Here is a 98,513-nt window from a genome sequence, read left to right as displayed (position 1 = left end):
TACTTGGGATAACCGGCGCGTTTCATTTCGCGGGTGGTCGACTGCTGCACCGCGGTGAGCATCTGCTCGACCGGCATCTGCCCGGTCAGCGCGGCGGAGAACATCTTGCCGACCTGGGTACCGATGGCCTGGAACTCAGGGATGGTGACCAGCTGGATGCCGACGTAGGGCACCGGCTTGGCCGATGGTGAGGCGGGATCGGCCTGCTTGAGCGACTCCAGGGTGATCTCGGCGAACGGCGCGGCCGCCATGTACTGCTCGTTGTAGGTGGACTCGCGCGTGCCCGGCGGCACGTTGGCGACGCCATCGGTTTCGGCGACGAGCTTGGCGTAGTCCTTGGAAGTCGCCCAGGCGGTGAAGGTCTTGGCGGCGTCCTTCTGCTGGGAGCTGGTCGGGATCGCCAGTGCCCAGGAGTACAGCCAGGCCGAGCCCTTGTCGGTGGTCTCCTGCGGGGCGAAGGTGAAGCCCACCTTGTCGGCGACCTTGCTCTGCGATACATCGGTCACGAAGGAGCCGGCAACGGTCGCATCGACCCACATGGCGCATTTGCCGCTGTTGAACAGCGCCAGGTTTTCGTTGAAACCATTGCTGGAGGCGCCGGGCGGGCCGTATTGGCTGAGCAGGTCGACATAGAACTTGGCCGCCTTGGTCCATTCGGGACCATCGAATTCGGGCTGCCACTTCTCGTCGAACCAGCGCGCACCGAAGGCGTTGGCGACGGTGGTGACCAGCGCCATGTTCTCGCCCCAGCCGGCCTTGCCGCGCAGGCAGATCCCGTACTGGTCCTCGCCAGGCTTGTGCAGCTTTTCGGCGAACTCGGCCATCTGGGTCCAGGTCGGGTGTTCGGGCATGTCCAGACCGGCCTGTTCGAACAGGTCGGTGCGGTAGTAGGTCATGGAGCTTTCGGCATAGAACGGCAGGGCGTAGAGCGTCCCGTCTACCGACAGGCCTTCGCGTACTGAAGGAAATACGTCGTCCAGATCGTAGCCTTCTGGCAGATCCTTCATCGGGGCCAGCCAACCCTTGTCGCCCCAGAGCGAAGCTTCATACATGCCGATGGTGAGCACGTCGAACTGGCCGCCATCGGTGGCGATGTCGGTGGTCAGGCGTTGACGCAGAACGTTCTCTTCGAGCACCACCCAGTTGAGCTTGATGTCGGGATTCTGCTGTTCGAAGGTCTTGGAGAGGCGCTGCATGCGGATCATGTCCGCATTGTTGACGGTGGCGACGGTGAGGGTTTCGGCAGCCTGGGCCAGCGCAATCGTGGCCATGCAGGCGGAACCGAGCAGCAAGTTGATTGCTTTCATTCGTGAACTCCTCTTCCAGATCAGGGGCCTGGAAGCACTTATTGTTTTTGTTGTTACCCGCGTACTGCGCTACGAGCGTCTCGCGAGCATTACAACGCCGGGGGGAGCAGCGCGACAAAGCCGTGACTGCACTCGCTTCGATACTTTTTTGCACTCGGTTGAGCGAGGCGGGCCGCTCGCAGCGGCACCGACCAGACCCGTCGCCGGGGCTCAAGAATGAGGCTTTGCCACAACCGTAATGGCGCGAACGTAGAGACAGTCCAGGAAGAGGGCGCCGAACCCGCCCGGCCGGAAGCGTATCAGCCGGCCAGGTTCTGCTCGGTCAGGCGTTGTTCGACCAGGCGCCGATAGCGCGATGGGGTCATGCCCTTGAGCTGCTGGAAGCGGCGATTGAAATTGGACAGGTTGTTGAAGCCCGACTCGAAGCAGACGTCGGTAACCGGCTTGTCCTGATCGAGCAACAGCTCGCAGGACTTGCTGATGCGCAGGCTGTTGACGAACTCGACATAGCAGCGGCCGGTGGCGCGCTTGAAGAAGCGCGAGAAGTAGGTGGGTTTCATCCCGAGATGGCTGGCGACTTCTTCCAGCGGCAGTTCACGCATGTAGTGTTCGAAGATGTAGTTGACCGCCATGTTGGTCCGGTCGGCCTGCTGCTCGTCGCTCAACTGTGCCGAGGTGGCGCCGGAGAGCAACTGGTAGTCGTCGCATCTGGCAAGCAGCTCGAGCATGATCAGGAAATAGCCGAGGCGGGTGGCGCCGCGGCTGTCGGCGATCTGCTGCATCAGCTGGCGTGCCTGGGCGATGGTCTGCGGACAGCGAAACTCGATGCCGTAGCGCGAGCGTTCGAGCATCGGCGTGAAAGTCCGCAGCTCGGAGAACACAGCGTGGCCGGCCTCGAGCATCTCGTCGGTGAAGTTGACCAGCATGTCGCGCTTGGCCACGACCTCGCCTTCCTCGACCTGGCTGATCCAGTTGTGCGGCAGGTGCGGACCGGTGAGAAACAGGCTGTCCGGTCCGAAATTGCCCACGTAGTCGCCGACGAAGACCTTGCCGGAGCTGGCGACGATCAGATGCAGCTCGTATTCCTTGTGGTTGTGCCAGCGCACCAGCGGGCAGGGGAAACCATGTTCGCGATAGATCAGCGAGTTGCCGTGGTGGTCGTCCATCAGCTCGTAGGACGGGTCGGTAATCTTCAACGCTCTCATGCAGGGTCCGTTGTCGTGAAAGGCCACGAAGGGTTATAGCTGCTGAGGGCGCAACGGCCAAACCGGTCAGACAATTTCGTATCGGTAGGGCAGGTCCGGACCACGCCGGGAACAGGTGATGCCAGCGGCGCTGCTGGCGAAGGCGAGCATGGCCTGCAGTTGCGCGGGTCCCATCTGCGCGAGCCCGCGCGGCGAGTCCAGCTGCTGTTCGGCCAGGTAGGCGAGCAACGCGGCCTGGAAGGTGTCGCCGGCGCCCACGGTGTCACGCACCGTCACCGCCTGCGCTGCCACGTGCAACTGGCCGTGCTTGCGGCTGAAGAGCTGTGCGCCGTGGGCACCGCGGGTTAGCACCACCAGTTCGGCGTGATGCTCCAGCCAGCGCTGGGCGATGCTCGCTGGCGCCATGTCTGGATAGAGCAGGGCCAGGTCCTCGTCGCTGACCTTGATCAGATGTGCGCGTTCGGCGAACGCCTCGACCCGCTCGCGCCAGCGTTCGAGGCTGGGTTCGACGTTGAGGCGAATGTTCGGATCGAGTGAAATCATGCGCCGGGCATGCTCGCGATGCAGCAACGCCAGCAGCGTATCGGCAATCGGCGGTGTCACCAGCGAGTAGGAACCGAAATGGATGCCGCGAATGTCCGCAGGCAGCGGCTGCAGCTGTTCGGTGTGCAACAGGCGATCGGCACAGCCTTCGCCGCGAAAGCTGTAGACCGGACTGCCATCGGCACCGATGGCGACCATCGCCAGGGTGGTCGGCGCATCGAAGATGGCGAGGTGCTCGGTGGCGATGCCTTCTTCCTGCAGCAGCTCTAGCAGGCGCTGACCGAAATGATCGCGGGAGAGCCCACCGAGCAGCGCGGCCTGCGTGCCCAACCGGGCCAGCCCGACGGCGACGTTGAACGGTGAGCCACCGGCGACGGCTTCCAGATTCAGGTGACTGCGGCTGTCGGTCGAGGCCGCGAACACATCGAAAAGCGCTTCACCACAGACGAGGTACATGGATGATTCCTGCTGGCGGAAATCGCCCGAGCTTAAACCCGGCGCCGGCACCGGGACAGTACGCCCGCGGCTGGCGGCCGATACGATCTTGCACTCGTTTCAGTACACCCAGACTTCGACGCGGCGATTCTTGATGCGGCCAGCTTCGCTGTTAGATGCCACTGGAAGTTGATCGCCCAAGCCGTTGATTTCTTTCACAAGGATGCCGCCACGCGCCAGTTCGCGACGCACCGCCATGGCGCGCAGTTTGGATAGCAATGCAGTCCGCGCGGGATCGTTGCGGGCGTCGCCGAAGCCGACCAGCACCGCCGCGTTCATCTGCTTGTCGTGGCTGTTGAGATAGTCGATCAAACGCTGCACGTCGCGCTGGGCCTTGTTGTCCAGTTGCGCGCTGCCTTCGGCGAAGCGGAAGTTGACGGTCAGGCGCTGTGCCTCCTTGGCCAGCTGCTGATAGGCCTCAGGCATCGTGGTCTGCAGCGGCAGCCTGATCGGCGCGATGGCCTGGGCCACGTAGCCGGATTTCTCGACGATGGCTTGCCCCGCAGGACTATGCACGAACGTCAGGAATTCGCGGGTCCATTTCGATTGCTTCTGTGGATCGGCGTAGAGGAACAGGCGCCGCGACAGGGGATAGTCTTCGGTGGCGACCAGGGCCGTGGTCGGTGGCATGGGCTGGGAATCCCCGTCGGTGATTGCCAGCGCCTTCGACTTGCCGACAGAGGCGAGACCGACGAAGCCGATGGCCCCGCTACGGCGGCTGACGGCCAGGGACAAGGCGTCGTTGGACTCGTAACGGGTTGCATTGGTAGCCAGCGTTTTGCCCTGGCTGCCCAGCACCAGTTCCTTGAAGGTGTCGTAGGTGCCGGACTGGTCATCGCGAGCGTGCAACTCGACGGCTGCATTGGCACCGCCGAGCTCACGCCAGTTGGCGATCTCGCCTGAGAAGAGGCGTGCGACCTGTTCTACGCTGAGCGACTGCACCGGGTTATCGGGATGGACGATCACCGCCAGGCCATCGATGGCGATGAGCTGTTCGCTCTCGGCGCTGCGCATGTCGCCCAGCGCGGCGAGGCTCTGCGCTTCGCTCTGCTTGATCGGTCGCGAAGCAGCGGCGAGGTCGGCAGTGCGGTCTTTCAGCCCGGCGAATCCGGTACCGGTGCCATGGGCTGCGACCAGCGCCTGAATGGTCTTGCCGCGCTCGTCGAGGGCGGTGACGCGCTGCTCGTTCTCCTTGCCGGCCGAGGCGATGCGGACCGACTGCAGGCCCTTGGCCTCGAACAGGCCGGCCACCAGCATCGGTGCCAGCTTGGCACCCACGGTGTTGGAGCCGTGGATGCGCAGTATGGTCGTTCCGTCCGGCGGGGCGGCGAGGCTGTTGCCGGAGGCGCTTCCAAGCGTGAGCAACAGCAGGGGCAGTGCCCGATTCCAGAACCGTCCAAACACTCGTGGCGTCATCTCGCGACCTCCTTGTAGAAGGCCGCGAGATTAAGACGATTCGGTTACCAATAAATGACAGCGCGGGCGGCGCTGCCGGAATTGCACAGCGGTCGTCAGCGCAGCTCGATCCACACCGGACAGTGGTCCGAAGGCTTCTCCATCGCGCGGATGTCGTAGTCGACGCCGCAATCGGTCACGCGCTGGTGCAGCGCTGCGGTGGTGAGGATGTAGTCGATGCGCAGGCCGCGGCGCGGGTCGTCCTCGAAACCGCGGCTGCGATAGTCGAACCAGCTGAAGCGATCGACGACTTCCGGGTTGAGGGCGCGAAAGCTGTCCTGCAGCCCCCAGCCCTTCAGGCGTTCGAGCCACTCGCGCTCCTCGGGGAGAAAGCTGCACTTGCCGGTGCGCAGCCAGCGCTTGGCGTTAACTTCGCCGATGCCGATGTCGCAGTCCTGCGGGGAAATATTGAAGTCGCCCATCAGCGCGAGGGATTCCTCGGGGCGGAACTGCTGTTCGAGCAGCGTCTGCAGGTCGGCGTAGAACTTGGTCTTGGCGGGAAATTTCACCGGATGGGCGCGGCTTTCGCCCTGGGGGAAGTAGCCGTTCATGACGGTGACCGGCTGGCCGTTGGCACCGGCGAAGCGGCCCCAGATGAAGCGCTTCTGCGACTCCTCGCCGTCGCTGGGAAAGCCCTTGTGTATCTCCAGCGGTGCCTGGCGCGAGAGCAGGGCGACGCCGTAGTGGCCCTTCTGCCCGTGATAGTGGACGTGGTAGCCGAGCGCTTCGATCTCCGCCTGGGGAAACTGCTCGTCGGCCACCTTGGTTTCCTGAAGACCGATGACGTCCGGCTGATGCTTGTCGATGATTGCAGAAAGCTGATGAGGTCTGGCGCGTAAGCCGTTGATGTTGAATGAAACGATTTTCATGAGGATTCCATGGGAGGGACGCTGTCGCGACGCGTATCAACGGCGCGCGCCGGTAACTGATGGACTTGAAGCGCTGATTCTAGAGACACCGTGCCGCAGGTACAAAGGCACTCTCACGGCGATTGCCGCGGCGCGCTCTGCTGGTCATCTGCCGACGTGGCGGGCGGCGCGAAGCGCTGCTAAGTTGCAATCACCCATCATGAAAAAGCCGAGAGCCGTCATGCCGATGTCCGCCGAGGTTCGCACGCTCGACAGTGGTTACGACCGCGAAACCCGTTCCCTGCTGTATCACGCCTACCGCCACGAACCGACCTTTGCCTACCTCTTCGAAGCCGATCGCCCGGGCTATCAACAGCGCGTGCGCGCGACCGTGCGGGAGCTGGTAAACCAGCATTTTCTGCAGCAGCAACCGGCGCTGGGGCTATTGCTGAACGACCGGCTGATCGCCGTTGCGCTGATCGCGCCGCCGCAGCGTCGGTTGGATATCACCGAGAGCTGGGCCTGGCGCGCGCGGATGCTGCTGACTGCCGGTTTCCGCTGCACGCGGCGCTACCTGGATTACCACGCCGCGGTGCTCGCCTGCCTGCCCAGCGATGCCGTGCACCTGCTGCCGTTGCTCGGGGTGCACCCGCAGTTCCAGGGCCAGCATTATGGCGAGCAGTTGCTGGAAGCAGTGCATGAGTGGTGTGCCGAGGACGAAACCTCCCAGGGCCTGGTCATCGACACCGGCAACCCGCGCTACCTGAACTTCTATCAACGGCAAGGCTACGAAGAAATCGGCCAGGTGGCAGTAGGGCCGGTCGTCGAACACGTCTTCTTCCATCCGGCGCCCCGGCGGATGGAAGCGGCACGCTAGGTGTGGGCGAATTTTATCCGGGCGGGTCAGTCTGACTGGTCTGAAGCCACGCGATGTCAGCCGATGCCCGTCCCCCCGCAAGACCGCCTTACAAATCCTCTGGCCCGCGTGCCCGGGCATGCCAGACAGCCCGTGCTAGCATTGCGCGCCATGCGCAAATCGAACCGAATCGGCCTGCTGGTAGCCGCAATTGCGATCCTGATGTTGAGCGGCGTTCAGGCCGGCGCCGCCGAGCTGGACGTTCGGATCGAGCCGGAAGACCGGGCGCTCCGGGAAAATATCGAGAACTACATAGGCGACCTGGGCGACCGGGATGCGCGCGAGTTGCTGCGCTACAGCCGGGTGGCGCAGCGTCAGGCAGAGAAAGCCCTGCAAGCGCTGGGCTACTACCGCAGCCGCATCCGCACCGATGTGCGTGAGGGCGAGGAACCGACCCTGGTGCTGCGGGTGCGGACCGGCGAACCGGTGCGCTTACGCAACATCAATGTGCGGCTGGAAGGGCCGGCGGCGGAATTTTCGGGCTTTCGCGTCACTCAGCGCAGCCTGCGTCAGGGCGATGTGCTCAATCACGGCCGCTACGAGGACGTGAAGCAGCAGTTCCTCAATCAGGCTTCGCGCTTTGGTTATTTTGACGGACGCTTCACTCAGCAGCGGCTGGCGGTCGATCCGCGGGAGAACATCGCGGACATCGATCTGGTGTTCGACAGCGGCCCGCGTTACCGGCTGGGGGACGTGCGTTTCGAAGGCGATGCGCCATTCGACGACGACCTGCTGTCGCGCATGGTGCCTTTCGAGGCCAATACACCTTACGACTCGGAGCTGATCGCCGAACTGACCCAGGCGCTGCAGTCCAGCGGTTATTTCGAGGGTGTGCGGGTCGATGCTAACCCCACCAGTGCTCGCGAACAGCGGATCCCCGTCGCGGTCAGTCTGACAACTCGCAAGCCGCGAACCTTCGGGCTCGGGCTCGGCTATTCCACCGATGTCGGGCCGCGTATCCGCCTGCACTGGACCCGCCACTGGGTCAATCCGCAAGGTCACAGCTACGGCGCCGAGGCCGAGTTGTCCGCGCCAAGGCAGAATGTCGGCCTCTGGTACGACATCCCCCTCGACCCACCGTTGACCGACAAGCTGCGCTTCGTCGGCGGCTATCAGTATGAGGAGATCGCCGGCACCGACAGCCTCAGCCGCCTGCTCAGGGTCGGCCCCGAGTGGCACAGCCAGCTGCCCAGTGGCTGGTTGCGGGTTCTCTCATTGAAATGGCAGCACGAGGAATACCGCCTCGGCGACGATTCGGGGCTGAGCACGCTGCTGATGCCCGGTGTCGCCTACAGTTACCTGCGCAGCGACAACCGTATCGACCCCAGCCATGGCTATCGCCTTCAGTTCGAGCTGGCCGCGGCTAAGGCGGGGCTGTTGTCGGACGCCGATCTGATCCACGCCAATGCCCAGCTGCGCGGGTTGACCACCTTGGGTAAGCGGCATCGCTTTCTCGGTCGCGTGCAACTGGGCGGCAACTGGACAGATGAGTACGTCAATGTGCCCCCTTCATTGCGTTATTTCGCCGGTGGCGACCAAAGCGTGCGCGGCTACGACTACCAGAGCCTGTCACCGACCAACTCCGATGGCGACAAGATAGGCGGCCGCTATCAGTTCGCGGTCAGCGCCGAGTATCAGTATTCGATCAGCGAGAAGTGGCGTGTCGCCACCTTCTTCGATCAAGGCAATGCATTCAACTCGCTGGAAATTCCCACGCTCAAGAGTGCTGTCGGCGTCGGTGTGCGCTGGGTGTCACCGGTCGGTCCGATTCGCGTCGACGTCGCCCACCCGCTGGATGGTGACGGTGGCGTCCGCCTGCATTTTTCCATGGGGCCGGAGCTGTGATGCGGGTACTGCGTGGGCTTGGCTGGACGCTGCTTGGGCTGATACTGCTCGTGCTCATCGTCACCGTCGTGCTACTCGGCACCGCCAGCGGCAGCCGCTGGCTGCTGGGGCAGGTGCCGGGGTTGACAGTCGAAACGTTCGAGGGCCGACTCGGCCTGCGCTGGCAGGCCGAGAGGCTGATCTGGGAGCAGGACGGCAGCCGTGTCGAAGTGCAACAGCCCCGTCTTGCCTGGTCGCCGGCATGCCTGCTCAAACGCACGCTGTGCATCGACGAGCTGGTCACCGGCGACATCGACCTCAGCTTCCCGCCCAGCGAGCCTGACCCGGCGGCGGAGCCCTTCAGCTTGCCTGAGCTCGATCTACCGCTGGCGCTGCAAGTCGAACGCATCGAAATCGGCCGGGTGACGCTCAATGAAAGCGAGCAGGTGCAAAATCTATATCTGCAGGCAGATTGGCGTGCGGATGGCCTGGACATCAAGCGCCTCGACCTGCGCAGGGCGGATGTGGACCTGTCAGTGACTGGCAGGCTGCAGCCCAGCGGTGAATGGCCGTTGACGCTGGACGGGCAGGCCGCGCTGCAGTCGCCGGACGAGCAGCCGTGGGCGCTGATGATCGCGGTGGATGGCGACCTGCGCGAGCAGCTGCAGGTGCAGGTGCAAAGCCAGGGCTATCTGGACGGTACCCTCACCGGGCAGCTGCGCGCCCTCGATGAGCAATTGCCGGCGACGCTCCGGCTGAATGCCGACGGGTTCAAGGCGCTGCCCGATCTGCCGGACACCTTGCGCCTGGACGATCTGGAACTGACAGCGAGTGGCAACCTGCAGGACGGCTACCGCCTGCTCGGCACCACCGAGCTGCCAGGAGAGGGCGGCTCGGTGCGGCTGGCGCTGGAGGGCGTCGTCAGTCCGAGCGGAGCGCAGATCGAGATGCTCGAGCTCGATGCTGGGCAGCAACGCGATGTGCGGCTGAGTGGCGATGTCGACTGGCAGGACGGCCTGACCGCGAATGCCAATCTGCTCTGGCGCGATTTTCCCTGGCGACGGCTCTACCCGGCGATCGAAGAGCCGCCGGTGACGCTGCGCGAACTCAACGCGCAGATCCAGTACGACAATGGCAACTACCTCGGCAACTTCGATTCGGCGATGACCGGGCCGGCCGGCGAATTCACCCTGGTGAGCCCTGTCAGCGGCAACCTCGAAGCCGTGCATCTACCGCAACTGCAACTGCAGGCCGGGCAGGGCAGTGCGACGGGTTCGTTGAGTGTCGGCTTCGCCGAGGGCGTGGACTGGAAAGCGGACCTGACGCTGAGCGAACTCGATCCGGCGTACTGGCTGGCCGAGCTGCCGGGCACTCTCGGCGGTTCGCTGAAAAGCCAGGGCGCCTTGCGTGCCGAGCAGTTGCAGGCCGAGGCGAGCCTCGACATCGCCGGGCGCCTGCGCGGCCAGAACACCAGCCTGCAATTGCAGGCCAACGGCGAAGGCGAGCGCTGGAACCTGCCGGTCATCGAACTGCGCATGGGCGATAACCGCGTGCACGGCAGCGGCACCTGGGCACAGACGCTGGATGGTCGATTGCAACTGGAGCTGAGCCGCCTGGCACAGCTGTGGCCCGGCCTCAGAGGGCGAGTGAACGGTGAGGTCACGCTGGCGGGAACCGCAGCGGCGCCGAGCGGGCAGCTCGAGCTCAGCGGCCGCAACCTCGCTTATCAGGACAATCGGCTGCGTCGCCTCAGCGTGCAGGGTCAGCTATCCGATGGGGAGCGCGGTCGGCTGGCGCTAGATGCCGAGCGAATCCGCGCAGGCGAGACCGATCTTGGCGCGCTGCGGATCAATGCCCAAGGCACTGCCGAGCGGCATCAGGCCGAGCTGCAACTGCAGGGTCCGTTGCTCGACCTGGCGCTGGCCTTCGATGGCGGATTGCGCGGTGAGGATTGGCTTGGTCGGCTGACGCGTGGCGAACTCAGCGCGCAGCAGCAGGACTGGGCCCTGCAACAGCCCGCGACACTGCAGCGTTTTGCCGATGGCCGACTGGAATTCGGTGCGCATTGTTGGCGCTCCGGGCCCGCAAGCCTCTGTGCGGAGAATCAGCGTCTGCTGCCGGAGCCGCAGATTCGCTATCGCCTGCGCGATTTTTCACTGCAGACCCTGGCCGGATATCTGCCCGAAGATTTCCGCTGGCAGGGCGAGCTGAATGCCGATATCGAGCTGGACCTTCCCGCTGGCGGACCCAATGGCCGGGTTCAGGTCGACGCCGGCCCCGGCGTGCTGCGCATTCGCGATGCGGACGAGTGGCACGACTTCCCCTATCAGACCCTGGCGCTGAACAGCCGTCTGCTGCCGGAGCGGATCGACAGCCAGCTGCGCTTCCAAGGTGGTGAGCTGGGCGAACTGGACGTGCAGCTGCAGATCGATCCGCGGCCTGCGGCCAAGCCAATCGATGGCGAGTTTCGCCTGAGCGGTCTCGATCTTTCGGTGGCGCGCCCGTTTGTGCCGATGGTCGAGCGTCTGCGCGGCGAACTGAACGGAAGTGGCCAGCTGGCCGGCACCCTGCAGCAGCCGACGCTCAATGGCCAGCTGCTGTTGAGCGACGGGGAGATCGCCGGCAGTGAGCTGCCGACGACCTTCGAAGACCTGCGGGTGCGCATGCTGATCGAGGGCGAGCGACTGGACATCGACGGCAACTGGCGGGCCGGCGAACAGGGCCGCGGCAGCCTGAGCGGCGCACTGGACTGGCGGAACGAACTGGATCTGGACCTGGCGATCAAGGGCAGTCGCCTGCCGGTGGTGGTTGAGCCTTACGCCGACCTTGAAGTCGAGCCTGACCTGCGCATCGTTCTGAGCGGCCAGCAACTGGCCGTCAGTGGTCGGGTCGAGGTGCCACGGGGCACGATCACCGTGCGTGAATTGCCACCGTCGACGGTGAAGGTGTCCGAAGACACCGTGATCGTGGGCCGTGAAGCCGAGGAGCCGGCGACACCGCTGGCGGTGAAGATGGATATCGATGTCGAGGTTGGCCAGGATCGCCTGCGCTTCTCCGGCTTCGGCCTGACCGCGGATCTCGCCGGCTACCTGCATATTGGCGACAACCTGGATGCGCGCGGCGAGCTGCAGCTGAAGAACGGCCGCTATCGCGCCTACGGTCAGCGACTGATCATCCGCCGCGCCGAGCTGCTGTTTACCGGCCTGATCAGCCAGCCGTTCCTCAACATCGAGGCGATCCGCCGGATCGAGGCGGAAAATGTGGTGGCCGGCCTGCGCATCACCGGTAGCGCTGAACAGCCGCGCATCGACGTCTTTTCCGAACCTGCCATGAGTCAGGAGCAGGCACTGGCCTATCTGGTGCTGGGGCGACCGCTGGGTGCCGATACCGGGGACAGCAACCTACTGGCACAGGCGGCGCTGGGCCTTGGCCTGGCTGGCAGCTCATCGATTACCGGCGGGTTGGCGCAACGGCTGGGCATTCAGGATTTCCAGCTGGACACCGAAGGCACGGGCGCCAGCACCAGCGTGGTCGCCACCGGCCGACTGACCGAACGCCTGGCCCTGCGCTATGGCGTGGGCGTGTTCGAGCCATCCAATACCATCGCGCTGCGTTATCAACTGACGCGGCGGATTTTTCTCGAGGCGGCCAGCGGTCTGGCCAGTTCGCTGGACATCTTCTACCGCCGCAATTTCTGAGCGCAGGCACGGCTTGGCTGCAGGGCGGCCGTCGCCTTGCGGCGCTGTTCTACCCGGCCGATCGATTTGATATGGCAACAGCCGCACCAAAGCGCGCCGGCGATCACTGGCGCGCGCACCAGACTGGGCTACGCTGAGTTCGCTTTGCTTGCCATTCGCTATTCGGCGGACGCGGGCTGTCCGGGTTTGACCGTTCGGTCTGGTTCCTGCGTCGATTCGATCATCGAATCTGGCGCGATTGCCCCGCGCCCAACGAGCGAATGCAGTGGTAGCATCCACGCTTCCGACCGTCGCGGTCATCGCCGCGCAACGCTCTAGCACGAGTCTTGCAAAGCGCTGCGGACCTCAGCGCTTACCAGCTCCAGAGGCGGATCGGAGTCGTCGGTACCTGGTCGCTGAAAAACCACCGCCACAAGCGTCATGTTTTTCAACGGCTCCACGGTAGCGCGCCCCCAACGCGAGGGAACTCGCCTATAAGAAATAAGGTGCTCGAATGGAATTTCTGAACAACCTCGTCAATACCGTAAACGGCCTCGTCTGGGGCCCACCCATGCTGGTACTGATCCTCGGTACCGGTCTGTTCCTGATGATCTTCCTCAAGTTCATGCCGCTTACGCGCATCGGCACAGGCGTTGCGCTGATGTGGCGCGGCCGTGCCAAGGGAGATGATTCGACCGGTGAAATCAGCCCGTTCCAGGCACTGATGACCTCCCTGGCCGCGACAGTGGGGACAGGAAATATCGCCGGTGTGGCGACGGCGATCTTTCTCGGCGGGCCGGGGGCGCTGTTCTGGATGTGGTGCACCGCGCTGGTCGGTATGGCGACCAAGTACTGCGAGGTCGTGCTGGCGGTTCATTACCGCGAGAAGGACGACCGGGGCGAGCACGTTGGCGGCCCGATGTATGCGATCAAGAACGGCCTGGGCAAAAAGTGGGTCTGGCTCGGCACCGCATTCGCCATCTTCGGCGGGCTGGCCGGCTTTGGCATTGGCAATATGGTGCAGGTCAACAGCATGGCCCACGCGCTGGAAACCACCTTCTCGGTGCCGCTGTGGGCGACCGGCCTGATCACCATGGTGATCGTCGGCCTGGTGATCCTCGGCGGTATTCGCCGCATCGGTGTGGTCGCCGCCTCGCTGGTGCCGTTCATGTGCCTGGCTTACCTGATCGCTGCTGTAGTGGTGCTGGTAGTCAATGCATCGACCATTCCGGCGGCGTTTGACCTGATCTTCACCCACGCCTTCACCCCGATCGCCGCTACCGGTGGTTTCGCCGGCGCTGCGGTCATGGCGGCAATTCGCTTCGGTGTGGCTCGTGGCATCTTCTCCAACGAGGCGGGCCTCGGTACCGCCGGTATCGCTCAGGCGGCCGGTACCACCACCAGCTCGGTGCGCTCGGGCATGATCGGCATGCTGGGTACGTTCATCGACACCATCATCGTCTGCTCGATGACAGGCCTTGCGATCATCTGCACCGGCGTCTGGACCAGCGGCGAAAGCGGGGCGGCGCTGTCCGCGGCAGCCTTCGAGTCGGCCATGCCGGGTATCGGTGGCATCATCCTGACCATCGCGCTGGTGGTCTTCGCCTTCACTACCATCCTGGGCTGGAGCTACTTCGGCGAGAAGTGCTGGGAGTTTCTGGTCGGCACGCGAGCCATCTGGCCTTTCCGTGTGATCTGGGTGCTGGCGGTTCCGTTCGGTGCCATCGCCCAGCTCGACTTCGCCTGGCTGTTGGCCGATACCCTTAACGGCCTGATGGCGATCCCCAACCTCGTTTCGCTGTTGCTGCTGAGTCCGGTAGTGGTCAAGCTGACCAAGGAATATTTCGCACGCAGCTGATGTCCGGTAATGGCCCAGAGTGTGTAAAAACTCTTTCTTATCGTGCGTGCTTCAGCCCATTGCTCCTGGGCGTGGCCATTTCCCGATTATTTACCAGGATCAGCGCCGGTAACGCTTCAGAGCGCGTATGAAGCGCTTTCGCACCTCTTTGGGGCAGTAAAAGCCGGGCTTTTACGCCGCCATCGCCTTCAACAAGCCTTCGGTGCCGATGATTTTCATCACCCGCTTCAAGTTATAGGCGAGCACATTCAAGCTCATTTCTGCGCTCACCCCGTTCAGTTTTCGAGTCAGGAAGTGCGTTGCCCCCATCCATTGTTTGAGCGTCCCGAATGGATGCTCAACAGTCCGCTTTCGAACCCGCATCATCTCCGGTGCTTGGTTCAGCCGGCGTTGCATTTCCTCCAGCACAGCTTCATGTTCCCAGCGCCTTACTCGACGATTTGTGCTTGGCGTGCACTGGGTTTTCAGCGTGCAACTCTGGCACTTTGAACTCCAGTAGCAGTGCATATTCATGCCTTTCTCAACGCTGGAGAATCGCCAGATCAGTGCCTCTCCCGCCGGGCAGGTGTATTCGTTTTTCGTCGAGTCATACACGAAGGCATCTTTGTTGAATCGGCCATCAGCCTTGGCGCTTGAAGTCATTGGCTTAGGCACGTAGGCCGTGATGTTTGCGTCGTGACAGGCAAGGATTTCTTCACCCTTGAAGTAGCCTCGGTCAGCCACCACGGACAGCGTTTCTGCGCCGACAGCTTCACGAGCCTGCTTCGCCATTGAACTGAGTTGGTCACGGTCGGAACCGCTGTTGGTGACCTCGTGAGCAACTATTAAATGGTGCTGCGTATCGACAGCCGTCTGCACGTTGTAGCCGACGATACCGCTGCCGCGCGTCATCATCGAACGGGCATCCGGGTCGGTCAGCGAAACCTGTTTGTCAGGGGAATCGTTGAGCTGAGTTTCGATCCCCTCAAGCTCTTTCATCTGCGATTTGAGGTTGGCGATTTTATCTTCCAAGCTGGCAATGTCTGGCGCGGAGGCGCTAGGAATCTGTCGATCAGCCGCATCGAGCGCAACCAAATAACGGCTGATGCTCGCCTCGATTTCTTCCATGCGCCGCTTCAGTTTGGCGCTGGTGAAATTGCGGTCACGGTTGTTCACTGCCTTGAATTTGCTGCCGTCGATGGCAACCAGGTTTTCGTCAAACAACCCCAACTGCTGGCAGAGCAAAACGAACTGGCGGCAGACGCCGCGAATGGCCTTGCTGTTGTCTTTTCGGAAGTTGGCGATGGTCTTGAAATCGGGCGTCAAGCGCCCGGTCAGCCACATCAGTTCAACGTTGCGCTGAGCTTCTCGCTCAAGACGGCGACTCGATTGGATGCGGTTCAGGTAGCCGTAGATATAGATCTTTAGCAGGACAGCGGGATGGTAAGCAGGTCTGCCGGTTTCGGCTGGAATGACGCCATCAAAACCTAGCTTGGCCAAGTCGAGTTCATCGACGAAAACGTCAACCACCCGAACCGGATTGGTATCGCTGACGTAGTCGTCGAGGCTTTCGGGAAGTAAGGTGCTTTGACCTCGGTGTTCACCCTGGATAAACCGTTTCATGGGCATCCCTTGCGATGAGACTCTTGGAAATCATAGCAAGGGTTTACTGGGGGCGTTTTTACACACTCTGGGCCGGTAATCGCCCTAGATGGCGGTTCACCGATCGGCGGTCCGAGGCTACACTCGGGCCCTCTTTCAGGCCGTGGGGCTGATGGCCCCGCGGCCTTTTCGTGTCACCCATCGAGGAGCGAAGCAATGACAGAAGTCACCCTGAAAGGCACCCCCGTCCAGGTAGCTGGCGAGTTTCCGCAGGCCGGCCAGCAGGCTAAGCCGTTTCGCCTGGTAGGCGCCGACCTCGCCGACGTCGAGCTGGCAGCCTTTGCCGGCAAGCGCAAGATCCTCAACATCTTCCCAAGTGTCGATACGCCGACCTGCGCCACGTCGGTGCGCAAGTTCAATGCTCAGGCCAATGCGCTCGAGAATACCGTCGTGCTGTGCATCTCCGCCGACCTGCCGTTTGCGCAGAAACGCTTCTGTGGCACCGAGGGGCTGGAGAATGTAATCAACCTATCAACCATGCGGGGCGCCGAGTTCCTCAAGGACTACGGTGTGGCCATCGCCAGCGGCCCGCTGGCCGGCGTTGCCGCACGCGCGGTAGTCGTGCTGGATGAGCAGGATCGCGTGCTGCACAGCGAACTGGTCAGCGAAATCGGCAGCGAACCGAACTACGAGGCAGCTATCGCTTCACTTGCCTGAAGCTCAAATGGCTAATCGACGGCGAGTCCTTAGGGGCTCGCCGTTTTTTTTTGGCGACAGAAACCCATCGGCACAGGTGAAACCGCCTGTCGAGGTCAATTAGCGGAAACAGCGGGGTCGAACTACTTTCCGTGGTGTCGCTTACCCGAGGATTTCAGGGTGAGCGCAAGCCCACAAAGATGGCAATTAGGCAGCTTTTCTTAAAAATCTTTTCGCGCGGCTGCTGTCATAGAGCTGATGCCCATTGAATGGATTCAGTTATGCCTACCTCAGATGTCAAAAGAATCGGTATATCCGGAACCGGAATGATTGCCCATGGCATCGTTCGGTTGATCAAACGGCACTATCAGGACATGCAGATTTCCCGCGTCCTGACGCGCCGCCCGCTTTCCTCGCTGACTGACTTCCCGCTGCCCGAGGCATTGACCAACTCGCTGGACGAGCTGATCGATCATTCCGATCTGATCGTCGAATGCAGTGGTGATGTCTTCCACGGTACTTCGGTCATCGAACGGGCCTTCGAGGCTGGGCTGCAGGTGGTGACCGTCAACGCCGAGCTGCAGGTCACCACGGGTTCCTACCTGGCGGGGAAGGGCTTTCTCACCGAAGCCGAGGGCGATCAGCCCGGCTCGCTCGCCGCATTGCGCGAAGATGCGCTGCAGATGGGCTTTCAGCCGATGGTCTACGGCAACATGAAGGGATACCTGAACCACGACCCCTCGCCCGAAGACATGGCTTACTGGGCCAATCGACAAGGCATCAGTGTTGACCAGACGACCTCCTTTACCGACGGCACCAAGGTGCAGATCGAACAGGTGATCCTCGGCAACGGCCTTGGCGCGACCATTACCCGTCAGGGTATGGAAGGGCTGGCCTCGACCAATCTGGACGACAGCGCCAGCTTGCTGGGAATGATGGCCGAGCGCGCTGGACAGCCGATCGTCGACTATGTGATCCCCTCAGGTTACCCAGCCGGTGGCGTGTTCCTGGTCGGGCGGCACGACGAGGATCAGGCGCGAGCCATCGAGTATTTCAAGCTGGGACGCGGGCCGTTCTATACGCTGGTCAGGCCGTTCCATCTGTGTTCGCTGGAGGTGGGCAAGACCCTGCGCCGCGTACTGGACGGCGGCGGTGTGCTGCTCAACAACTCGACCGAGCCGACCTTGGGCGTGGCGGCGATTGCCAAGCGCGCCATGAAGCCCGGTGAGCTGATCGATCGTGGAATCGGTGGCTTCCAGTTCCGTGGCGAGGCGATCAAGCTCGCCGAGCATCCGGATCACGTACCCATCGGCCTGCTACGCAAGACGGCGCTCAAACGTGCGGTCGAGCCGGGGCAGATCATCACCTTCGACGATATCGATATCCTGCCCAGTCGTGCGCTGGACATCGTCATGGAGCAGCGCCGACCGCGTCCGCAGAAATCCGATGCCACATCGGACGGCTGGACGACGCCCTGCGTCAGCACCATGGGAATGCTCGCCCTGGGGGGGTGAGCATGAACATCCTGACGACAAGGCCGCTGCACCACGCAGCGGCCTTGTCGTTTCTGCCGTTGGAACTTCAGCTCGCGACGACGGCGAGCGTCTGTCAGGCCTTGCGCATCGACCAATAGCGCGGACGGAACAGATCACGCTCACCCAGCAGGGTGACCCCTGCGGCGAAACCCACCAGCACCAGCCCGATGTAAAGGCACAGTTCGACGAAGCCCTGTGGCTGCGGCAGAAAATGCACTGCCCCGGCGAGCGCTACTGCGGTCGCCAGCCAGCGCGCCAGTACGGCCACGCCGGCGCCTCGGGGCGAGGTGCGGTAGACGAACAGCCCCATGAACAGGGCCTGCAACATGGCCCCGCTGGTGAAGGCCAGTGCCAGCCCGGCGGCGCCGTAGTGGCGATAGAGTGCAGCATCCAGCGCTATGGTCATGACCGAGCTGATCAGCGTAATGACCAGGAACAGACGCGCCTGGTGCTGCGCAAGCAACGCCCGTCCCCACAGCAGGGCAAGTCCCATCGCCGGTAGGCCGAGCGCGTAGATCACCATCAGCGAAGCCGTTGCCTGCGTCTGGGCCGCGCCGAACTGCCCACGTTCGAGCAACACCGAGACTACCGCCTCGGGGAAGGAGCACAGCACCACTGCGGCAGGAACGAGGAACAACAGCGTCGCCAGCAACCCCTTGCGGATCACTGCGGCGTGACCGCTATGGTCCTGGTCGTTCCAGCTTGAGGAAAACTGCGGAAACAAGACCGATAGCACCGACATGGCGTACAGCGTCAGCGGAATGGTGACGATGCGGAAGGCGAAGGAAAGCATGGTGATGCTGCCTTCCTCGAGAAACGAGGCGAACATGCGTTCGGCGAGTATGCATGCCTGCTGCGCCCCGGCAGCCAGCAGCACTGGCGCGAACGCCAATCCGAACTGACTGCCGTGTCCCTTCTCCAGCGGCAACGCTTCGCCACGCATGTAGCGGATGCGCCGGTGCTGGACGATGATCAGCGCAACCTGCGGCAGCAGCATGCCGAGGAAGATCACCATGCCACTGGGCTCGAACAACAGAATGCCGACGATCGCCCCGGCATTGAGTAGCAGCGTGCGCGTCATCGGCATGATGAACACGTTGTCCATGTTCAGCAGTGCGCCCTGGCAGTAAAGCGCCGCTTGCACGGCGATCAGCAGGGCGCCGACACAGAACACCAGCTGGCCGCTGGCTACCTGCTCGGCGGTCCAACCGGGCGTCAGCGCGTTGAGTACCCAGTAGCTGGAGAGCACGATCAGTGCGCAGGCGGCAGCACCGAGCAGCATCACACGCCAGTACAGCCAGCGCGCGACCGCCTCGAACAGCGATTCCGACTGGCTGCGCAGCTTCTGCAGGTAGGGGATCATGGTGTCGCGCAATGCCAGGCCGAGGAAGTTCTCGAAGAACAGCGGCAGGATCAGCGCGACGAAGATGAGATCCGCTTCCCAGCTGAGGCCGAACGAGCGGGCGATGAACAGATCGCGAAGAAAACCGAGAAGAAAGCTGGCGACGGTGAGCGCCAGAATGACCAGCGATGCATTCATTCCTTGATCCTATGCCGGCCATCGAGGAGGCGATGGCTCGTTGAACGACACGACAATGTCCGATTTCGACGTGCTGCAAAGCGCGGGGCTTGCTCACAGCGCTCCACTCGCGCACGGGCCGCGAGAGGAACGCTAGATAGACTTAAGACCTGCTCCATGGTTCCAGGCCCATGGCTCTGAACCGGCCATCGTGTACATGCCGATACGTAAAAATGCCGTAAAGGCACTTTGCGAGCGGTTCGCGACTGCTTATGGTTCACGCTCCTTTTCAAGCGAACTCCGTTCATGTCCGAGACGCATCCCGCATCCACGCGATCCAGCCTTCGCTGGGTGGTTCTAATCATCGCCGTCATCGCCATTGCGGCGCTGATCTGGTGGCTATGGCCCGCTGCCAAGGAGGCCCCGCAGCGCCCGGGTGGTCGACCGGGATTCGGCGCGTTCGGCGGCCCGGTTCCGGTGCGTGTCGCGACGGTAGAGCAGGGCGAGTTCGAGGTATTCCAGAAAGCCTTGGGCAGCGTGACGCCGTTGAACACGGTCAATCTGCGCAGCCGGGTCGGCGGCGAGCTGGTGGAACTGCGCTTCGAGGAGGGGCAGCGCGTCAAGAAAGGCGACCTGCTGGCCGTGATTGATCCGAGGCCTTACAAGGTCGCGCTACAACAGGCCGAAGGCACGCTGCAGCAGAACCGTGCGCAGCTGAAGAATGCCCAGGTGGATCTCGAGCGCTATCGCGGCCTGTACGCCGAAGACAGCATTGCCAAGCAGACACTGGATACCCAAGAGGCGCTGGTCAGTCAGTATCAGGGCACGCTGGCGGCGAATCAGGCTGCGGTCAACGAGGCGCGCCTGAACCTGGAGTTCACCCAGATCCGCTCACCCATCGACGGTCGAGTCGGTCTTCGCCAACTCGACGCAGGTAACCTGGTGTCGGCCAATGACACCACGCCGTTGGCGGTCATCACGCAGACCCAGCCCATGTCGATCAGCTTCACCCTGCCCGAGGGTGACCTGCTGCCGGTGCTGACCCGCTATCGGCAGGGCGACGAGCTGGCGGTGCAGGCCTGGGATCGTGGCGAACGCGTGCTGTTCGGCGAGGGCGTGCTGGAAAGTATCGACAACCAGATCGATGCGACCACCGGCACGCTGCGCCTGAAGGCGCGTTTCGACAATGAAGCGGAGCTGCTGATCCCCAACCAGTTCGTCAACGTCCGCCTGCGGGTGGAGACCCTGGCCGATGCTGTACTCATTCCCTCCGCGGCGCTGCAGTTCGGCTCGCGCGGTACCTTCGCCTACGTCGTCGGCGACGACAGCAAGGTGGAACTGCGATCGTTAGAGGCCGGCCCTACCAATGGCGAAACCACCGTGGTGCTCAAGGGCCTCGAAGTCGGCGAGCGCGTGGTGATGGAAGGCACCGACCGCCTGCGTGACGGTGCTGAGGTCGAGGTCGTGAGCGGGCAGCGAATGGCCGAGGAGGCGGCCGAGAAGCCGGTCCTAGGTGGTGACGAGGCCGCGGAGCGCGAGGCGCGATGAATATCTCCCGCCTGTTCATCCTGCGGCCGGTGGCGACCACACTGAGCATGGTCGCGATCCTGCTGGCCGGGTTGATCGCCTACAAGCTGCTGCCGGTGGCTGCGCTGCCGCAGGTCGATTACCCGACTATCCGCGTGATGACACTCTACCCGGGCGCCAGCCCGGAGGTGATGACCAGCGCGGTAACCGCTCCGCTGGAGCGCCAGTTCGGCCAGATGCCGGGGCTCGCGCAGATGTCCTCGACCAGCTCGGGCGGTGCTTCGGTCATCACCCTGCGCTTCTCGCTGGAAGTGGCGCTGGATATCGCGGAGCAGGAAGTGCAGGCGGCAATCAACGCGGCGAACAACCTGCTGCCCAACGACCTCCCGGCGCCGCCGGTCTACAACAAGGTCAACCCGGCAGATACGCCAGTGCTGACGCTGGCGGTAAAGTCCGATGCGTTGCCGCTACCGCAGCTGCACGATCTGGTCGATACCCGCATGGCGCAGAAGCTGGCGCAGATCAACGGCGTCGGCATGGTCAGTATCGCCGGCGGGCAGCGACCGGCGGTGCGTATCCGTACCAATCCAGAAGCACTGGCCGCCTATGGCCTGTCGCTGGCCGACGTGCGTTCGCTGATCGCCAACTCCAACGTCAACCAGCCCAAGGGCAACTTCGATGGACCGACGCGGGTGTCGATGCTCGACGCCAACGACCAGCTGGAGACGCCGGAGGAGTACGCCGAGCTGATCCTGACCTATCAGGACGGCGCCGCGCTGCGCCTGAAGGACGTAGCCGAGATCGTCGATGGCGCCGAGAACGAACGTCTCGCGGCCTGGGCCAACGAAAGCCAGGCCGTGCTGCTGAACATCCAGCGCCAGCCGGGCGCCAATGTGATCGAGGTGGTCGAGCGCATCCAGGCGTTGCTGCCGGAGGTGACCGCCAGCATGCCGGCCGGGCTCGACGTGATCGTGCTTACCGACCGTACCCAGACCATCCGCGCCGCGGTCACCGATGTACAGCATGAGCTGATGCTCGCCACCTTCCTGGTGGTGATGGTGACCTTCGTCTTTCTCAAGAAGCTGTCGGCCACGGTGATCCCGTCGATCGCGGTGCCACTGTCGCTGGTCGGCACCTTCGCCGTGATGTACCTGTGCGGCTTCTCGCTGAACAACCTGACGCTAATGGCGCTGACCATCGCCACCGGCTTCGTGGTGGACGATGCCATCGTCATGCTGGAGAACATCGCGCGGCACCTGGAGGAGGGCGAGACCCCGCTCAATGCGGCGCTCAAGGGCGCGAAGCAGATCGGTTTCACCCTGATCTCCCTGACCCTCTCGCTGATCGCCGTGCTGATCCCACTGCTGTTCATGCAGGACGTGGTGGGCCGGCTGTTCCGCGAGTTCGCCATCACCCTGGCGGTGGCCATCCTCATCTCCCTGGTGGTCTCGCTGACGCTGACCCCGATGATGTGCGCCAAGCTGCTCAAACCCCACGCGGCAGAAGAGAAACCCGATTGGGTGGAGCGGCTGATCGGTGGCTATTCGCGCTGGCTGACCTGGGTGCTGCGCCACCAGACGCTGACCCTGGTGGTGGCAATCGTCACACTGGGGCTGACGGTTGTGCTCTACCTTGCCGTGCCCAAGGGCTTCTTCCCGGTGCAGGACACCGGCGTAATCCAGGGCATCAGCGAGGCACCGCAGTCGATCTCCTTCCGCGCCATGAGCGAGCGTCAACAGGCATTGGCGCGCGTGATTCTTGCCGATCCGGCGGTGGACAGTCTGTCGTCCTATATCGGCGTTGACGGCAGTAACGTCACGCTCAACAGCGGCCGTTTGCTGATCAACCTCAAGCCCCACGGCGGGCGCGACCTGACCGCCAGCCAGGTGATCGATCGCCTGCGGCCGGAGCTGGCAAAGGTGCCGGGTATCGAGCTGTATCTGCAGCCGGTGCAGGACCTGTCCATCGAGGACCGGGTCAGCCGCACGCAGTTCCAGTTCAGCCTGGAAACGCCGGACAGCGAGTTGCTGCAGGAGTGGACGCCGCGCCTGGTCGAGGCGCTGCGCGAGCGGCCGGAGCTGACCGACGTGGCCAGCGACCTGCAGAGCAATGGTCTGCAGATCTACCTGGACATCGACCGCGACGCGGCGGCGCGCCTCGGCATCCAGGTCGCGGACATCACCGATGCGCTGTACGACGCCTTCGGCCAGCGACAGATCTCCACCATCTTCACCCAGGCCAGCCAGTACCGCGTGGTGCTGGAGGCGGAGGCGGGCAACCGCCTCGGACCGCAGGCGCTGGAGCAGCTGTTCGTGCAGAGCGAAGGCGGCACGCCGGTGCGGCTGTCGAGCCTGGCAACCCTGGAACAGCGCAACGCACCGCTGCTGATCAACCATATCGGTCAGTTTCCGGCGGTGACCCTCTCGTTCAACCTGGCCAATGGCGTGTCGCTCGGCAAGGCAGTGGAGGTGATCGAGGCGGTGGAGCAGGAGATCGGCCTGCCGGCAGGAATCCAGACGCGTTTCCAGGGTGCCGCGGAGGCCTTCCGCGCCTCGCTGTCGAGCACGCTGCTGCTGATCCTTGCCGCGGTGGTGACCATGTACATCGTGCTCGGCGTGCTCTACGAGAGCTACATCCACCCGATCACCATCCTCTCCACGCTGCCCTCGGCGGCGGTGGGCGCCTTGCTCGCCTTGCTGCTGACCGGCAACGATCTCGGGCTTATCGCGATCATCGGCATCATCCTCCTGATCGGCATCGTCAAGAAGAACGCGATCATGATGATCGACTTCGCCCTTGAGGCCGAACGGCAGCAGGGCATGAGTCCGCAGGATGCGATCTACCGTGCGGCGCTGCTGCGCTTCCGGCCGATCCTGATGACCACGCTGGCGGCGCTGTTCGGTGCGATTCCGTTGATGCTGGCGTCCGGCTCCGGTGCCGAGTTACGCCAGCCGCTCGGCCTGGTGCTGGTTGGCGGTCTGCTGCTCAGCCAGCTGCTGACGCTGTTCACCACGCCGGTGATCTACCTGTTCTTCGACCGCCTCGGCCAGCGCTTCGGGCGTCGTCGCGAGCCGCTGGCGGGGGCGCAAGCGTGAGCAGGACTGCAATCGCGCGGGGGCAGGCATGAACCTTTCCGCCCCGTTCATCGCCCGCCCGGTAGCGACCATGCTGATGAGCCTGGCGATCCTGCTGCTCGGCGGGGTCAGCTTCGGCCTGCTGCCGGTATCGCCGCTGCCGAACATGGATTTCCCGGTGATCACCGTGCAGGCCAGCCTGCCTGGCGCCAGCCCGGAGATCATGGCCTCCAGTGTGGCTACGCCACTGGAGCGCTCGCTGGGCAGCATCGCCGGTGTTAGCCAGATGACCAGTCGCAGCAGCCAGGGCTCGACGCGGATCATCATCCAGTTCGACCTGGACCGCGAGATCAATGGCGCCGCCCGCGACGTGCAGGCGGCCATCAACGCCGCACGCAACCTGTTGCCCAGCGGTATGCGCAGCATGCCCACGTACCGCAAGATCAATCCGTCCCAGGCGCCGATCATGGTGCTCTCGCTGACCTCGGACGTGCTGGACAAGGCCGAGCTGTACGACATCGGCTCCACCATCCTGGCGCAGAAGCTGTCGCAGGTGTCCGGCGTTGGCGAGATCCAGGTCGGTGGCAGCTCGCTGCCGGCGGTGCGCGTCGAATTGCAGCCGCAACAGCTGGAACAGTACGGCGTTTCGCTGGACGAGGTGCGCCAGACCATCGCCAATGCTAACGTGCGCCGGCCCAAGGGCATGGTCGAGGACGCCGACCGGCACTGGCAGGTGCGCGCCAACGACCAGCTCCACCAGGCCGCCGACTACACGCCGCTGATCATCCGCTACCAGGACGGCGCCGCGCTGCGCCTGGGTGACGTGGCACGGGTTCGGGACTCGGTCGAGGACCGCTACAACAGCGGTTTCTTCAACAATGAGCAGGCGGTGCTGCTGATCGTCAACCGCCAGGCCGGTGCCAACATCATCGAAACCATCGAAGGCATTCGCCGTGAGTTGCCGGCGCTGCAGGCCATCATGCCGGGCAGCGTCGACCTGGATATCGCCATGGACCGCTCGCCGGTGATCCGCGCCACGCTGCACGAGGCCGAGCGCACGCTGCTGATCGCGGTGGGCCTGGTCATCGTGCTGGTGTTCCTGTTTCTCGGTCGCCTGCGCACCGCGCTGATTCCGGCGCTGGCGGTGCCGGTGTCGCTGGTCGGCACCTTCGCGGTGATGTACCTGTTCGGCTTCTCGCTGAACATCCTTTCGCTGATGGCACTGATCCTGGCCGCCGGCCTGGTAGTGGATGACGCCATCGTGGTGCTGGAGAACATCGCCCGGCATATCGATGAAGGCATGCCTCCGTTGAAGGCCGCCTATGTCGGTACCCGCGAAGTCGGATTCACGTTGCTGTCGATGAACCTGTCGCTGGTGGTGGTGTTCGTCTCGATCCTCTACATGGGCGGCATCGTCGAGCGGCTGTTTCGCGAGTTCTCCATCACCCTGGCGGCAGCGATCCTGGTTTCCCTGCTGGTCTCGCTGACGCTGACGCCGATGCTCTGCGCGCGTTGGCTCAAACCCCACGAAGCGGCGACGGAAGGGCGCCTGCAGCGCTGGAGCCACGCGGCGCACCAGTGGCTGCTGCGCTACTACGATCGCTCGCTGAGCTGGGCGCTGCGTCATCGGCGCATCACCCTGTTGAGCCTGCTGGCGACCATTGCGCTGAACGTGGTGCTCTACGTGCAGGTGCCCAAGACCTTCCTTCCACAGCAGGACACCGGTCAGCTGACCGGCTTCATCCGCGGCGACGACGGCCTGTCGTTCCAGGTCATGCAGCCGAAGATGGAGATTTTCCGCAAGGCGGTATTGGCCGATCCGGCAGTGGAGAGCGTGGCCGGCTTCATCGGCGGCCAGGGTGGCATCAACAATGCCTTCATGATCGTGCGCCTCAAGCCGCTGAGCGAGCGCAAGATTTCGGCGCAGAAGGTGATCGAGCGCATCCGCAAGAACCAGCCCACAGTACCCGGCGGGCGCATGTTCCTCATGGCCGACCAGGATCTGCAGTTCGGCGGCGGCCGGCAGAGCAGCTCGGCCTATTCCTACACGCTGCTGGCGAGTGATCTCGGCGACCTGCGCACCTGGGTGCCACGGGTCACCCAGGCGCTTTCGGCGCTGCCCGAGCTGACCAGCATCGACGCCAATGATGGCGAAGGAGCGCAACAGATCACCCTCGAGGTCGACAGGGATGCCGCCAAGCGTCTGGGCATCGACATGAGCACGGTGACCACGCTGCTCAACAACGCCTTCAGTCAGCGACAGATTTCCACTATTTACGAGGCGCTCAACCAGTACCGCGTGGTAATGGAAATCGACCCAGGCTACGCCGATTACCCTGAGGTACTCGAACAGATTCACGTCATCACCGGGGACGGTCGCCGTGTTCCGCTGGCGGCCTTCGCACGCTACGAGCGCAGCCTGGAGGAAGACCGGGTCAGCCATGATGGACAGTTCGCTGCGGAGAACATCGACTTCGACCTCGCCCCGGGCGTCAGCCTCGACCAGGCAACGCTGGCGATCGAGCGGGCGGTGGCGGCAATCGGCCTGCCGAGCGAGGTACAGGGCCGTCTCGGCGGCACCGGCAGCGCCTTCGAGAGCACTCAACAGGGCCAGCCGCTGATGATCCTCGGCGCCTTGCTGCTGGTCTACATCGTGCTGGGCATTCTCTATGAGAGTTACATTCACCCGCTGACCATTCTCTCGACGCTGCCATCGGCCGGAGTCGGCGCGCTGCTGGCGATCATCCTCACCGGCAACCAGTTCAGCCTGATTTCGTTGCTCGGGCTGTTCCTGCTGATCGGCGTGGTGAAGAAAAACGCGATCCTGATGATCGACCTGGCGCTGCAGTTCGAGCGCCAGGACAAGCTGTCGCCCGCCGAGTCGATTCACCAAGCCTGCCTGTTGCGCTTTCGCCCGATTCTGATGACCACCATGGCGGCGATCCTTGGCGCGCTGCCCTTGCTGCTCGGCGGCGCGGAGGGCGCCGAAATGCGCCAGCCGCTGGGCCTGACCATCATCGGTGGCCTGCTGCTGAGCCAGATCCTGACCCTCTACACCACGCCGGTGGTCTATCTGTACCTGGACCGTCTGCGTCATCGTTTCAACAGCTGGCGCGGTGTACGCACCGATGCCGCCCTGGAAAATTCGCTATGAGCCCGTTGTCGCTGAAGATGCCCCTGCAACCCATCGCCGCTGCCGTTCTGGCTCTGTCGTTGAGTGCCTGTACCCTGGGGCCGGACTATCAACGGCCGGAACTGCCGGTAGCCGCCGAGTTCAAGCAGGCTGAAGGCTGGAAAGCCGCGGCGCCGGCCGATGTGCTGGCGCGTGGCGAGTGGTGGCGGCTTTATGGCGATGCCGAGCTGGACGCCCTGGTCGGCCGGCTGAATGTCGACAATCAGAACCTGGCAGCGGCCGAGGCGCAGTTCCGTCAGGCCCGGGCACTGGTGCGTGGTGCACGCTCGCAGCTGTTCCCGATCCTTTCCGGCAGCGCCGGCTTGACCCGTTCGGCGCAGGGCAGCGGTAGCTCGGACACCAGCGGCGGCTCGTTCGGCAGTGGCGTCAGCGAAAGCTACGAAGCAGGCCTGAGTGCGTCCTGGGAAGCGGACATCTGGGGCCGGCTGCGGCGCAATCTGGAAGCGAACCGCGCCAGCATGCAGGCCAGCGCCGCAGACCTGGCCGCGGTGCGGCTGAGCCTGCAGGCCGAGTTGGTGCAGACCTACCTGCAACTGCGGGTGATCGACGAACATCAGCGCCTGCTCGATCAGACCGTCGCGGCCTACGCACGCTCGCTGCGCCTGACCGAGAACCAGTATCGGGCCGGTATCGTGCCGAAATCCGACGTCACCCAGGCGCAGACACAACTCAAGAGTACCCAGGCCCAGGCTATCGACCTGCGCTGGCAGCGGGCGCAGATGGAGCACGCGATTGCCGTGCTCATCGGCGTTGCACCCTCGGAGCTGGACATCGCGGTGCGCGAGGACATCCCGGCGCTGCCGGGCGTGCCGCTGGCCGTGCCGTCACAGTTGCTGGAGAGGCGTCCCGATATTGCCGCCGCCGAGCGCCAGGTCATCGCGGCCAACGCCAACATCGGCGTCGCCGAAGCGGCCTGGTATCCCGACCTGACGCTCTCCGCCAGCGGTGGCTACCGCAACAGCAGCTTCAGCGACCTGTTCAGTGTGCCCAACCGGTTCTGGTCGCTCGGCCCGCAACTCGCGCTGACACTGCTGGACTTCGGCAGCCGGCGCGCCGAACTGGAGCGCGCCGAAGCCAGTTACGACCAGACGGTCGCCAACTACCGACAGACCGTGCTCGACAGCTTCCGCGAGGTCGAGGATTACCTGGTGCAGCTGCGCGTGCTGGAAGAGGAGGCAGTGGTTCAGCGTGAGGCCTTGGAGGCCGCTCAGGAATCGCTGCGGCTGATCGAGGACCAGTACCGGGCCGGCACCGTCGATTTCCTCAGCGTCGCCACAGTACAGACCACCGCGCTGAACAACGAGCGCACCAACCTGACCCTGCTGGGCGATCGCCTGACCGCCAGCGTCCTGCTGATCGCCGCGCTGGGCGGTGGCTGGGACAGCGCGCAGCTGGATCAGTCACCGACGGCTGCGACTTCGCCGGACGCGCCCTGATTCCAGTCGCGAGGCCGCTACCAGAAACAAAAAGCCCCGCATGTTCGGCGGGGCTTTTGCGTTCTAAGCGGCGTCGCGCGCGGCGGTCATTTGCGCTGCTTTCGATTGACGGTCTGGGCTGCCTTGATGATGTCGGCGCCGATCACGGGTTCGAACTGCTGCCAAACCGGACGCATCGCTTCGCGCCAGCGCTCGCGCTCTTCCGGGGTCAGGCTGACGATTTCGGTCGTTCCCGCCTGGCGAATGCGTTCGCGGTCGGCCTGATTCAGCTCCTCGGCCTCGCGGTTCACCATGTAGCTCACCTCGTCGAGGATGGCTTCCAGCTCGAAACGAATCTTGTGCGGCATGCCCATCCAGAAGCGGGTGTTGCTGACCACCATATAGTCGAGCACACCGTGGTCGCTCTCGATGATGTAGGGCTGCACGGTATGCATCTTCTTGCTGTAGATGTTCGACCACGGGTTCTCCGCGCCCTGTACGGTGCCGGTACGCAGGGCATCGTAGACATCGGCGAAGGCGATCTTCTGGGTTGAGGCGCCGACAGCACCGAACTGCGCCTCGAGCACGGCAGAGGGTTGGATGCGGAAGCTCAGCCCCGAGGCATCGCTCGGCAGGCGCAGCATGCGGGTCGCCGAGAGCTGCTTCATGCCGTTGTGCCAGTAGGCCAGGCCGGTGATGTTCTGGTCTTCCATGGAGCGCAGCAGCTGCTTGCCCTTGGTGCGCTTCTGGAAGCGGTTTACCGCGTCGATATCGTCGAACAGGAAGGGCAGGTCGAATACCTGCAGCTGCTTGGTGTACTGCTCGAACTTCGCCAGTGACGGCGCCAGCAGCTGCACTTCGTTGTTGCGCAATGCCTCCAGCTCCGTGGCATCACCGAACAGCATCGAGTTCGGGTAGACCTCGACACGTACCTGCCCGGGCAGGCGCTCCTCGGCGAGTCGCTTGAACATCAACGCACCCTTGCCCTTGGGGGTGTCCTCAGCCACAACATGGGAAAACTTGATGACGACGGGCTCTGCCTGGGCCAGTGCGCTGGCGGCCGCCAGCACAAGCCCGGCAAGGGTAATGATCGGCTTCATGAAAGACTCTTTATTCTGGTTGGTTGGCAGTGCATCCGTGCGGCTGAGCCACAGGACACCTCTAGGCTTTCAGCCGCCCGTTATGCCAAAGATAGATGACGACTGAAAGCGCTTTCCCCAACCAACCAGACGGGAGCGGCACCGTGTCACATTTTCGCCTGACCGGCCGCGGAAACCGCTAGGCGAGCCGACTGACCACCGAGGTCCCAGCCTCCCCCGAGCGCCTTGTACAACGACACAACCGAGCGGTAGACCTCCACCTCGGCCTGGGCCTGGGCATCCTCGGCCTGCAGTCGCTCGCGTTCGGCATCGAGCAGCACGAGAAAGTCAGCCGTGCCTTCGCGATAGCGGATTTCCGCCTGCTGTGCGGCGGCGCGGCTGGCCGTTGATTGGCGAATCAAGGAGAGCAGGCGCTGCTGGGCGTTGGCGTAGTCGCTGAAGGCGTTTTCAGATTCCTCCAGCGCCAACAACACTTGCTGTTCGTAACCCGCTAGAGCAGCGTCGGCATCCGCCTCGGCACCGCGCAGACGGGCGCGCACGCTGCCCAGGTCGAACGCCGCCCAGCTGATGCTCGGCGCCACGCCCCAGGCCTGTGCGGCGCTGGAGCCGATCTGCGAGCCGCGCCCGGCGATGAAACCGAGAAATCCGGACAGGCTCACTCGCGGGAACAGATCGGCTGTGGCTACGCCGACATTGGCGGTCGCCGTCGCCAGCTGACGTTCGGCCGCACGGATGTCCGGACGCCGGCGCAGCAGCTCACCGGGATCGCCAATCGGTAGCGACTTGGCGATTGCCGGCAGCTCGCGGGGCGAGAGGTCGACGCTGAGCTGATCGGCGCGCTGGCCAAGCAGCGTGGCGATGCGATTGCGCGCACGCGCCTGCTGGGCCTGCAACTGCGGCAGCGTCGCCTCGGTCGCGGCCAGGCGCGCATCGGCGCGCAGCACGTCGAGGTCGCTGCCCAGGCCGCCGTCGCGCAGCTGTACCGTCAGCTCGCGCGAGCGGCGCTGGTTGTCCAGGTTGGCGCGGGCGATGCGCTCGCGTAGCTGGGCGCCGCGCAGCTGGCCGTAGGCATCGACCAGCTCGGCGATCAGGCTGACCTGCAACTGCTGCAGGTCGGCCTCGGCCGCCTCGGCCTGCGCCTCGCTGGCCTCTAGCCGGCGCTGGATGCGGCCAAACAGGTCCAGCTCCCAGGCCATGTCCAGCCCCAGGTCGTAGCGTTCGGCGTTCACCCGTTCATCGCTGAACCCCGGTTGCTGGGCCTTGCCGATATCAGCGCTGGCGCCAGCGGTGACGGTCGGCAAACGATCATTGCTGATGTCGTCGCGAATCGCTCGGGCCGCACGCAGACGGGCATAGGCGATACGCAGTTCGCGGTTTTCATCCAGCGCTTCGCCGACCAGGGCGTCCAGCGTCGGGTCCTCGAACTGCCGCCACCAGGCCGCCTCGAAGCGCGAACGGTCGTGGCCGCCATGCTCGGCCTGAAGCAGCCGCGCCGGCCCCGGTTGAGGCGCGCGGTAGTCCGGACCGACCGCGCAACCGGCGATGGTCAGGGCGAGCAAGGAAAGGGTGAAGAACTTCATGCGCGGGCCTCCTTGAATACCGCCTTGCGCGCTTCACGCTTCTCGACGAAGGCGCGAATCACCAGATAGAACACCGGGGTCAGCAGCAGCCCGAAGAAGGTCACCCCGAGCATGCCGCTGAACACCGCGACCCCCATGGCATGGCGCATCTCGGCGCCGGCCCCGCTGGAAAGCACCAGCGGTACCACGCCCATGATGAAGGCGAAGCTGGTCATCAGGATCGGCCGCAGGCGCAGGCGGCAGGCCTCCAGAGTGGCGGCCAGCCGGTCCATGCCTTCTTCCTGCTTGTCCTTGGCGAACTCGACGATCAGGATCGCGTTCTTGCACGCCAGGCCCACCAGCACGATCAGGCCGATCTGGGTGAAGACGTTGTTGTCGCTGCCGGCCAGGATCACCCCGGTGATGGCCGAGAGCAGCGTCATCGGCACGATCAGGATCACCGCCAGCGGCAGGCTCCAGCTCTCGTACTGCGCGGCCAGCACCAGGAAGGCCAGAAGCACGCAGAGCGGGAAGACGAACACTGCGGTGTTGCCGGCGAGGATCTGCTGGTAGGTCAGCTCGGTCCATTCGTAGGTCATGCCGTTGGGCAGCTCGGCCTGAAGCAGGCGCTCCATGGCGGCCTCGGCTTGCCCTGAGCTGTAGCCCGGTGCAGCGGCGCCGTTGATCTCCGCGGTGAGGAAGCCGTTGTAGTGCATCACCCGGTCCGGGCCGGCGCTGTCCGTGACGCTGACGAAGGTCGACAGCGGGACCATCTCGCCGCGGTTGTTGCGCACCTTCAGCTGGCCGATCTGCTCTGGCGCGAGGCGGAACTTCTGGTCGGCCTGGACGTTGACCTGATAGGTGCGGCCGAAGCGGTTGAAGTCGTTGGCATACAGCGAGCCGAGGTAGACCTGCATGGTGTCGAAGATGTCATCGATGGCCACGCCGTGGGTCTTGGCCTTCTCGCGGTCGATATCGGCGTCCACCTGCGGCACGTTGACCTGATAGCTGGTGAACAGGCCGGCCAGCTCCGGATAATCGGCGCTCTTGGCGATGACGTTCTGCACCTGCTTGTACAGCTCTTCATAGCCGAGGTTGCCGCGATCCTGCACCTGCACGCGGAAGCCGCCGATGGTGCCCAGGCCCTGTACGGGTGGCGGCGGGAAGATGGCAATGAAGGCATCCTGGATCTGCGCGAACTGGCCGTTCAGATCCGCCGCGATGGCGTTGGCCGAGAGCGATGGGTCCTTGCGCTCATCGAAGGGCTTGAGCGGGGTGAAGACGATGCCGCTGTTCGGGCTGTTGGTGAAACCGTTGATCGACAGCCCCGGGAAGGCCACGGTGTTCTCCACGCCCGGATGCTTGCCGGCGATTTCCGACATGCGCTTGATCACATCCTCGGTACGGTCCAGGGTGGCGGCGTCCGGCAGCTGGGCGAAGGCGACCAGATACTGCTTGTCCTGCTGCGGAACGAAGCCGGTCGGGGTACTGGCAAAGCCCAGATAACCCAGGCCCACCAGGCCGACGTAAACCAGCAGTGCCACGGCGCTGCCGCGCAGGATGCGCCGCACCACGCCGACGTAGCCATGACTGGCGCGGTCGAACACGCGGTTGAACGGGCGGAACAGCCAGCCGCCGAGCAGCCGGTCGAGCAGCCGTGAGAAGCCGTCCTTCGGCGCATCGTGGGCCTTGAGCAGGGTCGCAGCCAGCGCCGGCGACAGGGTCAGCGAATTGAACGCCGAGATCACCGTCGAAATCGCGATGGTCAGTGCGAACTGCTGATAGAACTGCCCGGTAAGGCCGGAAATGAACGCAGTCGGGATGAACACCGCGCAGAGCACCAGGGCGGTGGCGATGATCGGCCCGGTGACTTCCTTCATGGCCTGACGGGTCGCCTCTACCGGCGACTTGCCGAGGCCGATGTTGCGCTCGACGTTCTCCACCACGACGATGGCGTCATCCACCACGATGCCGATGGCCAGCACCAGGCCGAACAGCGACAGCGCGTTGAGCGAGAAACCGAGCAGGTGCATCACCGCGAAGGTGCCGATCAGCGACACCGGCACGGCGGCCAGCGGAATGATCGAGGCGCGCCAGGTCTGCAGGAACAGGATCACCACCAGCACCACCAGCACGATGGCCTCGAGCAGGGTGTGCACCACCGCCTCGATGGAGCCACGCACGAAGATGGTCGGGTCGTAGACGATCTCGTAATCCACGCCCTGGGGGAAGCTCTGCTTGAGCTCGGCCATGCGCTCGCGCACCAGGTCCGAGATGGCGATGGCATTGGAGCCCGGCCGCTGGAAGATCGGGATGGCCACCGCCGGCTGGTTGTTCAGCAACGAGCGCAGGGCGTACTGGCTGGAACCCAGTTCGATGCGGGCGATGTCCTTCAGGCGGGTGATCTCGCCGTCCTCGCCGGCACGCACGATGATGTTCTCGAACTCCTCCTCGTCCACCAGGCGCCCCTGGGTGTTGATCGACAGCTGGAAGTCGGTGGCGCCCGGCGCCGGCGGTGCGCCCAGAGCACCGGCGGCGACCTGACGGTTCTGCTCGCGGATGGCGTTGACCACGTCGGTGGCGGTGAGGTTGCGCTGGGCGACCTTGTTCGGGTCGAGCCAGACCCGCAGGGAATAGTTGCCCAGGCCGAACAGCTGCACGTCGCCCACACCGTCCAGTCGCGCCAGCTCGTCCTTGACGTTGAGTGCGGCGTAGTTGGACAGGTAGAGCATGTCGTAGCGGTTATCCGGCGAGGTCAGGTGCACCACCATGGTCAGGTCGGGGGACGCCTTGTCCACGGTCACGCCCAGGCGCTGCACTTCGGTCGGCAGGGTCGGCATGGTGCGCGTCACCCGGTTCTGCACCTGCACCTGGGCGTTGTCCAGGTCGGTGCCGAGGGCGAAGGTGATGGTCAGCGTCAGCTTGCCGTCGGCGGTCCCCTGGGACGACATGTAGAGCATGCCCTCGACGCCGGTGATGGCCTGTTCCAGCGGCGAGGCAACGGTCTCGCCGATCACCTTGGGGTTGGCGCCGGGGAAGTTGGCCCGCACCACCACGGTGGGTGGAACGACTTCAGGGTATTCGCTGATCGGCAACTGGAACAGCGAGATGGCGCCGCCGATGAGGATCACCAACGACAGCACGGCGGCGAAAATCGGCCGTTTGATAAAGAATTGCGAGAAATTCATGGCGCACTCCGGGGTAGGGCGCTGCGGGCGCGCCCTGGCGGATCGATCGGATGGGCGCGACTGGCGCGCCGGAGTTCAGGTCTGCTGTCGGACGGTCAGCTGCTCGGGCGCTGGGCCAGGGTGCGCTCGTCGACCTGCGGCTTCATCGCCTCGCTGATCGCACGGTTCTGCTGCTTCAGCGCCGCCAGCGTCTCGGCGTCGGCCATGGGCACCGACTCGGGCTGCACCGGGCTACCCGGGCGTACGCGCTGCAGGCCGTTGACCACGATGCGCTCGCCCTTGGCCAGGCCATCGCGCACGATGCGCAGCCCTTCGAGCTTGGGCCCGAGCTCGACCGGCCGGTAGGCAACGGTGCCGTCCTCGGCCAGTACCAGGACGAACTTCTTGCCCAGGTCAGTGCCCACCGCCACGTCCTTGATCAGTACCGCCTCGTAGGTCGGGCTGCCGACCAGCTTCAGCCGTGCATACAGGCCGGGGGTGAAGCTGCGGTCGCGGTTGTCGAACACCGCGCGGCCGCGAATGGTGCCGGTACGCGGGTCGACCTGGTTGTCCATGAAATCCATGTGGCCCAGATGCGGGTGGCCGTCCTCGTCCGAGAGGCCGAGATAGACCGGGGTCGCCTCGCCGCGGTCGCCCTGGCGCGCCAACTCGCGGTACTTCAGGTACAGACGTTCATCCGCTTCGAAGTAGGCGTAGACCTTGTCGGTGGAGACCAGCGTGGTCAGCAGGGCCTCGCCTGCATTGACCAGGTTGCCGGAGGTGATCAGCGCGCGGCCGACGCGGCCGTCGATGGGCGCCGTCACGCGAGTGAAGGACAGGTCCAGCTGGGCCTTGTCCAGCTGCGCCTGGATCGCCGCGACCGCGGATTTCGCTTCGCTGGCGGCGCTGACACGGGCATCGGCCAATTCGGCGGAAATCGCGTTCTTCTGCCGCAGGCGCTCGCCGCGCTCGGCTTCGGCGGCCGTGCGCTGCTGGGTGGCGCGGGCCTGTTGCAGCTGCGCCTGCAGACGCTTGACCTCGGCCTGGAACGGGCGCGGGTCGATCTGGAACAAGAGATCGCCTTTTTTCACCAGCGCACCTTCCTCGAAAGCCACCTTGTCGATGAAGCCCGAAACGCGCGGGCGGATTTCCACCGACTCCGGTGCCTCCAGGCGCCCGGTGACCTCGTCCCACTCGGTCACCTGCTGCTCGATGACTTCAGCCACGCTGACCGCAGGCGGCGGCGTACCCGACTGGGTGGCCTCCGGTGCCTTGCCGCAGGCGGCGGTGATCAGCACCGTCAGGGCAATAAGGGGAAAACGCAAGGCGTTGAGCGAACGTTCCATGCTTGACTCCGCAAGTCGGATTTGTTGATGGCAGGAGTCTGCGTGGTCAAGCCGTTCAGCAGAAATCGAACGGGCCAAAGGTGAATATCATTGGCGGTGATGGTTGGGCATTCGATATCAGCGCGAGGCGAGGACGTCGTGAGAGGTGTTGGTGCCGTTGCGTCAGGTATGGACCCTCGAGAGGGGATTCGTAGGGTGGGCTTTAGCCCACCAACGGGCCTTGATGTCTGGGAACGCTTGGTGGGCCGAAGCCCACCCTACGGGACTGCCAAAAGGAGCTGCTGGGGCGGGGCACTGGAATGACGAGGCGGTGTGCGTGGGGCGGCATACGCGTGTAAAAGGCACCGCCGTTTTCCACCCTACAGACTATCCGGGTCGCCGACGAACATCTGGATGCGCGAGCGCAGCCAACGCTCGGCGGGGTCGTTGTCCGGGGCGCCGCGCCAGGCCATGGACAGCTCGAAGTCCTGGCTGGTCTGAAAGGGCAAGGGCTCGGCGCGCACACCACCGTTAGCCGCCAGCGCGGCCGCGGCGTAATCCGGGACGGTGGCGATGATATCCGTGCCGGCGAGCAGGCTGGCCAGGCCGTTGAACTGCGGCACCGCCAGCACCACCTTGCGCTTGCAGCCGTGCAGGGCGAGTTCCTCGTCGATATAACCGTTGAGATCGCCGGCAAAGGAGACCATGGCATGGGGGCGGCTGCAGTAGTCCTCCATGCTCAGTCGGCCGGGAATGCTGTCGGCGCGCAGCAGCATCGGCTTGGGCCGGCGCAGTACCTTGCGCTTGGCGTTGGCCGGCAGCTCCTCGGTGTAGCAGACGCCTACCGAGATCTCGCCGGATGCCAGCAGGCCGGGCATCAATAGATAGTTGGCGCGGCGCACCACCAGCACCACGTCCGGTGCCTCGGCGCGCAGACGGCGCAGCAGAGGCGGCAGCAGGGCGAACTCCACCTCGTCGGTCAGGCCAATGCGAAACACCTGAGTGCTGGTGGCCGGGTCGAAAGTGGAGGCGCGGCTGACGGCGGTGGAGATCGAGTCCAGTGCCGGCGACAACAGCTGGGCGATCTCCAGCGCGCGGGCGGTGGGTTCCATGCTGCGGCCAGTGCGCACGAATAGCGGGTCGTCGAACAGGGTGCGCAAGCGTGCCAGCGCGGCGCTGATCGCCGGCTGGCCGAGAAAGAGCTTCTCGGCGGCACGGGTCACGCTGCGCTCGTGCATCAGCGTTTCGAAGACGATCAGCAGATTGAGGTCAACACGGCGAAGGTCGTTGCGATTCATGCCTGGTTCACGTCGAGCCTGGTGGCCGGACCGCGGTCCGGTTCGGTGGGTCGCTGCATTCTAGACAGCTTGCGCAGACGAGCGCATGCCCGATCCCGCTTTCGAAATGCACAAAGCTGCAATGCGCCGGCAAGCATACATACGTAGTTCCATCATTACTGCGCATGGGAACTATCAATGGGAATCCACGCCGTTCACTGGAGTTGTGACGATACTGACGATAGAGTCCGTTTGCACAGTAGTAAGCGAGGGGTCGCAATGTCCCGCATCATCCGTTTTCATCAGTTCGGCCCGGCCGACGTATTGCGTCAGGAAGAGCGCGCGGTGCCGGTTGCCGGCCCGGGCGAGGTCCTGATCGGCGTGCGCGCCGTCGGCGTGAGCTGGAACGACGTGCTCTGGCGGCAGGACCTGGCGCCGCGCCATGCGCGTCTGCCCGCCGGGCTCGGCAGCGAGGTGGCGGGCGAGGTGCTGGCGGTGGGCGAGGGCGTCCAGGGCTTCAGCGTCGGCGACCAGGTGGCGGGTTTCCCCGCCCACGATCTCAATCAGTACCCGCTGTATGCCGAACACGCGCTGCTGCCTCAGCAGGCCCTGGTGCATTACCCGGACATGCTCAGCGCCAGCGAGGCGGCGATCCACTATACGCCGATGCTGGTGAGCTATTTCGCCCTGGTCGAACTGGCTCAGCTGGAGCCCGGTCAGTACGTGCTGATCAACCAGGCCGCGCATTGCACCGGCCCGGCTGCCGTGCAGCTGGCCAAGGCGCTGGGCGGGCGGGTGATCGCCACCTGTGACACCAGCGAGGACCGTGACTACCTGCGTGAACTGGGTGCCGAGACGGTGATCGTCACCGAGGAAGAAGACCTGGTCGGTCGCCTGCAGAAGCTGACCGAAGGGCGCGGTGTCGAGGTGGTACTGGATGCCTGTGGCGGCTCGCAGATGAAGCTGCTCGGCGATGTCATGGCGCCGCTGGGCAAGCTGATCCTCTATGGCATGAACGGCGGCAACGAGACCGCGCTGCCGGTCTGCGCGGCCTTCAAGAAGAACTTCAAGTTTTTCCTGCATTGCCTGTGCGACTTCACCGGGCAGCCGGAACTCGGGATCGAGCAGAACCGCGAGGCCCTCGAACGCGCGCTGCAACACATCAACCAACTGACTGTCGACCGCCTGGTGCGTCCGCAGGTCGACCGGCAGTTTCCTTTCGAGCAGGCCATCGAGGCCCATCGTTACGTCGAAAGCGGCATCCCGCGTGGTCGTGTCGTCCTGACGCTTTCCTGATCCGCGAGGGCCCCGTGGCCGGGCCCTCTCATCGCCCCGCAGAAACTTTTCGCGCGCCGTTCCAGTCCTCCGAAGACAGGCTCACTACCTTGACGGAGGATTTTCCATGGCCGATGACAATCAGACCCTCCCCCCACAGAAGCAGGCAGAACCCGGCAAGGAAGGGCTGATGAACCCGCGGCCGCAATATCGCGGGGAGGACTACAAGGCGGCCGGCAAGCTCGCCGGCAAGGTCGCCATCATCACCGGTGGCGACAGTGGTATCGGCCGCTCGGTGGCGGTGCTGTTCGCCCGCGAAGGTGCCGACGTGGCCATCCTCTACCTCGACCAACACCAGGATGCCGAGCAGACACGCAAGGACGTCGAGCAACACGGCCGGCGCTGCCTGACCTTCGCCGGTGACGTGGCCGACCGCGATGTCTGCCGCAAGGTCGTCGACGAGACGCTGGCGCAGTTCGGCAAGCTAGACATCCTGGTCAACAATGCTGCCGAGCAGCATCCCCGCGATCGTTTCGAGGACATCCCACCGGAGCAGTGGGAGCAGACCTTCCGTACCAACGTGTTCGGCATGTTCCAGCTGACCCAGGTGGCGTTGCCGCACCTGCAGGAAGGCGCCTCGATCATCAACACCAGCTCGGTGACCGCCTACAAGGGCAACCCGATGCTGATCGACTATTCCTCCACCAAGGGCGCCATCGTCGCCTTCACCCGCGCCCTGGCCATGAGCCTGGCCGAGCGAGGCATCCGGGTGAACTCGGTGGCGCCGGGACCGATCTGGACGCCCCTGATTCCCTCCACCTTCGATGCCGACAAGGTCGCCGAATTCGGCTCCAACGTGCCGATGAAACGGCCCGGCCAGCCTGAAGAGGTGGCGCCGGCCTACGTCTACCTGGCCAGCAGCGATGCGTCCTATGTCAGTGGGCAGGTGATTCACGTCAACGGCGGCACCGTGGTCAACGGCTGACCGCACGCCGGCACCTACGAAGGAGTACAGGGTATGCCACGCACGATCTGGAAAGGCGCGGTCAGTTTCGGACTGGTACACATCCCGGTGGCGCTGGTGCCGGCCACTACACGGCAGGGCATCGATTTCGACTGGCTGGACAAGCGCAGCATGGATCGGGTCGGTTACAAGCGCATCAACAAGACCACCGGCGAGGACATCGACAGCGAGAACATCGTCAAGGGCGTCGAGTACGAGAAGGGCCACTACGTGGTCATCAGCGACGACGAGATCAAGGCGGCGCATCCCAAGGCCACGCAGACCGTGGACATCGTCGCCTTCGTCGACGCCAAGGACATCTCCTTTCTCTACATCGACACGCCGTACTACCTGACCCCGGACCGGCGCGGGGAAAAGGTCTACGCGCTCTTGCGCGAGACGCTGATCCAGACCGGCAAGGTCGGCATCGCCAACGTGGTGCTGCGCAACAAGCAGCATCTGGCGGTGGTGATGCCGCTGGGCAAGGCGCTGGTGATGAACACCCTGCGCTGGGCCGACGAGGTGCGCGGCGTCGAGTACCTCGAACTGAAGGACGAAGCGCTCGATCCGGACCTGGCCGAGCGCGAACTGGACATGGCCAAGCGTCTGGTGGAAGACATGACCGAGAAGTGGAAGCCGGAGCAGTACAAGGACACCTTCCAGGACCAGATCATGGACCTGGTGGAGAAGAAGGCGCGCGAAGGCAAGCTGGAAGCCGTGGGCGGGCCGGAAGAGGCGGTGGATCGCCGCTCGGCGGATGTCATCGACCTCACCGAGCTGCTCAAGCGCAGCCTGGCTGCCAAGCCGGGCAAGGCGCGCGCCGCCGAGGCGGACGAAGAGGACGATGCGCCGGAAAAGGCGCCAGCCAAATCCAAGCCTGCGAGCAAGGCCAAGACCAGCAAGTCGTCCAGCTCGTCACGCACACGCAAGGCACCGGCGGCGAGCAGCAAATCCAGCAAGAAGGCCAGCTGAGGCATGGCCGCGCGAACGGACAGCGCTCGCCCACTGGTAGGCGGTGTCGGCATCAGCAGCCATCAGCGGGTGATCGACGAGGCCAGCGGCACCACCAAGCTGGCGCTGGCAGAGTATTACCTGGCGGTGGCGGACTGGCTGGTGCCACAGCTCGCCGGGCGACCGCTTTCCATCGTCCGTGCGCCGGAAGGTATCGGCGGCGAGAGCTTCTTCCAGCGTCATTGCGGCCGGTTGAAGATGCCGCACATGCGCGCGCTGCCGAAAAACCTCGATCCCGAGCACGCCCGGTTGATCCAGGCCGACAACATCACCGCCGTCATCGAGGCTGTGCAGATGGGCAGCGTCGAATTCCATACCTGGAACGCCCGCAGCGACCGCATCGAGCGACCGGACCGGGTGATCTTCGATCTGGATCCGGACCCGGCACTGCCCTGGGCGAGCATGGTCGAGGCTACCGAGCTGACCCTGGCGCTGCTGGACGAGCTGGGGTTGCGCGCCTTCCTCAAGACCAGCGGCGGGCGCGGGATGCATGTGGTGGTGCCGATCGAGCGGCGCCACGACTGGGATTGCGCGCGCAGCTTCGCGCGCTCGGTGACGGAGCGGCTGGCGCGGGAGTCGCCGCAGCTGATCGTCGACAAGATGGGCCCGCAGAATCGTGTCGGGCGCATTTTCGTCGACTACCTGCGCAACCAGAAGGGCGCCAGTACCGTCGCCGCCTACTCGGTGCGGGCGCGGCCCGGCCTTGGCGTGTCGCTGCCGGTGAGCCTGGAAGAGGTGCGCCACCTGGAAGGCGCCGATCAGTGGCGGCTGGGCAACGTCCGCGACTACCTGAGTACGCGCAGCGACGACCCCTGGGCCGACTACGGCAACACCCGCCAGCGGCTGGGACGGGAGCTGCTCGAGCGGTTGCGCGAGGGCCGCTAAGCGGCCCCTTGTGCATCCTCGCAGTCACGCTTCCGACGGGACGCAGCGCATTTCGACCACCTTGCACCCCCGGCGGTAGAGCCGCCCGTCATCCCGCCTGAACCTCTGCCAACCGCAGCCAGTCGACCCTTTACCAGTGTGGCCGAGCATTCATGAAAGGAGATACCGATGACGGTACGAGTATCCCGGCGGCAGTTTCTCAAGTTCGGCGCTGCCGGCTTGGGCGCTTCCAGCATGGCGATGATGGGCTTCGCCCCGGAGGAGGCGCTGGCCTCGGTGCGGCATTTCAAGCTCACCGGCGCCAAGGTCACCCGCAACATATGCACATACTGCTCGGTCGGTTGCGGCATGTTGCTGTACGCGCGCGGTGACGGCGCGATCAACAGCCATGACCACATCTTCCATGTCGAGGGCGATCCGGACCATCCGGTCAGCCGCGGCTCGCTATGCCCGCGGGGCGCCGGTGTGCTCGACTTCATCAGGAGCGATTCTCGGGTGCGCTACCCGCAGGTGCGCGAGCCGGGCACGGATGAGTGGAAGCGCATCAGCTGGGACGAGGCGCTCGACCGCATCGCCCGCCTGATGAAGGACGACCGCGACCGCAACTTCGAGACCCACGATGACCAGGGACAGCTGGTCAACCGCTGGATGACCACCTCCATGGTGGCGGCCTCGGCGTGCACCAACGAGACGGCCTACCTGACGCAGAAGATCACTCGGGCGCTGGGCATTCTCAAACTCGACAACCAGGCGCGCGTCTGACACGGACCGACGGTGGCAGGTCTTGCCCCTTCATTCGGTCGCGGTGCCATGACCAACAGCTGGGTCGACATCCGCAATGCCAATATTGTCCTGTCCATGGGCGGGAACTCGGCCGAGGCGCATCCGGTGGGCTTCCGCTGGGTCATGCAGGCCAAGGAGCGCAGCGATGCGATCCTGATTTCCATTGACCCGCGCTACAACCGCACCACGGCGGTGGCGGACTACCACGCCTGGATCCGTACCGGGACCGATATCGTCTTCCTTGGCGGGCTGATCAGCTACCTGATCGAGAATGACCGCTACGCCCACGAATACGTGCTGCATTACACCGACGCGGCGCACCTGGTGCGCGAAGGCTTCGAGTTCAACGACGGGCTGTTCACCGGCTACGACGAGGAGCGCCACCAGTACGACAAGTCCACCTGGAACTTCGACCTCGACGAGCAGGGCTTCGTCCGCCGCGACGAGACACTGCAGCACCCGCGCTGCGTGTTCCAGCTGATGCGCCAGCACTACAGCCGCTACACGGTGGAGATGGTCGAGCGCGTCTGCGGCATGCCGCAGGCCAAGGTCCTGCAGCTCTGGGACTTGCTGGCGCAGAGCGCGGCGCCGGACAAGACCATGACCATCCTCTATGCCCTGGGCTGGACGCAGCACTCCATTGGCGCGCAGATGATCCGCACCGGCGCCATGGTCCAGCTGCTGCTGGGCAACATGGGCATGCCCGGCGGCGGGGTCAATGCGTTGCGCGGGCATTCCAACATCCAGGGGCTGACCGACATCGGCCTGCTGTCCAATCTGCTGCCGGGCTACATGACGCTGCCGGCGGCTGGCGCCCAGCGCTACGAGGACTACATCCGCGAGAAGATCCGCAAGCCGTTGCTGCCCAATCAGGTGTCGTACTGGAAGCACTACGAGCGGTTCTTCGTCAGCATGATGAAGGCGTTCTACGGTGATGCCGCCAGCGCCGAGAACAACTGGTGCTACGACTGGTTGCCGAAGCTCTCCGAGCCGCTGTACGACGTGCTCTATGCGGTCAACGACATGACCAAGGGCAAGATGACCGGCGCCTTCTGCCAGGGCTTCAACATCCTCGCGGCCTTCCCGAACAAGGCGAAGGTGCTGGATGGGCTATCGAAGCTCAAGTGGCTGGTGGTCATGGATCCATTGGCCACCGAGACCGGCGAGTTCTGGAAGAACCATGGCGAGTTCAACGACGTCGACCCGAGCCAGATCCAGACCGCGGTGTTCCGCCTGCCGACCACCACCTTCGCCGAGGACGACGGCTCGATCACCAACAGCTCGCGCTGGCTGCAGTGGCACCACCAGGCGGCACCGCCGCCCGGCGAGGCGAAGACCGACACGGCGATTCTCGCCGGATTGTTCCACCGCCTGCAGAAGCTCTACCAGCAGGAGGGCGGAGCCTTCCCCGAGCCGATCCTCAACCTGACCTGGGACTACAGCGACCCGGCGCATCCCGCCGCGTCGGAGCTGGCCAAGGAATACAACGGCCGCGCGCTGGCGGACATCGATGACCAGGGGCGGATCATCCGCCGCAAGGGCGAGCTGCTCAACGATTTCGGAGAGCTGCGTGCCGACGGCTCGACCTCCTGCGGTTGCTGGATCTACTCCGGTTCCTGGACCGAGCAGGGCAACATGATGGACCGGCGCGACAACTCCGACCCGTACGACATCGGCGTCACCCTCGGCTGGGCCTGGGCCTGGCCGCTGAACCGGCGGATTCTCTACAACCGCGCGTCGGCCCGTCCCGACGGCACGCCGTGGGACCCGAACCGTGCGCTGGTGTGGTGGAACGGCGAACGCTGGGTCGGTGCCGACGTGCCGGACTACCCGGTGGCCGCGCCGCCGGAAGACGACGTCAAGCCGTTCATCCTCACCGAGAGCGGCACCGGGCACTTCTTCGCCAGCGAGTGGCTGGGCGAGGGGCCGTTCCCCGAGCACTACGAGCCGCTGGAATCGCCGATTCCGAACAACCCGCTGCATCCGGACAACCCGCTGGCCTATCACAACCCGGTTGCGCGCATCTTCGCCGAAGATCGACATACCTTCGGCACCTACGAAGAGTTTCCGTATGCGGCGACCACCTACCGCCTCACCGAACACTTCCACTACTGGACGACCCACGTGCTGCTCAACGCCATCGTCCAGCCGGAAAAGTTCGTCGAGATCGGCGAGGTGCTGGCTGGCGAGCTGGGCATCGCCGCGGGGGAAAAGGTGCGGGTGCGCTCCAAGCGCGGGCATATCGATGCGGTGGCGGTGGTGACCAAGCGCCTGCGTCCGCTGCAGGTGGACGGGCGCACCGTGCATCAGGTCGGTATCCCGATCCACTGGGGCTTCACCGGCGTGGCGAGAAAGGCTCACCTGACCAACACGCTGACCCCCTTCGTGGGCGACGGCAACACCCAGACCCCGGAATTCAAGTCGTTCCTGGTGAACGTCGAGAAGCTATAGGAGACGCCTGATGCGAGGTGACCAGATCAACCTGCAGAACATCATCGCGCGTTCGGCGACCACCGAGCCTTCGCCGCAGATCCGCTCCGGCGGCGTGGAGAAGGTGACCAAGCTGATCGACGTGTCGGTGTGCATCGGCTGCAAGGCCTGCCAGGTGGCGTGCATGGAATGGAACGACCTGCGCGACGAGGTCGGCGAATGCGACGGCACCTACAATGCCCCGCAGGACCTGACCCCGTCGTCGTTCGAGGTCATGCGCTTTTCCGAGTACGAGAACGAGGAGGGCGACCTGGAGTGGCTGATCCGCAAGGACAACTGCATGCACTGCGCCGAGCCGGGCTGCCTGAAGGCCTGCCCGTCGCCCGGTGCCATCGTGCAGTACGCCAACGGCATCGTCGACTTCAATTCCGAGCACTGCATCGGCTGCGGCTATTGCGTGGCCGGGTGCCCCTTCAACATCCCGCGCATCTCGAAGAAGGACAACAAGGCCTACAAGTGCACGCTCTGCTCCGACCGCGTCTATCACGGTCTGGAGCCGGCCTGCGTGAAGAGCTGCCCGACCGGCTCGATCCAGTTCGGCACCAAGGAGCAGATGCTCGACTACGGCGCGCACCGGGTCGGCAAACTCAACGAACGTGGCTACGAGAACGCCGGCATCTACGACCCGGCGGGTGTCGGCGGCACCCACGTGATCTATGTGCTGCAGCACGCCGACAAGCCGGAGATCTACAGCGGCCTGCCGAGGGACCCGCATATCAGCCCGACGGTGGAGCTGTGGAAGGGCGTGACCAAGCCGATCATGTCCGCGGTACTGGGCGTCTCGGTGCTGGCCGGCTTCTTCCACTACATGACCAAGGGACCGAAGGAAGAACCGGAGGACGATCCCGAAGCGGAAAACGCCGCGGCGGACCGTGAACAGGATCTGCGTGACGAGGAGCGGCGGCCATGAGTCATTCCAACGTACGCAAGGGCATCCTGCGCTATGGCCCCTGGGCGCGGGCCAATCACTGGATCGTCGCGATCTGTTTCGTGCTGCTCACCCTGAGCGGACTGGCGCTGTTCTACCCGGCGTTCTTCGGCCTCACCGCGCTGTTCGGCGGGCCGGAGCCGACGCGCATCGTGCACCCGTACATCGGTGTGTTCATGACGCTGTTCTTCCTGATCCAGGCGGTGCGTTTCTTTCGCGCCAATCTGTTCCGCCGCCATGACGTGCAATGGGCGCGGCAGATCGGCGACGTGTTGTCCAACCGGGACGAGCGCCTTCCGCCGGTGGGGCAGAACAACGCCGGGCAGAAGCTGGTGTACTGGGTGTTCCTGGCCACGGTACCAGTGCTGCTGGTAACCGGTGTGGTGCTCTGGCGGCCCTGGGTGGCCAGTGAAATACCGATCTGGGCGCTGCGCTGGGCGGCATTGATCCACGCGCTGACGGCCTTCGTCGCCATCCTCACGCTGATCATCCACGTCTACTCGGCCATCTGGGTCAAGGGTTCGATCCGCGCGATGACCCAGGGCCGGGTCAGCCCGGCCTGGGCTCGGCATCACCACAAGCTCTGGTACGACGAGGTCATGGCCGGCGACAAGCGTGGCGAAGAGACGGCCTTGCCCCATCGCGAGCCCGGCGATGCCGCGGCGTCCAGAAACCGAAGATGACTGACCAACAAGGGAATCGAGCATGAAAGGAAAACGCGGCCCCGCGAGCCACGAATTCGGCAGCGCACCCACCACCATCATGGAACCGCCGCAGGTAGTCCTGCCGGACGACCAGTTGTTCAGCCGCCGTGCGCTGCGCCTGCGCGAGCTGATGATCATGGTGCCGGCGCTGGACGAGTTTCTCGACTTCATGGCGCGCCTGGCGCAGGCCCAGCATCAGGTCCTGAGTGGACGCGAACCGTCCTGGCGTCCGGCGCCGGATGCCTTCGATCAGGCATTGGAGCATCGAATGCCGCCGCTGGGCTTTCGTGCGTTGCGCCGCGATCTGGACTGGCAGGGTGATCTGCGCGCAATCCTCGATGCGCTGGCGCTGCACGTCGGTGAGCGACAGAGACCGCTGCTGCAAGCCCTGCGTGACGCGAATGCCGATGCACTGCAGTCGATCGCCGAGGATGTATTGGAACAGCGCGCCGGCAGCGCCGAGACCCGCGGGCTGATGCCGCTGGTGGCCGCAGCGTTGCAGGTGGCCTGGGTGCGCCTGGCGGCCGGTTTGCCGCGCGCCCCTGCGCAGCCGCTGGCCGAGGCCCGTGCCTTGTGCCCGTGCTGCGGATCGCCGCCGGTGGCGAGCGTGGTGCACAACGAGCCAAATCGCAGCGGCGTGCGCTTCCTGCATTGCGCGCTGTGCGCGACCGAATGGCACCTGGAGCGGGTCAAGTGCAGCAACTGCGAGACGGGTGGGCAGCTGCTCTATCTGGGGCTGGACGATGAGCAGGGCGAGCCGTTCCTGCCGGTGCAGGCGGAAGCCTGCGGTGCCTGCGAAAGCTACCTGAAGATCGTGCTGCGGCAACTGCAGGGCCGCGCCGACCCGGTCGCCGACGATCTTGCCAGCCTGCCGCTGGACCTGATGCTGGCCGACGAGGGCGTCTATGCCAGAAGCGGCTACAACCCCCTGCTGGTCTTTGGCGAGTAGCGCTCAGGCCGGCTGCGCGCTATCGGCATCCACCACCGTCGGGTTGCCATAGGGGGAGCCGGGTTTGTGCTCGTCCAGCTCGTCGGCGCAGGGTACCTGCGGCACGTCGCCCGGCTGGTCGTGCACGATCGGGTCGGGCTGTGGCACATCGGGGCGTGCATGCGTCATGGTCGTCCTCCTCCTTTTCTGGGGTTTGCGACAGTGCTGAACGTTCTTCATTGATGGGCGCCACAGGGCAGCGGTTCCGGCCAGACGTCGGCTCTCCAGCGCCCGGCGACAGCCGGCTGCAGTCGCTCCTGCGGGCCGGTCGACCGGCCGCCGGACGGGTTGCCTGGCGGCCGGAAAACGCTGAACTTTCCCCAGCCCCTCGGCTCGGAAGATAGAGCCGACAAAAACCGCCATCCGCGGGTCGGCACCCGAACCGCACGATGACGCATCCAGAGGCGGCTCGGGCAATCCGAACCCTTGCGCCTCAGGAGCCCGTTCGATGAGCGATGCACAGCCCAACGCGACGATTCACCCTCGACTCGAACAAGCCTTGCAGATGCCGCGCATCGCCATCGAATCCACCTTGCCGGTGGTGGATGACGGTCGTTTTGCCGCCAAGGCGATCATCGGCCAGCCGGTGATGGTGACCAGCCGGATCTTCGCCGATGGGCACGACCAGCTGGCCGCCGCCGTCTGTTGGCGCGAGAAAGGCGAGAGCAACTGGCGCCGCGCGCGATTGAAGCTGCTCGGCAACGACAACTGGCAAGGCCAGTTCACCCCGACTCAGGTGGCCGAACACGAGTTCGTCATCGAGGCCTGGTGGGACGTGTTCGAAAGCTATCGCTACGAGCTGTCGAAGAAGCACACCGCCGGCGTGCCGGTTCAGCTGGAGCTGGAAGAGGGCCGGCTGCTGCTGGAGAAGGCCGTAGCGCGCGCCCAGGGCGAGAACCGCGCGATTCTCGACGACCTGCTGCACCGGCTGGGCTCGGCGCACCTGGAAGACGAACGCGTGTCGCTGTTGCTGGCGGCGGAAACCGCTGCAGCCATGGCCGCGGCCGACCCGCGCGAGCACTGCAGTCGCAGCCCGGTCTATCCGCTGGATGTCGAACGTCCGCTGGCCCAGTTCGCCAGCTGGTACGAGCTGTTCCCGCGCTCGGAGACCGATGACCCCAATCGACACGGCACCTTCCGCGACGTGCACAAGCGTCTGCCAGCGATCCGCGACATGGGCTTCGACGTGCTGTACTTCCCGCCGATCCACCCCATCGGGCGCCAGCACCGCAAGGGTCCGAACAACAGCCTGCAAGCCGGCCCGAACGACCCGGGCAGCCCCTATGCCATCGGCAGCGAGGAGGGTGGTCACGACGCTATCCACCCGCAGCTGGGCACGCTGGACGATTTCCGCGAACTGGTGGCCGCGGCCCGCGAGCACGGCCTGGAGATCGCTCTGGACTTCGCCATCCAGTGCTCCCAGGACCACCCCTGGCTCAAGGAGCATCCGGGCTGGTTCTCCTGGCGCCCGGACGGCACCATCAAGTACGCCGAGAACCCACCGAAGAAATACCAGGACATCGTCAACGTCGACTTCTACGCCAAAGACGCCATGCCCGACCTCTGGATCGCGCTACGTGACGTGGTCTGGCACTGGGTGGAGCAGGGCGTGAAGATCTTTCGCGTCGACAACCCACACACCAAGCCGTTGCCGTTCTGGGAGTGGCTGATCGCCGATATACGCGAGCGCGACCGCGACGTGATGTTCCTCTCCGAGGCCTTCACCCGCCCGGGCATGATGGCGCGCCTCGGCAAGGTCGGCTTCAGCCAGAGCTATACCTATTTCACTTGGCGCAATACCAAGGCGGAGCTTTCCGAGTACTTCAGCGAGCTGAACGAGCCTCCGCTGCGCGACTGCTACCGGCCGAACTTCTTCGTCAATACACCGGACATCAACCCATTCTTCCTGCAGGACTCCGGTCGCGCCGGTTTTCTGATCCGCGCGGCACTGGCAACCATGGGCTCGGGGCTGTGGGGCATGTACTCGGGCTTCGAGCTGTGCGAGTCGGCGGCGATTCCGGGGAAGGAGGAGTACCTGGATTCGGAGAAGTATCAGATCCGGCCGCGCAACTATCAGGCGCCGGGCAACATCGTGGCCGAGATCGCCCAGCTCAACCGCATCCGCCGGCAGAATCCGGCGCTGCAGACGCACCTGGGTTTCAAGCCCTACCTGGCGTGGAACGACAACATCCTCTACTTCGGCAAGCGCTCGCCGGACCTGTCCAATTTCATCCTGGTGGCCATCAGCCTCGATCCGCACAACGCGCAGGAAGCGCATTTCGAACTGCCGTTGTGGGAGCTCGGCCTGCCGGACGACGCGCATACCCAGGGCGAGGACCTGATGAACGGGCATCGCTGGACCTGGTATGGCAAGACCCAGTGGATGCGTATCGAGCCGTGGCATCTGCCATTCGGAATCTGGCGCCTGACTTCCCAGCGGCCGGACCCTGACCTCAAGTAGTTTCTTGGATGTAGCTGGAATCTACTAAAAATCAACAGGTTGCATTGATCTGTTGATGTTGGTTCCAGACGCAGTTTCGTCGTTGCCCGGGCTGCGAACGACTGCGGCCCTTCACCACGACAGGAATGAAGAACATGGCAAAACCGCGCAAACCGGCCGCATTCATCAAGGATCCGCTCTGGTACAAGGACGCGGTGGTGTACCAGGTGCACCTGAAATCCTTCTACGACTCCAACAACGATGGCGTTGGCGACTTCGTCGGGCTGATCGACAAGCTGGACTACATCGCCGATCTGGGCGTGAACACCATTTGGCTGTTGCCGTTCTATCCCTCGCCGCGGCGCGATGACGGCTACGACATCGCCGACTACCGCGGTGTGCATCCGGAGTACGGCAACATGGCCGATGCCCGGCGCTTCATCGCCGAAGCGCACAAGCGCGGGCTGCGTGTGATCACCGAGCTGGTCATCAACCACACCTCGGACCAGCACCCCTGGTTCCAGCGCGCACGCAAGGCGAAGAAGGGCTCGGCGGCGCGCAATTTCTACGTCTGGTCCGACACTGACGACAAATACCAGGGCACGCGGATCATCTTTCTCGACACCGAGAAGTCCAACTGGACCTGGGATCCGGTGGCCAAGCAGTACTTCTGGCACCGCTTCTATTCCCACCAGCCGGATCTGAATTTCGACAACCCGCAGGTGATGAAGGCGGTACTGGCCGTCATGCGCTTCTGGCTGGACATGGGCATCGACGGCCTGCGCCTGGACGCGATTCCCTACCTGGTCGAGCGTGACGGCACCAACAACGAAAACCTGCCCGAGACCCACGCGGTGCTCAAGGCCATCCGCGCCGAGATCGACGCCAACTATCCCGATCGCATGTTGCTGGCCGAGGCCAACCAGTGGCCGGAGGATACCCAGCTGTACTTCGGCGGCGAAGACGGCGGCCCTGGCGACGAATGCCACATGGCGTTCCACTTCCCGCTGATGCCGCGCATGTACATGGCCATCGCCCAGGAAGACCGCTTCCCGATCACCGACATCCTGCGGCAGACGCCGGACATCCCGGACAACTGCCAGTGGGCGATCTTCCTGCGCAACCACGATGAGTTGACGCTGGAGATGGTCACCGACCGCGAGCGTGACTACCTCTGGAACTACTACGCCTCGGACAAGCGGGCACGCATCAACCTCGGCATCCGTCGTCGCCTGGCACCGCTGCTCGAACGCGACCGTCGCCGCATCGAACTGCTCAACAGCCTGCTGCTCTCCATGCCCGGCACGCCGGTGATCTACTACGGTGACGAGATCGGCATGGGTGACAACATCTTCCTCGGCGATCGCGATGGGGTGCGCACCCCCATGCAGTGGTCGGTGGACCGCAACGGCGGTTTCTCCCGCGCCGACCCGCCGAATCTGGTGCTGCCGCCGGTGATGGACCCGCTCTACGGCTACTACACCATCAACGTGGAGGCGCAGCAGCGCGACCCGCATTCGCTGCTGAACTGGACACGGCGGATGCTCACCATTCGCAAGCAGTTCAAGGCCTTCGGCCGCGGCACGCTGAAGATGCTGGCGCCGAGCAACCGGCGCATCCTGGCCTATCTGCGCGAATTCACCGGGCCGAATGGCGAAACCGAGATCATCTTCTGCGTCGCCAACGTTTCGCGTTCGGCCCAGGCGGCGGAGCTGGAAATGTCGCAATACGCCGGCATGGTGCCGGTGGAGATGGTCGGCGGCAGTGCCTTCCCGCCCATCGGCCAACTGCCGTACCTGCTGACCCTGCCGCCTTACGGCTTCTACTGGTTCCAGTTGGCGCCCACCAATCAGATGCCGAGCTGGCACCAGGAACCGGTGGACACCATGCCGGACTTCCGGACCCTGGTGCTCAAGCGCCTGGACACGCTCACCAGCGGCAACCGGCGGATTCTGGAGACCGAGTCGTTACCCGCCTACTTGCCCAAGCGTCGCTGGTTCGCTGCAAAGGACGTGGCGATCGAGGCGATTCGCATCAACTACTGCGTGCCGTTCGGCGATCCCAACCGGCCGGTGCTTTTGAGCGAACTCTGTGTCGAATCGGCCGGGCGCAGCGATCTCTATCAGTTGCCGCTGGGCTTCCTCGACGAGGCGGACTTTGGCACCGCACTGCCGCAACAGCTGGCGCTGGCCCGCGTGCGCCGTGGGCCGCAGGTCGGACTCATGACCGATGCCTTCGCGCTGGAACAGTTCAGCGCAGCGGTCATCCAGGGGCTGCGCGACGAGCTGGTGCTGCCCTGCAACGATGGCGAGATCCGCTTCGTACCGATGCCGCAGCTGGACGAGCTGCAGTTGCCGGAGCACCCGGAGGTACGCTTCATCTCCGCCGAACAATCCAACAGCTCAGCGATCATCGACAACAAGGTGATGATCAAGCTGCTGCGTCGCGTCGCTGCGGGGATTCACCCTGAACTGGAAATGGGCGGGTTCCTCACCGCGCGCGGTTTCGCACATATTTCCGGCATGCTCGGGCATGTCAGCCGGATCAACAAGCAGGGCGAGCCGGTGGCGCTGATGGTGATCCAGCACTTCCTCGACAGCCAGGGTGACGCCTGGGTCTGGACGCTGAACAACCTCGACCGCGCCGTACGCGACGAAATCGCCGGCGGTGTATCGATGCACGAGAACCAGTTCAGTGCCCTCGACGAGTTGCAGGCCTTCAACCGGCTGCTCGGGCAGCGTCTGGGCGAGATGCACATGGCCCTGGCAGCCGACACCGACGATGCCGCATTTGCCTACGAAATCACCAGCCCGGCGAACGTCGAGCAGTGGGCGCAGAGCATCAGCGCCCAGCTCGAGCAGGCACTGCAGCGGATCGACGAACACCGTTCCACTCTCGAGCGCAGGGATGCCGCCGCGGTGGGGCAGCTGCTCCAGCGCCGCGACCAGCTGCTCGCACAAGTGAAACGTCTGGCGGCTAGATCGGTGGGGGGCGTGCGCACCCGCGTGCATGGCGACCTGCACCTCGGGCAGGTTTTGGTGGTGCAGGGCGATGCGTATTTCATCGACTTCGAGGGCGAGCCGGCCCGTTCGCTGGACGAACGGCGAGCGAAACACAGCCCGTTCAAGGATGTCTCAGGCTTGCTGCGCTCGTTCGAATACGCCGCGGCCATGACCATTCGTGGTGCACAGGTCAGCGACAGCACGCCGGAGGCAGATCAGGCTCGCCAGCGCATTGCCGCGAGCTACCAGCGCAGCGCACAACAAGCCTTCCTCGATGCGTACCGCGATGCCACCCGGGAGCTGCCACATGCCTGGCAGGAGCAGGATGGCGCGAATGCTGCACTGCTGCTGTTCAGCCTGGAGAAATGCGCGTACGAGATCGTTTACGAAGCGGAGAACCGCCCGGCCTGGTTGCCCGTCCCGCTACAGGGACTGCTGGCCTTGGCACAACAGCTTTTCGATGGAGGTTCCAATGATTGATCGCCCGGTTCTGACCACGCCAGGGGAGACCCTGATGCCCAGCGATACCGATGTGGACGCCCTGGTACGAGCCGAACATGGCAATCCCTTCGCCGTGCTCGGACCGCACCCGGACGGCGATGGAATGGTGGTACGGGCTTACCTGCCCAACGCGCTCGGTGTGGAGCTGCTCGACCGGGACCAGCAGTTGCTGGCGGTGATGGAGCAAGGGCAGGCACCGGGTTTCTTCTTCACTCGACTGGCCCATCGGCAGCCCTACCTGCTGAAGATTCGCTGGGCGGGCGGGGAACAGATCACCGAAGATCCCTACAGTTTCGGCCCACAGCTCGGCGAGCTGGACATGCACCTGTTCTCCGAGGGCAACCATCGGCAGATCGGCCGGGTGTTCGGCTCCCAGGTGATCGAGGTGGACGGCGTACAGGGCGTGCGTTTCGCTGTCTGGGCGCCCAACGCCCGGCGCGTCTCGGTGGTCGGCAGCTTCAATGGCTGGGACGGACGCCGACACCCGATGCGGCTGCGCTTTCCGTCCGGCGTATGGGAGCTGTTCATTCCGCGCCTGCAGCCCGGCGACACCTACAAGTACGAGATTCTCGGCCCCAACGGCATCGTGCCGCTGAAGGCCGACCCGGTTGCCCTGGCCACCGAGCTTCCGCCGGGCACCGCCTCGGTCATCGCGCGGCCGCTGGATTACCAGTGGAAGGACCAGGCCTGGATCCAGCAGCGCGCCTCGCGCCAGTCACTCAACGCGCCGATGAGCATCTATGAGCTGCATGCGGGTTCCTGGCGACGTGAGGGTGGCGATAACGGCCGGCTGTACAACTGGCATGAGCTGGCCGAGCGGCTGATCCCCTACGTGGTAGACATGGGCTTCACCCATATCGAGCTGATGCCGATCATGGAGCACCCGTTCGGCGGCTCCTGGGGTTACCAGTTGCTCTCGCAGTTCGCCCCCAGCGCCCGCTATGGCAATGCCCATGACTTCGCCGAGTTCGTCGATGCCTGCCACAACGCCGGCATCGGCGTGATTCTCGACTGGGTACCGGCGCATTTCCCGACCGATGCCCATGGCCTCGGCGAGTTCGACGGCACCGCGCTGTACGAATACGCGCACCCGTTCGAGGGCTTCCATCAGGACTGGGACACCTACATCTACAACCTCGGCCGTACTGAGGTGCACGGCTTCATGCTGGCCTCGGCGCTGCATTGGCTGCGTGAGTTCCACGTCGATGCGCTACGCGTCGACGCAGTGGCCTCGATGCTCTACCGCGACTACTCGCGCAACGAGGGCGAGTGGATTCCCAACCGTCACGGCGGGCGCGAGAACCTCGAGGCGATAGACTTCGTCCGTCACCTGAACGACGTGGTGGCCACGGAAACGCCGGGCGCGCTGGTGATCGCCGAGGAGTCCACCGCGTTCCCCGGGGTCAGCAAGCCGACCAGCGAAGGCGGGCTAGGCTTTTCCTACAAATGGAACATGGGCTGGATGCACGACACGCTCAAGTACATCCAGGAAGACCCGATCCACCGCCAGTATCACCACGACAAGCTGACCTTCGGCATGGTCTACGCCTATTCCGAGCATTTCGTGCTGCCGATCTCCCACGACGAGGTGGTCCACGGCAAGGGCTCGCTGATCGACAAGATGCCGGGCGATCGCTGGCAGAAGTTCGCCAACCTACGCGCCTACCTGTCGTTCATGTGGACGCATCCAGGCAAGAAACTGCTGTTCATGGGCAGCGAGTTCGGCCAGTGGCGTGAATGGAATCATGACCGCGAGCTGGATTGGCACCTGCTCGAAGAAGCCGATCACCGCGGCGTGCAGAACCTCGTGCGCGATCTGAATCGGCTGTACAGCCAGGAGCCGGCGCTGCATGAACTGGACAGTGACCCCCGCGGTTTCCAGTGGCTGATCGGCGACGATCGGGCGAACAGCGTGTTCGCCTGGCTGCGCAAGAGTTCGACCGGTCATCCGCTGCTGGTGATCGGCAACTTCACCCCGGTGGTGCGCGAGGGCTATCGCATCGGTGTGCCGGTGGATGCCAGGTGGCTGGAGGTGTTCAACAGCGACGCCGAATGCTACGGCGGCTCCAACACCGGCAACGGCGGCGGCATGCTGGCCGAGCCGGTGGAGAGTCACGGCGAGAAGGTTTCGCTGTCGCTGACCCTGCCGCCACTGGGCGTGCTGGTAATGCGACCGCAGGTCTGAAGGCTATAGCGATGACAAGCGCCGTTCGGGGCAACCTGAGCGGCGTTTTTTTTACTGGAGGGCGGCAGGGAAGCGGGGCATCTGGTCACTGCGCTTTGTGGGTTTGCTTGAGTCGCTGAATGTCGCGGTCAAGACCACTCCAGCGAGTGCCGTGATCAACCCTGTCGTGGAGCGGGCTGCCGACTGGTCTGATGGCGAGGCTGCAGCGTCGCCCCTTGTGGGGGCGGGAGCTGCAGCCGTCCCAGGACTCAGCTCGTCTCCTGGGTAGCCGCCGGCTGCTCTGTGCCCTGGTTGCTTTTGCGCAGCTTCTTCGCCCGCGCCTCGAGTACCACGTAGACAAGGGTGGCGAACAGCAGGGGGATCAGAAAGTAGATCACCCGATAGCCGATCAGCCCGGCGACGATGGCTCCCTTGCTCATCTCGTCGGCGAGCATGGCCACGAATACGGCCTCGATCACGCCGAGCCCCGCGGGAATATGGGTTACCACGCCGGCGATGCTGCTGATCATCAGAATGCCCAGCACCTCGGGATAGGCCGCCTGCCTGGACAGCATGAAGTACACCACCAGCGCCATCAGTGACCAGTTCGCCGCGCCGAGGACCAGCTGAATCAATGCCAGGCGCAGTGACGGCAGGTGGATCTCGTGACCGCGAATAGTCCAGGAACGCCGTTTGGAAAAGCCACAGAGCCCAAGGTAGACGACGCACGCCAGCAACAATCCGGCGCCTAGCACGCGCAGCGCGGTGAAGCCGATTTCCCAGTTGGCCGGCGGCGTGATCCAGCCCATGACGAAGATCAATCCGGCCAGCCACATGTAGCCCAGCCAGTTGGTGAGCAGGCTCAGGGTGAACACCCTGGTGATCTGCGATGGGCGCAGGCCGAGGCGCGAATAGAGACGAAAGCGCAGGGCGATGCCACCGACCCAGGCGCTGAGGTTGAGGTTGAAGGCATAACAGACAAAGGTGACCGGCAGGATCTGCCGCAACGGCAGGTCATGGCGCGCGTAACGCTTGCCGAGCACGTCGAAGAAGCAATAGACGACGTAGCTACCTAGCGCAGCCGCGCCTGCCATCCACAGCGTTTCGGCGCGGTAGTTGCGCAGGGTGCTGTAGACCTCCTGCCAGTCGAGGTTGCGGGCCAGCCCAATCAACAGCCCTGCGACCAGGATAAAGAAGACGTACGTGAGAATCCTCTTGATCAATGGCCAGCGCCGACGCCAGCCGCCTTTCGCCTCGCCGTGGGTCGTGTGGCTCATCGTTGTTCTCGCTGTATGGGGGCGGGAGGCGCATCTGCATCGAGCAGCTCCAGACGTGGCTTGTGTTTGGGGAACAGGTCCACCAGACCGGGGAAATGCCGCAGGAAATGGAAGATCAGAAATGCCAGCGGCGCGCGCCACCAGAAGCCACGGATGATCCGTTCCAGCGGGATGCGTCGGCAGTCGGTCTGCAGCAGGTGATCGAGCCGCTCGTGCAGGTGCCGGTTGAACACGTGGTCGCGGATGATCAGGTTGGCTTCCAGATTCAGCGACAGGCTCAGCGGGTCGAGATTGCTCGAACCCACCGTCGACCATTCATAGTCGGCCAGCGCCACCTTGCCATGCAGCGGGCGCCGGCAGTATTCGTGAATCTCCACGCCGTCACGCATCAGGTAGTTGTAGAGCATGCGCGCGCCGAACTTGGCGATCGGCATGTCCGGTTCGCCCTGGAGGATCAGCCGCACCCGCACGCCACGCCGCGCGGCATTGCGGATCTCCCGTAATACGCGATAACCGGGGAAGAAATAGGCGTTTGCAATCAACAACCTGGAGCGAGCATCTCGAATCGCCTGCAGGTAATGCTGTTCGATGTCGTTGCGATGCTGGTCATTGTCGCGGGTGACGAACAATGCTCGCGCTTCGCCACGACTGACGCCGCCATAGCCGGGCGTCTGCTGCCGCACGCGGCGTCGCCACCAGCGATGCTGCGGCGGTTTGTTCGGCGCGATCTGGCTGAGGGCGAAATGATGGATATCCCGCACCACCGGGCCTTCGACCTGCAGCGCGTAGTCCTGCTTGGCGGCCGGGCCGAAGTCAGCCAGGTGATCGGCCGAGAAGTTGATCCCGCCGATGAAGGCGACTTCGCCATCGACCACCACGATCTTGCGGTGCATGCGGCGGAACACGTTCAGTCGGCGGCCAAGCAGACGCTTGCCCGGATCGAACATGTGAATGCGCACGCCAACCCGCGTCATCGCGCTGACGAACTCGCCGTGCAGATCGGCCGAGCCGTAACCGTCGACTGTCACGTCGACGCTGGCGCCGTTGTTCGCCGCGGCGATCAGCGCCTGCTGCAACTCGGCACCGACCTTGTCCTGAAACAGGATGAAGGTTTCCAGCAGGACCTCTTTCTTGGCCTGTGCGATGACATCGAACACGCGGGGAAAGAACTCTTCGCCATTTTCCAGCAACTGAAGGCGATTACCGTCTCTCCAGTGGTAACTCATAGGTGTATCTCCACCGCCAGGGGCAGATGATCGGACAAGTGCGTCCAGGGTTTGTTACCGAGTATTCGCGGTTTGTGACTGCTGGCATTGCGCACATAGATGCGATCCAGGCGCAGCATCGGCCAGCGCGCCGGGAATGTCTTGGCGACCTTGCCCTGGGAAACGGCGAAGACCTCGTGCAACCCGGCGCAGCGATCGAGCGTGCGCGTGGCCTTCAATCGCCAGTCATTGAAGTCACCCGCGACCACCACTGGCGCACCCTCGGGCAGCGAGTCGAGCAGGTTGCAGAGCAGTTCCAGCTGCTGCTGGCGATGCGATTCGCGCAGGCCCAGATGCACGCAGATCGCATGGAACTCCTCGTGCCCCGGCACCTGCAGCACGCTGTGCAGCAGGCCACGCCGCTCGGGGCCGGCTATGGAGATATCGAGGTTCTCGTAACGGATAATCGGAAACTTCGACAGCAGGGCATTGCCGTGGTCGCCGTCCGGATAGACCGCGTTGCGCCCGTAGGCAAAATCGGTCCAGATGCTGTCGGCAAGAAATTCGTACTGCGGGGTCTGCGGCCAGTTATGAAAGCGCAAGGCGTGCTTTTCGTGCGTACCCAGCACTTCCTGCAAGAACACGACGTCGGCCGAGACGCTGCGGACCGCTTCGCGCAGCTCCGGCAAGATGAATCGCCGATTGAAGGCGGTGAAGCCCTTGTGGGTGTTCACCGTGAGAATGCGGACGGCATTGACCGCCGTAGCCATGTGCGCGTCGAGGTCGGCGCTTGCGATCGGGTGGTCTTTATCCAGAGTCAATCGATAGCTCCTTCCAGTTTTCCGGGGCTGACCTGCAGATGCTCATCCAGGCCGAGCCGATGCAGCAGTTGGCGTGCGTCGTACGGCGCACGGACCTTCACGTCGTTGTCGAAGTAGCAGTACACCTGGCGCGAGGCTCGCCGTCGCGGCTTCTTCGAGCTGATCAGCCGTGCGTCGTCGGGCTGGCTGCCGGCGTTCCAGGATTCGATCCGGCGGCGCCATTCATCCAGCGCGGCGTCGGTGTAGCCACTGGTGTAGAGCTCCTCGGCACCATGCAGGCGGATGTAGACGAAGTCGCTGGTGAGGTCTTCGTGATGCGGCCATTTGCCGGCGGTATCAGCCACTACCAGCGCTACCTGGTACTTGCGCAGAAGCTCGACGAATGCCGGATCGACGAAGCTGGCGTTGCGGATCTCCACGGCGTGGCGCATGCGCCGCTTGCGGTCTACGGACAGGTAGCTGCGGCCCTCCATGCGTGGCTCGCAGTCTCTGGCAATCGCCAGCGCCGCTTCGGTGTCGTGGGGCAGCTGGCGCAGAAAGGCTTCGAACAACGCGGGATCGAACTTGAACGACGGTGGGAACTGCCAGAGGATCGGCCCCAACTTTTCCTTGAGCCGAAAGATGCCCGAGGCGAAGAAGTTGGCCAGCGCCCCGTCGACCTCGCGCAGCCTGCGCACATGGGTGATGTAGCGCGGTCCCTTGACGCTGAAGACGAAGCCCTTCGGCGTATCGGCGTACCAGTCGGCATAGCGTTCGGGCGTTTGCAGCGAATAGAACGAGCCGTTGATCTCGATGCTGCTGACCGCCCGGGACGCGAAACGCAGCTCCTTCTTCTGCGTCAGCCCCTTGGGATAGAAGTCGCCTCGCCACGGCGCATAACGCCAGCCCGAGATGCCGATATGGATGCCAGCCATGGGCGAGCTACCTGGGATTCTGCACTGTAGTCGGGTCGCTGGCCGGGAAGGTATCGGCCACTGCCTCATCGAGAATCTGCTCCTCACTGCCCTGTGTATCGCCGCGCTGAGGCTGCAGTTCGACCTTGATCCAGCCATTCTCGCGACGGTCGAAGGCTTCGAAGGCAGCGATCACGTCGGTCATCGGCTTGACCTGGGTAAGGATCTTCGCCGGGTCGATACGCCGCGCCTGAACCATTTCGATTAGCCGCGGGATGTACTTGCGGTGGTGGCAGTTGCCCATGTTGATGGTGATGTTCTTGTTCATCGCCATGCCGATGGGGAAGGTCATCGCATCCGGCGGATAGACCCCGATGATCGACAGGGTCCCGGCCTTGGCCAGGCTCTGCACTGCCCACTCCAACGCCTGGGCGGGTGCGTCGCCGGGTTGCCAGAGCACGCCGGATTTGGCGCCCTCGGCCGGCTTGCTGCCGCAACAGCCATGCTCGGCATCGACCCCCACGGCATCGATGACCCGGTCGACGCCAATGCCGCCGGTGAGGCGCTTGATGGCTTCGACCGGATCTTCACGATTGAAATTGATGGTTTCTGCGCCCTGGCGCTGAGCCATTCGCAGGCGATCGTCGTACTGGTCGATGGCGAACACCCGACCGGCGCCGAGCAGCTTTGCGCTGGCGATGGCGAACTGGCCCACCGGGCCGCAGCCGAACACCGCCACGGTGTCGCCGCTACCGACCTCGGCCATCTCGGCGCCGAAGTAGCCGGTGGGAAAAATGTCGGACAACAGGATCGCCTGGTCATCGCTGATCTCCGGCGGCAGCTTCACCAGGCCGATGTTGGCGAAGGGAATCCGCGCCTTTTCGGCCTGCAACCCATGAAAGGGGCCGGTGGTCTGCGGCCCGCCGTAAAAGGAGGTGCCGGCTTCCTTGCCGTTGGGATTGGCACCGTCGCACTGGGCGAAGTAGCCCGCCCGGCAGTAGGAACAGTTGCCGCAGGCAATGGTGGATGGGATGACCACCCGATCACCGACCTGCAGGTTACGAACATCGGCACCCAGCTCCTCGACGATGCCGACACCCTCGTGGCCGAGAATGGTGCCAGGCTGCATGCCGCTCACGGTGCCGCGCACGAAATGCAGATCGGTGCCGCAGATGGCCGATGCGGTGATGCGCACGATGGCATCGGTAGGCGCAAGGATGCGCGGTTCGGGTACGTCTTCCAGGCGGATGTCGCCGACGTCGTGATAAACCACAGCTTTCATAGCTACTCCGTATCGCCGGCGCGGTGCGGGGCACGCAGCCGACGGTTGTCGGGCGGAACGGATGAGCGGGCAGCACGGCAGAAGAAGCGAACCGGCGCGATGCTCGAATCTCAGGCTCCGCGGGGTGTCAGAAAAATTCGTATGCGCACGGCGCAATGACGCCAGGGCACATCTGTTCCGACTTTCCCCGGCGTTGGCGGTTCATCTTTTCTATCTCTGGCGCCGTTCGGCCGCCGCGCAGGGATGGGCTATTCGCGTATCCAGGGCTGGCGTTCGCCGATTGCCTCGACGAGATAGTCGATCATGACCCTTACTTTTGCCGGTGGTCGGCGGTCCGGTGGATAGACCACATGGATGCCACCCAGGCCGACACAGGGGTGATCCAGCTCCAGCGCGACCAGCTCGCCGCTACGCAGCGCCGGGGCGACGATGAACTGCGGCTGGTAGACGATGCCCTGGCCACCGATCGCCGCCGCCAGCAGTGCTTCGCCGTTGTTGGCGATCAGGTCGCCCGAGACTGCCACGCGCACATCGCCGTTGCGGCCGAACGCCCACAGCGTGCCGCTTGCCAGGCTCGACAGGCTGTAACCGAGGCAATTGTGCTGGGTGAGGTCGGCGACGCTGCGCGGCACGCCCCGTTCGTCCAGGTATCGCGGTGCGGCGCAGATCAACAGCGGACAATCGGCCAGACGCCGAGCCTGTAGCGGGCTGTCCTCCAGCCAACCGATACGGATCGCCAGATCCCAACCCCCGTCGAGCAGATCGATGCGGCTGTCGGTCAGGCCCAGCTCGACTTTCACCGCCGGATGACGACGGCTGAAGTCCGGAATCAGCGGGGCGATGTAGCGGGTGCCGAATGACAGCGGCACGTTCATCCGCAGCAGCCCGGACGCCTCGACACGCTGAGACGCGACACTGGCTTCGATCTCGTCGATTTCCGGGAGGATGCGTTGGCAGGCCTCCAGATACTGGCCACCCGCTTCGGTCAGGGTCAGGCGGCGCGTGCTGCGATGGAACAGCTTTACCCCCAGGCGGCTCTCCAGCGCATCTACATGCTTTGTGGCCATGGCCGGCGACATGCCCAGATGCCGCGCCGCTGCCGAGAGGCTCCCGGCGCTGGCGGCGCGGGCGAAAACGCGCATTCCGGTAATGCGATCGAGCATGCGATTCCTCACTATCAGTAAAAGGTGTTTGCCGTATTTGCCCGGTTCTCACACCTCTGAGTGTAAGCCATGATTCCCGCATATTCGTTCCGGGAGAGGCTTGCAATGCTCACATCCGCCACATCGACTGCCGGTCAGACCATGCCGACGCTGTTCGTCCCGCACGGTGCCGGGCCTTGCTTCTTCATGGACTGGAACCCGCCGACGGCGTGGAATGCCATGGCGGGCTTTCTCAAAGGCATCGCCGCAACCTTGCCGGCCAGGCCGACCGCCATCGTGCTGGTATCCGGCCACTGGCTGCAGCCGAGTTTCAGCGTGACCAGCGCCGCCCGCCCCACGCTGATCTACGACTACCACGGCTTTCCGCCGCACACCTACGAGCTGCGTTATCCGGCGCCGGGCGAACCAGCCCTGGCCGCGCGCATCGCCGGCTTGCTCGGCGCCGCCGCGCTGGGTGGGCGTGAGGATGCGCAGCGTGGCTTCGACCATGGCATGTTCATCCCGCTGAAGCTGATGTTTCCGGATGCCGACATCCCGGTGGTGCAGCTCTCGTTGCGTAGCGACCTCGACCCGCGGGCACACATCGAGGCCGGTCGCGCGCTGCAGGCATTGCGCGGCGAAGGTGTGCTGATCGTCGGCAGCGGCATGAGCTTCCACAACATGCGCGGCTACGGCGACCCGCGCTTCGCGGCGATTTCCGATGAGTTCGACCATTGGCTCACCGCTGCGGTCGAACTGCCGTCCGACGAGCGAGCCCGGGCGCTGCAGCGCTGGGAAGACGCACCGGCGGCGCGCCTGTGCCACCCGCCCAGGGCCGAGGAACACCTGATACCGCTGCTGGTGGCTGCCGGCGCGGCGGGCGATTCGAATGGAAGCAAGGTCTTCAGTGACCGCGTCATGCACACCACGCTGTCAGCCTACCGCTTCGGCTGACGCGCCTATTTCATCGAGGAAACACCATGTACCGATCCCAAAGCCGAATCACCGCGAGCAATCCGTCGCGCCTGATCAAGCGCCTGTGCAATCACTGGCGACACAAGTTTCCCGTGCAGCTGGACGAGCAGGGCGGCGACATCGAACTGCCGCTCGGCCGTTGCAGCCTGCGCGACAACGAGGGCGTGCTGGACGCAAGATTGGAGGCCGACGATCGGGCACAGCTGCAGCAGTTGCAGAAAGTGGTCGCCGATCACCTGTCGCGCATGGCCGGCGACGAGCCGCTGAACATCGCCTGGCAGACCGGAACCGGTGCCGAGCCAGCCGTACAGCCGGCCGAAAACCGGGCGCTGGACTCCAGAACTCGCTACGGCACCGTTTCGCGGGTATTCCACTGGCTGATGGCGCTGCTGATCGTCTGGCAGTTCCTCAAGCTGGGTGACCGCATCGAAGAGGGCGAGCACTGGGTCGGACAGACACTGGTGCCTTGGCACGTCTCCCTGGGCGCCGTGCTCTTAGTCCTGGTGGTGCTGCGCATTCTCTGGTCGGCCAGCCAGCTGAGCCGGCGGCCGCTGCACGATCCAGCCACGGCCTGGTTGGTCAAGGGCGGTCACCTGGCGCTGTATGGGTGCATGGTGGCGATGCCGGTTACCGGCGTGCTCTATCTGGTCGGCAATGGCTACGGTCTGAAGGTGTTCGGCCAGCAGCTGGTGGAGAAGGGACCGGAGATCGCCTGGGCGGCCTCGGTCGGTGGCCTGCATTCACCATTGGCCTGGCTGACCGTACTACTGGTGATCGGGCATATCGGCGCCGCGCTGTATCACCAACTGGTCAAGCGCGACGACATCATGCAGCGCATGCTCTAGCCCAGGGCGTCGCCTCGCGAGCGGACGCAGCATTCAAGGGCACCGGCTGCGAAACTCATTGATCGCTGAGGGCGAAGTTCGGCAGCGAATCTACCGGCTGGCTGAACCGGAAGGGGATAGACAACATCGAGCCGCCATAAGACTTCTGCACCACGAAATGCAGGTGCGGCCCGGTGCTGCGGCCCGTATTGCCGGACTTGCCGAGTAGCGTGCCGACTTCCACTCGCTGGCCGGGCTTGACCCGCACCGAGCCCCTGCTCAGGTGCAGATAGGCGCTGTGGGTGCCGTCGTCATGCTCGACTCGAACATGGTTACCGGCTGGATCGGGCAGGCGCCCGCCCTGGCCGTTGCGAATCTTCACCACGGTGCCGGCGCGAGCGGCAACGATCGGAGTGCCCACCGGCATGGCGATATCCACCGCGTAGCGTCCGCTCGGCGAGTTGTGGCTGAAGTCGCCGCCAGCGCCCTGGGAGATCCTGAACGGGCCGCCGCGCCAGGGCAGGGCATAGGCGGGGCCATCGACGGTGCCAGGCTGATCCGGCTCCGGCGAGAAGAGCAGCGCGTAGCTGAACGAATGCTTGAACATGATCGGCCCACCGGCCTGGCGCTTGCTCAGCGTGGCGACGCGCACCCGGCTGTTGGCTGGCACCGTCTTGCGAATCACGCCCTTGCCGACGCCGGCCACATTGACCATCCGCGTCAGGCGCAGGGTCACCTCCACCGGTACTTCCAGGGTATTGCTGACATCCATGGCCTTGCCGCTGCCGGCGCGGTTGATGAACAGCCGCACCGAGCCGGGCTTGTCGGTCGCTTTCGCCTGTTTGCTGGAGGCAAAGGTAGGAGCCAGCGGGGCCAGCCCGATCATGAGCAGAAGGGGATAGATGAGCGGTCGCAGAGAGAGCATGACGTGTGATCCATCACGGAAAAGACAAGACTGCCGGCGACAAGCAGAACGAATCCGTTGGTTGGTTAAGAGGGCCGCGCTGGATTTTGGGACTTGAGTCACATGGCGAGGTTCACTGCCGCATGTCGTTTTTTTTGCAAAGGACAGCCGTCTCGATCGCAAGCCTGGCGCGTGACGCTTTGCGGTCAGGACCGCCTCCAAAAAAACCGATTAACCCTGCTGGTTCAGCGAGTCAGCGAGGGAGAAGCAGGGCGCCCCTGGGCGGGGCGCGCTTCGATCACTCGTCGGCCTTGATCAGCTCGAGCAGCAACAGCGAACGGCCCGTCACGGCGTACTCGTCATTGAAGTCGAAGCGTTCCGGCCGCGCGGTCGGGTGGTTGGTGTCGATCAGGCGGTTCCAGTAGATGCCCTGCGGCACTTCCGGCAGCGTGAAATTCACCAGGTCGTGGTGCGCGTTGACGATGAGCAGCAACGTTGCATCCGAACCGGCGCGACGGATGCCGGTAGGCTGGGCTCGGCCGTCGAGCAGCATGCCCATGCAGCGGTTGTGGGCGTCCTCCCACTGCTCGATGGTCATTTCCTCGGCATTCGGCGCGAGCCAGGTGACATCCTTGACCCCCAGCTCCTCGTTGTAGGCGCCAACGAGGAAACGGCCGCGACGCAGCATCGGGAAGCGCTGACGCAGGCGGATCAGCTTGCGGGCAAAGCCGAGCAGGCCGTAGCTATCCTCGCTGATGTCCCAGTTCACCCAGCCGATCTCGCTGTCCTGGCAATAGGCGTTGTTGTTGCCATGCTGGGTCCGAGCGAATTCGTCCCCGGCGACGATCATCGGCGTGCCTTGGGAGAACAGCAGGGTGGCGAGGAAGTTGCGCATCTGCCGGTAACGCAGCTCGTTGATCTCCGGATCGTCGCTGGGGCCTTCGACGCCGTGGTTCCACGACAGGTTGTTGTCGCTGCCGTCGCGATTGTCTTCGTCGTTGTCTTCGTTGTGCTTGTGGTTGTAGGACACCAGGTCCTTCAACGTGAAACCGTCATGGGCGGTGACGAAGTTGACCGAGCTGAACGGACGCCGCCCGCGCTGGTTGAACAGGTGGCCGGAGCCGGTCAGGCGGCTGGCGAAATCGGCCAGCTGGCCATCGTCACCCTTCCAGAACGCACGCACCGTATCGCGGAACTGGTCGTTCCATTCGGCCCATCCCGGCGGGAAGCCGCCGACCTGATAGCCACCGGGGCCGCAATCCCAGGGTTCGGCGATCAGCTTGGTCTTGGCCAGCACCGGGTCCTGGCGACAGGCGACAAGGAAGCCGTGGCGCTCGTCGAAACCATCGTGCTCGCGGCCGAGAATGGTCGCCAGATCGAAGCGGAAGCCGTCCACGTGCATCTCGGTGGCCCAGTAGCGCAGCGAATCGGTAACCATCTGCAGCACGCATGGGTGGCTCATGTCCAGCGTGTTGCCGGTGCCGGAATCGTTGATGTAGTAGCGCTTGTCGTCCGGCATCAGGCGGTAGTAGGAGGCGTTGTCGATGCCGCGCATGGACAACGTCGGGCCGAGCTCATTGCCTTCGGCCGTGTGGTTGTAGACCACATCGAGGATCACCTCCAGGTCGGCGTTGTGCAGGTGCGCGACCATCTCCTTGAACTCACTGATCTTGCCGTTGGCCAGGTACTTCGGATGCGGCGCGAAGAAGGCGATGCTGTTGTAGCCCCAGTAGTTGGTCATGCCCTTTTCCAGCAGGTGCTGGTCCTGAACGAAGGCATGGATGGGCAGGAATTCGATGGACGAGACGCCGAGCTTGCGGATGTAGTCGATCACTTCCGGCGTCTTGAAGCCGGCAAAGGTGCCACGCACATCGTCGGCCACGGACGGGTGGCGCATGGTGTAACCGCGCACATGGGTCTCGTAGATGATCGTCTTGTCCCAGGGCACCTGCACCGGATGGTCGCGGCCCCAGGTGAAGGCCGGGTCGATGATCTTGCACTTGGGCACGAAGGGCGCGCTGTCGCGCTCATCGAAACTTAGATCACCATCGGGGTGACCGATGGTGTAGCCGAACAGCGCTTCCGACCATTTCAGCTCACCCACCAATTGCTTGGCGTAGGGGTCGATCAGCAGCTTGTTCGGGTTGAAGCGATGGCCGTTCTCCGGGTCGTAGGGCCCGTGTACGCGATAGCCGTAGATCTGCCCGGGATGCGCGTCTGGCAGGTAGCCGTGCCAGATCTCATCGGTGTACTCCGGCAGCTCGATACGTTCCAGTTCGGTCTCGCCGCTGGAGTCGAACAGGCACAACTCCACCTTGGTGGCATGGGCGGAGAAAATGGCGAAATTGACGCCCAGCCCGTCCCAGGTTGCACCGAGTGGGAAGGGAAGGCCTTCGCGAATTCTGGAAGGGGTCATGACCTGCGGCGCATGGGACTTTTTCTTACTCATGAAATCTCCAGTGGCATTTCTCGAAGGCAAAAGGGCGACCGTGTCGGCACGGGCGATCATTCGACCGATCCGATGCCGACAAGGTGCAGCCGCCGGTCAGCTCTCCTTCTTGGCCCGCGGAGCGCGTGGTTTGCGGATGGTCTCGGGCGTGCCGGCAGCGGCGTCGGTGTCGGCTTTCGGTGCCGCTCGCGACACTCGAGGCTTGGCTGCCGGAGCCGCCTTGGCCGCCGATGTGGCCTTGCTTTTCGGCGTGGCATCGGTGGGCTTGGTGGCGGGCTTGCGGGGGCGGCTGGCGGGTTTTGCCTGCGGAGCACCTTTTTCGGCCTCCACCAGCTTGCGCGCCATCTCCCAGTGGCGTTCATCCTCCCCGTGCGGGCAGCCTTCGGACTGCCAGATCTGGTAAGCGAAATCGCGGATTCTCTGCTCGTCTGAACTCATTGTTGGGATTCTCCTGTTGCACTGATGGACGTATACAGGACGGCCACCGAGAGTCCGTCCAGAACACGCGCAGCTTCGAGGCTGGCTTGTTGGGATGTGACTGTCGTTCCGTCGAAAAGTCGTTCGAACTCGCTACCGTCCAGCGCCTCGGGCAATGCGATACGCGTATCTCCCCAGCGCTGCGCCGGAATCCGTGGCTGCTTGCTGTCGCCCAGCAGGCCGGCAGCCAAGCGCGGCACCAGCACCACCAGCCATTGCCCGTCCAGCTCCCGGGCAAAGGCGAGTAAGTGCTCGGAATGCGCGCCGCTCACTGAAAGCGGCAGGTAACGGCCCTCCCGGAACAGCCGCGCACAGCGGCGACGCGCCTGCAACGTGCGGCTGATCACCAGCTGCTTTATGCGACCGTTATGCCAGCTCTGCAGCAGCTGGTCCGCTGTCGCGGCCTGCGTGAGGCTGCTGCGGCGGGCCGCGAAGTCCACCGGGCGGCGGTTATCCGGGTCGACCAGACTGAAATCCCAGAATTCGGCACCCTGATAGAGATCCGGCACCCCCGGCGTGGTCATGCGCAGCAGACTCTGCGTCAGCCCGTTCAAGGCGCCGGCCGGGGCCAACTCGGCTGCAGCTGCGCCAATCTCGCCACGCAGTCCCGCTCCTTCGGTGCTGGTGAGCAGGTGCTCCACATACCGTCGACAGGCACCTTCATAATCGCTGTTGGGGTCGGTCCAGGTGGTGCGCAACTTGGCCTCGCGCAGGGCTTTCTCCTGCCACTGCAGGATGCGCTCGCAATACTGCTGCATGCCCGCGGCGTCCTCGCCATCCAGGTCCAGCGGCCAGCTGCCGAGCAGCACCTGGAACAACATGAGTTCGTCAGCAGGCGAGGGCGCAGGGCCGTCGGGTTGCTGCTCAACCTTGTCCGCGGCCAAGTCACGCCAGCTCCGCACCTTGTCGGCAAACCACTCGGCACGTTCGCTGAGCACAGCGATCCGCGCGCGCGTGTCCTCGCCACGCTTGTGATCGTGGGTCGCGGTGGTCAGCAGGTTGAGCGGGAAATGCTCGGCACGCTGTAGGCACTCATCGTGGAACGCCTGCAGCGGGGCGCTGAAGTGCTGCGGGTCGAAGCCCACATCGTTGCGCGAAAGCAGAATGCCGGAGCGATAGCAGGCGGTGTCCTCGACGGCTTTGGCGGCGGCCGGCGAGGTCAGCTGCTGGAAGCGCGTGCAGGCGTAGCGGCGGATCTTGCGCAGTGCTCGTGGCAGCTGGCGCAGGCTTTCACCGCCGAGCCAACGCTGCAGATGCTCGAGCAGCGGCCAGTCAGCTTCGCTCAAGGTGGTCTTCGCGCCTTCCAGCGCCTGCTGGAAGAACGGCTCGTCCGCCTCGCGCCTGCCCGGCGCCGCGATGTAGGTGCGGTAAACCGGAAAGTGGATGATCAGTTCGAGCAGGGCCCGGCGGATCGCGCCCAGGGTGATGTCACGGGTCATCACGTCACCGCGCGCCACCTGCAGCAGTGCCTGGGCCACGGTTTCGAAATCGCCGGCCAGCGGTCCGGTCAGCACCAGCTGACGTGCCTGGCGCGCCTCTTCCATGAAATCCGTGGTGCGTCCGCTGGTGTCGCCCCACAGGGCACAGAGCGGCTGCTCGCCCGCCGGGTCATGCTGCAGCAGCGACACCTGGTTCATGAATTCGTAACCGGTGGTGCCATCCACGCCCCAATCGTCATGCAACCGCTCGCCACTGGCGAGGATCTTCTCGACATAGATCGGCACATGGTCCTGCAGCGCTTCGGCGGGACGACCGGCGTTGAGCCGATCGACGCGCCGTCGCAGGCGACGGCAGTAGCCACGCGGGTCGGCGAGGCCGTCGACGTGATCGATACGCAGGCCATCGACGAGACCTTCGCCGATCAGTTCGAAGATCTTGGCGTGGGTCTCCTCGAACACCACCGGCCGTTCGACACGCAGGCCGCCCAGCTCGTTGATGTCGAAGAAGCGTCGCCAGTTGATGTCGTCACCTGCGGTGCGCCAGCTGGCCAGCCGATAGTGCTGGCGCTCGAGCAGGCCGTGCAGGCGCCGGAAGCCGTCCGCCGTGGTCGAGTCGTAACTGCTCAGGGCCTGCTCCAGCGCCTGGCGGGTGCTGGCGTCCTGCAGTTGTTCGGCCAGGTCGGCGCGCAGCAGGCGTGCGGTCTGGTAGGGCGCCGGCTCGGTCTTCAGCGCATCGAAGTGTTGCGCAAGCGTCCGCAGCTGCGGGTGATCGGCGGCGCGAAGTACCTCGCCATAACTTGGCGGGGTGATCGGAAAGCGGTGTTCGTAGTGCTCGGCGTAGAGCGCCCCGTTGTCGATATCCAGGCACAGCTTCACCGTGCCCTGTTGCAGCGCCTCGCCGTAGTCGCTGCCAAGAAAAGGCACGAGGAGCTGGCCTTCGAGCAGCGGATCCGGCGAATTCCATTCGATGTCGAAGAACTGCGCATAGGGGCTGCGGCGGCCCCATTCGAGCACGTCCAGCCACCAGGCGTTACCGGCCCCGCCAACGGCCATGTGGTTGGACACGATGTCCAGGATCAGCCCCATGCCCTTGGCGCGTAACGCCTCGACCAGTCGCTGCAGTGCCGGTTCGCCGCCGAGTTCCGGATTGATGCGGGTCGGGTCGATCACGTCGTAGCCATGCATCGAGCCTGGACGGGCGGTGAGCAAGGGCGATGCGTAGATATGGCTGATGCCCAGTTCGGCGAAGTAGTCGACCAGCGCGGTGGCGTCGTCCAGGGTGAAGCGGCGGTGAAATTGAAGTCGCAGCGTAGCGGTGAGATCTTTCATCGATGCGCTGCTCCCCGATGGTTGTGGCGGGCCCGCGCGAGACATTCCAGACGCCTGCGACTGGCATCGCCGTCAAGCAACGTCGCGCTGTCACCGGGGTACCGGCGGCGCCAGTTGGGATGGGTTTCGACGATGCCAGGCATGTTGGTCTGTTCCTCCAGGCCGAGGGCATCCTCGACCGGCAGCAGCACCAGCGGTGCCGGGGTATGACCGAGAAAGCAGGCGGCAGCGTCCACGGCCTGCTCGGTGCTCAGCAGCTGATCGGAATGCCTGCCGCTGTCCTCGCAGAGCAGCTGGTTGAGACCGGCACGCTCGTGCTCGCGGGCGCGCCATTGCTGGTCGCGATCGGCTTCCTGCACCTGACCGACCTTGATGCGCCAGTCGATGTCATGGCCATTCCACCAGCCCGTCAGGGTCGGGATGTCATGGGTGGTAGTGGTAGCCAGGGCCTGGGATGAGTAGTGCCCGGCGCGCTGGAAATGCCCGTCATGCTGTTCAAACAGCAGCACGCGCATGCCAAGGATGCCGCGTGCGGCCAGCACGTCGCGCAGTCCGGGCGGAATGGTGCCCAGGTCTTCACCCAGGATCACGGCGCGATGGCGCCAGGCTTCCAGGCACAGCAGGCGCAGCATGTCGTCGAATGGGAAGTTCAGGTAGACGCCATGTTTCGGATCGGCGCCGGCGGGCATCACCCAGAGGCGCTTGAGTCCGAGCACATGGTCGATCCGCATGCCTCCCGAATGGGCCAGGTTGGCGCGCAGCATCTCGATGTAGGCACGAAATCCGTTCTGCTTCAGCCCCCAGGGCGAGAACGCAGAAATACCCCAATTCTGCCCATCGCGGTTCATGACGTCCGGTGGCGCACCGACGCTCAGTGAGGCCAGCAATTCGGCCTGGCGGCTCCAGGCCTGGCTGCCGCCGCCATCGGCACCGACGGCCAGATCGGAGATCAGGCCGATGCGCATGCCAGCGCTGCGCGCGGTGACCTGGGCGCGCTCGAGCCCTCGCGCCATCAACCACTGGCCGAAGGCGTGATAGCTGACCTCATCGGCATGCTCACGGGCGAACTTCTCGACGGCCGGGCTCGCTGGGTCACGGTAGTCTTCCGGCCAGTTCCGCCAGTGCTGCGGATGGCCCTCGGCGCTGCGCAGATGGGCATGCAGCGCTTCGAATCGACAGTGGTTTTCCAGCGCTTCGCCGCCGTTGCTGCGGAAGCTGTCGAAGTCGAGCTGCTGCGGGTTCTCACCCTGACGGAAATCATCGAACAGCTGCCGCAACAGGCGCTGGCGCGATTGCGCCACGGCCGGCCAATCGATCAGCTCCAGCCGCTCGAGGCGCTCGAGCTCACCTCCGAGTCCACAGGCCTCGATGGCCTGACGCACCGGCAGCTCACCGAGGATGGCGCCGGGCGCAGCATGCAGGACGTTGTAGAACAGCCGGCTGGATGGCGAGTAGGGACTGTATTGATCGATGTGCACGCCAAACATCGCATGCACCGGGCTGATACCCAGCGCATCGGCGTCGTGAGCTGCCGCATTGCGCACCAGTTCTTCCAGGGCCTGGGTGTCGCCCAGGCCTCCATCGCCCGGGCGGCGAAGACTGTAGAGCTGAACGGTCAGGCCCCAAGCGTGGGCGCCGGCGACTTCGGCCACGGTCGGGCACGAGTGAGGCGCAACGGCGAGCGTGACCTGCCTGTCAGCAACCGCCAATTGGTGGTAGCCCGGTGTATCGATAGCCGGCAGCCGTGCCTGATGGTCGAGCTCGCCATGCCGGACCTCGCCGTTCTCCAGCGTCAGCTCGAATCGGCTGGCAGGTTGGAAATACGCCGCGAGTTCCAGCGGATGGTGCTGATCGCAGGTCATGAGAGGCGGTAAGCCACCATGGTTATTCTGGCGATCCAGCATGGCCAGGCTGGCGTCGACATCCTCAGCGCTGTCCGCGGCCAGCCCCAGACAGGCAAGCACCTCGCGCAGCACGTCCGGGGTAACGCGTTGCTGGCGATTGTCGGCGTCGATCCAGTCGATGGACAGGCCGGCGGCTTCCGCCAGGCGGATCAGTGGTTCGTCGCTCATGTGGCTTTCTCCAGATACAGCTTGGCCATACGAGGCGCCAAAAGGCCCTGTGCCGGACTCACGATGTCCCGGCTGGCGAACAGCAGCTCAGCTTTCGGAGGCGCTGCGGGCAACGGTACATCGATGTCGCTCAGGTTCAGTTCCAGCCGCAGCCGACTGCCATCACCGAACAGCCAGCGCACCAACACCGAGCCCTCGCCGAGTACCGTCGAATCCAGAAAGCGCACGCCCGGTAGCCGCGGCACGATCTCGGCATGGCGGATCTTCAGCAGCTGGCGGTACAGCGCGAGCCACTGCGCATGGTCGGGTTCCTGCCGGGCGGTGAAGTCCGGTCGCGAATCCTCGAACGTGGAGAGGGCGTTGGGGTCGGGGATTCGCTCGCGGGTCGCTTCGTCGGCGAACTCGGCGAACTCGGCAAACTCGTTACGGCGGCCTTCGCGCACGGCATCAGCCAGTTCGCCGTGGTGGCTGGTAAAGAACAGGAAGGGTTGGCGTGCGCCCCATTCCTCGCCCATGAACAGCAGCGGCACCATGGGCGACAGCAGCAGGACCGCAGTCGCCGCCCTGAGCGCATCGGCATCGGCCAGGCTGACCAGGCGTTCGCCAAAGGCGCGGTTGCCGGTCTGGTCGTGGTTCTGCAGAAACAGCACGAAGGAGGTCGGCGATAGGTGGCCGCTGGGTTCGCCGCGCGCCTCGCCGCGGCGGTTGTTCTGGCCCTGGTAGATGAATCCCTCACCAAGAAAGCGCGCGAGTTTCGCCGTCGCGTTCTGGCAGTAGTCGGCGTAATAGCCCTGCTGCTCGGCGGTAAGCAGGCAGTGCAGCACGTTATGGCCGTCATCGTTCCACTGCGCGGTGAAGCCCTGATCAAGCAGGCTGGCGCGGTTGTCCTCATTCTCCAGCACCAGGTGGACATGGCGACCAGGCTCGACGGTCGTGTGCACACGCTCGGCCAGTTCCAGCAGGAAGCTGCGGTCGGTGATCGCATGCACGGCGTCGAAACGCAGCCCGTCGAAGCGATAGTCCATCAGCCACATCAAGGCGTTGTCGATGAAAAAATCCCGCACCTCGCGGCGGCGGAAATCGATGGCGTCGCCCCAGGGCGTCTGCTGATCGTGACGAAAGAAATGCTTGGCGTAGTGACCAAGGTAGTTGCCGTCCGGGCCGAAGTGGTTGTAGACCACATCGAGAAACACCATCAGCCCCAGGCCGTGAGCGGTATCGATCAGGTGCTTGAGCTCTTCCGGGCTGCCGTAGGCAGCTTCCGGCGCGTAGGGCAGCACGCCGTCGTAGCCCCAGTTGCGGTCACCGGGAAACTCGGCGATCGGCATCAGTTCGATGGCCGTGACGCCCAGCTCGGCAAGATCGGACAGGTGCTTTTCCATGGCCGCGAAGCCGCCGTAGAGGCCGACATGCATCTCATAGAGCACCGTTTCGTGCCAGGGCCGCCCCTGCCATTCGCCGTTGCGCCACAGATAGCCATTGCCGGTGTCGACCACCAGACTCGGTGACTGAATGTCACCGGCCTGTCCGCGCGAGGCCGGGTCCGGCACCTGGAGTTCATCGTCGATGAGAAAGCGGTAAAGGGTTCCGACGCCGTACGGCGCATCGATGCTGTACCAGCCATCTTCGGCGGCGGTCATCGGCAGCGTTTGTGCGCCTACGACAATCAGGCTGACGCTTCGCGCGTCGGGTGCCCAGAGGCGGAAGCGGATGGTCCCGCTATCCAGCAACTCCGGACCGTGATGCGCGATATAGGCACGCTGCTTCTGCATTGATCACTCTCTTCAGATGGTTAGACGAACCTCGCGGCGCTCCGTGAGCAGCTGCCGGTAGAGCAGGTCATATGGCTCGATCGCATGACGCCAGAAGAAGCCGGCGGACATCGCCCGGCAGCGCATCGCGCCGAGCAGTTGCGGACGCTGATGGCAGGCCAGCGCCCGCTGGACCGCTTGGCGATAGCTCTCGACGCTCGGTTCGTCGAACAGGAAGCCGGTGATGCCATCCTCGATGGAATCGGCCAGGCCGCCGGTGCGGCGAGCGATCGGCAGCGACGCATAACGTTGTGCGTACATCTGGCTGAGGCCGCACGGCTCGTAGCGCGACGGCATCAACAGGAAATCGCTGCCGGCGAACAGCCGACGGGCATCGGTCTCGTTGAAGCCGACGTGCGCCGCGACCCGGCCCGGATAACGGCGGGCCAGCTCCCGCACCTGCTGCTCGATATGGCTCTCACCCTGACCGAGGATTGCCAGCTGGCCTCCACCCTCGACGATGCTGTGAGCGACCTCGAGGGTGAGGTCGACGCCTTTCTGATGAACCAGGCGCGATACCACCGCGAACAGCGGCGCCTCGCTGGCTTCCAGGCCGAACGATTCGCGGATGTAGGCGGCGTTCGCTGTCTTGCCATCCCAGTCGCGCGCGCTGAAACCGCTGACCAGACAGGGGTCGCTTTGCGGCTCCCAGCTCTCGTCGATCCCGTTGAGCAAGCCACTGAGCAGGCCCTGGCGGGCCTTCATGCTGAGGAAGCCCTCCATGCCACAGCCGAACTCCGGCGTGGTGATCTCCTGGGCGTATGTCGCACTGACCGTGGTGACCTGATTGGCGTAGGCGATGCCCGCCTTGAGGAAGGACAGCTTGCCGTAGAACTCCATCCGCTCCGGATCGCACGCTTCCCCGGGAATGCCCAGATGGCGACGCAAGCTCATATCGACATTGCCCTGGTAGGCAAGGTTGTGAATGGTGAAAACGCTGGGCGTCGATAGTCCGCGCCAATGCATGTAAGCCGGAGTAAGGCCGGCCGGCCAGTCATGCGCGTGCACCAGTTCCGGTGCCCAGCTGATGCAGGCGGTACCCGCGGCGATCTCGGCGGCGGCCAGGCACAGGCGGGCGAACCGGACCGGGTTGTCGGGCCATTCCTGGCCGTGGGCGTCGCCGTAGGGTGAGCCTTCGCGCTCGTAGAGTTCCGGGCAGATCAGGACGTAGATGATCAGGCCGTCGGGCATGTCCATACGGCCGATCCGGCAGCCGGGCACATCGGCATACGGCCCCAGGTTGCCGACCGTGCGAATGGCGTGTCCGCTGTTGATCACCTGCCGATACCCAGGGATCAGCACGCGCACATCGTGACGGGCGCTCAGCGCACGGGGCAGGGCGGCGGACACGTCGGCCAGCCCACCGGTCTTCACCAGATCAGTCAGCTCAGAGGTTACGAAAAGGATGCGGCGTTTATCGTCGTGGCTACTGCGAATCTGCAGAGCAGGGCGAGTAACCGGAGGCAAATTGAGTGGGGCCTTCGGCAAGCCGAGAGGCTGGGCGTTCACAGCGGCAATACTCATCAAGATCTCCCCAAGAGCTCCGGCGAACAGGCACCGGCGCCAGCTACGAGCATATTTCTCCCATGCAACGATCTGATGACCGCCACATACCATGAACACGACAAGGTAAAACGACTTTTTGGGGCTGCCGCGAGACAGGCAGGGCTGCGCCGGCCCTACCAGAAACCAGACCCAGCGTCGCGGTAGAAGTTCTTAAAAATGTAGAACAAAAAACCAACACTGGAACTCACAGCAGGCCAACCCGTTCCGAATAAAAACCCTCAACGAAATAGCCCACAGAAGGGTGGAGCAAAAAGCATGCAAGAGATCGAACGAGTCGTTGCGTTTCTGCAGCGAGAGCAACTCAAGCTGACCACGGCAGAGTCGTGCACCTGCGGGCTGATGGCATCGTTACTGGGCGATATTCCAGGCTGTGGCCAGGTGCTCGACAGCGGCTTCGTGGTCTATTCGCCGAAGGCGAAGAACCGTCTGCTGCGGGTTGAGTTCGAGACCATGGAGAGCTTTGGCCTCACCAGCGAAGAGGTCGCGCGGGAGATGGCGGTCGGCGCGCTGAATGCGAGTGGCGCAACGTTGGCAGTAGCCAATACCGGCGTCGCCGACGACGATCAGGAAGACGCCGGAGGCACCCAGTGCTATGCGTATGCACTGATGCGGGGCGAACGGCAGGTGGTAGTGAGCGAAACGGTGCAGTTCGACGGTGACCGGGTGGAGATCCGCAAGCAGGCTGCACGACACGGGCTCACCCAGCTGCCGGGCATGTACGCGCGCCTGCTGAAGAAGCTCGATGGGGAAAGCGGGGCGTAGCGCTATACCGGCGGCTGGCGTTCCGGCTCGACGTGCTCCGGCTGCGACATATCGACGCGCTGTTTGTGGCCAACGCTGAGGTCAGCGCGAAGCTGCGGCAGCGAGTGGGGATATTGGCGCTGGATGAACCCCAGCAGATTTTCACGGATATGGCAGCGCAGGTCCCAGTTGCGTGACGAGTCCGCCGAGCTGACCAATGCACGCAACTGGATGGATTTCTCGCTGGTGTCGGTCACCTGCAGTAGGCAGACACGTCCATCCCAGAGCTCGGGAACGTCCTTGCACAGCCGGCGCAGCTCTTCACGCAAGGGCTCGAGCGGCAACGAGTAGTCGGTCCAGAGGAAGACCGTGCCGATCAGGCTGGAACCGCGACGGGTCCAGTTCTGGAAAGGCTTTTCGATGAAATACTGCAACGGAACCACCAGTCGCCGATCGTCCCAGATCCGTACGACGACGTAGGTCCCGGTGATTTCCTCGATACGCCCCCATTCGTTCTCGACGATGACCACGTCATCCAGCCGGATCGGCTGGGTCATGGCGATCTGTACGCCGGCGATGAGGTTGGCCAGCACCGGCCGGGCAGCAAAGCCCACCGCCAGACCGGCAAGCCCGGCCGAAGCCAGCAGGCTGGCGCCGAACTGCCGCGCGCCGGGGAAGGTCATCAGCATTGCCGCAGCCCCGATCAGCAACACGAAGAAGGCGAGGGTACGCAGCAGCACTCGCGACTGGGTCTGAATCTGGCGGGCTCGCAGGTTGTCGACCACATCTACCGGATTGCGCAGCTCGATGAAGTGCTGCAGGCCGCGCAGCGAGCGCATCACCAGCCAGGTCAGGGTGGCGATGATCAGGAGTGTGGTGACGTGGCGTGCGGCGTCGATCAACAGCAGATCGTTCGGGGCCGACGTCCATACGCCCTGCACGCCGATCAGCGGCAGCAACACCCGAATGGGCTTCTCCAGCTGTTCGGACAGCTCTCGGGTGAACAGAAAAGCCCGGGCCAGACGCAGCATCAATGCGGTCAGTAGCCGTCCAAACAGGCTGAGGACCAGCGCGACGAACAACGCCGCAACGATGGTGCGCAACGCCGGCTGGCTGATCTGCTGGTCCCATTGCAGGAGGAAAGCTGGAAATTCGATGGTGGTGATCCCGTTGGCCATGTTCTGGCCCAGTGACAGACGCTGACCCGCGAAAGTTCAGGGCAGAGCATACGGACCACCCCGGACGGATGGGCGGAACTCCTGTGCGCGTGGTGCCTCACAAATTTCAAGTGGGCTGCGAAGAAAGGCCCAGTATTCCCTGACCAGATTGGAGTGAGCCATGCAAAGTGCACAGACCGGCAACGACGTCCGTACAGAACGCCTTATCGAATGGCTGCGTGATGCGCATGCCATGGAAGCGCAGGCCGAGACCATGCTCAACAAGCAGGCCAGCCGTATCGAGCACTATCCGGAACTCAAGGCGCGAATCGAGCAGCACATCACCGAGACGCAAAACCAGGCCAAGCTGATCGAAGGTTGCCTGCAGCGTTACGACAAGTCCTATTCGGGGCTCAAGGACCTCGGCGGCAAGATGATGGCCATGGGGCAGGCCATGGGCGGGATGATGGTCAACGACGAAGTCGTCAAGGGCGCGCAGATGGGCTACGTCTTCGAAAACCTGGAGATCGCCTCGTACAAGATCCTGATCGCCGCTGCCGAGGCGGTAGGTGACATGCAGACCAAGGAAGTCTGCGAACGCATCCTGGTCGAGGAGATTGCCATGGCTGACTGGCTGCGCGATCACCTCGCCGAACTGACCCAAGCCTATCTCACTCGCGCGGCAGAGCCGAAGGTCGAAGCCAAGCGCTGAGTTCCCGCCCGCAGGTCCGGCCGCCATAGGCGGGGCCGTCGCGCTGATCGAGCCGTTGTGCAATACGCTGGTGTTCTATCTGCACGAGCGGGCCTGGCAGCGCTTCGGTCGGCAGAAAGCGTCCCACTCCTACAGTTACGGCCATGATGTCTTCCTCCGGTACATGAGCCGTGGGCAGCGTGGCGCCAATCGTGCGGCGCGCTCATCGCGCTGATTGCCAACTGCTCACTTCACCGTCTCGAAGCGGCCGCCTTCGCTCGGTAGCGTGCTGCGGGTCGCGTGCATCTCTATGCGCAGCTCCTGAGCGAGGCGCACCAGATTGGCTGCGTCGCGGCACTGGTCATAGGAAATACCGAGCACGGTCAGCTCTTCGTTCGGCGGTTCGTGAAAGAGGCGCACGCTGAGCGAGCTGTCGGTTTTATCGCGCACCTCGCAGTGAAACGGGCGCAGGTAGGTGTGCAGAATGGCTTCGATCTTGAACAGAGGAAGACGCGTATTCATAAATCCTCCCTAGCTAAGGAGGGTGACTGAAGCGCAGTACGGCGTTCGCTGCGCACCCCTGGTTTTGCGACGTCTCTCAACCGTAGCAGCCTGATCCCGGTTGTAAATGCGGCGATCTGTCCATCGATGGGATTAGCTCGCGCGGAGGCTCTAGCGCGCTGAATCTCACCATCACCGCTCATCGGAACTTCCGTCGTTGCGGCGCTGGTCGCTGGCTGAACTCATACCGGCAGAGGATGACCAAATTAAGTACGCAGCCTCGCCGGAGACCGAAATGAACAAACTACTGCTTGCGACATTACTCAGCGCATTGGTCGTGACACCAGCCGTCGCACAGTTTCCTGCCGGTACCCCGCGGGACGATACCGGGTCGCGTCCGAGCCCGATGGGCAACCCCACACCGCAGGAAAAAGTCGAAACCCGCAAGGACCAGCAGGGGCGGACGGTCACCGAGGATGGCCGCCTGGTGGTGCCGCAGCCCGGCGAGGAGAAATCCACCGATCCCGCGCGTCATTCGGCCCCCGGCGGCCCCAATGACACGTCGACGGATGCCGGCAAGCTGGAATGACCCCTGCTTTCGACGCGGAGCTCAGCCATGGCGCTCGACGACTATCAACGCATGCGCGACTTCGCCGCCACGCCGGAACCCGCTGGCAAGGCGCGGCCGAAATCGCGCAAGAGCCAGACTCTGCAGTACTGCATCCAAAAGCATGACGCGACGCGCCTGCACTACGACTTTCGCCTGGAACTGGATGGCACGCTGAAGAGTTGGGCGATTCCCAAAGGGCCGAGCCTGGATCCGAGCGTGCGCAGGCTGGCGGTGCACGTGGAAGACCATCCGCTGGAGTACGCCACCTTCGAGGGGCATATCCCCGAAGGGCATTACGGTGCCGGCGATGTGATCGTCTGGGATCGGGGTGTGTGGAAACCACAGGGCGATCCGCAGGAGGGTTACCGCAAGGGCAAGCTCAAGTTCAGTCTCGAGGGCGAAAAGCTCGCCGGCAGCTGGAACCTGGTCCGCACGCGGATGGACGGGAAAAAAGAACAGTGGTTCCTGATCAAGTCGCGTGACGAGGCGGCGCGCGAGGAGGGCGATTACGACATCGTCGCAGCCGAACCCGATAGCGTGCTCAGCGACCGAACCCTGGTGCCGCGCAAGCGTGGCGCAGCCAAGGCGCGGATCGCCGAATCTCCGGCCAAGCCGGTCAAAGCACCGGCGAAGAAGCGTCGAACGGGGCAGCAGAAGGCGGCAGTCACCCTGGAAGGCGCGGTTCCGGCTGAGCTGCCGGAGAGCTTCAAACCACAGCTGGCCACCCTGGTCGATTCGGTGCCCGCCGGCGACTGGCGCTACGAGATCAAGTTCGACGGCTACCGCATGCTCGCGCGCATCGATTCCGGCGAAGTCAGGCTGTTCACCCGCAACGGCCACGACTGGACGGCGAAAATGCCCCAGCAGGCCGCAGCGCTGGCCGGACTGGGTCTGGAGTCGGGTTGGCTGGACGGTGAGGTGGTGGTGCCGAACGAGGAGGGCACCCCGGATTTTCAGGCGCTGCAGAACGCATTCGAAGCCGGCCGCAGCGGCAACATTCTCTACTATCTGTTCGACATGCCCTACCTGAACGGCATGGACCTGCGTCAGGTACCGCTGGAGCAGCGCCGGTCGGCACTGCATGAGGTTCTGCAAGGTAGCGACAGTGAGTTGCTGCGTTTTTCCGAGGACTTCACCGAGCAGCCCGACAGCATTCTGGAAAGCGCCTGCCAGATGAAGCTCGAAGGCCTGATCGGCAAGCGCGTCGGCAGCAGCTACACCTCCCGGCGCAGCAGCAGTTGGGTGAAGATCAAATGCAGCAACCGGCAGGAATTCATCATCGTCGGCTACACCCAGCCCAAGGGCACCCGCACCGGTTTCGGCGCACTGCTGCTCGGTCTGCATGATGACAAGGGCGAGCTGCGCTACGCCGGCAAGGTCGGCACCGGCTTCAACCATGCGACCCTGCAGAGTTTGCATAAAAAGCTGCGGAAGCTGGAAAGCGATGAAAGCCCGCTGGCCAAGGCGCCGCCGGCCGCCGATGCGCGTGGCGCGCAGTGGCTGGAGCCGAAGCTGATGTGCGAGGTGGCGTTCGCCGAGATGACCCGCCAGGGCGTGGTACGTCATTCGGTGTTTCATGGCTTGCGCTCTGACAAACCGGCGAAAGCGATTACCCATGAGCGACCCAAGGTGGCTGCCAAGCCTGGAGCGGTCGGCACGCGTGGCAGGACTGATCCCATCGCCCGCGGGCGCATCAAGATCTCCAATCCCGACCGCGTCATCGATCCCAGCAGTGGAACCACCAAGATCGAGCTGGCCCGCTTCTACGCGCAGATCGCACCTTGGGCCCTGCCGCAACTCAAGGCCCGCCCGCTGGCTCTGGTGCGCGCACCGGAAGGGATCAGCGGTGAGCTGTTCTTTCAGAAACATGCCGACAAGCTGGCCATCCCGCATATCACGCAGCTCGACCCGGCACTCGACCCGAAGCATGGCGCGCTGCTGGTAATCGACAACGCCGAAGCACTGGTCGGTGCGGCGCAGATGGGCACCGTCGAACTGCACAGTTGGAATGCCGTGGCACCAGACCTCGAGCACCCGGACCGTTTCGTCCTCGACCTCGACCCGGATCCTGCGCTGCCTTGGAAACGCATGATCGAAGCGACGCAGCTGACGCAGACCCTGCTGGACGAGATCGGCCTGGTTTCGTTTCTAAAGACCAGCGGAGGGAAGGGCATGCATATCATCGTGCCCCTCGACCCAGTGCACGAGTGGAGTGAGGCCAAGCGCTTCAGCCAGGCCATCGCCCAGCACATGGCCAAACTGCTACCTGGGCACTTCTCGGCGGTCAGCGGACCGAAGAACCGGGTCGGCCGCATCTTCATCGATTACCTGCGCAACAGCCGCGGCGCCAGTACCGTCGCCCCATATTCGGTGCGTGCACGAGAAGACCTGCCGGTTTCCGTGCCCATCCATCGCGACGAGCTGGCGGACCTCAAGGGCGCCAACCTCTGGACCGTGCGCAACCTGCTGGAACGCCTGGAGGAACTGGGCGACGACGATCCCTGGGCAGAGATGCCGCGGACCAGGCAGACCATCACCGCGCAAATGCGCGAGCGTCTCGGCATGTCGACTTAAGTCGCCGCTGGTCTAAACACCGGTTGCTCTACACCGTCAGGGCGATACCCGGGTGACGCCACTGGGCGAACAATCGGCGCGTTCAGGGGAGCGGTAGCGGTGAGGGACGCGCCAGACAATGCCAGCATGATGTCGGCCAACAACAGTATTCGAAGGAGTGTCCTGCATGTTCGCGCATGAACCGCTTATCGCCTGCATCCTGCTTGGCTCGCTGCCAGGCTTGGCTTTGGCACAGGCTGAAACCATTCAGACCGGAAACGACAACGAGATCATCCTCGAGCAGACCGGGCCGAATTTGGCGACCCAGGTGCAGCAAGGCACGCTGAACTGGTCCCGTGTCGTCCAGAACGGCGACAACAATCTCGCGCTCACCGACCAGCGCGGCTACGCGCTGCAGGCGCAGATCGTCCAGACCGGCAGCCAAAACCAGGCCAGCGTCTACCAGGCCAACCTGGATTACAGCAGCGTTGCGCAGATCGATCAGCTGGGCACGGCCAACCTCGTGGAACTGGTGCAGCAGGATGGCAATGGCAACTATGCCGTGCTCCACCAGCGGGGCGCGGGCAACGTGCAGCAGGTTGACCAGACCTTCTATGTCAACTCCCTGGATGCCCGTTCAGAGGGCAACGACAATCTGATCGAGGTGGTGCAGAACGGTGGCGGAAGTGCGCAGCTGAGCCAGCTGGGAAATGGCAACCGTCTGGATATCCTCCAGGAATCGCCGGCCTACGGCTCTTCGGCCCGGGTAACCCAGGACGGCGATTTCAACCAGGCGGCGGTGACGCAGATCGGCGGGCGCTACTACACCGGCGAGGTGCGGTTGGTGCAGCGCGGCGACTCCAACAGTGCCGACGTGACGCAATGGGCGGGCTTCAGCACCGTGGAGTACACCCAGGAGGGTGCCGGCAACGAGCTTAACGCATGGCAGGGTACGCGCAGCGGCCTCATCAGCGGCAGCTCTGTGGGCAACGACAACCGCGTCAACATCAGCCAGGGTTACGATGGCCCGGTGCTCGAGATTGCGCAGACCGGTTCGGCCAACGAAATCGATGTGGTGCAGGATGCCGCCTATGGCACGGCTTCAATCAGCCAGACCGGCGATGCCAATGTCGCCGTGCTCAATCAGCTGACGGAATTCGCCGCGCCACCGAGCGCCGCCATCATCCAGAACGGCACTGGCAACAGCACGTCGATCACTCAGCGCTAGCAGGTAGTTTTGCAACGGCCTGATAGAGCGACGGCAAGCGCGACTATCAGATGGTCGCGCTGCGTTCATGGAACGCCGCGTACGGCTTGTGCTGCACAGCGACAGCAGGCGTCAGCGGCGAAGAGTTCGCCCGGGTGCACATTCAGAGCGACCTTGCTGCCAGCGGTTCGATGGCCGGGCCGTGTATGACCTCGCCGTCAGCCTGGAAGATCGAGCCATGGCACGGGCAATCCCAGGTACGGTCGGCGTTGTTCCAGGTCACGCTGCAGCCCATGTGTGTGCATGCGGCGGATACGGCGTGCAGGATGCCAGCGTCGTCGCGCCATACAGCGAGCTTTTCGTCGCCGCGTGTGACCACACCGCCTTCGCCCGGCGCAATGGAATCCAGGTCGTCGACCAGTGAGTGACTGTCGCTGCTCTGGTTGAAGTTATCCGGGGAAGGCCGATTAGGATCGTAAAGATGCTTCCACGGACGGCGTCCAGTGATGATCTGCCGCGCGATGCCAAGCCCTGCGGCGGTGCCGTTGCTGATACCCCAGCCGTTGAAGCCGGTAGCGACGAACAGGCCGGGCGACTGCTCGCGATCCGGCTCACCGACATAGGCCATCCGGTCAGCGGTGTCGTAGTCCTCATTGCACCAGCTCCAGACCGCTTCGCCCACTGGCAGGTTGCGCTGTGCCCAGTGCTCAAGATCGACGAAGCGTTGGGCGACGTTGCCATCCTGGCCGGTCCTGAAGCGCGGGCCAAGGACAATGAAGAGCGGGCCTTCGTCATCCCGCGCCATGCGAATCGAGTGGGTCGGCTCGTCGATTCCGATGAACATGCCCTCCAGCCGCGCGCCGGCCTGCGGGCGAAAAGCCATGGCCACGTGGCAGCGCGGCTGGGTCGGACTGACGAGGTCGATCGGTGTTTCGACCGGCATGTGCGTGGCGAGAATCATCTGGTCGGCTTCCACGCTCCCATTGTCGAAACCGACGCGCCAGCGTTCCTGGCGTTCGAAACTCTTCGCGCGGGTGTGCTGATGGATTCGCCCACCACGCGCCTGCAGCGTATTGGCAAGACCGATCAGGTAGCGGGTCGGGTTGAACTGCGCCTGGTCGGGGAATTCCAGTGCGCCAGCGGTGGCGAAGGGCAGCGGCGGCTGGTCGACCACGCGCGCGGCAAAGCCCAGGCGGCGCGCCGCTTCGGCTTCCTCTTCGATGGCTGACCGCCAATCGGCGGAGCAGGCGTAAGCGAAGGCGGACTGCCTTTGGTAGTCGCAGTCGATGGCATGGCTCGTGATCCAGTGGCGAATTCGCTCCACCGCCTCACGGTTGGCGTCCGCGTAGCACTGTGCCAACTCCTGGCCGAAGGTATCGATCAGGTAGCGGTAGATCAGCGCATGCTGGGTGGTGACCTTCGCGGTGGAGCGTCCGGTGACCTGGCCACCCACTTCACGCGCCTCGAGCACCACCACGGACTTGCCGGCTTCGCACAACGTCATGGCAGCGCTCAACCCGACAATGCCGGCGCCAATCACCACCACATCGCACTGACTGTCGCCGGTCAGAGGCGGAAAATTGCCTGGCGGCGCGCTGGCGCTCCAACAGCATTCAGGGATGGCGGATAGGGCAGGCATGGCAAGCTCCTTGTCGGCTGGGTCGAAGGCTGTCCAGGTTCGCTAACCGTTGCAGCAACGGTGGCGCGGCGCCCGGCACGGTGGCTGCCGGGCAGAGCGTGTGCGAAACATCAAGACCTAGGCAGTAGAACGACTCGCTCCGGTCAGGTTCCTGACCATCGGGCAGGGCATCAATGCGCAGCGGTTGGCTGCCGCGGATAGACCCGTGTTTCGTCAGCCGTTGTTCACGGGATGAAGGGGCCGCGACGCCGCGGTAGTATCGAAACAGACGTCCCAGTGGGTCATGGGCATCGTCGTGCACCGCCTGGTCAGCGAGTGCGCACACTAGCTGCGCGCGCGCTTCATGCACGCGAGATGCCGGTCATTGACCCGGTTGGCAAACCAGGCGGTGGTCAGATTGCGCGTGATTTTCGGGCTTTCCAGCCGGATTCCCGGCAGCACCGCCCGAGGCAAAGGCTTGCCGGCGCGCTTTTCGGCCAGTGCGAAGACCTTTTCATACAGGTCGGTTTCCTCGAAACCATGGCTGTCGCCGCGCTCCAGCGCGTTGCGAATCGCCGTCTCGCTCATGTCCAGCTTGCCGGCGAGCGCGCGAACCGCACGCTCGGTCTGACCGGCCTTGCTGCTGCCATGAATGATCAGATCGCCGTCGAGGGCCAGTTTGATGCCACTGGCACGGCTGACTGCGGCCTGAAACGCGGCGTTGCGGCTGGCGTACCAGCCGGCATTGAAGTCGGCGAAGCGGTACAGCGGTTCGCGATAGCTGGTCGGGTAGTCGAGCAGGTGGGCAATGCCGAAATACATGCCACCACGGCGCGTGAAGACTTCGTCGCGGATCGAGCCTTGCCGTTCGTAGGGGTAGGTCCATCGGCGGTCTTCGGCAAAGGCGATGCTGACCTGCATCGGGCCGCCGGTCTTGACCGGGTTGAGCGTGCCGAACAACTGCTTGCCGAGCGGCATGATGCCGAGGAAGTCATCGAAGATTGCACTCAACTGCTCTTCGGTGCGCACCGCCGCAATACGCTGGCTATAGGTCTTGCCGTTGGGCGACTTCACGTCCAGCGCCGCATCCACCACGAACCGTGGGACGTGCAGGCGGCCGGCACGCCGGTAGATTTCCTCTCGCGCGATCTTCGCCAGGCCGGGCACCGGCGGGGTCGCCTGGAACGTCGATTCCTGCACCGTCACGGCCAGGACCGAGCAGATGTTTTCATCGTTCGGCGGAATATCCAGCGCATCGAAGGCTGTGTAGATGTCCCGGGCCCAACCCTGACGATCGGGAATGTCGGCGGGGATCAGGCGAACGATCTTGGCGCGGACTTCTTCCGGCTTGGGCGCCGGCGTCTCCGGCTGCTGGGAGCCACAACCGGTAAGCCCGAGCAACGCCGCTGCGGCGATTGCCGACAGGAACGAGCGGGTGTTGCGAGGTACTGCTCGGGTAGCGGCAAGGCGGTACGCCGTGCGGCAGGTGGAGATCGGAATGGTCATGCGGTCCTGAATGTAATGAGCCCTGGGGCTCGGACAGTAAAACAGCCGAAACCGTTCTGCCTCATTCAGAAACCGCTTGCCGGACACGGCCGTGCACCTGGCCCGTCCATGAGCCAGCGCTGGGACGCGCGGTCATTGCGGATCGGATACGCCACAAGGACCTAGAAATCGTGGCAGTCCGGGCCCTGGCGCAGGTACGTGGTTATCAATAATGAGGCGATCGCGAGAGCATCGGTGGACATTTTGTCGCAGCCGTTTAACGAGCCAATACAGGCGGGAACGTCTACTCTCAACATACCCCAACGGGTATATTGAGCGCAGCGTACGCCCGTTCGTCCAAGGAGCCGCGACCAACCCATGCCGCCCCTTAACGACTGCGCTTGCCGAATGACCGTTCACTTGCACAAGTGCCAGCCCGGCTGGCCCGAGGAGAAGCGAAGATGAAGAGATTCCTTGCTGCCATTGCCCTGGCCAGCGTGGGCTCCGTGGCAATGGCTGAGCAGCAGCCCGTGATGGTGATACTCAGCGACGCCAGCCCCATGACCCAGGGAATGGCAATGGTGCTCGCCAATCAGATGCAGGCACAGGGCGCTCAGGTCGACATTCTGCTGTGTGACCAGGGTGCCGATCTTGCGCTCAAGGACGCAGGCGGCGATGCCCTGAAGCCCAACGACGTGACGCCGGCGCAACTTCTGAGCGCAGCCATGAGCAAGGGCGCGACCGCTTCGGTATGCGCGCTGTATCTGCCAAATACCGGCCATACGCCGGACAAGCTCAAAGACGGTGTTGCCATTGCCAAACCCGATGCGATGGCCCGCGCGATGCTCGAGCCAAGCCGCAAGGTTTTCAGCTTCTGACAGCCGGGCCCGACACGAGTGATTTGTCGCTCGTGTCAGGATCTTCCGGCCGTGCTTGCTGAAACGACAATGGCAAAGCGGGCCAACCGGTCGCAGCAGCCAGCGATGGCTGTTAGCCTCATATGGGTGGGATGCCGCGGCTTAACCAGAATGAATGAAGGCCGCGTACAGCGCGCGGTCATGTACGGCCCCAACTTGCGAGGGTCGTCTCTGTGATTTCGCATAATCTATATTATGTTAAATCGCATATGCCAAAGTGATACGGACCGTCGATCGACATGTCGTACGTCAGCTAACTGGAGAATTCCGTCAAGGATGAGAATTCAAAAAACCCTTCTGGATCAGATGCCTACGATTGGGCGCTGGTATGCCAATCAGCGAGTCGCGCATTTTTTCTCCTAACCTGCACTGCTGCTCACTGGTGGGACATGGCGATCTGATTGGCTGAAATTGACGTTATGAATGGGATCATGCGATGCAGCGAGCAGCCTAGAACTCAGCCAGCACCGATCCGTTAAGTTCCTCACGCAGCGTCCGCCATTGCGGCAAGTGCTGGTTAAGCAACCCGGTAAATCGCACGTTGTGATGGTGCTCCAACAGATGTGTCAGCTCATGCACAAGGATGTATTCCAGACATTGCGCCGGCTTTTTTGTTTCACGATGACTCCAGCCCGGTAGTTCGCTGGACTGCGCCGTAGCTCGATACAGCAGGTTTATCAATAGCTTACGCGCGTCCATCATATGCCGGTGCTTTCTGAAACTTGACCCGGTTTTCCCTCGCGCCGCTCCTATCTGGCTCTTGGAATCCGGGTCGTTCCAAGGAGTCATCATGGCAAAGATCAAGCTCACCAAAACCGCCGTGGAGGCGGCCCAGCCCCAAGCCAAGGATGTTGAACTGCGGGATACCGTGGTGCCTGGCTTCCTGTGCAAGATTACCCCGACCGGCCGCCGGGTGTTCATGCTCCAGTACCGCACGAACTCCGGCCAGCCCCGCAAGCCCTCGCTGGGGCTGTACGGGGAGCTGACCGTCGAACAGGCACGAGTCAAGGCACAGGACTGGCTGGCCGAGGTTCGCCGGGGCGGCGACCCCGGCGGCGCCAAGGCCGAGGCGCGCAAGGCGCCCACGATGGCCGAGTTGTGCAAGAAGTTCATGGAGGACTACTCCAAGAAGCGCAACAAGCCCAGCACGCAGGACGGCTAGGTGCGGTGGCGCCGCAAGAGGTGTGCATCGCTGACGGCAGCGTCCGCATCAACGGCGTGCCTTCGGCCGCCGTGCTGCCTGCCGACCGCTGGGGCCGCCCGCTGCCATCCTGGCAGCAGTGCCGCCGCCTTCGGCCTGGCGAGCTGTTCCTGCTCAGTGTCACCAATCCGGCGTCGTTCGACAGCCGGTATTTCGGGCCGGTCAGCGCATCCGCCGTGATCGGCGTCGCGCATCCGGTCTGGCTGGAATCCCGCCCATGATGGCCGTCGATTCGCTGCACGTTGCCGTGCATCTCATCGTGCCATCGGGCGTGTCGTCCTGCTGGTCGTCGCCGTGTCGTCGCGCGTGCAGTGCGGGTGCCAATCCTGCGCATTGGGCACCGCACTTCGCGCTGCCTTCGGCGCAGCCGTCCAACGTGCAGGCGTCTTGCCTCGAACGCGCCCGGCCTGCGGCCGTGTCCGCGTTCGCCGGCGCGCTGGCTGCTCGCGCAGCAGCGCCGCCGGGCCGCCGCTGCTCCGAGCGACAGCGAGGGGCAAAGGCGGAAGGCAAGACAAAAGGGTGCGGCACCTGTCGGCCCGCAAAGCCAGTCTGCACGTGCGGGTGGCGCGGCACGCAGCGGCTTCGCCGCCGTGCCGCGTGGGGCGCGAGGCTCGCGCCAATGCAGGCTTGTCCGCGTGCTTCGCACGACCAGACATGCCAGAGCTTGCAGGGAGCACAGCCATGACCGACCGCCGCGACGACGATTTCCGCATCCGCCCCGGCGCCCCAAAGAACCGCGACCAGAGCTTCGTCTCCAAGGTGCTCAAGCAGGCGGGCAAGGCCAGCAGCGGCAAGTCCGCTGTGCGCCGTCCTGGCACTGCCACCGGCACCGGCACCGGGAGGGGCACCGGCCAGCGGCCCGGCTCGCGCCTCGGGCGCGGCCACACAGCGGCGCGCTTCGCCGGCGCCAAGCTGACGCCCATGTCGCGGCGCGTGACCATCAAGACGCTGCTGGTCAACCAGCGCCAAGCCAGCCCGCAGTCGCTCGCCAAGCATCTACGCTACATCGAGCGCGACGGTGTGGGCCGCGATGGCGAGCCGGGCCAAGCCTACGGGCCGCAAACCGATGCCGCCGACCTCGACGCCTTCAAGGAACGCTGCGCTGACGACCGGCACCATTTCCGCTTCATCCTCTCGCCCGAGGATGGGGCCGAGCTGGAAGACCTACGCACCTACACGCGGCACCTGATGGGCCGCATGGAAGCCGACCTGGGCACGGGCCTCGATTGGGTGGCGGTCAACCACTGGAATACCGACAACCCGCACACGCACATCGTCGTGCGCGGGCGAGATGACACCGGCAAAGACCTCATCATCGCGGGCGACTACATCGCCGATGGCTTCCGCCATCGTGCGGCCGAACTGGCGACCGAGTGGCTGGGGCCACGCACCGAGCTGGAGATCCAGCAGACCTTGCAGCGCGAGGTGGAACAGGAGCGGTGGACGAGCCTGGATCGCACGCTCAAGCGCGAGCTGGGCGACGATGGCCTGGTGCATGTCGAACGGCTCAACGAGCCGAGGTTGCAACGCCAGCGCCTGCTGCTGATCGGCCGGCTGCAACGCTTGCAGCGCCTAGGCCTGGCCGACGAGACGCAGCCCGGCACCTGGGCCGTCCATGCCGATGCCGAAAAGACCCTGCGCGCCCTGGGCGAGCGTAGCGACATCATCCGCACACTACAGCGCGCCATGCGCGGCGAGCCACGTGGGCTGGCGGTGTTCGAACCGGGAGACGATGGCCGAACCATCCTCGGCCGCGTGGCCGCGAAGGGGCTGGCCGACGAGTTGCGCGACCGGGGCTATCTGGTCATCGACGGCGTGGATGGCAAGGCCCACTACGTCGCGCTCAACGCCCGCGACGAGCTGGCGAACTATCCCACCGGCGCGGTGGTGGAGGTGAAGGGATCGGCCGACGTGCGCGCGGCCGACAAAAACATCGCCGCGCTGGCGAGCGATGGCCTGTACCGCACCGACCACCACCTCGCCATTGCACAGGGGCAGGCCATGCCGGGCCGCGATCCGCAGGAAGTCGTTGCGGCCCACGTCCGCCGGCTGGAAGCCCTGCGCCGCGCTGGCATCGTGGAGCGCGTGGCCGAGGGACTATGGAAGGTGCCGGACGACTTGGCCGAACAGGGCCGCCGCTACGACGCGCAGCGCCTGGGCGGCGTGGCCGTGGAGCTGAAATCGCACCTGCCCATCGAGCGGCAGGCCCGCGTGATCGGGGCCACCTGGCTTGACCAGCAACTGATCGGCGGCGGCTCGGGCTTGGGCGATCTGGGCTTTGGCGGCGAGGCCAAGCAGGCGATGCAGCAGCGCGCCGACTTCCTGGCCGAACAGGGGCTGGCCGAGCGGCGCGGGCAGCGCGTGATCCTGGCGCGCAACCTGCTGGGCACGCTGCGCAACCGGGAACTGACGCAGGCCGCGAAGGACATTGCCGCCGACACCGGCCTGGAGCATCGGCCTGTGGGCGACGGCCAGCGTGTGGCCGGTATCTACCGGCGCGCCGTCATGCTCGCCAGCGGGCGTTACGCGATGCTCGACGATGGCAAGGGATTCAGCCTGGTGCCGTGGCGGCCGGTGATCGAACAGCGGCTGGGGCAGCAGCTTGCCGCGACGGTGCGCGGCGGCGGGGTGTCCTGGGAGATAGGACGGCAGCGTGGGCCTGCCGTTGGTTAGCTTCCACGATAGCAGTGTCCGGCACGGGGCGGCACAATAAACCGATTGACGGTCGGTTTTTTGTGGTGGATACTCTTGAATTCGAGTCAAAACTCGGAGCCGACAACATTGACCAATCACAACGTACCAACACTTGGCGATCTGGAAATCGCCGTGCTCGAAGACATCTGGCGTTTCGGCCCGTCCGATACCAAGGCGGTGTACGCGCGCATTGGGCAGTCTCGCTCGATTTCCTTGAACACCGTGCAATCCACGCTGGAACGTCTGTTTCGTAAGGCCATGCTCCAGCGCGAAAAGATCAGCCATGCCTACGAATACTCGGCACGAGTATCTCGCCGGGAACTGATCCAGAAGCTGGTCGAGTCCACGGTGCGTCGTGTCGCAGGCCCGCAGCCGGATGCGTTGCTGAGCGCCTTTGTCGATCTTGCTGCAAGGGCGGATGACGACCAGCTCAAGAGGCTGGAGGAGTTGGTTGCCCGTCGTCGTGCTGAATTAGATCAGACGTGATGACGAGTTATGGCCCATTACTTCAGTTTGCATTGCTATCCGGCTTCGTGCTGGCGGTAACGCTTACCCTGCTGATTGGAGCCTTCGAGCGCCCATTGCGCCGTGCGCTGTGGGGAAAGGCACCTTCTCAGCGAGCAAGGGTATCTTGGTGGATGCTGGTAACACCTGCGTTGGCGGGTATTGCCTACACGGCCCTGACCATTGCCATGCCGTCGATGTTTGATAGTTCGGCCCGATTTGCCGCTACCTGCTCTGCGCACGCTGACGCGCTCTTGCATCTGTGCGTTTGGCACCCGAGCGGCAATGGGCAAAGTGCTTGGCTATGGGGAGCATTGGCATTGTTGGCGGGATACGCGGCTTGGCTGGCTTCACGGGCCGCAGTGGGTCTTTGGCGTGCTCGGCGAACCCTTGCCTCGATGGTGCGCCTAAGCTGGCGTCCGGGGCACCCAGACAAACTTCGCGTGCTTGATGTCGATCAGCCTATGGCGCTGGCCTGTGGCGTCGGGCATGGCCACATCCTGCTTTCAACCTCGTTGATGCGGCGACTTGATCCAACGCAATTGCGTGTGGTGTTGGCGCACGAACAGGCTCACATCGCCAATCGCGATGTGCTGCATCGCTTGATCGCTGTCGTGTTGTCGAGCATACAGTTGCCAGGTACTCGTCGCCGGTTGTTGCGTGATCTGGAACTCGCCTTGGAACAACGTTGTGATTTTGCCGCTGCAAACGAAGTGGGGTGTCCTGTCGCCGTGGCCGAGACCATCGTTGCAGTTGAGAAGATATTTCGGCAACACGCCAAGGAACAGGTGCCATTGGCGATGGCGTTCTTTTCCGATTTTATCCCTGAGCGTGTCGAGGCGTTGCTGTCGTCCAAGCACTCGTCTGTCTCATACTTGGGGCCGATGCTAGGCATTCTTGTTCTGGCGTTTTGCAGCCTATCTACAGGATGGCTGCATTCTGTGACCGAATCTCTCATCACTGTGATGACGAGGTAAGTCCATATGCGCGCGTGCTGTGTTTTTTTGCTCAAAAAACCGATTGACAATCGGTCTTATGGCGATTCCGCTCCGGCGTGCGCGGGAAGTCGTCACGCGGAATCGTTTGCTCGCCATCTGTTGTCGTCGTGAGGGTTTTCATGAATTTGATCCGCTTAGTAGTCTTGGTGTTCGTCGGAGCCTGCGGTACGTCCGCAGCCCTAGCCGCCGAACCCCTGCGGTTGGAGGAAGCAGTCTCCCGCGCGCTGGCCGCCCATCCATCCATTACCGCCGAAACGGCGCAACTCCAGGCCGTTCGAGCCCGCACGCAGCGCGAAGCCCTGCCACCGCCTTACACCATTGGCGGCGAGGTAGAGAACGTCGCCGGGAACGGCAACCTGCGAGGTATTCGCTCGGCCGAAACGACATTGCGCATCGGTCGGGTCATAGAACTCGGTGGCAAGCGCGAGGCTCGCCAAACGCTGGGACAAGCCGAACTGAGAGAACAAGAGCATCAGGCCACCAAAACGCGGATCGACCTGGCCAGTTCAACTACGGCCCGCTTCATTGAAGTGCTCGCTAGGCAACAGCGATTGACGTATGCCGAGGAGCGTATCAAGCAAGCGGAGCGCACCCGTCGAGAGGTTGCAGCGTGGGTAAAAGCCGCTCGCAATCCTGAGTCGGATTTGCAGGCCGCCGATATTGCGGTCGCTGAGGCGCAGCTCAATCGCGAGAGTGCTGAACTCGAATTGGCGAGCGCCAAGATGACTTTGGCCGCGAGCTGGGGGGCAATGACCCCCGACTTCGGCGAAGTCGTCGGCGACCTCCAAACCTTGCCGACCGTGGCGCCATTCGAGACGTTGGCTACCCGTTTGCCTATGACGCCGGAACTGTGGGCTTCGCGCTTGCGGGCCGACACCATCGGCGCCCGGCGCCGGCTCGCGGAGGCCGAAGCCAAACCCAACATTGACGTCAGCTTGGGCGTGCGACGTTTGGAAGCCTTCAAGGATCACGGCGTGGTGATGTCGATCTCGGTGCCGTTGGGTAGCCCGACGCGCTCTGGATACGCGGTGTCCCAGGCAAATGCGGAGCTTGCTGCGCTGGAAGCGCGGCGTGACGCCGAACGCTTCGAGCGCCACCAGACCCTGTTCGACAAGTATCAAGAACTCACGCACGCGCGAACAGAGGCTGAATCGTTACGCGCACGAATGCTGCCTATGGCTGAAAGCGCCCTGACAACAACTCGTCGCGGCTTTGAGCAAGGCCGATTCTCTTATTTGTCGCTGGCCCAAGCGCAGCGGACGCTGTTCGATCTGCGTGCGCGTGCTGTCGAAGCCGCCACCCGCTATCACCTTCTGCTGGTCGAGGTGGAACGCCTCACCGCCACCGTTGAGGACACCGCACCATGATTCGCATTCTCTCCCTGTTACTCCTTTGCGTATTTGCCGCTGCATGCAGCCCTGGCGGCGACAAACCCAAAGAGGAGGCCAGTGCCCAAGCCAGCGGAAGCTATGAGCGCGGGCCAAACAATGGCCGACTACTCCGTGATGGAGACTTCGCCCTGGAAGTCACCATCTACGAAACCAATGTGCCCCCGCATTACAGGCTCTACGCCTATCGCGACGGCAAGCCAGTCGCTCCCGCCGATGTCGTTGCGACTATCAAACTCTCCCGTTTGGATGGCGAGGTCAACCAGTTCACGTTCACGCCAGAGGGCAACTATCTGGTCGGCAGCGGTGAAGTGATCGAGCCGCATTCGTTCGATGTCGCCGTGTCCGCCGAACATGCCGGAAAGAAGTCCACTTGGTCTTACCAGTCCTATGAGGGCCGCGTAAGCATTCCGGCCGGCATCGCCAAGGATGCCGGTATCAAAACCGAATCAGCAGGGCCGGCAGTCATCCGAGACGTTGTGCGGTTGATGGGAACCGTTGTCCTAGATGCCGACAGACACGCGGCGGTTGGCGCACGCTTCCCTGGCATCGTGCGATCGGTGAACGTGCAGCAGGGCGAGCGAGTCCGCCGCGGCCAGACGCTGGCCGTCGTAGAGGGCAACGACAGTATGCGTACCTACCCGATTACCGCACCGTTCGATGGCGTGGTGCTCGCACGCAATACGAACGTCGGTGACGTGGCCGAGGCAGGTGCGCTGTTCGAGCTGGCCGACCCGTCCAACGTATGGATCGACCTGCGCGCCATTGGCACCGATGCCGAAGCCCTAAAGCCAGGACAGCCAGTACGAATCCGGTCAGCGACTGGGAAGACCGAAGCCAGCGGAAAGATTCAGCGACTGTTGCCGGTGGCCGGCAGCGGCCAGAGCGTCATTGCCCGCGTCAGCATCCCGAACTTGGAGGGACGTTGGCGCCCAGGTATGACCGTGGCAGCCGAGGTCACAGTAGGCACGCGCAACGTACCGCTGGCGGTAAAAGAGTCGGGGTTGCAGCGATTCCGCGACTTCACCGTGGTGTTCACGCAAGTCGGCGAGACATACGAAGTCCGAATGCTCGAACTTGGCGATCGTGATGGTGAATACGTTGAAGTGACTAGCGGACTCAAGCCCGGCACGAACTACGTGGCCGAGCAAAGTTTCCTGATACGCCAAGACATCGAAAAGTCTGGCGCAAGCCACGATCACTGAGGACGCGGATATGCTCGAACGTATCATTCGCGCGTCCATCGCGCATCGCTGGCTCGTGCTTCTATTGGTGCTCGCCCTGTCCGGGCTGGGGATCTGGAACTACAGCCGCTTGCCGATCGACGCGATACCGGACATTACCAATGTCCAGGTACAGATCAATACCGAGGCGCCGGGCTACTCGCCAATGGAGGCTGAGCAGCGCGTCACTTTCCCGGTTGAGACGGCGCTGGCTGGCCTCGCTCGGCTCGACTACACCCGCTCGGTTTCCCGCTACGGTCTGTCGCAGGTCACTGCGGTCTTTGAGGACGGCACTGACATTTACTTTGCCCGTCAGCAGGTCGCCGAACGCTTGCAGCAGGCATCTTCGCAACTTCCGGCGGGCCTGAATCCCTCTCTCGGGCCAGTGGCAACCGGCCTGGGCGAGATATTCATGTACACCTTGGAACCCGAAAAGGGCTACGAGGAAATATGGACGCCGACCGCGCTGCGCACGTTGCAGGACTGGTCGGTGCGTCCGCAGCTCCGCAATCTGAAAGGCGTCACCGAGGTCAACACCATCGGCGGCTACGTGCGTCAATTCCACATCACGCCCGATCCGGTCAAGCTGCTGGCCTACGAGTTGACGATGAACGACGTGCTGAACGCCGTCGCGCGGAACAACGCCAGCGTCGGCGCCGGCTACATCGAACGTCATGGCGAGCAGTACCTGATCCGCATCCCCGGACAAGTGCGCGACATCGAGCGACTGCGGAAAATTGTCGTGGCAACGCGCGATGGACTGCCACTCCGAATTGGCGACGTGGCGGAAGTTCTAGAGGGTAGCGAACTGCGAACCGGCGCGGCCACGAAAGACGGCAAAGAGGTCGTGCTGGGTACGGCATTCATGCTGATTGGCGAGAACAGCCGAGCAGTTGCACAGCGCACAGTAGAAAAGCTCGCTGAGATCGACGCGACACTTCCCGAGGGAGTCCGCGCGCACGCGGTTTACGACCGCACTCAACTCGTTGATCGCACCATCGCAACCGTGCAGAAGAATCTTCTGGAAGGCGCGTTGCTGGTGATTGCCGTGCTGTTCATGTTGCTAGGCAACCTGCGCGCAGCCCTGATAACCGCAGCGGTCATTCCGCTCGCCATGCTGCTGACGATCACCGGCATGGTGCAAAACCGAATCTCGGCCAACCTGATGAGCTTGGGCGCACTGGATTTCGGCCTGATTGTCGATGGCGCGGTCATCATCGTGGAGAACTGCTTACGCAGGTTCAGCGAACGACAGCACCAGCTCGGTCGGCTGTTGACCCGCGATGAGCGTTTCTCGCTGGTTTCGAGCGCCAGTGCAGAGGTCATCAAGCCTGCCCTGTTCGGATTGTTCATCATCACGGCGGTTTACCTTCCAATATTCGCGCTATCGGGTGTGGAAGGAAAGATGTTCCATCCGATGGCTCTTACCGTCGTGATCGCATTGACTGGTGCGATGGTGTTGTCCCTGACTTTCGTGCCCGCTGCGGTCGCGTTGTTTGTCACCGGCAAGGTTTCCGAGAAGGAAACCAAGGTGATGCGCGGCATCAGCCGCTTCTATGCGCCACTTCTCCAGAAGGCAATCAAGCTGAGAGTCGCCGTCGTCGCGGCGGCGGCAGTGCTGGTGGTGCTATCTGGTTTGCTTGCGACGCGCTTGGGCACCGAGTTCATCCCCAATCTGGATGAAGGTGACATCGCCTTGCACGCGATGCGCATTCCCGGAACGAGTCTGACCCAGGCGATTGGTATGCAGCGCCAGTTGGAGGCGCGGATCAAGGAGTTTCCAGAGGTGGAGGAAGTCGTCGCCAAGATCGGTACTGCTGAGGTTGCGACTGACCCCATGCCGCCTTCGGTGGCTGACACTTTCATCATGCTCAAGGATCGTAGCGAATGGCCCGATCCGCGCAAACCGAGAGCCGTACTGCTTGCCGAACTGGAGAAGGCGGTGAACGCCATTCCCGGCAACAACTACGAGTTCACTCAACCCGTGCAGATGCGCATGAATGAGTTGATCGCAGGTGTCCGTGCCGAGGTGGCGATCAAGGTGTATGGCGATGACATGGAGCAACTGGCCCAAATAGGCTCGAAGATTGAAGCCGTGGCCGAGAGTATCGAGGGGTCTGCCGACGTGGCGCTCGAACAGATTACGGGCCTGCCGCTGATGACGATCACGCCGAACGTGGATGCGCTGTCCCGATACGGCTTGGCGATCGACGACGTACAGCAAACGGTGGCAATCGCCCTTGGCGGTGCCGTCGCCGGCCAGGTGTTTGAGGGCGATCGCCGATTCGATATCGTAGTTCGGCTGCCCGAAGCGCAACGCCAAGACCCGAAGGCACTGGCGACACTGCCCATTCCGGTTCCGGCCGGCGCTGCTGCCGGGCTGGGCCAAGCCGCCTACGTGCCGCTCGGGCAGCTTGCGTCGATCGAAGTGGCGCCCGGCCCCAATCAGATCAGCCGCGAGAACGGTAAACGCCGGATCGTTATCACCAGCAATGTGCGCGGACGCGATCTAGGGTCGTTCGTGGAAGAACTGCGTGAACGCGTAAGCCGTGAAATCACGCTGCCAGAGGGCTATTGGGTCAGCTACGGGGGGACGTTCGAGCAGCTCATTTCGGCAAGCCAGCGCCTGTCCGTCGTCGTGCCCGCCGTGTTGGTTCTGATCTTCGGCCTTCTGTTTATGGCCTTTGGTTCAGGCCGGGACGCCGCCATCGTCTTTAGTGGTGTGCCTTTGGCGCTGACCGGCGGCGTGGCTGCATTGTGGCTGCGCGACATTCCGCTTTCGATCTCAGCAGGGGTCGGCTTCATTGCCCTATCCGGTGTGGCGGTGCTCAACGGCCTGGTGATGGTGAGCTTCATCCGCAAGCTGCACCACGACGGAGCGCCGATTCAGGATGCCATTGTGAATGGCGCGATGACGCGGCTACGCCCGGTGCTGATGACCGCGCTGGTTGCAAGCCTTGGCTTTGTACCGATGGCAATCAATGTCGGCACCGGCGCGGAAGTGCAGCGACCGCTCGCAACTGTCGTCATCGGCGGCATTGTTTCCTCGACGCTGCTGACGCTACTGGTACTGCCGGCCTTGTATCGCCTGATTCATCGGCGTGCCGACCGCCAGGACACCACGCCAGCGTGAGAACGCTGATTCTTACCACCTGATCGCAGGATTGCGGCGATTGAAAATCAATTGCCGCTCTCGATCAAACGATTTGCGGAGTTTATTCAAGGTATGAGATTCATGCACGAAAGACTGTCTGGAGTATTGCCGAGTCCTAAGGAAGGTCTGAAGTAG

At 64.0% G+C, this 98,513-nt stretch carries 66 protein-coding genes and 3 pseudogenes; 38 read left to right on the top strand and 31 right to left on the bottom strand.

Features of this window, described 5'->3' with window-relative positions:
• From HZR81_RS10920 to xthA, 5 genes are all read right to left on the bottom strand, one after another.
• A partial coding sequence (locus tag HZR81_RS10920; RefSeq protein WP_500128096.1) for an ABC transporter substrate-binding protein occupies window positions 1-1,307 on the bottom strand: 1,307 nt, incomplete at its 3' end.
• A 299-nt stretch (window positions 1,308-1,606) separates the two neighbouring features.
• On the bottom strand, window positions 1,607-2,512 hold the full coding sequence (locus HZR81_RS10915; protein ID WP_285361662.1) for an AraC family transcriptional regulator: 906 nt from the start codon (window positions 2,510-2,512) through the stop codon (window positions 1,607-1,609).
• A gap of 66 nt (window positions 2,513-2,578) precedes the next feature.
• A complete protein-coding gene (locus tag HZR81_RS10910) occupies window positions 2,579-3,511 on the bottom strand; it encodes a carbohydrate kinase family protein (RefSeq protein ID WP_500128095.1) in 933 nt (310 codons plus the stop codon).
• Window positions 3,512-3,610: 99 nt separating this feature from the next.
• Window positions 3,611-4,966: a substrate-binding domain-containing protein gene (locus tag HZR81_RS10905; RefSeq protein ID WP_500128094.1), complete on the bottom strand. Its 1,356-nt coding sequence runs from the start codon at window positions 4,964-4,966 to the stop codon at window positions 3,611-3,613.
• Between the two features lie 95 nt (window positions 4,967-5,061).
• A complete protein-coding gene (gene xthA, locus HZR81_RS10900) occupies window positions 5,062-5,874 on the bottom strand; it encodes an exodeoxyribonuclease III (RefSeq protein WP_500128093.1) in 813 nt (270 codons plus the stop codon).
• A gap of 220 nt (window positions 5,875-6,094) precedes the next feature.
• On the opposite strand from xthA, the gene HZR81_RS10895 reads away from it, so the two are divergent.
• From HZR81_RS10895 to HZR81_RS10880, 4 genes are all read left to right on the top strand, one after another.
• Window positions 6,095-6,730: a GNAT family N-acetyltransferase gene (locus tag HZR81_RS10895; RefSeq protein WP_063540519.1), complete on the top strand. Its 636-nt coding sequence runs from the start codon at window positions 6,095-6,097 to the stop codon at window positions 6,728-6,730.
• 201 nt (window positions 6,731-6,931) lie between these two features.
• Entirely contained in the window at window positions 6,932-8,614 is a 1,683-nt protein-coding gene (locus tag HZR81_RS10890) for an autotransporter assembly complex protein TamA (protein WP_500128098.1), read from the top strand.
• Window positions 8,614-12,291 (top strand): translocation/assembly module TamB domain-containing protein, encoded by a 3,678-nt coding sequence (locus HZR81_RS10885; protein WP_500128092.1) that lies wholly within the window; start codon window positions 8,614-8,616, stop codon window positions 12,289-12,291. Before HZR81_RS10890 ends, HZR81_RS10885 begins: the two co-directional genes overlap by 1 nt.
• Window positions 12,292-12,784: 493 nt before the next feature.
• Complete coding sequence (locus tag HZR81_RS10880) at window positions 12,785-14,128, top strand: alanine/glycine:cation symporter family protein (protein ID WP_500128091.1); 1,344 nt, start codon at window positions 12,785-12,787, stop codon at window positions 14,126-14,128.
• A 171-nt stretch (window positions 14,129-14,299) separates the two neighbouring features.
• Here HZR81_RS10880 and HZR81_RS10875 read toward each other — a convergent pair whose 3' ends face one another.
• Window positions 14,300-15,730, bottom strand: a complete 1,431-nt coding sequence (locus HZR81_RS10875) for an IS1182 family transposase (protein ID WP_500128090.1) — start codon at window positions 15,728-15,730, stop codon at window positions 14,300-14,302.
• 195 nt (window positions 15,731-15,925) lie between these two features.
• Between HZR81_RS10875 and tpx the strand changes: the two genes are divergently transcribed.
• On the top strand, window positions 15,926-16,426 hold the full coding sequence (tpx, locus tag HZR81_RS10870) for a thiol peroxidase (protein ID WP_267934427.1): 501 nt from the start codon (window positions 15,926-15,928) through the stop codon (window positions 16,424-16,426).
• Between the two features lie 305 nt (window positions 16,427-16,731).
• On the top strand, window positions 16,732-17,919 hold the full coding sequence (locus HZR81_RS10865; protein WP_063542215.1) for an NAD(P)-dependent oxidoreductase: 1,188 nt from the start codon (window positions 16,732-16,734) through the stop codon (window positions 17,917-17,919).
• Between the two features lie 94 nt (window positions 17,920-18,013).
• Here HZR81_RS10865 and murJ read toward each other — a convergent pair whose 3' ends face one another.
• Entirely contained in the window at window positions 18,014-19,480 is a 1,467-nt protein-coding gene (gene murJ / locus HZR81_RS10860; RefSeq protein ID WP_500128089.1) for a murein biosynthesis integral membrane protein MurJ, read from the bottom strand.
• A gap of 285 nt (window positions 19,481-19,765) precedes the next feature.
• Here murJ and HZR81_RS10855 point away from each other — a divergent pair, with 285 nt between their 5' ends.
• From HZR81_RS10855 to HZR81_RS10840, 4 genes are read left to right on the top strand one after another with little or no spacing between them, the layout of a single operon-like run.
• On the top strand, window positions 19,766-21,007 hold the full coding sequence (locus HZR81_RS10855; RefSeq protein WP_500128088.1) for an MdtA/MuxA family multidrug efflux RND transporter periplasmic adaptor subunit: 1,242 nt from the start codon (window positions 19,766-19,768) through the stop codon (window positions 21,005-21,007).
• Window positions 21,004-24,081, top strand: coding sequence for an MdtB/MuxB family multidrug efflux RND transporter permease subunit (locus tag HZR81_RS10850; RefSeq protein ID WP_500128087.1), 3,078 nt, complete (start codon window positions 21,004-21,006; stop codon window positions 24,079-24,081). Before HZR81_RS10855 ends, HZR81_RS10850 begins: the two co-directional genes overlap by 4 nt.
• 28 nt (window positions 24,082-24,109) lie before the next feature.
• Window positions 24,110-27,214, top strand: a complete 3,105-nt coding sequence (locus HZR81_RS10845) for an efflux RND transporter permease subunit (protein ID WP_500128086.1) — start codon at window positions 24,110-24,112, stop codon at window positions 27,212-27,214.
• Window positions 27,211-28,689, top strand: a complete 1,479-nt coding sequence (locus HZR81_RS10840) for an efflux transporter outer membrane subunit (RefSeq protein WP_500128085.1) — start codon at window positions 27,211-27,213, stop codon at window positions 28,687-28,689. The genes HZR81_RS10845 and HZR81_RS10840 overlap by 4 nt, the downstream gene beginning before the upstream one ends.
• Window positions 28,690-28,775: 86 nt before the next feature.
• On the opposite strand, the gene HZR81_RS10835 is transcribed toward HZR81_RS10840, so the two are convergent.
• The 5 genes from HZR81_RS10835 to HZR81_RS10815 all read right to left on the bottom strand — a co-directional run bounded on the left by HZR81_RS10835 (window position 28,776) and on the right by HZR81_RS10815 (window position 37,117).
• Window positions 28,776-29,768 (bottom strand): TRAP transporter substrate-binding protein, encoded by a 993-nt coding sequence (locus HZR81_RS10835; protein ID WP_458993133.1) that lies wholly within the window; start codon window positions 29,766-29,768, stop codon window positions 28,776-28,778.
• Window positions 29,769-29,914: 146 nt separating this feature from the next.
• The gene (locus HZR81_RS10830) at window positions 29,915-31,348 is read right to left on the bottom strand and encodes an efflux transporter outer membrane subunit (protein WP_500128084.1); all 1,434 of its coding nucleotides are present in this window, start codon (window positions 31,346-31,348) and stop codon (window positions 29,915-29,917) included.
• Window positions 31,345-34,515, bottom strand: a complete 3,171-nt coding sequence (locus HZR81_RS10825) for an efflux RND transporter permease subunit (protein WP_500128083.1) — start codon at window positions 34,513-34,515, stop codon at window positions 31,345-31,347. Before HZR81_RS10825 ends, HZR81_RS10830 begins: the two co-directional genes overlap by 4 nt.
• 95 nt (window positions 34,516-34,610) lie before the next feature.
• Window positions 34,611-35,840, bottom strand: coding sequence for a multidrug efflux RND transporter periplasmic adaptor subunit MexE (gene mexE / locus HZR81_RS10820; RefSeq protein ID WP_500128082.1), 1,230 nt, complete (start codon window positions 35,838-35,840; stop codon window positions 34,611-34,613).
• 359 nt (window positions 35,841-36,199) lie between these two features.
• Complete coding sequence (locus tag HZR81_RS10815; RefSeq protein ID WP_500128081.1) at window positions 36,200-37,117, bottom strand: LysR substrate-binding domain-containing protein; 918 nt, start codon at window positions 37,115-37,117, stop codon at window positions 36,200-36,202.
• Between the two features lie 258 nt (window positions 37,118-37,375).
• Between HZR81_RS10815 and HZR81_RS10810 the strand changes: the two genes are divergently transcribed.
• The 8 genes from HZR81_RS10810 to fdhE all read left to right on the top strand — a co-directional run bounded on the left by HZR81_RS10810 (window position 37,376) and on the right by fdhE (window position 47,124).
• Window positions 37,376-38,392 carry a zinc-dependent alcohol dehydrogenase family protein gene (locus HZR81_RS10810; RefSeq protein ID WP_500128080.1) on the top strand — a complete coding sequence of 339 codons (1,017 nt, stop codon included), beginning with the start codon at window positions 37,376-37,378 and terminating at the stop codon, window positions 38,390-38,392.
• Between the two features lie 106 nt (window positions 38,393-38,498).
• Window positions 38,499-39,356, top strand: a complete 858-nt coding sequence (locus HZR81_RS10805) for an SDR family oxidoreductase (protein WP_011913295.1) — start codon at window positions 38,499-38,501, stop codon at window positions 39,354-39,356.
• A 33-nt stretch (window positions 39,357-39,389) separates the two neighbouring features.
• Window positions 39,390-40,346 (top strand): non-homologous end joining protein Ku, encoded by a 957-nt coding sequence (gene ku / locus HZR81_RS10800; RefSeq protein WP_014596735.1) that lies wholly within the window; start codon window positions 39,390-39,392, stop codon window positions 40,344-40,346.
• A gap of 3 nt (window positions 40,347-40,349) precedes the next feature.
• Entirely contained in the window at window positions 40,350-41,270 is a 921-nt protein-coding gene (gene ligD / locus HZR81_RS10795; protein ID WP_500128079.1) for a non-homologous end-joining DNA ligase, read from the top strand.
• A 168-nt stretch (window positions 41,271-41,438) separates the two neighbouring features.
• On the top strand, window positions 41,439-44,504 hold the full coding sequence (fdnG, locus tag HZR81_RS10790; RefSeq protein ID WP_500128078.1) for a formate dehydrogenase-N subunit alpha: 3,066 nt from the start codon (window positions 41,439-41,441) through the stop codon (window positions 44,502-44,504).
• Window positions 44,505-44,514: 10 nt separating this feature from the next.
• Complete coding sequence (gene fdxH, locus HZR81_RS10785; RefSeq protein WP_500128077.1) at window positions 44,515-45,453, top strand: formate dehydrogenase subunit beta; 939 nt, start codon at window positions 44,515-44,517, stop codon at window positions 45,451-45,453.
• Entirely contained in the window at window positions 45,450-46,154 is a 705-nt protein-coding gene (locus HZR81_RS10780) for a formate dehydrogenase subunit gamma (protein WP_500128076.1), read from the top strand. The genes fdxH and HZR81_RS10780 overlap by 4 nt, the downstream gene beginning before the upstream one ends.
• A 22-nt stretch (window positions 46,155-46,176) precedes the next feature.
• Window positions 46,177-47,124, top strand: a complete 948-nt coding sequence (fdhE, locus tag HZR81_RS10775; RefSeq protein ID WP_500128075.1) for a formate dehydrogenase accessory protein FdhE — start codon at window positions 46,177-46,179, stop codon at window positions 47,122-47,124.
• Window positions 47,125-47,127: 3 nt separating this feature from the next.
• Here fdhE and HZR81_RS10770 read toward each other — a convergent pair whose 3' ends face one another.
• Window positions 47,128-47,292: a hypothetical protein gene (locus tag HZR81_RS10770; protein WP_500128074.1), complete on the bottom strand. Its 165-nt coding sequence runs from the start codon at window positions 47,290-47,292 to the stop codon at window positions 47,128-47,130.
• 319 nt (window positions 47,293-47,611) lie between these two features.
• Here HZR81_RS10770 and HZR81_RS10765 point away from each other — a divergent pair, with 319 nt between their 5' ends.
• The 3 genes from HZR81_RS10765 (at window position 47,612) to glgB (ending at window position 55,291) form a co-directional block, all read left to right on the top strand.
• Window positions 47,612-49,624, top strand: coding sequence for an alpha-1,4-glucan--maltose-1-phosphate maltosyltransferase (locus HZR81_RS10765; protein ID WP_500128073.1), 2,013 nt, complete (start codon window positions 47,612-47,614; stop codon window positions 49,622-49,624).
• A 134-nt stretch (window positions 49,625-49,758) separates the two neighbouring features.
• A complete protein-coding gene (gene treS, locus HZR81_RS10760) occupies window positions 49,759-53,085 on the top strand; it encodes a maltose alpha-D-glucosyltransferase (protein ID WP_125869288.1) in 3,327 nt (1,108 codons plus the stop codon).
• Window positions 53,078-55,291, top strand: coding sequence for a 1,4-alpha-glucan branching protein GlgB (gene glgB, locus HZR81_RS10755; RefSeq protein ID WP_152481299.1), 2,214 nt, complete (start codon window positions 53,078-53,080; stop codon window positions 55,289-55,291). The genes treS and glgB overlap by 8 nt, the downstream gene beginning before the upstream one ends.
• Window positions 55,292-55,539: 248 nt before the next feature.
• Here glgB and HZR81_RS10750 read toward each other — a convergent pair whose 3' ends face one another.
• The 6 genes from HZR81_RS10750 to HZR81_RS10725 form a co-directional block, all read right to left on the bottom strand.
• The gene (locus HZR81_RS10750) at window positions 55,540-56,547 is read right to left on the bottom strand and encodes a lysylphosphatidylglycerol synthase domain-containing protein (protein WP_500128072.1); all 1,008 of its coding nucleotides are present in this window, start codon (window positions 56,545-56,547) and stop codon (window positions 55,540-55,542) included.
• Entirely contained in the window at window positions 56,544-57,773 is a 1,230-nt protein-coding gene (gene clsB, locus HZR81_RS10745) for a cardiolipin synthase ClsB (RefSeq protein WP_500128071.1), read from the bottom strand. The genes HZR81_RS10750 and clsB overlap by 4 nt, the downstream gene beginning before the upstream one ends.
• Window positions 57,770-58,573: an endonuclease/exonuclease/phosphatase family protein gene (locus tag HZR81_RS10740; RefSeq protein ID WP_063542259.1), complete on the bottom strand. Its 804-nt coding sequence runs from the start codon at window positions 58,571-58,573 to the stop codon at window positions 57,770-57,772. The genes clsB and HZR81_RS10740 overlap by 4 nt, the downstream gene beginning before the upstream one ends.
• The gene (locus HZR81_RS10735) at window positions 58,570-59,487 is read right to left on the bottom strand and encodes a DUF72 domain-containing protein (RefSeq protein ID WP_500128070.1); all 918 of its coding nucleotides are present in this window, start codon (window positions 59,485-59,487) and stop codon (window positions 58,570-58,572) included. The genes HZR81_RS10740 and HZR81_RS10735 overlap by 4 nt, the downstream gene beginning before the upstream one ends.
• 7 nt (window positions 59,488-59,494) lie before the next feature.
• The gene (locus HZR81_RS10730) at window positions 59,495-60,748 is read right to left on the bottom strand and encodes a zinc-dependent alcohol dehydrogenase (protein WP_500128069.1); all 1,254 of its coding nucleotides are present in this window, start codon (window positions 60,746-60,748) and stop codon (window positions 59,495-59,497) included.
• 248 nt (window positions 60,749-60,996) lie between these two features.
• The gene (locus HZR81_RS10725) at window positions 60,997-61,911 is read right to left on the bottom strand and encodes a LysR family transcriptional regulator (protein WP_500128068.1); all 915 of its coding nucleotides are present in this window, start codon (window positions 61,909-61,911) and stop codon (window positions 60,997-60,999) included.
• 105 nt (window positions 61,912-62,016) lie between these two features.
• Between HZR81_RS10725 and HZR81_RS10720 the strand changes: the two genes are divergently transcribed.
• The gene (locus tag HZR81_RS10720; RefSeq protein WP_500128067.1) at window positions 62,017-62,844 is read left to right on the top strand and encodes a DODA-type extradiol aromatic ring-opening family dioxygenase; all 828 of its coding nucleotides are present in this window, start codon (window positions 62,017-62,019) and stop codon (window positions 62,842-62,844) included.
• A gap of 26 nt (window positions 62,845-62,870) precedes the next feature.
• Complete coding sequence (locus HZR81_RS10715) at window positions 62,871-63,710, top strand: DUF2218 domain-containing protein (protein ID WP_500128066.1); 840 nt, start codon at window positions 62,871-62,873, stop codon at window positions 63,708-63,710.
• A gap of 55 nt (window positions 63,711-63,765) precedes the next feature.
• On the opposite strand, the gene HZR81_RS10710 is transcribed toward HZR81_RS10715, so the two are convergent.
• The 7 genes from HZR81_RS10710 to glgA form a co-directional block, all read right to left on the bottom strand.
• Window positions 63,766-64,614, bottom strand: coding sequence for a M23 family metallopeptidase (locus tag HZR81_RS10710; RefSeq protein WP_102841078.1), 849 nt, complete (start codon window positions 64,612-64,614; stop codon window positions 63,766-63,768).
• 277 nt (window positions 64,615-64,891) lie between these two features.
• Window positions 64,892-67,042, bottom strand: coding sequence for a glycogen debranching protein GlgX (glgX, locus tag HZR81_RS10705; RefSeq protein WP_156245739.1), 2,151 nt, complete (start codon window positions 67,040-67,042; stop codon window positions 64,892-64,894).
• Window positions 67,043-67,138: 96 nt separating this feature from the next.
• Window positions 67,139-67,480 (bottom strand): DUF2934 domain-containing protein, encoded by a 342-nt coding sequence (locus tag HZR81_RS10700; RefSeq protein WP_500128065.1) that lies wholly within the window; start codon window positions 67,478-67,480, stop codon window positions 67,139-67,141.
• Window positions 67,477-70,287: a malto-oligosyltrehalose synthase gene (locus HZR81_RS10695; protein ID WP_500128064.1), complete on the bottom strand. Its 2,811-nt coding sequence runs from the start codon at window positions 70,285-70,287 to the stop codon at window positions 67,477-67,479. The genes HZR81_RS10700 and HZR81_RS10695 overlap by 4 nt, the downstream gene beginning before the upstream one ends.
• Window positions 70,284-72,359, bottom strand: coding sequence for a 4-alpha-glucanotransferase (gene malQ / locus HZR81_RS10690; RefSeq protein WP_500128063.1), 2,076 nt, complete (start codon window positions 72,357-72,359; stop codon window positions 70,284-70,286). Before malQ ends, HZR81_RS10695 begins: the two co-directional genes overlap by 4 nt.
• A complete protein-coding gene (treZ, locus tag HZR81_RS10685; RefSeq protein ID WP_500128062.1) occupies window positions 72,356-74,131 on the bottom strand; it encodes a malto-oligosyltrehalose trehalohydrolase in 1,776 nt (591 codons plus the stop codon). The genes malQ and treZ overlap by 4 nt, the downstream gene beginning before the upstream one ends.
• A gap of 12 nt (window positions 74,132-74,143) precedes the next feature.
• Complete coding sequence (gene glgA, locus HZR81_RS10680; protein WP_500128061.1) at window positions 74,144-75,694, bottom strand: glycogen synthase GlgA; 1,551 nt, start codon at window positions 75,692-75,694, stop codon at window positions 74,144-74,146.
• A gap of 297 nt (window positions 75,695-75,991) precedes the next feature.
• On the opposite strand from glgA, the gene HZR81_RS10675 reads away from it, so the two are divergent.
• Window positions 75,992-76,498, top strand: coding sequence for a CinA family protein (locus HZR81_RS10675; RefSeq protein WP_156245830.1), 507 nt, complete (start codon window positions 75,992-75,994; stop codon window positions 76,496-76,498).
• A 2-nt stretch (window positions 76,499-76,500) separates the two neighbouring features.
• Here HZR81_RS10675 and HZR81_RS10670 read toward each other — a convergent pair whose 3' ends face one another.
• Window positions 76,501-77,613 (bottom strand): mechanosensitive ion channel family protein, encoded by a 1,113-nt coding sequence (locus tag HZR81_RS10670; protein WP_500128097.1) that lies wholly within the window; start codon window positions 77,611-77,613, stop codon window positions 76,501-76,503.
• Between the two features lie 202 nt (window positions 77,614-77,815).
• On the opposite strand from HZR81_RS10670, the gene HZR81_RS10665 reads away from it, so the two are divergent.
• Window positions 77,816-78,346, top strand: coding sequence for a ferritin-like domain-containing protein (locus HZR81_RS10665; RefSeq protein WP_110776977.1), 531 nt, complete (start codon window positions 77,816-77,818; stop codon window positions 78,344-78,346).
• 13 nt (window positions 78,347-78,359) lie between these two features.
• Window positions 78,360-78,560: pseudogene (locus tag HZR81_RS10660) on the top strand (DUF2061 domain-containing protein); the annotation flags it as partial.
• 11 nt (window positions 78,561-78,571) lie between these two features.
• On the opposite strand, the gene HZR81_RS10655 reads toward HZR81_RS10660, so the two are convergent.
• A complete protein-coding gene (locus tag HZR81_RS10655) occupies window positions 78,572-78,847 on the bottom strand; it encodes a DUF1652 domain-containing protein (protein ID WP_500128060.1) in 276 nt (91 codons plus the stop codon).
• 274 nt (window positions 78,848-79,121) lie between these two features.
• On the opposite strand from HZR81_RS10655, the gene HZR81_RS10650 reads away from it, so the two are divergent.
• From HZR81_RS10650 to HZR81_RS10640, 3 genes are all read left to right on the top strand, one after another.
• Window positions 79,122-79,415, top strand: coding sequence for a hypothetical protein (locus HZR81_RS10650; RefSeq protein WP_063542295.1), 294 nt, complete (start codon window positions 79,122-79,124; stop codon window positions 79,413-79,415).
• 27 nt (window positions 79,416-79,442) lie between these two features.
• Window positions 79,443-82,010 carry a DNA ligase D gene (gene ligD, locus HZR81_RS10645; protein WP_500128059.1) on the top strand — a complete coding sequence of 856 codons (2,568 nt, stop codon included), beginning with the start codon at window positions 79,443-79,445 and terminating at the stop codon, window positions 82,008-82,010.
• 166 nt (window positions 82,011-82,176) lie between these two features.
• Window positions 82,177-83,217, top strand: a complete 1,041-nt coding sequence (locus tag HZR81_RS10640; RefSeq protein ID WP_500128058.1) for a hypothetical protein — start codon at window positions 82,177-82,179, stop codon at window positions 83,215-83,217.
• Window positions 83,218-83,359: 142 nt separating this feature from the next.
• Here the strand turns inward: HZR81_RS10640 and HZR81_RS10635 are convergent, their stop codons facing one another.
• Both HZR81_RS10635 and HZR81_RS10630 read right to left on the bottom strand, forming a co-directional pair.
• Complete coding sequence (locus tag HZR81_RS10635; RefSeq protein WP_500128057.1) at window positions 83,360-84,835, bottom strand: FAD-dependent oxidoreductase; 1,476 nt, start codon at window positions 84,833-84,835, stop codon at window positions 83,360-83,362.
• 324 nt (window positions 84,836-85,159) lie between these two features.
• Window positions 85,160-86,320: a DUF1615 domain-containing protein gene (locus HZR81_RS10630; RefSeq protein WP_500128056.1), complete on the bottom strand. Its 1,161-nt coding sequence runs from the start codon at window positions 86,318-86,320 to the stop codon at window positions 85,160-85,162.
• Window positions 86,321-86,700: 380 nt separating this feature from the next.
• Between HZR81_RS10630 and HZR81_RS10625 the strand changes: the two genes are divergently transcribed.
• A complete protein-coding gene (locus HZR81_RS10625; protein ID WP_500128055.1) occupies window positions 86,701-87,177 on the top strand; it encodes a DsrE family protein in 477 nt (158 codons plus the stop codon).
• A 489-nt stretch (window positions 87,178-87,666) separates the two neighbouring features.
• Here HZR81_RS10625 and HZR81_RS10620 read toward each other — a convergent pair whose 3' ends face one another.
• On the bottom strand, window positions 87,667-88,026 hold the full coding sequence (locus HZR81_RS10620) for a YgjP-like metallopeptidase domain-containing protein (protein WP_234175060.1): 360 nt from the start codon (window positions 88,024-88,026) through the stop codon (window positions 87,667-87,669).
• Here HZR81_RS10620 and HZR81_RS10615 point away from each other — a divergent pair.
• The 8 genes and pseudogenes from HZR81_RS10615 to HZR81_RS10580 all read left to right on the top strand — a co-directional run.
• A pseudogene (locus HZR81_RS10615) lies at window positions 88,007-88,375 on the top strand (Arm DNA-binding domain-containing protein); the annotation flags it as partial. The gene HZR81_RS10620 and the pseudogene HZR81_RS10615 sit on opposite strands and share 20 nt — an antisense overlap.
• Window positions 88,372-88,638, top strand: a pseudogene (locus HZR81_RS10610) (S26 family signal peptidase); the annotation flags it as partial. The pseudogenes HZR81_RS10615 and HZR81_RS10610, both read left to right, overlap by 4 nt.
• Before the next feature lie 460 nt (window positions 88,639-89,098).
• Window positions 89,099-91,090 (top strand): relaxase/mobilization nuclease domain-containing protein, encoded by a 1,992-nt coding sequence (locus tag HZR81_RS10605; protein WP_230697856.1) that lies wholly within the window; start codon window positions 89,099-89,101, stop codon window positions 91,088-91,090.
• Window positions 91,091-91,198: 108 nt separating this feature from the next.
• Complete coding sequence (locus HZR81_RS10600) at window positions 91,199-91,597, top strand: BlaI/MecI/CopY family transcriptional regulator (protein ID WP_020750883.1); 399 nt, start codon at window positions 91,199-91,201, stop codon at window positions 91,595-91,597.
• Window positions 91,597-92,592: a M56 family metallopeptidase gene (locus HZR81_RS10595; RefSeq protein WP_230697857.1), complete on the top strand. Its 996-nt coding sequence runs from the start codon at window positions 91,597-91,599 to the stop codon at window positions 92,590-92,592. The genes HZR81_RS10600 and HZR81_RS10595 overlap by 1 nt, the downstream gene beginning before the upstream one ends.
• Window positions 92,593-92,732: 140 nt before the next feature.
• Window positions 92,733-93,980, top strand: a complete 1,248-nt coding sequence (locus tag HZR81_RS10590) for a TolC family protein (RefSeq protein ID WP_003111094.1) — start codon at window positions 92,733-92,735, stop codon at window positions 93,978-93,980.
• Complete coding sequence (locus tag HZR81_RS10585) at window positions 93,977-95,206, top strand: efflux RND transporter periplasmic adaptor subunit (protein WP_230697858.1); 1,230 nt, start codon at window positions 93,977-93,979, stop codon at window positions 95,204-95,206. Before HZR81_RS10590 ends, HZR81_RS10585 begins: the two co-directional genes overlap by 4 nt.
• A gap of 10 nt (window positions 95,207-95,216) precedes the next feature.
• The gene (locus HZR81_RS10580) at window positions 95,217-98,357 is read left to right on the top strand and encodes an efflux RND transporter permease subunit (protein ID WP_230697859.1); all 3,141 of its coding nucleotides are present in this window, start codon (window positions 95,217-95,219) and stop codon (window positions 98,355-98,357) included.
• The last annotated feature ends 156 nt before the right edge of the window (window positions 98,358-98,513 follow it).

The organism is Pseudomonas sp. LM13 (genome assembly GCF_041381355.1).
GTDB classification, from domain to species: Bacteria; Pseudomonadota; Gammaproteobacteria; order Pseudomonadales; family Pseudomonadaceae; genus Stutzerimonas; species Stutzerimonas frequens.
Note: the sequence above shows the minus strand (reverse complement) of the source record. Positions and strands in the feature narration are given on the sequence as shown.

Bases quoted from the DNA above. Each gene is read 5' to 3' on its own strand.
- ligD (WP_500128059.1), top strand. From the start codon at position 79,443: ATGGCGCTCGACGACTATCAACGCATGCGCGACTTCGCCGCCACGCCG.
- HZR81_RS10770 (WP_500128074.1), bottom strand. From the start codon at position 47,292: ATGACGCATGCACGCCCCGATGTGCCACAGCCCGACCCGATCGTGCAC.
- HZR81_RS10710 (WP_102841078.1), bottom strand. From the start codon at position 64,614: ATGCTCTCTCTGCGACCGCTCATCTATCCCCTTCTGCTCATGATCGGG.
- HZR81_RS10885 (WP_500128092.1), top strand. From the start codon at position 8,614: ATGCGGGTACTGCGTGGGCTTGGCTGGACGCTGCTTGGGCTGATACTG.
- HZR81_RS10695 (WP_500128064.1), bottom strand. From the start codon at position 70,287: ATGAAAGATCTCACCGCTACGCTGCGACTTCAATTTCACCGCCGCTTC.
- ku (WP_014596735.1), top strand. From the start codon at position 39,390: ATGCCACGCACGATCTGGAAAGGCGCGGTCAGTTTCGGACTGGTACAC.
- HZR81_RS10845 (WP_500128086.1), top strand. From the start codon at position 24,110: ATGAACCTTTCCGCCCCGTTCATCGCCCGCCCGGTAGCGACCATGCTG.
- HZR81_RS10830 (WP_500128084.1), bottom strand. From the start codon at position 31,348: ATGAAGTTCTTCACCCTTTCCTTGCTCGCCCTGACCATCGCCGGTTGC.
- ligD (WP_500128079.1), top strand. From the start codon at position 40,350: ATGGCCGCGCGAACGGACAGCGCTCGCCCACTGGTAGGCGGTGTCGGC.
- HZR81_RS10640 (WP_500128058.1), top strand. From the start codon at position 82,177: ATGTTCGCGCATGAACCGCTTATCGCCTGCATCCTGCTTGGCTCGCTG.
- HZR81_RS10585 (WP_230697858.1), top strand. From the start codon at position 93,977: ATGATTCGCATTCTCTCCCTGTTACTCCTTTGCGTATTTGCCGCTGCA.
- HZR81_RS10915 (WP_285361662.1), bottom strand. From the start codon at position 2,512: ATGAGAGCGTTGAAGATTACCGACCCGTCCTACGAGCTGATGGACGAC.
- HZR81_RS10815 (WP_500128081.1), bottom strand. From the start codon at position 37,117: ATGAATCGCAACGACCTTCGCCGTGTTGACCTCAATCTGCTGATCGTC.
- HZR81_RS10880 (WP_500128091.1), top strand. From the start codon at position 12,785: ATGGAATTTCTGAACAACCTCGTCAATACCGTAAACGGCCTCGTCTGG.
- murJ (WP_500128089.1), bottom strand. From the start codon at position 19,480: ATGAATGCATCGCTGGTCATTCTGGCGCTCACCGTCGCCAGCTTTCTT.
- HZR81_RS10665 (WP_110776977.1), top strand. From the start codon at position 77,816: ATGCAAAGTGCACAGACCGGCAACGACGTCCGTACAGAACGCCTTATC.
- HZR81_RS10875 (WP_500128090.1), bottom strand. From the start codon at position 15,730: ATGAAACGGTTTATCCAGGGTGAACACCGAGGTCAAAGCACCTTACTT.
- HZR81_RS10810 (WP_500128080.1), top strand. From the start codon at position 37,376: ATGTCCCGCATCATCCGTTTTCATCAGTTCGGCCCGGCCGACGTATTG.
- HZR81_RS10590 (WP_003111094.1), top strand. From the start codon at position 92,733: ATGAATTTGATCCGCTTAGTAGTCTTGGTGTTCGTCGGAGCCTGCGGT.
- clsB (WP_500128071.1), bottom strand. From the start codon at position 57,773: ATGAGTTACCACTGGAGAGACGGTAATCGCCTTCAGTTGCTGGAAAAT.
- HZR81_RS10630 (WP_500128056.1), bottom strand. From the start codon at position 86,320: ATGACCATTCCGATCTCCACCTGCCGCACGGCGTACCGCCTTGCCGCT.
- xthA (WP_500128093.1), bottom strand. From the start codon at position 5,874: ATGAAAATCGTTTCATTCAACATCAACGGCTTACGCGCCAGACCTCAT.
- malQ (WP_500128063.1), bottom strand. From the start codon at position 72,359: ATGAGCGACGAACCACTGATCCGCCTGGCGGAAGCCGCCGGCCTGTCC.
- HZR81_RS10720 (WP_500128067.1), top strand. From the start codon at position 62,017: ATGCTCACATCCGCCACATCGACTGCCGGTCAGACCATGCCGACGCTG.
- HZR81_RS10905 (WP_500128094.1), bottom strand. From the start codon at position 4,966: ATGACGCCACGAGTGTTTGGACGGTTCTGGAATCGGGCACTGCCCCTG.
- HZR81_RS10635 (WP_500128057.1), bottom strand. From the start codon at position 84,835: ATGCCTGCCCTATCCGCCATCCCTGAATGCTGTTGGAGCGCCAGCGCG.
- HZR81_RS10850 (WP_500128087.1), top strand. From the start codon at position 21,004: ATGAATATCTCCCGCCTGTTCATCCTGCGGCCGGTGGCGACCACACTG.
- HZR81_RS10650 (WP_063542295.1), top strand. From the start codon at position 79,122: ATGAACAAACTACTGCTTGCGACATTACTCAGCGCATTGGTCGTGACA.
- HZR81_RS10655 (WP_500128060.1), bottom strand. From the start codon at position 78,847: ATGAATACGCGTCTTCCTCTGTTCAAGATCGAAGCCATTCTGCACACC.
- glgX (WP_156245739.1), bottom strand. From the start codon at position 67,042: ATGAGTAAGAAAAAGTCCCATGCGCCGCAGGTCATGACCCCTTCCAGA.
- HZR81_RS10890 (WP_500128098.1), top strand. From the start codon at position 6,932: ATGTTGAGCGGCGTTCAGGCCGGCGCCGCCGAGCTGGACGTTCGGATC.
- HZR81_RS10735 (WP_500128070.1), bottom strand. From the start codon at position 59,487: ATGGCTGGCATCCATATCGGCATCTCGGGCTGGCGTTATGCGCCGTGG.
- fdhE (WP_500128075.1), top strand. From the start codon at position 46,177: ATGAAAGGAAAACGCGGCCCCGCGAGCCACGAATTCGGCAGCGCACCC.
- HZR81_RS10580 (WP_230697859.1), top strand. From the start codon at position 95,217: ATGCTCGAACGTATCATTCGCGCGTCCATCGCGCATCGCTGGCTCGTG.
- glgB (WP_152481299.1), top strand. From the start codon at position 53,078: ATGATTGATCGCCCGGTTCTGACCACGCCAGGGGAGACCCTGATGCCC.
- HZR81_RS10825 (WP_500128083.1), bottom strand. From the start codon at position 34,515: ATGAATTTCTCGCAATTCTTTATCAAACGGCCGATTTTCGCCGCCGTG.
- mexE (WP_500128082.1), bottom strand. From the start codon at position 35,840: ATGGAACGTTCGCTCAACGCCTTGCGTTTTCCCCTTATTGCCCTGACG.
- HZR81_RS10700 (WP_500128065.1), bottom strand. From the start codon at position 67,480: ATGAGTTCAGACGAGCAGAGAATCCGCGATTTCGCTTACCAGATCTGG.
- HZR81_RS10765 (WP_500128073.1), top strand. From the start codon at position 47,612: ATGAGCGATGCACAGCCCAACGCGACGATTCACCCTCGACTCGAACAA.
- tpx (WP_267934427.1), top strand. From the start codon at position 15,926: ATGACAGAAGTCACCCTGAAAGGCACCCCCGTCCAGGTAGCTGGCGAG.
- HZR81_RS10865 (WP_063542215.1), top strand. From the start codon at position 16,732: ATGATTGCCCATGGCATCGTTCGGTTGATCAAACGGCACTATCAGGAC.
- HZR81_RS10835 (WP_458993133.1), bottom strand. From the start codon at position 29,768: ATGAAGCCGATCATTACCCTTGCCGGGCTTGTGCTGGCGGCCGCCAGC.
- treS (WP_125869288.1), top strand. From the start codon at position 49,759: ATGGCAAAACCGCGCAAACCGGCCGCATTCATCAAGGATCCGCTCTGG.
- glgA (WP_500128061.1), bottom strand. From the start codon at position 75,694: ATGAGTATTGCCGCTGTGAACGCCCAGCCTCTCGGCTTGCCGAAGGCC.
- HZR81_RS10895 (WP_063540519.1), top strand. From the start codon at position 6,095: ATGCCGATGTCCGCCGAGGTTCGCACGCTCGACAGTGGTTACGACCGC.
- HZR81_RS10750 (WP_500128072.1), bottom strand. From the start codon at position 56,547: ATGAGCCACACGACCCACGGCGAGGCGAAAGGCGGCTGGCGTCGGCGC.
- fdxH (WP_500128077.1), top strand. From the start codon at position 44,515: ATGCGAGGTGACCAGATCAACCTGCAGAACATCATCGCGCGTTCGGCG.
- HZR81_RS10805 (WP_011913295.1), top strand. From the start codon at position 38,499: ATGGCCGATGACAATCAGACCCTCCCCCCACAGAAGCAGGCAGAACCC.
- HZR81_RS10725 (WP_500128068.1), bottom strand. From the start codon at position 61,911: ATGCTCGATCGCATTACCGGAATGCGCGTTTTCGCCCGCGCCGCCAGC.
- HZR81_RS10855 (WP_500128088.1), top strand. From the start codon at position 19,766: ATGTCCGAGACGCATCCCGCATCCACGCGATCCAGCCTTCGCTGGGTG.
- HZR81_RS10840 (WP_500128085.1), top strand. From the start codon at position 27,211: ATGAGCCCGTTGTCGCTGAAGATGCCCCTGCAACCCATCGCCGCTGCC.
- HZR81_RS10730 (WP_500128069.1), bottom strand. From the start codon at position 60,748: ATGAAAGCTGTGGTTTATCACGACGTCGGCGACATCCGCCTGGAAGAC.
- HZR81_RS10595 (WP_230697857.1), top strand. From the start codon at position 91,597: ATGACGAGTTATGGCCCATTACTTCAGTTTGCATTGCTATCCGGCTTC.
- HZR81_RS10675 (WP_156245830.1), top strand. From the start codon at position 75,992: ATGCAAGAGATCGAACGAGTCGTTGCGTTTCTGCAGCGAGAGCAACTC.
- HZR81_RS10605 (WP_230697856.1), top strand. From the start codon at position 89,099: ATGACCGACCGCCGCGACGACGATTTCCGCATCCGCCCCGGCGCCCCA.
- treZ (WP_500128062.1), bottom strand. From the start codon at position 74,131: ATGCAGAAGCAGCGTGCCTATATCGCGCATCACGGTCCGGAGTTGCTG.
- HZR81_RS10780 (WP_500128076.1), top strand. From the start codon at position 45,450: ATGAGTCATTCCAACGTACGCAAGGGCATCCTGCGCTATGGCCCCTGG.
- HZR81_RS10910 (WP_500128095.1), bottom strand. From the start codon at position 3,511: ATGTACCTCGTCTGTGGTGAAGCGCTTTTCGATGTGTTCGCGGCCTCG.
- HZR81_RS10715 (WP_500128066.1), top strand. From the start codon at position 62,871: ATGTACCGATCCCAAAGCCGAATCACCGCGAGCAATCCGTCGCGCCTG.